Genomic DNA, 115,343 nt, shown 5'->3' on the forward strand with positions numbered 1-115,343 from the left:
TTCGTACTGCCAAGGAATGTCATAACCTTTATCGGATTCCTCTTTGTTGATGTCTGCTGTTTTATTCGTGTTGATAAAAAAACCTGTCATTTCAAGCTGCGTTGTTTTGTCTTTGAATTTACGAAGAACGCCTCTTTCAAAAGGATTTCTTTCTGTACCCTGACTTAAATGTGAATCATTCTTAATCCATTCTCCAGCCACATTTCGTATAGACTGCACATACTTATAAGTATCCATTTCTCCACTGTCAAGCATACGCACCTGATAAGTTCTCAAAGGAAGAAGGAGCTTTGTCAAAAGCAACACAGTAGTCCCCGGAAACCACATCTCATATACTTCTTCAGAAAGTCCTTTTCTTCTCTGCTCATACTTGGAAGTTTTTCTGAATCTGTAAACACAGTCTGTGTCATTTTCATCAATAACAGACTTATCAATAATGAACCAATCACCACCTGTTCTACTTGCATCGCCTGCACTTTGTGCAAATTTCAAGTCTTTAAAGCAGGTTGCATTTGGAGGGCAGAGTATATTACGAAGGTATTTAATGTATCTATAAGGTAGGACATTCTTATTTGATTCATTACGTTGCGATGATTTCACAGAGTCTGGTAAGTATTTTATTAGAGGATTTTTAAATTCTGCTGGAGTAAGCTTGTTTCCTAAATCATCTTCAACCGAAAACTTCTCCGCAATAATCCAGTCAACAAATTCAACAATCTTTTTTGCTTCAGCTAAAGCATGGGATTGTGAGCCTCTTTTTGCATAAATAATCTCGTAAAAATCTGGGGTGTCATATTCTATTGAAATGAACTCCTGCACAGACCTAGTGATGTTATAGGGAATAACATATTTTTTAAAGAAGTTTGATAGAGATTTAAGCGCTAAGGATTTGTCTCTTACAAACGTTTTTAGCCATACCGTGGCATATTCATTCCATTGCTGTAAATCAGAATCATATTCTAAAAGCCATTCGAGGTTTTCACTCGTGGACGTTCCATGAACCTTTATCTCAAGTTCTCTTTTTCTGGCTTTTTCCTTTAACTGTTCAAGGCTCAGATTTTCTTTTGGTGATAATGTATTATCACCAAAAGCTCCGTTTTTAATGAAATCTCGGAGCCATTTCATAACAGTATTATCTGTAACACCATATCCTCGCTCAATGTCCATTGCTGATTTGCCGTTGCAAAGTTCTTCAATCATTTTATACTTAAAAAAATTATCATAACTTTTTTTTTTCATTTATTTTCTCCTATATCTGTATTTGTTTTGCTGTTTAGTTTCTTCATTCATCCATGCATCAATTTCAGTCTGCATTGGAAGTACAAAACTATTATCCAAAGATGCAGTGGCATTATTTAGTGAAGCTGTAACATCTGCAACTGTTGGCTCTGTGTAGACTTTCTGAGACTCTATGGATTTATGGTGCATGGCAATTTGTTTGATTCGGTCAGGTATATTGGCATTTTTAAGTCTTTGACCATATGCGTGTCTATGTCCGTGTGGAGTAGTGCCATCTTTCTTTCCGACTGTCAAACCAATCTTTTCAACCGCTTTTTCGTGAGACTCCCTCTGAGTCCTAAGTGGCATCATTTCTCCTAGTGTTTTAGGCGAATGTGAGACAAAGGCAAATGGGTGAGTATCCTTAATGCCATCTCTTAACCTTTTTGCCATATACATTTTCCATACATACATAAAGATGTATCCCCATTCGTTTGACAACCAGTAAACATGCATGTATTTATCTTCATCGTTATCAAGTCTTGGCTCTTTCCACCCTGCAAATCGTTTGTCCTGTGCGGAATACATATTGCGTGGAAACAAACCATATTTTAAAAGCAAATAGCTTTCTCTGTCTGTTATATATTTACCAGTAGTAGGGTTCTTGAAATCCTGCGGGGCTTTTCCTTCACTTGGATGATAGATTCGTACCACAGCAAGATTTGGAACTTCATGGTCAGGATAGACGTCCTGTACCCATAAATGAAATACTTCACTATGCCTAAGTCCACCGCCATGCATCAGTATAGTAATGGCAATATCACGCCAGTTATAACGGTCAACAAGGTCTAATTCATAGTTCTTTCTTGTATTCTTAAACCCTTCCCATATGAGCTTATGTATTTTATTTTCGGGGAAGGCTTTTGTATCTCCTTTTGTTGAGTACGGTTTCCTTCTTCTAACAGCATTGCGAGCTAATTTTGCAGTTTCAGAGATTTCATAAACATTATTTAAATGCCCTAGAAATGAGTTCTGACTTTTGTTTATCTGTGCCATCCAGTTAAGTCGTTCTTCATATCTTGTGGCTTTTCTCCAAGGGTTTAATTGAACAGCTCCATATTCTTCATTTAACCAATCTGATAACCCATTTAAAGTAGATAAAAGCATATTCGCTGTTTCAACTCTTTTAGGTAACCAATAAAGTCCCGAAGGGTCTAAACCTTCTTCATTTATTGTTCCTGAATAAACAGACTCCGTAAATGTATCAAAGAATTCTTTTGGAGAAGAATAATATTTCTGATTAGCTTCCATATAATCAAGCAATAGTCCAACAGCTTGTACTAACTTCTTATGCCAAGTTCTGCTTTTACTACGATTCTTTATTTGATATCTGTGTAATTGTTCAAAAAGCATTGTCTCTCCATTATACTCAACTAGAAGAGTAGGAAAGTCTATGCTCCTGCCTGTATTATCCCTATATGTTTTTGAAGATACCTGAACATATCTCATATATATCCTCCTATACCAATAATTTGATTATAATATTACATATAATACCATTGATATTTACATATAACTACAATAAAAAAGGTACTACATCATTAAAATGTAATACCTTTTTAATAGTTTGATTATAAATATTTCACCCTAGATAACTTCGAGACATACCTTGCTTTGTTTTTAGTAATAACAGTCCTCACGGCTAAACGTATTTAGACTTTATATAGGGCTATTTGAAAAATTTCTTCGCATCAATGGGTTTATCAATTTGGTTGAGTCCAATTAATAATTTTAATCGTGCTTTTTGTCCACTTAATCCAGTTGCGAAGATTACACCCATGTCTTCTAACATTTTCCCTCCGCCTTCATAGCCATATACGCCTTGTGCAATCCCATTAAAACAACGGGATACAAGTATCACAGGTATTTGGCGATGTAATAATTCTTTTACAGCCGGTATAATTGCAGGTGGAACATTTCCTTGACCGAGTCCTTCAAATACAACCCCATCATAGTTACAATCAATTGCAGAGTGTATTAAATCTGCCTCCATACCAGCATATACTTTAAATAATGCAACTTTCTTATCAAGTGTATTTACCTCTACAAATTCTCTTTTTAATGGAGCTTGATGAAAATGAATCATTGTTTTTGTTACAAGTCCGAGCGGTCCGTATTGAGGTGATTGAAACGTAGAAACAGAACTCGTAGAAGTTTTTGTTACATTTACTGCAGAATGTACTTCATCATTCATTACAACAAGTACACCTTTGTTTTTGGCATCTTCAGCTGAGGCCACCCGGACAGATTCTACTAAATTATAGACACCATCAGCGCCAAGCTCATTAGATGAGCGCATTGCACCTGTTAAAACAATTGGTATTTCTAAATTTGTTGTTAGTTCTAGAAAATAAGCAGTTTCCTCTAGTGTATCTGTACCATGCGTAATTACTATCCCATCAATTTGATGTTTATTTAATTGATCTATTATTATATTTCGCAATTCTAACATTTTTTGCGGAGTCATGTGTGGAGAAGGGAGATTAAACGCTTCCACTTCAAGAATGTGTGCAATTTTCTCTAACTTTTTGCTTTCATGCATTAAAGGATTTGTAGAATCTGGAACTACAGCACCTGATTCTTTGCTGACATGCATTGAAATAGTTCCACCAGTATGTATTAGTAATATCGTTTTTTTCATAACAAATCCTCCTATTTTAATTTTCCATACCATATAGAATGGTATACTAATAAGAGATGGATTGAAAGGAGCTACTAAATGTTTGTACTCTTATCAGTATCCATTGCTCCTGTTCTAGCTCTCTTTAGCTTTTTCTATTTACGAAATCAAATGGCTACTGAACCTAGAAGAACATTGTTCCACACATTTTTATATGGTGCAATATTAACTTTTCCCATTTTGTTTTTACAATACGTATTAAAAGAGGAACATATATTTCAAAATATACTAATTCAAGATGTATTCTTTTCAGGAGTAGTGGAAGAATTTTTTAAATGGTTTATTTTAATGGTTGCTATTTATCATCATATTGAATTCGATGATCCATACGACGGAATTTTATATGGTGTGAGCATTTCGTTAGGATTTGCAACAGTTGAAAATATTCTATATATGTTATCATTTGGTGTTGATACGGCAATTATGCGAGCATTAATGCCTGTTTCTAGTCATGCTTTATTTGGCGTAGTTATGGGATATTATTTTGGAAGAGCCAAGTTTTCAAATATTGATCTTTCGATGCAGTTTCGGATTATTGCTCTGTTTGCACCGATAGTTTTGCATATTGTATATAATTTTATATTAACTATTGAAGGTAGCTGGACATATATTATGTTGCCATTTATGCTTTTTTTATGGTGGTTTGCATTACGAAAAGTCAAAAGGGCACATCAAGACTTAGTCCAAATGCTATTTGCACAAAAGAAGATATAAAAAATATTAACTGAGAGTAGAAAATACTCTCAGTTTTTTTGTATAAAAAAGTCATCTAGAACCATCCTAGTGAAAAAGGAGAGTTATGAAATGAGATATTATAAAATTCTGTTGTTATTGGTATTGAGTTTTTTCCTTACTAGTGTAGCACCTCATCATAGCAATGCTTTTTCAAATCAAGAAATTGCTAGAGGTGCTTTTGGTGATGATGTAATTGAATTACAATCAAGACTTCAATATATCGGTTTTTATAACGGGACAATTGATGGGAAATTTGGATACGGAACATATTGGGCTTTAAGAAATTTCCAAGATCAATATGGCTTGCCTGTTGATGGAGTAGCAGGGAGTACAACCAAACAGAAACTAACTTCTGTTTCGAAATACAATAAAACCTATGTGATGGATCAAATCAATAAAGGAAATAAATTTACACATTATGGTGGACAAGATTTTGATTCACAAGCTTCAAAAGGACCAGGTAAAGGTACCAATATGCAAGTACCTAGCAATTTCACTGAAGAAGATTTGAAGTTAATTTCTAACGCTGTATATGGTGAAGCGCGTGGAGAACCATATGAAGGTCAAGTGGCAGTGGCAGCAGTTATTTTAAATCGCCTCGATAGTCCAGACTTTCCAAATACAATTTCAGGAATAATTTTCCAACCTAGAGCATTTACCGCGGTTGCGGATGGGCAAATTTGGCTTGAACCGAATAAGCAAGCAATGGAAGCGGTGTTAGATGCAATGAATGGTTGGGATCCTTCAGAAAACGCTTTATACTATTTCAATCCGAAAACAGCTACAAGTCCATGGATTTGGACAAGAAAGCAAATTAAACAAATTGGTGATCATATATTCTGTATTTAGGAGGGAGGATTAAGATGAAAAAAACACTTTTTCTAGTTAGTTATGCTCTAATCGCTTGCCTCATTTTTAGTGTTGCTTCTCAAAGGGAGAATCAATCACTTAAACATTTATTGCGTGGTGAGTATACAAATAAAATGGTAGATGCCTCAACACAGTTAAATCAATTACAACAAGCAGTTCAACAGTCTTTACTAGATAAAGACCCTACTGCATTAAATAATTCTCTTCAGGATGTATGGAGATTATCTTCAGATATTCGGTATTCAATTGCAGATTTACCATTAGATCGTGATTTTACAAATGAATGGATGAATTATTTAGGAAGATTAGGAAATAATGCGAAAATGACAATGACATCACAAGAAAATGCGGCCCAATGGCATGAAAATGTCAAACAGGTTTCCAATAACTTGCAAAACTTTTCGTCTGATTGGCAAATAGCCACTTCACACTTATTGCAAGCTGATGACAATTACAAACAATGGTTAGAAGAACAAACTACAGGTGCAGATACATCAGGTTTCAAAAACCTAACAAACTCTGTAAAGACCTATTCTGAAAGTGATTTTCCTCTAACTGCAAGTGAAGCCGATCATGAGAAAAAGAAAGAACTAAAAGAAATAAATGATAAACAAATCACAAAAGAAGAAGCGATCGAACGTTTTAATGTCATGTTCCCAGAATTAGAAAACGCCACAATATCAGTAAACCAAAGTAAAAAAGGTTCACCATATCCTTTCTATCATATTGTTTTTCATAAAGGGGAGCGAACTGGTTATGCCGATATAACTTTAAAAGGTGGACATCTGTTGTCTTACTTAGCAGAAAGACCGTTTGAAAATAAGGCATTATCACTTGACCAAATTAAACGTTCTGCTGATTCGAGACTAAAAGAATTAGGTTATAAAGATGTGAAAGAAACAAACGCTTTAGAAAATAGTGATGTTTGGCATATAACTTATGCAAGAATTGATGGAAAAACGAAAGCAAAAGTCTACGCAGATGGAGTACAAGTGAAAATTGCAAAAGACACAGGTGAGGTAATTGGTTTAAATGGTGTTGAGTATATCCAAAAAGAAGTGCTTAAACCACAAATAATGAAAAAAATAGATTGGAATGAATTTTTCAATAATGATGCCAAAATTGAAGAAGAAGATTTGGCATATAGCGAAAATAAAAACTATGAAGAAAGACTTTGTTATGAATTAACAGTACGGGTAGATTCTTCAACCGTTCCTCATACGTATAAAATATTAGTGGATACTGAAACAGGGGAAGTAATCAAAAATGAGAAGCTATCAACATAAACCTCATTGCCTATAAGATTCATTTCTAATAGCCAATTCGACTATTCCATGGCATAATTAATATACAACTTAAGAATCATAGAAGGGGATTGCAATGGAATTGAAAATTGGCACTAATATTATATTAGAATCAACTACTTCAGATGTTAATGAACGTTTTCGTTGTAAAATTGTTGAGCAAAAAAATAATGTAATCTATATAGATTATCCAGTTAGTGTAACAACTAATAAAACATCATTTTTACTAGAAGGTGGAAATTATCGAGCATCTTTTGTAGATGATGAAAAAAATGCCAATGCTTTTAAAACACAAGTATTGGGGAGAATCAAATCAAATATTCCGATGATCATGCTCTCTTTTCCAACTGAAAATGAGATGATAAAAATACAAAGACGAGAATTTGTAAGGGTTGTAACTCCTGTGGATGTTGCAATTTATTATGAACATCAATTTTATCAATTTATCACAGAAGATATCAGTGCTGGTGGAATGGCAATCATCATTAATCAGAATGTCCCATTTAAAGTAAATGATGAATTACAATTAATGATTGTTTTACCATTTAACAATTCTAATGAAGGTATTAAATATGTTCAAACAACAGCAAGAGTTGTACGATTTATTGAAAAGGATAATACTGTAATTGCACCTTTGCAATTTACTAATACAGATGAAGTCGATCGTCAAAATATCATTCGTTTTTGTTTTGAAAGGCAGTTACAAATGCGTAAAAAGGAAACAGCTTTTTAGTCCTCGATTAGAGGGCTTTTTTTCTTAATTTTTTTTGAAGTATTTGTTTTGGGGCTACTTAGGTCGAAAGCTTATGCGATTTTCGAGTCTGGACGAGCGCCCTCCGCTTTTCTGAATGTCCAGCTCCGGTGGCTAGACTCTCGGGGTTTACAAGATGTGAACCCGATAGCCGTTGCGACAGGATGTCACGAATTTAGGCAATCTTCATTGAATCAGTCCTCGGTCGAAAGCAAAAAAACGCTTTCGATTCAGGCCTTCCAATGATTTTTGGGTCTGGACGAGCCGCCTCCGCTTTTCTGTATGTCCAGCTGCGGGCGCTAGCTTTTCGGGTCAAACAACCTCCCCACTTGCGGTGCAAGCACCGACTGCGTGTGAAGAACGTTTGACCGACAAAGCTGAACGAGCGCCCTCCGCTTTTCTATGTTACAATATTACGGAAAGAAGGGGTTGAAACCGTGAAAGAGAATATTCAAATTGCTATTGATGGTCCTGCTGGGGCCGGTAAAAGTACAATTGCTAAGATTGTAGCGGAGAAATTAGGCTACACTTATATCGATACTGGTGCAATGTATCGTGCACTCACATTAAAAGCGTTGAAAGAACATATAGATTTAGAGAATGCAGAAAGTGTTACCAATTTATTGGCTAATACGACTATTGAGTTAAAACCATCTGAAAGAGGTCAACTAGTATTCCTTGATGGACAAGATGTTTCTAAAGAAATTCGTTCAAACGAGGTTACTGGAAATGTTTCAAGAGTATCATGTCATGCCTCTATGCGTGAAATCATGGTTGATCGTCAACGAGAAATGGCAGAACTTGGTGGAGTTGTTATGGATGGAAGAGATATTGCTACCGCAGTTTTACCAAAAGCTGAATTAAAAGTATTTATGTCAGCAACAGTGGCTGAACGTGCTCGTCGCAGATATGAGGATAACAAACAACGAGGTATTGAATCTTCAATTGAAATATTGAAAGAGGAAATCGCGTTAAGAGATAAAATAGATAGTGAACGTGAAGCTTCACCACTTGTCCAAGCTCCTGATGCAATTTTTTTAGATACAACTGATTTAACCATTCAACAAGCAGCAGATGCGATATTAAAATTAGCGAGTGAAAGGATGGCATAATTATGGACTTTTATCAATTTGCTAAGTCTACTGTATTTACTTTGCTTAAACCAGTCTATCGCATGGATATTATTGGGTTAGAAAACTTTCCAAAAGAAGGTGGAATTCTTTTGTGCTCTAATCATATTGCCAATTTGGATCCGCCTATCGTAGGTATTTGTTCTCCTAGACCCGTTAACTTCATGGCAAAGGAAGAACTTTTTGAACTGCCTATCTTAAAAACTATTTTACCTAAAGTACATGCATTTCCTGTTAAACGAGGGTTAAGTGACCGTCAAGCACTGCGCGCAGCTGTAAATACATTAAAAGAGGGACAAGTTGTGGGGATTTTCCCTGAAGGAACCCGCAACAAAACCGGTAAGCTAGGAAAAGGATTTTCAGGAGCGGGCTTTTTTGCGCTTAGAGGAAATGCTGATGTTGTACCATGTGCAATCATTGGACCGTACCAACCATTTAAAAAGCTCAAAGTTGTATTTGGTAAGCCAATTGATATCGAACCTTTTAGAGAAAAAAAGGCCAAACCTGAAGAAGTTACAGAAGTCATTATGGCAAATATTCAAGCATTATTAGACGAACATCATCCTGAAAATAAAAAATAATGGCATTTAAAGGGTTAAATTTTGTTTTTACTAGCAAGTTCTAATAAAATAGATAGTGAACATTGTGAAGGAGGATTACATATGTCTGAAGAAATGAACTTAAATGAAGTAAGAGAAATCCGTGAAGGTGATATTGTAACTGCTAAAGTAGAAAGAGTTGAAGATAAAGTAGCTGTTGTTACAATCGCTGGTGCACCATTCGATGGCGTAGTACCAATTAGTGAGCTTTCAAGCTTACATGTGGATAAAGCTTCCGACGCTGTCTCCGTCAATGATGAATTAGAATTGTTAGTAACAAAAATTGAACAACCAGATGATAAAAACCCAGGACAATACGTACTTTCTAAACGTCAAGTTGACGCAAAACGTTCATGGAAAGTATTAACTGAAAAATTCCAAAATGGAGAAGTTATTGAAGCAGAAGTAAAAGATGTTGTAAAAGGTGGACTAGTAGTTGATCTAGGTGTAAGAGGATTTGTTCCAGCATCATTAGTTGAAGATCACTTTGTTGAATCGTTTGATGATTACAAAGGAAAAACTTTAACTTATAAAATTGTAGAAATGGATCAAGAAAAGAATCGTTTAATCCTTTCTCACCGTGCGGTTGTAGAAGCCAAAAAAGCAGAGAAGAAAGTTGAAGTTATCAATAACATTCATGTAGGGGATGTTATTGAAGGGACAGTTCAACGACTAGCATCATTCGGTGCTTTTGTTGATCTTGGTGGAGTTGATGGACTTGTGCATATTTCACAAGTTTCTCACGAACATATTGACGATGTTTCAAAAGTTCTTAAAGAGGGACAAAATGTAAAAGTTAAAGTAATTTCAGTAGACCCAGAACAAGAACGTATCTCTTTATCTATTAAAGATACACAAGAAGGACCATGGTCAAATATTGAGGAGAATGCCCCAGTTGGAGCAGTATTAACTGGAACTGTGAAACGCCTAGTGACATTTGGCGCATTTGTAGAAGTATTTCCTGGCGTAGAAGGACTTGTGCATATTTCTCAAATTTCACATAATCATATCTCATCTCCTCATGAAGTATTAAAAGAAGGTCAAGAAGTACAGGTAAAAGTACTGGCAGTGAACAAAGACGAAAAACGTTTATCTTTAAGCATTAAAGCATTAGTGGAAAATGCTAATGAACCAGAAGTTGAAGATTTTGAATTTCCAGAAGAAACAACTGGTTTCTCTTTTGGTGATGTGATTGGTGATAAATTGAAAAACTTCACAAGAGATTAAAAATAGCATCTTCTAAGCATAAACGGCCAATTAATTTAATGTTTTAGAAGGCATCTATAAAAGAGAATCAGGCGGGAGCGATGTGCTTTCGTCTGTTTTTTCTTGCATTACAGACAAATTTTGATAAAATAAGGGTTATAAAATGACTTTAATTGTAGGTGATGGTGAACATATCAGGTGCCATCATCTTTTTTGTTGTATAATAGCAGTTATTAGAAGTCGGAAGGATGAAGAAAAGTTATGGCGAAACCGATTGTAGCAATTGTCGGCCGTCCAAATGTCGGTAAATCGACTATTTTCAACAGAATTGTAGGAGAACGCGTCTCAATAGTGGAAGATATTCCAGGTGTAACACGTGATCGTATTTATAGTTCTGCGGATTGGCTAACACATGAATTTAATATTATTGATACAGGTGGTATCGATATCGGAGACGAACCTTTCTTAGATCAAATTCGTCATCAGGCGGAAATCGCTATGGATGAAGCAGATGTCATTATTTTTATGGTGAATGGTCGAGAAGGTGTTACTTTAGCAGATGAACATGTAGCAAAAATTTTATATAAAACTAAGAAACCAGTCGTATTAGCAGTGAACAAGGTTGATAATCCTGATATGCGCAATATGATATACGATTTTTATGCATTAGGTTTTGGAGATCCATTCCCAATCTCTGGTTCACATGGTCTTGGACTCGGTGATCTATTAGATGAAGTGGCAAAGCATTTTCCTAAAGAAGATGAGGTTCAATATGATGAAAATGTTATTAAATTCTCATTAATTGGGCGGCCAAACGTTGGTAAGTCTTCACTTGTCAATGCATTCTTAGGTGATGATCGAGTAATTGTTAGTGATGTGGCAGGAACAACCCGTGATGCGATTGACTCTAATTACGTATATGACGGACAAGAGTATATTATTATCGATACCGCTGGTATGCGTAAAAAAGGAAAAGTGTACGAATCAACGGAAAAATATAGTGTTTTACGTGCATTAAGAGCAATTGAACGCTCTGATGTAGTACTAGTCGTGTTAAACGGTGAAGAAGGTATTCAAGAACAAGATAAGAAAATTGCTGGATATGCACATCAAGCTGGTAGAGCAGTTATTATTGTCATGAACAAATGGGATACCGTTGAAAAAGACGAAAAAACCATGAATGAAAAGACAAAAGAAATAAGAGAACAGTTCCAATTCTTGGATTATGCACCAATCATATTTGTATCTGCTAAAACAAAAAAACGTGTGCATGCTATTTTACCAATTATTAATCGAGTAAGTGAAAATCATGCGATGCGTATTCAATCTAGTATTTTAAATGAAGTAATTTCAGATGCAGTAGCTCGTAATCCTGCACCAACAGATAAGGGCCGTCGTTTACGTATCTACTACGTGACACAAGTAGCCATAAAACCACCTACCTTTGTGGTCTTTGTAAATGATCCTGAGTTAATGCATTTCACATATGAACGGTTCTTAGAAAACCGTATACGTGAAACATTTGAATTCGAAGGAACACCAATAAAATTAATCACCCGGGCTCGTGATTAAACATCAATGAATAGTAATTGAAGGGGGATTTCAACATGAATCGCGTAGCTGTACTAGGAGCAGGTTCTTGGGGAACATCTTTAGCCATTGTCTTAGCCGAAAATGGTCATGATACTTTACTATGGTCACATCGTAAAGAACAAGCAAACGAAATAAATAACCAACACACAAACGTTAAATATTTACCAAGTACCATTTTACCAAATAACTTAAAGGCAACCTCTGAAATTTCTGAAGCTGTTTCACATGCAGAAATTATTGTTGTTGCAGTACCGACAAAAGGAATTCGAGAAACTTGCCAAAAAATGATGCAAACACTAAATAAGAAAATTCTTTTTGTACATGTTTCCAAAGGGATTGAACCGAACACTTTAAAGCGTATTTCTGAGATCATTCGAGAAGAAATCCCCGCAGAATATATTGAGGATATTGTAGTTTTATCTGGCCCAAGCCATGCAGAAGAGGTGGTTCAACATCATCCAACTACTGTTGCAGCAGCTTGTGAAAATCTAGGAGATGCTGAACGAATTCAAGATCTATTTATGAACCATTATTTCCGTGTTTATACAAACCAGGATGTAGTAGGTGTTGAAATCGGTGGCGCTTTAAAAAACGTTATTGCATTAGCAGCAGGGGCTGTTGATGGTTTAGGTTTTGGTGATAATGCCAAAGCAGCGCTCATAACACGTGGTTTAGCTGAAATTTCACGCCTAGGTGTGAAAATGGGTGCTAACCCATTAACTTTTGCAGGTCTTGCCGGTATGGGAGATTTAATCGTTACTTGTACAAGCGTTCATTCTCGTAACTGGAGAGCTGGTAATATGCTTGGTAAAGGATTGTCTTTAGATGAAATCTTAGACCAAATGGGAATGGTAGTAGAAGGTGTTCGTACGACAAAAGCTGCTCATCAATTAGCAGAAAGGTACGAAGTTTCTATGCCTATTACGAATGCATTATATGGCGTATTATTTGAAGGGGAAGACCCTCATCAAAGCGTTGAAAAACTTATGTTACGTGAGAAAAAAGAAGAAATAGATGCTACTTACGAGTAAAAGTTTAAAATTGTCACAAATTTGTACGAAGATAAATTGGGCAATCTAGAATAAGCCATTTACTATACTAGTGCTCTATTTGTTAATAGAAAACAAGAGGTGAGCATAAGTCATCTCTTGTTTTTTTGTCCCGCATTAACAGGCTTTTGCCCCCACTTCAAGGCTTTAGAAAATTCGAAGAAGTATAAGTGGGAGATAACTGCCCGTAAACACCCGATTGGTTCAACTAACAATCAGTAGAGGATAGAAGAAATCCCCTACTGATTGAAGTTTCACTTTATGTTATACTGTCAACGGTGAGTATGCTCACTATACATAAGAAAGGTGGTAGTACTGTTGACGGATTTAGTGCTACTTGCAGGTACAAGCATATCTGGAATGACTATGATGTGGATATCTTTTTATTCCATTGGGTTTATGCTGGTTGCATCAGGATTAATCTATTTAAGCAGACAAAAAATTAGTAACAGTTTTTTAAGGTCAATTGTAGCTATTATTGCATATATTTTCCTCATCATTGGATTTTTAACGATGGTGTTTGTTGTTATGTCTTTTTAATCTCAAATAAATGAGGGTAGTACATGAAGAAAATTAACCTATTATTGTTTATCGTAATTATGACAGTACTCCTATCAGGTTGTATGTATCCTGATAAAGAAAAAGTAGAAAATCAAGTTCCGGATGAGGCACAACTTTTAACGATACAAAAAGCAATCGATCAATATAGGAAAGACACTAATGGTTTGTTGCCTATTCAAAACCGAGATCAAAATGTAGATCAATATATTAAGTATCCTATTAATTTTGATAAACTAACACAGGGATATATTGCAAAGCCACCAGGTAATTCCTATGAAAAGGGCGGCATTTATCAATACGTTATATGGAATGCAGAAAGTAAGCATCCAATAGTAAAATTAGTTGACTTACGTGGTGCTGAAACAATTCGTGAGTTAAATATCAAAAAAGGCGTAAATGGATTTATGCCTATTTCAAAACAAATAAAAGATGATGTATATCAATTTGATTATAAAAAAATGGGCTATAAACAAGCTCCAACTGTACCAAGTCCTTATTCAAATACTAATTTACCGCTAGTTGTTAAAGGCAGTGGTGAAATTTGTATTGATTATTCGATTGAATTACAAAGAATCATAAACGAAGGGAAAGTCAAAGTAAAACAGGGTGAGGATATTCGTTATTTACTTTCTGATAAGTACCCAATTCTTCCTGCCTACTCATTACCATATACGGTGAATGCAAAAAACGAAGTGGAATTTTTAACGAAATCAAACAACAAATAAGTTAATCTAAAAAAGCGTTTCATGTCTTGTGCATGAAACGTTTTTTTTGTGCATAGGATATAGTGCTGAAAAAAAGGGGGAAAAAGTATATGTCACAAGAAGTGTACGAGCAAATGGCTACCCGCACAAATGGCGACATCTATATTGGTGTTGTGGGCCCGGTAAGAGTAGGAAAATCCACGTTTACTAAGCGTGTAATGGATATTATGGTATTACCGAACATGCAGGATGAGAAGGAACGTCAACGAGCACAAGATGAGTTACCGCAAAGCTCTCCAGGACCAGTAATTATGACCACTGAACCAAAATTTGTTCCAGCCAATGGTGCGCAAATTGCAGTAGGCAATCAAGAAATGCCATTTAAAATTCGATTTGCTGATTGTGTTGGTTATATTATTGATGGTGTAAAGGGGTATGAGGATGAAAATGGTCCGAAATTAGTACATACCCCTTGGCATAACGAACCAATCCCATTTGAAGATGCAGCAAAAATTGGAACTGATAAAATAATCAGAGAGCATGCTAACATTGGGGTAGTATTAACAACTGATGGCACTGTAAATGGAATTCCACGTGAATCGGTTCGCCCTGCAGAACAAGAAATAATTGAACAATTACAGGAAATTGGTAAGCCTTTTGTCATTGTTGTTAACAGTAAAATGCCTGCTCATCATACTGCAAAAGAATTATGTCAAGAATTACACGAACAATATAACGCACCAGTTATTTCCACTTCTGTTGATCAAATGTCACTAAATGAAGTACGACATATCTTAGAAGAAGCTCTCTATGAATTTCCTATTGCAAAACTAGAAATGGAAAAACCTGATTGGTTAGATGTTTTAGAAGAAAATCACGAATTGAACAAACTGATTAAACAATCTATCGATAACTGGACAGCATCTGTAAATAAAATTCGTGATATTGAGCGCTTAACAAAGGAATTGTTACAAGAGGATTTTATTGCTTCAGCACAAGTGAAAAGTGTTGATGCAGGTCTCGGCCATGCTGTAATTAGCTTGCAATTAAAGAATGAAATCTTCAAACAAATTTGCGAAGAATGGTTAGAAGAACCGATTCAAAGTAAGAAGGATTGGTTATTATTTATTAAAGAATCGCAACAAGCGAGAAAATCACATCAACGCTTCCATGAAGCGATTGAGCAAGCGCACAAAGAGGGTTACGGTGTTACTTTACCGACGTTACAAGAGTTTGAACCAACGAGACCAGAAATTATTAAACAAAATAATTTCTATGGTGTAAAAATGGAAGTGAAAGCACCTTCTTACCATATTCTGCGAATTGATATGACAACAGAATTTGCGCCATTGATTGGTTCAGAATTCTATAGTCAACAATTATTAAAAGATTTAACATATGCATATCTACATGATCGTGATGCTTTATGGGAAACGCAATTATTTGGTACGCCATTATATGATGTCATGAAGGAAAGTATCGCATTTAAAACAGAGTCAGTACCAAAACACGCCAAAGCAAGAATGCGTCAAACTATTGAAAAAATGGTGAATAAAGGTGATCATGGAATGGTAACGTTTATTTTATAAATAAATAAGTTCTCTTTTTGGTCTATTTACCCATAGGTAAATGGGCCTTTTTTTGTGGAATTTAGATTTTATTTGCTTAAACTTGATAAAAGGAGTATAAATATTGTTGCACAGCTAAAAGGGTTGTGATAATCTTTTTACAAGATTTAGTCCAGGCCCTTTGAGAGGAGGTGAATGGTGTGAATAAAACAGAATTAGTTAACTCTGTTGCAGAAACTGCAGATCTTTCTAAAAAAGATGCTACTAAAGCAGTTGAAGCAGTATTTGAAACTATCCAAGAAGCTCTTGCAAAGGGTGATAAAGTTCAATTGATTGGTTTTGGTAACTTTGAAGTACGTGAACGTGCGGCTCGTAAAGGACGTAACCCACAAACAGGTAAAGAAATCGAAATCGCTGCAAGCAAAGTACCTGCTTTCAAACCGGGTAAAGCGCTTAAAGATGCTGTAAAATAATACGAGCATCTGTTTTACATAGAGTAGCCAAAAGGCTGCTCTTTTTTAATTTAAGTGCTGAACGCGCCCGTTTTAAGGAAGATAGCCTAAAAAACGCCGCGTCCTGCGGCAACGGCTATCTGACCCACATCTTGTGGCCTCCGACAAGCGCGCTGTAGAGCCCGACTCAAAAGCGTCCTTTTAGCTTTTGACCAAGGGATCGAAGCGACCTCGAGAGGCTGGCGCGTGAAGCTGGATAAAAGTAAGTGATGAAGCGGCTCGTTCAGGCGTGACAAGCGTTGGAAGGCCCGAAATAAAAGCGTCCTTTCAGTTTTCAACCGAGGGACTGAAACGACTTGAAGGCCTAGCTGCTGAAACCGGATAAATAGCAAGCACTGAATCGTCAGTTATACATATTGGAAAACAATAGTCAATTGGTAATGCGTAAAACAAAGTAAAAAAGTAGCGTAGTGTACATAATTCAAGGCGTAGATTAAACTGTATTTGTATTTAACAAACCTTTAAAATAGATAATAAAAATTGAATTCATATTTTGCGATTACTATGCTTGTGTGGTACTCTCATTTTGAGACTCTTTTTATAGATATAATGGGGGATATATGTTGATTGAAAAAAACTTAGAAAAAACAAATTACTCAACTTCAAATGTTGATTTAGAAAAAATAGAAAATGCAGTTAAAATGATATTAGAGGCTGTTGGAGAAAATCCAATGAGAGAAGGCCTATTAGATACACCTAAACGAGTAGCAAAGATGTATGCAGAAATGTTCCAAGGATTACATGAAGATCCTAGAGATTATTTTGAAACCGTTTTTCATGAAGGGCATGATGAAGTAGTCCTTGTCAAAGACATACCTTTTTATTCAATGTGTGAACACCATCTAGTACCGTTTTATGGTAAAGCGCATATAGCTTATATTCCTCGAAACGGTGTAGTGGCGGGACTTAGTAAGTTAGCACGTACAGTTGAAACTGTATCGCATCGTCCTCAATTACAAGAACGTATAACAGGTACTATTGCTGATACATTGATGGAAATGCTAAATCCAAAAGGCGTTTATGTGGTAGTCGAAGCAGAGCATATGTGTATGACAATGCGAGGTATTAAAAAGCCAGGAGCAAAAACTGTTACATCTGTAGCAAAAGGTATTTTCGAAAATGATGACGTAAAACGTTCAGAAATTCTATCATTCATTCAAATGTCTTAAAATTAGCCTTTTTTTGTGGTATGATGGGTGAAGAAATTGTCGAAAAGAAGGAGAATCTTCAAATGGCTCAAAATGATTATATTGTAGTTCGTGCAAAAGAAGATGGCGTTCACGTTATTGGTTTAACTCGTGGGAATGATACAAAGTTCCATCACTCTGAAAAGTTAGATAATGGTGAAGTGATGATTGCACAATTTACTGAGCATACTTCCGCTATGAAAATTCGTGGTAAAGCAGAAATACAAACAGCTTACGGAGTTATTGAAAGCGATTCAAAAAAATAAAAATAATATTTCAGATAAATTTTAAAAAGAAGTCAGACAACAGGAAATGAACGAAAATGGAGAAAAGTTTATGAATGCAACTATTATTGAACAACAAGTATCCAAACTAAAAAATAATATAATATCGCAATTGCATCATAGAACGCTCCTTCAATTTACAGGTCAACCAATTGTTGAAGATGGTCAGCTGCTATATTTATTGTTACCAAAGATCAATGGTGAACAATGGTCACAAGAATTAGATCAATCAGCGAGTGCAGTTGCTATGATAAGCGCAGCTTTACTTGGACATGAAGAAATTGATGAACAAGAAGCGACATCTAAAAGTCAACAACTAACTGTACTTGCCGGAGATTATTATAGCGGTATGTATTATACAACACTTGCTGCAATTCCCGATGTTGAGCTTATTCGTTTATTGTCGCAAGCAGTCGCTAAAATTTGCGAATGTAGGACAGCAGTATATGAGCCGCAAAAGCGAAGTTTGGGAGAGTGGCATGAAATTCTTCGTGTGATTGAATCTATGGCTACCTGCCAATTTATGAAACGATATGATTTTGATTGTTATATTGAAATAGTAGAACTTGGTTCTGTTTTAGATAGATTTAAACGTGAATTAAGAAATTGGCACAAAACAAAACAAAAGAATCGTTTCGTTAAAATTTTGGAGCAACAACAAGAGTATGCAAATAAGACGTATGAGCAGATTCTTGAACAACAAATTTCTGATCTTTCATCTAAATTAATTAGAAGTATTAAATCTTCTCCGATTCTACTAGATGAAGTGAAGGCTGTAATGTTGCAGTATATCGAAAGCGATATGCGGGAACATCAAACGATGAGAGAAGGTTGAGTAATTGTGACACCACAATCTAAAGAAGAACGTGTACATGAGGTGTTTGAAAGTATTTCCGGTAGTTACGATAAGATGAACTCGGTGATAAGTTTTCAATTACACAAAAATTGGCGAAAAGATACCATGAAACGTATGGCAGTTAAACCAGGCTCGAAGGCATTGGATGTTTGTTGTGGAACAGCCGATTGGACCATTGCGCTTGCTGAAGCTGTTGGTGATAACGGCCATGTAACAGGGTTAGATTTTAGTCAAAATATGTTAAATGTAGGCATTGAAAAAACAAAAGCAATAAAACAAGTAGATTTAATACAAGGAAATGCTATGGAATTGCCTTTTCCAGATAATACATTCGATTATGTAACAATCGGCTTTGGACTTCGTAATGTACCAGATTATATGCAAGTACTTCGTGAAATGCATCGTGTAGTTAAACCAGGGGGAAAAGTAGTTTGTCTTGAAACTTCACAATCTGAGATACCGGGTTACCGTCAATTGTTCCGTTTCTATTTTCATTTCATTATGCCGATATTTGGTAAACTTTTCGCGAAAAGTTTTAAAGAATATTCTTGGTTACAAGAATCAGCAAATGAATTTCCTGGCATGAAAGAATTAAAAAAAATGTTTGAAAAAGCAGGTCTTCAAAATGTAAGTTATAAATCGTATAGTGGTGGAGCAGCAGCTATGCATATGGGATTTAAAAAAGAAAAATAGTGTGGGGGATGTTTATTCCAGTGGAAAAGATGAAGTTAAAGCTTCTTTATGCTGACTTGCAATCAGACATAAGAATCATCGAAAAAGAATTAGAATCAGCGTTGGATTCGTCTTCACACTATTTGAAAGATGCTTCTCTCCATTTGTTGAAAGCTGGTGGTAAACGCATTCGTCCAGTTTTTGTGCTAATTGGTGCGAAATTTGGTGAGTATGATATTCAACAAATGAAGAATGTTGCAGTTCCACTCGAATTAATTCATATGGCTTCACTTGTACATGATGATGTAATCGACGACTCAGAGCTACGGAGAGGGCGTCCTACGGTTAAATCGCAGTTGAATAATCGAGTTGCCATGTATGTTGGAGATTTTATTTTTGCTAAAGCATTAGAGTATATGACGAAAATAGAAAATCCAAAAGCACATAAAATTTTATCTAAAACAATGGTTGAAATTTGTGTTGGGGAAATCATTCAAATTGAGGACAAGATGCAGTTAAATCAAAATATTAGAGATTATTTTCGGCGTATTAAACGCAAAACAGCATTGCTAATCTCATCGAGTTGCCAATTAGGTGCAGTTGCTGCTGGAGCGGATGACAAAGTATCAAATCATTTAAAACGATTTGGTTATTATGTAGGTATGTCCTTCCAAATAATTGATGATATTCTCGATTTAACTGCAACTGATAAACAACTTGGTAAGCCAGCAGGAAGTGATCTTATGCAAGGTAATATTACACTTCCAATAATGATGGTTAGGGATAATGTAGAAATACGTCCACTAATTGATAAGGCATTAGACGGCACCATGAAAGAAGACGAAAGACAAGAATTTTTGAAGAAAATTAGAAATTCAAAGGCAATTGAAGAATCATATCAAATAAGTAATCTTTACTTACAAAAGGCTTTAAAAGAAATAGAAGCATTGCCCAATAATTCTTTTAAAAAATCTTTAAGAGATATAGCATTATATATGGGAAAACGTAAATTTTAACAGTAATTGTTGAACATTGACTCGTTCAATGATAATATTTTCAAGTAAGGTTTAATACCTAGATAATCTTAAGGAGTTGTATTTTTACAATGGCTATCGAAAAAACATTTTTAATGGTGAAACCAGACGGCGTTAAACGTCAATTAGTTGGTGAAATCGTTGACCGCTTTGAACGCAAAGGCTTTGTACTTAAAGGTGCAAAACTTATGCAAATTTCTCAAGAATTAGCTGAAAAACACTATGCAGAACATGCTGAAAGACCATTCTTTGGTGAATTAACTGAATTCATCACTTCTGGTCCAGTATTTGCAATGGTATGGGAAGGCGAAAACGTAATCTCTGTTGCTCGTCTTATGATGGGTGCTACTAACCCAGCTGAATCTCAACCAGGAACAATCCGTGGTGACTACTCAACTACAGTATCTCAAAACGTAATCCATGGTTCAGATTCACCAGCATCAGCTGAACGCGAAATCGGTTTATTCTTCAAAGCAGAAGAATTACACTAATCTAACAAAATTAAGACTGTCCACTATTCGTGGACAGTCTTTTTTATTATAATTATTTTCCTAATCAAAAAAGGGATGTACCAGCATGAATTGCATAAGCAAATTAAAAAGTTATTATTTTTAATAATCTCTCAATTTCTTCTATTTAAGAATTTAGCGCTATTCGGTATAATTAAAGTAGGACTAAAGAGAGGGAAGAAATCTATGACAGATTACGAAGAATTTATTGCGAACGTTAAACGTAAAACAGGCATTGACTTGAGCTTATATAAAGAAGCCCAAATGAAAAGAAGACTGACATCCCTTTATGAAAAAAGAGGTTTCAAAAGCTTTTATGAATTTTTTAAAGGGATTGAAAAAGACCATAAACTTCTAGATGAGTTTCTAGATCGTATGACTATTAACGTATCTGAATTCTACCGCAATGGAAAGAGATGGGAAGTATTACAAAATAAAATATTTCCAAGGCTATTACAAAGTAATAAGAGACTTAAAATATGGAGTGCAGCATGTTCTACAGGTGAAGAACCTTATACGTTAGCAATGGTATTATCTAATTTCATACCATTATCGCAAATATCTATCTTAGCAACTGATTTAGATGAAACTGCAATTGATATGGCGAAAATTGGAAGCTACCATGAACGTTCTCTAGCAGAAGTGCCACTTAGTATAAAAACTAAGTATTTTGAGCATAACGGATTATATTTTAATGTGAAAGATGAAATTAAAAGAACAGTGACATTCAAAAAACATAATCTTTTAAAAGATCCCTATGATACGAACTTTGATTTGATCGTTTGCAGAAATGTGATGATTTATTTCACTGAAGAAGCAAAGGATCAAATATATCGTAACTTTAGTAATTCTCTCCATCCAGAGGGTGTCTTGTTTGTAGGGAGTACCGAGCAAATCTTTAATCCATCCAAATACTCTTTCGATATAGAAGATACGTTCTTCTATAAAAAAATATAAAAAAATTACATAAAGTAAAACTTCAATAATTGGAGATTTTGATGTGCAGGAGGTACTAGTGCCAACGTTGCGTTTTTAGTGGGCCATCCCACACTGATAAATAGGAACTTAAGGCTCAAGTTCGCTAAGTAAATTAATTAAATGAGTAATAACTTCTTGCCTGCTAAGAACCAATCGGTGTTTAAGGGTAGTTATCTTCCAGCCCTGAGTTTCCTTAAATTTCCGGAAGCTTTCCAGTTGATCAAAAATTAAATTAATGTCGGATAAATCTATAAAAAGTCGCTTTTCAAATTAAAATAGAAAAGCGACTTTTTATAAATTAAAATTAATAGTATGATTATTTTAATAATTTAAGTTAACATACTGCTTTTTTACGGTAAAATATGTTATAGTGAAAAACAGATACTTTAGCGAGTTGAAGGGGGAAAGTGTTATGCGTTATTTAACAGCAGGAGAATCACATGGTCCACAACTTACAACAATTATAGAGGGATTACCTGCGCAGTTACCACTAACTGCAGAAGTTATTAACAAGGAATTAAAACGTCGCCAAGGCGGCCATGGTAGAGGTCGCAGGATGCAAATTGAAACGGATACTGTCGAAATTACGTCAGGTGTTCGACACGGCAAAACATTGGGATCACCAGTAGCTTTAGTCGTAAAGAATGATGACTGGACACACTGGACTAAAATTATGGGTGCAGAACCTTTACCTGAGGATGTAAATCCGGATGATATTAAACGTAAAATTACGAGACCACGCCCAGGACATGCTGATTTAGTTGGTGGAATGAAGTATGGTCATCGGGATTTGCGAAATGTTCTAGAACGCTCATCTGCACGTGAAACGACCGTACGAGTTGCAGTGGGAGCAGTAGCAAAAGCGCTATTAAATGAACTTGGAATTAAAATTGTTTCTCATGTGACAGAAATCGGTGGTGTTATAGCAAATAAAGAAAGTATTACAGGTAAAACTGTAGATGAAATTCGCGAAATCATCGAAGTTGATCCATGCTATTGTGCGGACAAAGACGCATCTGCAAAAATGGTAGAAGCAATTGATGCTGCAAAAAAAGCTGGTGACTCTATTGGTGGTGTAGTTGAAGTAATCGTAGAAGGGTTACCAGCTGGGATTGGTTCTTACGTTCAATATGACCGCAAATTAGATGCAAAATTAGCATCTGCAATGTTAAGCATCAATGCCTTTAAGGGTGTAGAATTTGGCCTAGGTTTTGAAATGGCGCATTTAAAAGGTAGTGAAGTTCATGACGAAATTCTTTGGTCAGAAGAAGAAGGTTATACTCGTCGTACCAATAGCTTAGGTGGACTTGAAGGTGGTATGTCTACAGGGATGCCAATCGTTGTTCGTGGCGTAATGAAGCCAATACCTACTTTATATAAACCATTACAAAGTGTAGATATTGATACAAAAGAACCTTTTAAAGCAAGTGTAGAACGCTCTGATAGCTGTGCTGTACCTGCTGCTTCCATTGTAGCAGAACATGCAATTGCGTTTGAAATCGCTAAGGCAATTGTTGAACAATTCCATAGTGATCAACTATCACAACTAAAAGCACAAATTGATGCAATGAAGCAATATACGAAGGAGTTTTAGTATGAATATTCCTGTTAAAGCACAATCTCACGCATATGAAGTACAAATTGGTAGTGGAAATTTAACAAAAGCCGTTCAATCATTTGAAGAAATCATTACAAAAGCAGATCGGTTAATTGTATTTACGGATGAGCATATTTGGCAAATTCATAAAGAAAAATTTACGTATGATTTTCCATATTCATTTGAAGTGTATGTTTTACCTGGAGGAGAATCATGTAAGTCATTCGAAAATTATTTTGCCGCTCAGTCCTTTCTATTAGAACAACATTGTACTCGTAAGTCATTACTATTAGCTTTTGGTGGAGGAGCTGTAGGAGATTTAACAGGATTTGTAGCGGCAACGTTTATGAGAGGGGTTCCATTCATACAAATACCGACGACAATTCTTGCTCATGATAGTGCGGTAGGTGGAAAAACAGCGATTAACCATCCCTTAGGAAAAAATATGATTGGTGCCTTCTATCAACCTGAAGGTGTAATATTCGATATTGATTATCTTGAAAGTCTACCAAAACGAGAAGTTCGCTCTGGTATGGCAGAAGTTATTAAACACGCATTAATTTCTGACAAAAAGTGGCTGCTTGAATTAATGAATGTTCCATCCATCCTTACATTATCAAAAAATCAAATTGAAAAGCACTTGGAACAAGGGATTCGTGTGAAAGCGAATATTGTTGAACAGGATGAGGAAGAGCATTCAGTTCGAAAGTATTTGAATTTTGGTCATACATATGGTCATGCGATTGAAGCAGCTTCAGGGTTTGGAAAAGTAGCTCATGGTGAAGCAGTAATGATAGGAATGGTCTATGCATTATTGCTAAGTGAGCGATATGGGGAAATTACAAGAGACTTTACAAGACAATTTTTGAAATTTGCTTTGCAAAATGGATATCCATTTGATGCGGTTGCCAATTTTAACTTTGATAAATTACTATCTTATCTTCTGAAAGATAAAAAGGCAGAGTACGGAGAGTTGCAATTTGTATTATTAAAAAATATTGGCCAACCGTTTGTACAAAAGATTACACAAACGGAATGTCATGAAATCGATCTTCTGTTTAGAGAATTATTGGAGGAGGCAATCTAATGATTAGAGGGATAAGGGGAGCAGTAACGATTACACATGATGATTCGGATCTTGTTTTACAAGAAACTTCAAATCTTATGAATGCAATTATTGATGCAAATAAATTTGCACCTGAAGATGTAGCTTCTGTAGTAATTTCCACAACACCAGATATCGTATCAGCGTTTCCGGCAAAAGCCGTTCGCACATTAACCAATTGGAATTACGTTCCGGTAATGTGTATGCATGAAATGAATGTACCTGGAGCACTACCATTATGTATTCGGGTATTAGTACATGTAAATACTGAAATTACTCAAAAGGATATCAAACATATCTATTTAAATGATGCGGTAAAATTACGTCCTGATTTAGCCAATAGCTAGGACCCGAGAAAGAGGAGAATAAAGATGAAATGGAAAAAACAAATTGAAGGAATGCAAGCTTATCAACCAGGTAAATCAATTGATGAGGTAAAACGTGAATTTGGTTTAGAAGAAATCGTTAAATTAGCTTCAAATGAGAACCCATTTGGCTGTACACCGAAAGTACATGAATTTTTGGCAAAGGAATCCATTAATTTTGCGTTATATCCAGATGGTTATGCAACAGATATGCGAGAGTCTGTTGCAAAGCACCTTGGTGTTAAGGGTGAAGAATTAATCTTCGGAAATGGTTCAGATGAATTAATTAGCATTATTACAAGAGCTTTATTGAACCCAAGTGTTAATACAGTAATGGGTAAACCAACATTTTCTCAATATGCCTTAAATGCAAGAATCGAAGGTGCTGAAATTCGTGAAGTTCCATTAAAAGATGGTAACCATGATTTGGATGCAATGCTAGATGCGATTGATGAAAATACTGCTGTCGTTTGGGTATGTAGTCCTAACAATCCAACAGGCGTTGTTGTAGAGGATGCACCATTAAAAGCATTTTTGAATAAAGTTCCACAAGATGTATTGGTCGTACTGGATGAAGCTTATTTTGAATATGTTACAAATGAAAAACACAAAGATACGATTTCTTATATTCATGAATATCCAAATGTTATTATTTTACGTACTTTTTCAAAAGCATATGGCTTAGCTGCATTCCGAGTGGGCTACGGTATTGCCAATAAGGATTTAATCTCTAAAATGGATCCAGTTCGTGGACCATTCAATAATACAGTATTAAGTCAGGCAGTTATTCAAGTTGCGTTACAAGACCAAGAATATATTAAAAAGTGTTGTGAGGAAAATATAAAAGGCAAAAAACAATATGAAGCATTTTGTGATGAGCATGGTTTACATTACTTTAAAACAGATACAAATTTCATCCTTATGGAAGTGAAAGCAGACAGTGATGTAGTATTCCAAAAATTAATGCAACGTGGATATATTATTAGAAGCGGTAATGCACTTGGTACACCTGGTTATATTCGTGTCACAATTGGTACTCAAGCACAAAACGAAGGCTTATTAGCACAACTAACAAAAATCTTAGAAGAAGAAGGCGTCTTTGCTTGAAGCAAACGATCTTTGTTATAGGCCTTGGATTAATCGGTGGTTCAATTGCATTAGCGTTACAAAAGTCTCCAAACCATCGAGTGATTGGTTATGATGCAAATGATAACACGCTTCAAAGTGCTAAAGTATTAGGTGTTGTACAGAATGTAACGAAACAACCAGAAATTGCAGTGAAAAATGCGGATATACTAATTTTTGCGACACCTGTAAATGCCACTCTTGAGTGGATGGAAAAATTAAAGACTTGGGATTTGCCTGAGAATTTAATTATTACAGATACAGGAAGTACAAAGTTTTTAATTATGCAAAAGGCTGAAGAATTAAAACAATTAGGTATTACTTTTATTGGAGGTCACCCGATGGCGGGGTCTCATAAAAGTGGTGTTCTTGCAGCTAAGCCTTACCTATTTGAAAATGCCTTTTATATGCTAACACCACATGAAGACGAAGATAACAGTAAAATTGAACAGTTAAAAGAAGCACTACAATACACAAGTGCAAAACTTTTAACTGTATCTGCCAAAACCCATGATCAAATGACATCTGTAGTAAGTCATTTTCCGCATATAGTGGCAGCTTCATTGGTACATCAATTGGCACAAGAAAGCAAAGAAAATAGTTTGACTAAAATGCTAGCAGCAGGTGGTTTTAGAGATATAACTAGGGTTGCATCATCAAACCCTATTTTATGGCGAGATATTACATTACAAAACCGTCAACAAATCATTACTCAACTTGCTAATTGGCAACAAGAAATGTCTAGGGTGCAAAAATTATTAGAAGAAGGTAATGATCAACAGATTGAATCCTTCTTTGCGGAAGCTAAAATCTTTAGAGATCATCTTCCGGCTACAGAACAAGGTGCACTTTATTCTACATATGATTTGTATATTGATGTACCTGACTATCCTGGTAGTATTGCTGAAATTACAGCATATTTGGCAATGGAACATATAAGTATCAGTAACATTCGAATTGTTGAAACACGGGAAGATGTATTTGGTATACTAGTCGTTAGTTTCCAAAATGCGGATGATAGAAAAAAGGCTGCTGATTGTATAGAAAGACGTAGTCCATATGAGGTATATATATCATAAAGGTAGGTGCGTTAACTTTGACAGAAGTGAAATTAAATTATGACAAGCCTACGTTAAAAGGCGAAATTACAGTACCTGGTGATAAGTCCATTTCTCATCGTTCAATAATGTTTGGTAGTATCGCAGAAGGAAAGACAACAGTAAGTGGTTTCTTATTAGGGAATGATTGTTTAAGCACAATTGATTGCTTCAGAAAATTAGGCGTTGATATTGAACTGGATGGAACAAATGTTGAAATCAATAGTAATGGTATCGAAAATTGGGAAGAACCTAGTGAGATTCTATATACAGGAAATTCAGGAACAACAACTCGTCTTATGTTAGGATTATTAGCAGGTACTCAATTTCACACAGTAATAAATGGTGATGCATCCATCGGGAAAAGACCGATGAAGCGTGTTCTTTCACCACTTCGTGAAATGGGTGCTCATATAACAGGAAGAATGGATGGAGAGTATACCCCTTTAGCTATAAAAGGTAGTGCGCTAAAAGCAATTGAATATACAATGCCAGTTGCTAGTGCACAAGTAAAATCTGCTATTTTACTTGCTGGATTACTTGCTGATGGGACAACGGTTATTCACGAAAAAGAGGTTTCAAGAGACCATACGGAAAGAATGCTTCGCCAATTCGGTGCTGAAGTGGTAGTAGAAAACGGTACAGTTTCATATAAAGGTGGACAAAAATTATATGCAACTCATGTCAATGTACCAGGTGATATTTCTTCTGCAGCATTCTTTTTAGTAGCTGGTGCAATAGCTAAGGATAGTGAAATCATTTTACGCAATGTTGGCCTAAATCCTACTCGTACAGGTATAATTGATGTGTTACAAGCAATGGGGGCTAACATGGAGATTATAATTGACGATGAACAGGCCGCAGAACCAATTGGAACAATAATCATACGAAATTCTGATTTAGTAGGGACAACCATCTCTGGAGATCTAATACCTCGATTGATCGATGAAATTCCGATTATCGCATTACTAGCTACAAAGGCCAAGGGTACAACAATTATTCGTGACGCAGCTGAATTAAAAGTAAAAGAAACAGATCGTATTACCGCTGTTGTCAATGAATTAAAAAAACTAGGTGCAAATATTGAAGGAACAGAGGACGGAATGATCATCCATGGGGATACTAATCTTCATGGAGCTCAACTTCAAACATATGGTGATCATCGCATCGGAATGATGGGCGCAATTGCTGCTTTAGTTACAGAAGGTACAGTTGTACTTGATGACAGGGAATGCATTGCTGTATCCTACCCAACATTCTTCAATGACCTAGAAAAAATAATTTAAAAGTTATATATTTATGAAACTCTCCTATTTTAGGAGAGTTTTTTCTTGTATATAAAGGATTAGTCATGTAGCATAATGATAAAAGCGGTTCTATATTGGTCTGTAGGGGATTCGTACCATTTATAGGGGAGTAATTTTAACTAGAGATGAAATACGTTTACAGATTGTGTTCGAAAGTTTCTGCACTATTTCCCCAACCTTAATCGTAGGACTTTATTAGAAATGTAGTATAAATAGAAGAATTAGGTGACATTATGGATATACAGAAAAAAATGATTAATGCTATTCAACAAGGCGATTTAGAAAATATACAAAATCTGCTTGAAGAGTTTAAATTACAAGTTGATCCGGATATGCAATATGAAGTGTCTGGTTTCTTAACGAATTTCGGATTTGTCGATGAAGCAGATGAGATATTAAATCATTTGCAATATTTATTTCCAGATGAAGCACAACTTAAAATTGACCGCGCAACACTAATGATGGAAAGAAATCAGGAAGATGAGGCATTAGATTTATTAATGTCTATAAGCCAAAATGCCCCTGAATATCCACAAGTACTATTAGCTTTAGCAGACTATTATCAAATGCAAGGTTTGTATGAAGTTTCTGAGCAAAGAATTGAAGAGGCTTTGAATTTATTGCCTAATGAACCATTATTACATTTTGCAAAAGCAGAATTATTAATGGAAATGGGTCGTTTTACTGAAGCTGCCCGCATTTATCATGAATTATATGAAGAACAAGCTGAAATCGCGGGTGTACGATTAGTGGAACGACTAGCAGAAGTACATCGTGCTGGAGCAGCCTATGAAGAAGCCTTTTCGTTTTATGTTAAAGCGCTTGAAGATAATACCTCTCCTGATCTTTTATTTGGAGCAGCCTATTCTGCCTTCCAAACACAAATGTATGAGACAGCAATTCATTATGCAGAAGATTTAAAAACGCTAGATCCAGATTATTTTTCTGCCTATTTATTATTAGCTCAAAGTTATGCAATGATAGAAAATAATAAAAAAGCATTAGAGGTTATTAAAGAAGGATTAACTCGCGATGAATATGATAAAGAACTATATTTATTTGCAGGGAAAATGGCGTTAAAAAACAGTTTACCTAAAGAAGCAGAAAATTATTTGCGTCAAGCAATTGCGTTAGACAGTGAATATATGGAAGCAATTATTATACTTGTTTCAATTCTTTCTAAAGAAGAAAGAGATGAAGAAATAATTGAAATAATTGAGAATCTTGAGAAAGAAAGCTTCGATTGGTCTACATTATCAGCATTTGCAGCGATTTCTTATGATCGATTAGAAAATTATGAACGTGCATACGATTTTTATCAATTAGCATATAATGACCATAAGGAAGATCCATTATTCCTTGAAAAGTATGCTTATTTTTTAATTGAAGATGGTAAACGCATTGAAGCAAAGAAAGTTGTTAGTGAGTTAATGACGTTACAACCAGATGAACCAACTTGGCAAGATCTTTTACAATCATTTGAATGAGAGGAGGCTCATTTTATATGACCGCATCCGTTTCTGTCTTGGATAAAAAAGAATTTGTCCGCTGGTTTTTAAAAAAGTACCAAATGAAACGTCGTGAGTGTGTATGGATTTTAAACTATCTGCTTGGTCATGATGAATTATTGGAGCATATTCATTTTGTTGAGGAAGCACATTACTGCCCGCGAGCAATGGTCATGTCAACTACTGACTCATCAGGCATACCATTTCGCTTCTACAGGGGTAACATTATGACAGCAGATGCGGAAAAATCCTTCCATGATTTAAGGCTTCATCCAGATGAGGAAATGTTTATACAATTGAATTTCCCTAAAGTTCCACCTAGTCGTGAATACTTAACGGTTTTAGAGGAAAATCCGTACATGCCAAATTATTTGCAAATTAGTGAGTCGGATCGCCAACTAGCAGAGGAAATATTGCAAGATAGTATGAAAACATTCCAAGAAGAAGCAGTTTTAAAACAAATTGATGAAGCATTGGATCAGAATGACAAAGAGAAGTTTTATAAGTTATCTGCATTATTAAACGTTATCAAGAATGTAGAACAATAAAAACTTCATCCTTTACTGGATGAAGTTTTCTTTTAGGAGGAATCATTTCATGTATTGGACAAGTAAGGATATAGAAGAGTTTATTAAACAAAAAGAGTTTATAGATACCGCAATTGTGCCATTAGTTATTTTAGAAGGTACAGATTTAGGTATAAAACAGAGTGCTTCTGGGGCAGAATTCTTAATGTCATTAACTAATTTTATTGAGCAACAATTTAAAGGCCGTATTGTGCTAACTTCACCAATTACATATACCAAGTCGATGTCAAAAAAAGAAATAATAGTAGCTTTTTATGATGAATTAATAGAAGCAGGTTTTAAATATATTTTCTTTGTTACATCAGACTATGAATGGAATGAATTTTCACCAGATTATGATATTATATGGCTTCCTTCGATTCCTTTAGGTGATATGGATCAAAAAGTTAGACAATCGGTCCTAAGTGATCAGTTAAGACAGGTTATTCCCATGCTATCTACTAAATGGTCAGCACAGTAATTTTTCTAATTATTCATTCAATATTTAGTCACAAAAGTCACAAAACAGCGCATTGCATTATTGACCTAACATTTTAGTTGATATATCATAGATATGTCCTAGTATTACTATTTTGTATAAGTTTTTTTGTCCGTTGGACTGATTTGAAGTTAGAGGGGGGAAAAGAATGAGTAACAATCGTGTCACAAGACGTCAATTCTTGAACTACACATTAACTGGTGTAGGCGGTTTCATGGCAGCTGGTATGTTAATGCCAATGGCTCGCTTTGCAATCGATCCAGTTCTACAAAAAAAGGCAGGCGGCGACTTCGTTCCTACTGATAAAAAAGCCGCAGAACTTACTGATAAGCCTGTAAAAGTAGATTTTACTTTTGAACAAGTTGACGCTTGGTACAAATCAGATGTTACAAATACAGCGTGGGTGTATAAAGATGGCGATAAAATCGTTGCATTATCACCTGTATGTAAGCATTTAGGTTGTACTGTAAACTGGGAAGGGAATCCGGACTTCAAAAACCAATTCTACTGCCCATGTCACGGAGGCCGTTATGAGAAAAACGGTAAAAACATCGCAGGTACACCACCACTTGGTCCTTTAGATGAGTTTGAAGTAAAAGTAAAAGACGGTCTAGTATTGATCGGAAAAACAAGAGCAAATACTTTAGTATAATTGTAAGGGGGTACGACATCAGTGCTTAATAAAATCTATGATTGGGTCGATGAACGACTTGATATTACACCGATTTGGCGTGATATTGCCGACCATGAAGTTCCAGAGCACGTAAACCCTGCACATCATTTCTCTGCATTCGTATATTGTTTCGGGGGGTTAACGTTCTTCGTTACGGTTATTCAAATCTTATCAGGTATGTTCTTAACAATGTACTATGTACCAGATATTGAAAATGCATGGAAATCTGTTTACTACCTACAAAATGAGGTAGCATTCGGTGAAATCGTGCGTGGTATGCATCACTGGGGCGCTTCCCTCGTAATTGTAATGATGTTCCTTCATACATTACGTGTTTTCTTCACGGGATCCTATAAAAAACCTCGTGAACTGAACTGGATTGTTGGGGTACTAATTTTCTGTGTAATGTTAGGCCTTGGCTTTACAGGTTACCTACTTCCTTGGGACATGAAAGCATTATTTGCAACAAAAGTAGGTATTCAAATTGCTGCATCAGTACCATTTATTGGTGAATTAATTAAAATATTATTAGCTGGTGATGCACACATTATTGGTGCACAGACTTTAACTAGATTCTTTGCTATTCATGTATTCTTCTTACCAGCAGTCTTACTAGCATTGCTTGCAGCACACTTTATCATGATTCGTAGACAAGGAATATCTGGCCCATTGTAGTGTTACATACAGCCAACAATATTTCCTTAAGGAGGGGACACAATGCATAAAGGAAAAGGAATGAAATTCGTAGGTGATACGCGTGTTCCGCAAAAGAACAACAAAAACGTATATCCACCAGATTATTCCGAATATCCTGGCAAAACAGAACCGTTCTGGCCTGACTTCTTATTAAAAGAATGGATGGTAGGTGCAGTATTCTTAGTTGGGTATTTAATCTTAACAGTTGCTCATCCATCTCCACTTGAAGGACAAGCAGATCCAACTAACACAGGTTATATTCCAATGCCGGACTGGTATTTCTTATTCTTATACCAATTACTTAAATATGAATATGCTTCAGGTCCTTACAATACTATCGGTGCCATTGTAGTTCCTGCAATTGCAGTTGGTGCTTTAATGTTAGCACCATTCCTAGATAGAGGCCCTGAACGTAAGCCAACAAAACGCCCATTACCAGTAGCATTTATGTTATTAGCTCTATGTGCTATGGTTTTCTTAACTTGGGAATCAGTAGTTAACCATGACTGGGCAGCTGCTAAAAAACAAGGCCAAATTGTTAAAGCAGTTGAAATTAACCAAGAAGATCCAGGTTATAAAGTATATGCTAAACAATCATGTATCAATTGTCATGGTGATAAACTTCAAGGTGGAGTAGGTCCAGCATTAACCAATACTGGCTTAGCACCAGAAGAAATCGCCAAAATTGCTCATAATGGTAAAGGCGGTATGCCAGCTGGTCAATTTAAAGGCTCAGATGCAGATCTTGATAAATTAGCAAAATTTATCTCAGGATTAAAAGCTGAATAATAGAAGAAGAGTCAGGAAACTGGCTCTTTTTTTCTATCTACATACATAGACGTTCGATACAATGAAAGGTTACATAAATAAAGTACTTATCCTGCATTAACGGGCTTTTGGCTCAACTTTAAAGGCTTTAGAAGATTTGAAGAAGCGCAAGGCTGGAGATAACTGCCCGTAAATGCACGATTTGTTCAACTGACAATTAGTGGGGAAGGCCAAAAACGCCACGACTATCGCAACGTTTGCACTAGTACGTCCTGTACGTCGGAAAACCCCACGGATTGAAGTTTCACTTTATTAATTAGGAGGGGGAAAATGAAGAAATTTTTCTTTTTTTTAAGGATGATGTTATATTCAAAGTCTTTTCTGTGGCTTTTATTAATTATTAACATATTGGGAACTATTGGAGGGTATATATGGTATGGAGGACAATTATCTATTACAAAACCAATATTCTATATATTTGTTCCAGACAGTCCTACAGCTACATTGTTTTTTTCAATTGCATTACTAGGTTGGATTTTCGGCAAAAACTGGCGTCTTATTGAAGCTCTAGCATTGATTACTCTAGTGAAATATGGACTTTGGGCAGTAGTGATGAATATTTTAGCATTATTACAAATGGGTTCAATTGGTTATCTTGGATGGATGCTCGTTATTTCACATTTCGCTATGGCAGTTCAAGCAATTATATATATTCCAATGTATGATTTTAAACTAAAACATATAGGTATTGCGGCAATTTGGACATTGCATGATGTTATGATTGATTATGTATTTGGTCAAATGCCAATTTATAGTATGCTTTCTGATTATATGAGACAAATTGGTTACTTTACATTCTGGTTATCTATAGCTTGTATAATTCTTGCTTATTTTGTCGAACGAAAACGGTTTTTATTTGCGAGTAAAAATGTTTCCCCTTAAAATAAAGGTATGATAGCAATTAGGAGGCTGGTATTTTGTCAATTGCGATGTATATCGTCTATTTTCTTGTATTAATGTTGCTACCACTTTATGCTCAGCGTAAAGTTATGAAAACGTATCAACGTTATGCAGAAGTTCGTTCTACATCTGGTATGACAGGTGCAGAAGTAGCAAGAACGATTTTGGATAGTAATGGATTGAGTCAAGTAAGAGTGTTAGAAACTTCAGGGGTCTTATCTGATTACTATGATCCAAGGAATCAAACCGTAAACCTTTCTTCACAAAATTATCATAATGCATCAGTAGCTGGGACTGCAGTTGCAGCACACGAATGCGGACATGCAATTCAACATAAGGAAGCATATGCTTTCTTAACATTCCGTTCTAAATTAGTACCTGCAGCTAACATTTCATCAAATCTATCTTGGATTTTCATCATGATTGGTATGCTGAGTTCATCAATGAGATCACTAATGCTTGTTGGTATAATCCTTCTAGCTATTGGTGTATTATTCCAAATCGTAACATTACCTGTAGAATTTGATGCATCAAAGCGTGCAATGAACCAAGTAGTATCTTTAGGGATTATCCGAAATGAAGAAGAATCTCATGCTAGAAAAGTATTGAGTGCAGCGGCCCTAACATATGTAGCAGCGGCAGCAACTGCAGTAATGGAATTGATGCGATTGTTGTTAGTCTATACAGGTATGAGAAATGATGAAGAATAGATAAAGTGAATATCCAAATTAAAAGCATCGATCAGTGGTTAATGATCGATGCTTTTGTTGTTTTTAACATTCGTTATAGAAATGGACGATAAAAGATTTATTCTATTGGTCGTTTTTGATCATCTAATGTGAATCCTTCACCACTGACATCATGAACTTCTGATACTGATATGAAAGCATGTGGGTCAACTGATAGCACAATACTTTTTAATTTGAACATTTCATTTTTGGCTACTACGCAGTATATTACTTTGCGTTCTTCTTTTGTGTAATACCCAAATCCTTTTAAAAATGTTACGCCTCGGTCCATTTGTTTTGTAATACGTTCTGCAATTTCATTGTTATTATTTGAAATAATAATAGCACCTCTTGCTGCATATGCACCTTCTTGCACAAAGTCAATTACTTGAGCGGTAACAAATACGCATACTAGCGTATACATAACAGAACGGGCATCTAAGTAAGTTAGCCATGATAACAAGATAACACAAGCATCGAACATAAACATTGTCTTACCCATTGGCCATCCAAAGAACTTATTGACTAGTCGAGCGATAATATCGACGCCACCTGTTGTTCCTCCAAAACGGAAGATTATACCTAGACCAACTCCTAGGAAAACTCCCGCGAACAAAGAGACAAGGAACATGTCATCATGTAAATCAATTGGGAATTCATAAATCTGAAATACTTTCAAAAAGACAGATACAGAAACGGTTCCTATAATGGTATAGACAAAAGTCTTTTTACCAAGAACGCGCCAACCGATGATGAACATTGGTATATTCAATACTAAGTTCATAATAGCAGGATCAAGATGAAATACATTGTATAAAATTAACGTTATACCATTAAAACCGCCTTCACCCAAATGGATTTGTATATTAAAATGTACAAATCCAAAACCAAAAAGTGCAGCTCCTAGTATAATAAACAAAGTATTTTTGAGTTTGATTTTCGGCATACAATTTCACCTCATTTTAGTTGTAGAGTATAATAACGTTAAGCGTGTAGAAATTTGTAAACAATTATCGAAATCATTAGGGCTAGATGATAAAGTAGAAACTAGGATGGGGTAAGATTTTACTTTACATGATTTTGTTTCTAAAAATCTCACACAAGAGTATATTATCGTTTATTTAGTGAATTTTGACAACAACTAGTAAAGAATATATTCCCCTAATTAAAGAATTTCAAAATTATGTTTGAAAAGAAACTACAAATGCTGTAAATTCATTGGAATAGAGAGGAAGTAAAATAATGACAATTCGAGTTGTAATTGCAGGGCCAAGAGGTAAAATGGGACAAGAAGCAGTACATACTGTAATGAATGATGATAATATGGAGTTAGTGGCTGTATTAGATCATAAAGAAATAGCACCAAATTTGGCACAATACGAACAATTTCCTGATTACTATAATATCCCTGTATATACAGAGTTACATACATTATTTGATATTATAAAAGCAGATGTATTTGTTGATTTAACTACACCGAAAGTTGGTTATGAACATACAAAAACTGCACTTTTTGCAGGAGTACGACCAGTAATCGGCACAACAGGATTTAGTGATGGACAATTAGAAGAACTTAAGAATCTTGCTAAATCGTCAGGCGTTGGATGTATTATTGCTCCAAACTTTGCAGTAGGTGCAGTATTAATGATGAAGTTTGCTCAAATGGCTGCAAATTATTTTCCAGATGTCGAAATTATTGAAATGCACCATGATCGAAAATTAGATGCGCCTTCAGGTACTGGAGTAAAAACGGCACAATTGATTGCTGAAAATAGAACTGCCCACAAACAAGGTCATCCAGAAGAACATGAAAATATTGATGGAGCTAGAGGTGCAGATATAGATGGTATGCGAATCCATAGCGTACGATTGCCTGGTCTTGTAGCACATCAACAAGTGCTGTTCGGTGGAACCGGTGAGCTTTTAACAATCCGTCATGATTCAATGGATCGAAAATCATTTATGACAGGTGTTAAATTATCCATTGAAAAGGTAATGGAATTAAATGAATTAGTTTATGGTTTAGAAAACATTTTATAGAAAGCTTGGTGCACCCGTATGAAAATTGCTTTAATTGCGCATGACAAGAAAAAAGATGATATGGTGCAATTTGTGATAGCATATCGCGACATACTATCTCAACATGCATTATTTGCAACAGGTACTACTGGGCAAAGAATAATTGATGCAACAGGATTAGATGTAACAAGATTCCGTTCAGGTCCATTAGGTGGAGACCAACAAATTGGCGCTATGGTTGCCAATAATGATATGGACATGGTTATTTTCTTTAGGGATTCATTAACTGCTCAGCCTCATGAACCAGATGTTTCAGCTTTGATCCGTTTAAGTGATGTTTATCAAATTCCACTTGCTACGAATATGGGAACAGCTGAAGTTTTACTGAAAGGGTTACAAGAAGGATTTATCGATTGGCGTTTAATAGAAGAACGCAGAAAATAGAAAGGAAGTGTGGTCGGGTGAAGAAAATGAAAATCGGTATTACATGTTATCCGACCGTGGGTGGCTCTGGCGTAATGGCAACTGAGCTGGGTAAAATGTTGGCAGAAAAAGGACATGAAATTCATTTCATCACATCTAGTATGCCATTTCGATTGAATAAAATTTATCCCAACATTTTTTTCCATGAAGTACAAGTCAATAATTATTCAGTATTTCAATATCCGCCATATGATATTGCGCTTGCTAGTAAAATGTCAGATGTTATTCAAAGTGAAGAACTAGATGTTTTACATGTTCATTATGCAATTCCCCATGCAGTATGCGCTGTCTTGGCTCGTGGTATGTCTGGACAAGATATTGGGATTGTTACTACATTACATGGCACAGATATTACAGTATTAGGGATTGATACTTCCTTAACAAGCGCCATAAAATATGGTATTGAAAAATCGGATATCGTAACTGCTGTTTCAAATTCATTAAAACAACAAACATATGAATTAATTGATACAACTAAACCGATTGAAACCATCTATAATTTTGTGGATGAAAGGGAATATTATCCAAGAGACGGAAGTCAGCTCAAAAAGGATTTTGGAATTCAAGCTAACGAGAGAGTATTAATACATGTTTCGAATTTTAGAAAAGTAAAACATGTACCAGATATCATTCGAACGTTTATAAAAGTAAGAGAGAAAATGCCAGCAAGATTATTACTAGTAGGCGATGGTCCTGAGAAAAACCAAATCATGCATGAAGTGAAAAAGTGTCCGTATGCATCAGATATTTTGTTTTTGGGAAAACAAGAAAATCTAGCTGAGTTATATGCAATGAGTGATTTAAAATTATTAATGTCTGAGAAGGAAGCATTCGGTCTCGTTTTATTAGAAGCAATGGCTTGTGGAGTGCCAGGAATCGGTACGAATATCGGTGGTATTCCTGAAGTAATTTCTCATGGAGAAAATGGCTATATAGTTGAACTTGGAGATTTTGAACAGGCTGCAGCATATGCTATAGATTTATTGAATGATGAAGCAAAACTTCAACAATTCAGGAATCATGCAATTCTAACTGCGAAACAAAATTTCCATTCTTCTAATATTGTAGAACAATATGAAGCGCTCTACGAAAAGGTGGCACGAAAATATGATTAAACAAAAGGCATGGAAAGCAGCTTTTGAGGTAATTGCTTTACTTGAGGAAAATGGATATGAAGCAGTGATAGTAGGTGGGGCTGTACGTGATTCGTTAAGAGGGCATAGAGTAAATGACGTAGATGTTGCAACAAATGCAGTACCTACCGAGGTGAAAACAGTTTTTTCAAACACAGTAGATGTTGGAATTTCACATGGTACTGTACTAGTTATTCATCCAATTTGTCCTGTAGAAGTGACCACATATCGAACTGAGGGTACTTATCAAGACCACCGCCGACCGGATCAAGTTCATTTTGTTTCGTCATTAGCAGAAGATTTGAAAAGACGAGATTTTACAATTAATGCTATGGCTATGACAGGTAATCAAGAAATCATTGACTTATTTGGCGGGAAAGAGGATATACAAAATGGCGTGATAAGAGCTGTTGGTAATCCTTTGGAACGTTTTAAAGAAGATGCCTTAAGAATGCTCCGTGCCATTCGTTTTAGTGCGCAACTAGGTTTTCAAATAGAGAACAATACCTTTCATGCAATTTCTGTTCAAGCTAAGGATATCCGTTTCATTGCTGTAGAGAGAATAAAAGCAGAATTCGATAAAATCTTCGTTAGTGAACATCCGGGAATTGCTATGGAAAACATACAAAAATCCGGTCTAACTGAATTTTTGCCTGGTAATTATGATAAATATGAAGATTTTGAATCTTTTAAAGCAAGCAAAGATGCTTATAAAGGATGGGCTTATTTTTGCCTATTGCAAGAGTCGCAAGAGATCAATATTATGTCTGCTTTTAAATGTTCAAACAGTGAAAAAAAACAAGCATTAGAGATTATAAATGCTTATCAATCCTTAATATCTAAGGGTTGGTCAAAAATAGATTATTTTACATTTGATTTAGAAGTATTAAAAACAGCGTTAGAATTTGCAAATAATCTTGGAAAAGGGCTTTCTCATACATTCACATTTGAAGAAATTGAGAATGTAAAGCTGAATTTGCCGGTTCACCAAAAATCAGATCTAGTAGTAAAAGGGCATGATTTGATGAAATGGAGCGGGCAAAAAAGTGGACCATGGGTAAAAGAATCACTAAAAAACATGCTTATTGAAATTCTTGAAGGTCGTCTTTTAAATGACAGACAACAAATAAAGGAATGGTTTTTAAATGAGCATACCAAAGGATTTTAAACAATTTAAATAGATATAGTTTAGAAATAATACAACAGGTGACTAAAAACGACCAAAGTATAGGAGGTCGTTTTTTAAGTCACTTTTTTACTTTGTCTTTATTAATCCATAACCTCCTAATTTAGAAAAAATTATTAAATTCACCTTTTTAATCATTAATCAATTTGGGTCCATCTTCAAACTGATTGAAGGTAGATGTTTATTTACAAATTATTAGGGTATATAGAAACCGAATACTATATCATTTTTCTTAAGGAGGAACGAATGAATAATCACATAGAACAACTTAAAACTGATTTCCAAACATTAAGTGAAGAGCTTCGCAGTTTAAAAAAAGAAATCCTTGAAGTTTTGGAAAGCTTAAATACATAAATGAAAAATCCCCTGTCATCAACGTTTCGGATGTAGGGGAATTTTTGTAAAAAACAAAGTAGAATATATTCTATTTTCTTAATAATTAATTTAGTGATAGCACTGAACATAAAGCCCGTTTCCTTTTGACCATTCAGCAAAGTAAATTTTCTTGATATCATCGTAACCTTCTTCTTTTAATAAGTTAATGACCCATTATTCATTCTTTCCCAATTGATCCAGTGAGAATGACCTTTTTCAATTAGTCCCTCATCAATAATTAGAAGGGGTAGCATACCAGTTCCTTGATTGGATGATTTTTTTTTCATCAAACTAATTTGCCCATCTGGTTCTAAAATGACATATTTTACATGTGGCCTTAAAAATTGTTTGATAGCAGGTTACTAAGGACGCGATGGAGAATGTGAAAAAGGCTGGTGAAAAGCGACCAACAATTATTATCTATATAGATAATGAAAGTTCATGAATTAAGATATAGTTAATAAATTGCATAACGTAGTCAAATTAAGATTTTTGTTATATGGTATATTTATCTAAAATACTTATTATTAAAGGAATGGTTTTTAAATGAGCGTCCCGATTAAATTTGAACTAATCAAACGTTTATCTAAAGCTAAAGGGGAGCCAGTTTCCGGGCAACAATTAGCTGATGATCTAAACATCTCAAGAACGGCAATATGGAAACATATGAAACAGTTAGAAGAAGAGGGATATAAATTTGAATCCGTTCGGAAAAAGGGGTACATTATGATTTCATCACCTGATACATTAAATCCTGCTAAAATCGCAGCAACACTTGAGACAGAAGATTTTGGCAAGCATATTATCTATGAAAAAACTTTTACATCTACACAAACCATTGCTCATCAACATGCACAAGATGGAGCGCCAAATGGTACAGTTGTTATTTGTGAGGAACAAACAGAAGGTAGGGGGCGCTTAATGCGTCCGTGGAAGTCACAAATGGGTAAAGGAATTTTTATGAGTATTATCTTACGTCCAGATGTTCCACCATATGAAGCACCACAGTTTACATTAGTTGCGGCTGTAGCAATAACATCTGCAATCCATGATGTTGTAGGAATACGTCCAGATATTAAATGGCCAAATGATTTACTAATCAATGGTTTGAAATGTACAGGTATATTAACAGAAATGCAAGCGGATCCAGATCGCGTCAATGCAATCATAATGGGAATCGGCATTAATGTAAATCACAATCCTGAGGACTTTGATGATGAAATTGCTGATATTGCTACATCTCTAAAAATTGCTTCAGGAAAACATATTGATCGTGCAGAACTTGTGGCGAAGATTCTTTATTATTTAGAAAGATTCTGCACTCAATATATAGAAGAAGGATTTGAAAATATTAAAGCAATCTGGGAAGAATATTCCTGTACGATTGGAAATCGTATTAAAGCAACAACTTTACGTGAAGTGTTTGTGGGAAAAGCGATTGGCATCACTAAGGATGGCGTTTTACAATTACAACTTGACGATGGCTCAATTAAAGAAATATATTCTGCTGATATTGAACTTGAAAAATAATATTGGCAATCGTTTTAATTCTTGTTATAGTGGAATCATAGGACAGTATCCTAATCGAACTGTACCTAAACTTTATTCTTAACACAATAACAAAAAATATCTGCCTTGATCTTATTAGACAGGGACGGAAGAAAACGATTCAAATGTGATGATAACACTACCCTTCTGTCCATTTTTAGACAGAGGGGTTTTTTGTTTTCTTCCTCAAAAAAGGAGGAAAAAGATGAAAAGCACAACTGAATTCTTAAAAATGAAAGAACGTAACGAAAAAATTGTCATGTTAACAGCATATGATTATCCGTCTGCAGTGCTAGCTGAAAATGCTAACATTGATATGATTCTTGTCGGGGATTCACTTGGAATGGTCGTATTAGGTTATGACTCTACTGTAAAAGTAACTTTAGATGACATGATTCATCATGGGAAAGCGACTAGAAGAGGAGCAAAAGATACATTTATTGTCGTAGATATGCCTTTTGGTAGTTACCATGGAGATGTAACGGAAACGCTAAGAAACGGCGTTCAATTGTTTCAACAAACTGGAGCTAATGCATTAAAAGTAGAAGGTGCAGGTCCATTAATTCATTCTATAAAAACGCTTATTTCAGCAGGTATTCCAATTGTTGGACATCTTGGATTACAACCTCAATCTGCAGCTGTATTGGGTGGATATAAAGTCCAAGGGAAAACAGTAGAAACTGCAGAGAATTTAATTAGAGATTCTTTAGAGCTTGAAGCAGCGGGTGTTTGTGCGATTGTCTTAGAATGTGTTCCTCATGAACTTGCAGGCGTTGTTGCTTCCAAATTGAAAATACCTGTTATTGGAATTGGAGCTGGGCAAGAAGTGGATGGGCAAGTATTAGTATTCCACGATGTACTAGCTTATGGAAATCATCATGTTCCTAAATTTGTAGAAATCTTTGCAAATGCAGGAGAAACCATTATTGATGGGATTGAAGCATATAGAGATGCAGTGAAACAAGGAACTTTTCCTGCACAAAAACATCAATTTACCATGTCAGATGAGGTACTTGACCAACTTTATGGGGGAATACCAAGATGAAAGTGATTACAACGATCATAGAATTACAGCAAGAATTAGAAAAACATCGTGTTGAAAGAAAGACAATTGCTTTAGTGCCAACAATGGGCTACTTACATGATGGTCATTTAACACTAGCGAAAGCTGCAAGAGAACACAATGATGTTGTAGTAATGAGCGACTTTGTCAATCCAACACAATTTGGTCCAAATGAAGACTTTGAAAGTTATCCAAGAGATTTAGCAAGAGATGAACAAATGGCAAGTAATGCGGGTGTTGATTATCTATTTGCTCCCTCAGTAGAAGAAATATACCCTACAGATGGTGGTATTCGATTTGAAGCAGGTCCAGCATCAAAAGTACTTTGTGGCGCATCAAGACCCATCCATTTTAATGGTGTTTTACAAGTAGTATCGAAACTTTTCCATATTATTCAACCAACAAATGCGTATTTTGGACAAAAAGATGCTCAACAATTAGCCTTAATTAAAATGATGGTTAGAGACTATAATTTTCCAGTGAACATTTGTAGCGTGCCGATTGTTCGTGAAGAAGACGGTTTAGCCAAAAGTTCTAGAAATGTTTTCTTAACAGAAGAGGAAAGAAAACAAGCACCTGTACTTCAAAAAGCTTTGCAACGAGCAAAAGAGGAGTTTCTAAATTCAGAAGAAGAAAATCAAGCAATTCAAATTGCAAAATCTATTATTGAAAATGAGACATCAGGTAAAATAGATTATTTAGAATTGCGAAGTTATCCTGATTTAAAAAATATAAGTCCTGAAACTTCCCACTATTTACTTGCAGTAGCAGTTTATTTTTCTCAAGTAAGACTAATAGATAATATTCTTTTTTCAAAAAAGGAGATAGAATTATGCTTAAAATGATGATGACATCTAAACTCCATCGAGCAACAGTTACACAAGCTGATTTAAACTATGTAGGGAGTATAACAATAGATGCAGATTTACTAGATTCAGTTGGTATTTTACCAAATGAAAAAGTTCAAATTGTAAATAATAATAACGGTGCACGATTTGAGACATATACGATAGCAGGCATTCGAGGTTCTGGAGTTATTTGTTTAAACGGAGCAGCGGCAAGACTAGTTCAGCCAGGAGATATTGTGATTATCATAGGCTATAGTTACATGACAGCAGAGGAAGCAAAAACATATGAACCAAAAGTTGCCATTTTAGATGAAAATAATAAAATAAAACAACTAATTTACAATGAGCCAGAAGCAACAGTAATAATGTGATTGAATAATCCCCCGTAAAGATGAATTTTACGGGGGATTTTTTATTGATAATATTGAGCAAATCACGAAGGCAACGAAGCTAGCGAGTCAATGCATAGAGCAAGGATTTTTTAGTAAGGCTAGTGCTCGCAAAATATGAGGACCTCCGTAACCTATAACAAAAAAGTTCCTTTCACTTAACTAGGGGCTATTCTGTTAGAAATATGATAAAATCTTCAATATACCATGTACGGAAAGTTGTGAAGAATAAATGGAAAGTAAAACTTACGCCATTGTCGATTTAGAAACAACGGGTCATTCCTCACAACAAGGAGACCGCATTATCCAAATCGCCATTGTCTTGATGAAAGATTGGGAAATTCTATCAAAATACACTTCCTTTGTAAATCCTGGTCAAAAAATTCCACACTTCATTCAAGACTTAACACATATTTCAGATAGAGATGTAGCAAATGCTCCTACTTTTGAAGAGCAAGCTTGGAAAATTTATGAACTGTTACAGGATACAATATTTGTTGCACATAATACGGATTTTGATTTGCCGTTTTTACAAGCGGAGTTTAAACGGGCAGGTTTACCTAAATGGTTCGGAAAACAAATGGATACAGTAGAATTATCGAAAATTCTTTTTCCGACTGCCTATAGTTTTAAACTACAAGATATCACGATGGAACTTGGAATTAGTTTAACGCATGCGCATCGTGCGGATGATGATGCACTTGCGACTGCTTATTTACTAAAAGCTTGTTGGGAAAAACTTTTAACATTACCGCTTTTAACGATCGAGCAACTTCATCAAAGGTCGTTCCAATTAAAATCAAATTTATCTCAGCTTTTTTTAGATGCAATTCATTTAAAAAGAAGACGATCATCTAATGATGATGGCTTTTTATTTTATCGAAATATCGCAATAAAAAAACTGATTGAATCGAGTAAATTAGAAAATGAAAAGGTTAATTATCCTTCTACATTCCAGGAAAAAGAAAATCTTTTTAGAGAAGCATTTGATACTTTTGAAGTTCGTCCTGACCAATTTAAAATGATGGATGCTATTTGGCAAGCACTCGTTACGAAGGAAGAAATAATGACTGAGGCTTCAACTGGTATAGGAAAAACGTTAGCCTATCTATTGCCATCTATCATATTTGCCAAAAAGAATCACTGCACAGTCGGTATTAGTACGTATACTTCACACTTGTTAGATCAATTGATACAAGAAGAGCTCCCAAAGGCAGAGGCAATTTTAAAAACAAAGGTTTCTGCAACAATCGTAAAGGGCATGGAACATTATATTGATATTGACCGTTTTTGTGACCTTCTTCAAGTTAATGAGGATTCTTATGATGAGAACTTTACAAAGATGCAAATGATAGTTTGGCTACAAGATACTGTAACTGGAGATTTAGGAGAAGTAACTTTATCTGGTGGAGGACAGTATTTTGTTGATAAAATTCGTCGTACAAATACAACTTCTAAAACGCATCACAAGAATGCTTATGACTTCTATCTGCAAGCATTATCTAATTGTCAAGACGCAGATATAGTTATAACGAATCATTCTATGGTATTGGCTGATTTAACCAGAGAAAATCCTGTTTTAGAACATATCGAAGGTTGGATATTAGACGAAGGTCATCAATTTTTGCAAGCTGCGACAATACGTGATGAGAAAATATTTTCATATACACAATGGAAACATCTATTTGGTCAAATTGGATCCACTGAAACCTATAAAATAGAGCATCCATTTTTCAAATGCTTACAAAATGAGAGGAAAATTCCTTTCCGACAATTAACAGCATTAGAAACTCAGTTTCGAGATATGATTAAATTATTTGATCGTGCGATTGATTATTTAATTCATCAACTATCTTTAATAAAAATAAAAAATCGCCAACATAAACAAAATATTTTACTTTCAACTGTTGAATTATCGCAACCTTTTAGTATTGAAGTTAGTCGTAAATTAATGCACTGGCTAAATCTTGCAGAATCTATTACAACTACGTATTTGCGATATCCTGATGATTTATCAATCAAGCAACAAGCAAGTTTAGCTGATTGGCAATATCAGCTTCGTGAGCTTAAAATACGCGCTGCTGAATGGGAATCAATTTTTATTCAACAGCAGGAAAATGATACGTCGTGGATTGAGATAGATACGAGAAGCATGCCGGGAAGTCTTCATATTTATAAAAGACCTGTTAGGGTAGAGGATGCCATTTCAGATGTTCTGCATGCATTCAGAGAACGTGTAGGGATTATTTGGGCTTCTGGAACTTTAACTGTACCAAATGATAAACGTTTTATCGCTCACCAACTGGGACTATCAAATAATGTACCGCTATATCAGTTCCAAGCACCAAAATCTTATTATGATGGTGCTAGTGTGTATATAGTGGAAGACATGCCTGATATACAAAAGGTGACGCAATCAGACTATATTGAAGCAGTCGCAGATGCGATTGTTCAAACTGTATTGGCAACAGAGGGACGTTGTTTTGTTCTTTTTACTGCACAAGATATGCTCCGTAAAACAGTAGAGTTAATACAAGAAACAGGTACACTAGAGGACTATATGTTATTTGCTCAAGGTATGTCTTCAGGTAGTAGAATGCGTTTATTAAAAATGTTTCAGAAATTTGATCATTCTGTATTGTTTGGGACCAACAGTTTTTGGGAAGGGGTAGATGTGCCTGGGGATGCACTTTCTGCTGTTATCGTTGTAAGATTGCCGTTTACTTCACCAGAAGAGCCTTTCTTTAAGGCAAAAGCACAACAAATGACAAATAAAGGAATCAATTCATTCTATAAGCTATCGTTGCCAGAAGCAATCTTACGTTTTAAGCAAGGATTTGGACGATTGATTCGATCATCTCATGATAAAGGTGTATTCATAATTCTTGATCGCCGAATTGAAACAAAATCATATGGAATAGAATTTATCAACGCATTACCAGACATCCCAATAAAAAAAGTCTCACTAGAACATATGGTCTTTGAATTAGAAGATTGGTATAATAATTAAAAGCGGAGGCGGCTCGTAAAAAGGAAAATAGCCTAAGTTAGACACATCCTTTGGGCCTTCAAACGGGATAAATGAAACATAAGGTGATATAATGAAAAACTGGATAAAGTTCTTTTCAATATTTTTACTAATCTTGTCAGTATCACTAATCGCTTTAGTTAGTTGGAAATCGTATTCACCATTCCATGGAACAGAAAAGACTGCAAAAGCAGCAGTATTAACCAAACAGCAACTAAAAAAGGTTACAGATACTTACGTTTATAATGGTAAAACAAGCTATGTAACGGTGATTGGTACAGACAGTAAGGGCAATGAAAAAGCTATATTTGTGCCACAAGATAATAAGAAGGAAAAACCAACTGAAATTTTAATCAAAAAGGGAATTTCTAAAAAAGAAGCAGTTTCTATAGCATCAAAAAATGGTGATGTAAAGAAAATTCTACATACAAAACTAGGTATAGAAAAACCAGGTGTCGTATGGGAAATTACTTATCTTAATAAACAAGATAAACTCAATTATGTATATATCATGTTCGATGATGGGCGATGGTGGAAGCGTATTTTGAATTTATAAGCTTACAAATAACAGTTGTCGATTTAATAAGCTCTTAGAAATCTTATTGAAAAGTAATTTAAATACACATGATTAGGAGAGTCCTAATTAATGTTTGTAATATGGAGGATAATATGAAAAAAATTACAATTCAAGACATGCCAAAACATGTTGGTGAAACTGTAAAAATTGGTGCTTGGCTAGCAAATAAACGTTCTAGTGGGAAAATTGCATTTTTGCAACTACGTGATGGTTCTGGATTTGTACAAGGTGTAGTTGTAAAAGCGGATGTTTCTGAAGAAACTTTTGCTACTGCAAAATCCATTCACCAAGAAACTTCTCTATACATAGTTGGGGAAGTAACAGAGGATACACGCTCATCTTTTGGTTATGAACTTCAAGTAAAAGAAATTGAAGTCATTTCTGAAGCTCATGATTATCCAATTACTCCAAAAGAACATGGTGTAGAATTTTTAATGGATCATCGTCATTTATGGTTGCGTTCTAAAAAACAACATGCCAACATGATTGTCCGTAACGAAATAATTCGTGCAACTTACGAATTCTTTAACAATAATGGATTTAAAAAAGTAGATCCACCAATTTTAACTGGCTCTGCTCCTGAAGGGACTTCAGAATTATTCCATACAAAGTACTTTGATCAAGATGCCTACTTATCTCAATCTGGTCAACTTTATATGGAAGCAGCAGCTATGGCCCTTGGAAAAGTATTCTCATTTGGTCCAACTTTCCGAGCAGAAAAATCTAAAACAAGACGCCATTTAATTGAATTCTGGATGATTGAACCAGAAATGGCTTTCGTTTCACATGATGAATCACTTGAAGTTCAAGAACAATATGTGTCATACATTGTCCAATCTGTTCTTGAAAATTGCAAATTGGAATTGGAAGTGCTTGGTCGAGATACATCAAAACTTGAAAAAGTACAAGCTCCATTCCCTCGTATTTCTTATGATGATGCAATCGATTTATTGCATGAAAAAGGCTTTGATGATATTAAATGGGGCGATGATTTTGGTGCACCTCATGAAACAGCAATTGCTGAACATTTTGACAAGCCAGTATTCATTACATGTTACCCAATAGGAATCAAACCATTCTACATGCAACCACATCCAGATCGTGATGATGTTGTTTTATGCGCAGATTTAATTGCTCCTGAAGGTTATGGGGAAATAATCGGCGGTTCTGAACGTATTTGGGATTATGACTTAATGAAACAACGTATTGCTGAATATGGTCTTGATGAAGAAGCATATGCATGGTATCTTGACCTTCGAAAATATGGCTCAGTACCTCACTCAGGCTTTGGGCTAGGACTAGAACGTACAGTTGCATGGATTACAGGTGCAGAACACGTACGTGAAACAATCCCATTCCCTCGCTTATTAAACCGTATTTACCCATAAAAGCGGAACGCGCCCTTTAAGCCCCGACAAGCGCTGGAGAGCCCGACTCAAAAGCGTCTTTTCAGCTTTTGACCAAGGGATCGAAGCGACCTCGAGAGGCTGGCGCGTGGAGCTGGATAATGTTAAAAGCGTAGGTGGCTCGAACACGAAGGAAGATACCGAAAGTATTGTTTTAAATTATTAAGGGCTTATAAATCCTTTTTGTGAAACATCACTAAATTAGTCAAATATATAAAATAACATATTTAAAGCACAAGAAAAACCGCATTAGCGATTCTTCTTGTGCAATTTATTATAAAGGGGAGTTCGATGATGAATGATGCTGAGCGGCTCCAAACTTGGATTGAGCGGGGAAGTGTAAATATTTCTCAGCTTTTTTTTCAGTTTTATAAGGAGTTACAAATTTCAGACACTGAAGCCATGCTAATTATGCATTTGAATGCTTTTCATGAAGAAGGTAATGAATTCCCGACACCTATTAATATTGCTGAGCGTATGAGTATGACCCAAGATATGATTTCTTCAGGGATGCAACGCCTGATGCAAAAAGGCTTACTGGAAATACATCAAAAACTAGATGAAAATGGAGTACTATACGAAGTCATGACCTTAATGCCTTTGTGGAATAGACTCTTGGATTGTGCAGTTAAGAAACATGAAAAAAATAAAAACGATACAACAAAATTAAAAGAGGGACAGTTATTTCAGTTATTTGAGCAAGAATTTGGACGTTTCTTATCACCAATGGAAACGGAAATGATTTCGATGTGGCTAGATCAAGACCGACATTCACCTGAGGTAATTCGCAAAGCATTAATGGAAGCGGTTTTATCACAAAAACTTAGTTTACGTTATATAGACAGAATTCTTTTTGAATGGAAAAAGAATAACGTGAAGACACCAGAAGATGCTGAAAAACTATCAAAAAACTTTCGTAAAGAAACGTTTCAAAAACATAGCAACCAAAAAGAAAAAAATTCGGAAGAACAAACTCCACCATCGAGTAACGTTCCTTTTTATAACTGGTTAGATCGCAAAAAATAGAGGGGGATTGTAATGTTAACGATAAAGCAATGGGAATATTGTTTAGATAAAATGGAAGAAATGTTCCCAGATGCACACTGTGAGCTAGTACATGACAATCCATTTGAACTGACAATTGCTACATTGCTTTCAGCTCAATGTACAGATGCATTAGTTAACAAAGTGACGGCTACACTATTTAAAAAGTATAAAAAGCCAGAAGATTATTTGTCTGTTCCACTACCAGAACTCGAACAAGATATTCGTTCTATTGGGCTGTTTCGAAGTAAAGCCAAAAATATTCAAAAATTATGTGTGAGACTATTAGATGAATATAATGGAGTTATACCAGATTCACGAGAAGAATTAGTAACCTTGCCTGGTGTCGGTAGAAAAACAGCAAACGTTGTTCTTTCTGTTGCTTTTGGACAACCAGCACTTGCTGTTGACACACATGTTGAGCGTGTTACGAAGAGATTAGGGTTATGTAAGTGGAAGGATAGTGTATTAGAAGTAGAACAAACTGTCATGAGAAAAACACCAATGGAAAAGTGGTCGAAAACGCACCATCAGCTCATATTTTTTGGACGTTATCATTGCAAGGCACAAAATCCAAATTGCAACGAATGTCCTTTATTTGACCTTTGTCGTGAAGGGCAAAAAAGAGCAAAGAAAGGTCTTGTGAAGAGATGATTGAATGCAACAAAAAAGCCGTATCAAAAGAGAACGTAGATCATTGGATTGAGGAGTGGGAAACACTACGACAAACCATTCATCAATCACATACTTCAAGAGATGGCAGAGCAAAAGAAATTATGCTATTGGCTATTAAGCTGTATGAATCATTTATTTTAAGTGCTTCAGATCAACAAACATTGGATGAAAATGAGCAATATGAAATTTTACCAATCAATGCAATAGAAAGGTTAACATTTATCAAAGCACGGCCAGGTCAATATGCTTGCTATCGACAATTAGACGAACTATTTATTGAAACGAAAAAAAGATGTGCAAGATTACGTTTAAAATAAATCATTAAATTGGTAAAATAAAAAGATGCTCGGTATTTACATACCGAGCATCTTTTTATTTATTTCTACCAATTATATCAATTCTTATTCATTTGGATTAGTTGGTGGATTATCATTCGGACCGTTTGGCTTGTCTTTACCGTTTGGTTTTTCTTTATTTTTCTCATTACCATTACCATTACCATTGTTGTTCCCGTTACTATTGCCGCTATTGTCATTATTATTTACATTCCCATTTTCATCATAGGAAGGTAGAGTAGGTTCGGTTGGCGTGTTTTGATCTTGTTGATTTTCCGGGCTATTTTGGTCCGTATTTGTATTATCTTGGTTTTGATTATCCCCCTGATTATTCTGATCTTGTGTTTGGTCAGGAGTAGTTGGTGTTTCTGTCTGATCTGGACTATTTACATCAGGTTCAGGCGTTGATGCTTGTATTTGAATTGTAGTAGTAGCTGGACTACTTGTTTGACCTCCAGCTTCAGCCACAACAGAGAATACATAGGTACTACCATCTTTTGCACCATTATACGTAAATGAATTTGAAGAAGCAGTTCCTAAATCTTGTGAACCACCACCGTCGACAGCTACAGATACTTTAAATTTTGCTGCTTGATCACTATTTGCATCATGCGACCAAGACAATTGAATTGAATTAGAATTTTCATCGTAAGAGGCTGTTAGTCCAGATGGTGCACTTAATTCTGTCTTCTCTGGTTTCTTTTCAACTGGTTGTTTTACAACGGGTTGTTGGCCTTTTACATATAATTCGCCACCTACTCGAACAACTGAACTTGGTTGTTTAAAATCAGGTGTTTGTGTATTTGCAGAGATTTGAGCCATAACGGTTCTAAATAATTGTTGAGGTAGAACACGTTCAGCACTTGTTGTAATTGGGTTTCTGTAATCTGCATAGCCACTCCAAACTGCTATAGAGTATTTTGAAGTATATCCAGCAAACCATGAATCAGGTACAGATGATTCTGGAAGTCCCCAACTTGCAAATTGGTCGGAACTATAGTTTGTAGTCCCAGTTTTACCAGCAATATCTAGTCCAGGAATTCCTGCTGCAGTACCAGATGCGCCGTATTTAGAACTTACAACATCACGTAACATGTCAGTTACCATATAAGCAGTGTAATCGCTCATTGCTGGTACTGGATCTGGTGTATATGATTTAGATGTTTGACCATCACGATATACTATTTTCTTAACAGCATGTGGTTTTGTATAAATCCCATTATTACCAAATGCAGCATATGCTCCAGCAAGTTCAATTGGTGTCATGCTTACTTGACCGCCGCCAATTGCATCGGCTTCTTGAACATTATCAGCTTTAATACCTAAATTTTTAACGAAAGACTTAGCTTTATCAGGGCCAACTTCTTTAAATGTTTTAATGGCCGGTATATTACGTGAATTATATAATGCTTGTCGAATTGTAATCGTACCTTTGTATTGATGGTCAAAGTTATTTATTTGTTGGTTTGTTCCAGTGTAAGTCATTGGTTCATCAACAATTGTTTGACCTGTAGACCATTTAAGATTTTCAATTGCTGGGCCGTAATCCATTAATGGTTTCATTGTTGATCCTGGTTGACGTTTCGTTAATGCTTCTGCGTAGTTAAATCCACGTTCTGGACCATAATTACGTCCACCGCCAACTGCAACAATTGCACCTGTTTGTGTATCGATAACAGAAAGACCAGTTTGAATATCTTTTGTTGGGAAATTCGCTTCATTATTCAATGTTTTTTCAACGATTTTTTGAGCTGAAGTATCTAAAGTTGTATATACATTTACACCATCATCTAATGCTTTTGAATCACCGTTTTCATCTAATTCTTTTAATACAACATCGATAAATGCATCGTATTTTGAAGCAGTAGCTGTTTTTCGTTTACTTTCAGGAAGAAGTCCTTTTGCGATATCTACTTTTTTAGCAGCTTCCATTTGTGCTTTTGTTATTTTTTTATGTTGATACATTAAGCCTAAAACAATATCACGGCGTTTTTTTGCACGATCTGGATTTTTAAAAGGATTGTATGCGTTTGGTGCTTGTGGCATACCGGCTAAAACTGCTTGTTCATCTAGGGTTAAATCCTTTAAATCTTTACCATAGAAGTATTTTGCGGCAGTACCAAAGCCATAAATTCTACCGGACATTAATACTTTATTAAAGTACATTTCAAAAATTTCTTCTTTAGAATATTCACGTTCAAGTTGAATTGCTAAATATGCTTCTTGCGCTTTCCGTTTTATCGTTTTCCCATTATTTAAAAATGAGTTCTTTATTACTTGTTGGGTTAAAGTACTACCACCTTGTGCGCCAAAGCCAAAACGTAAGTTAGCTAACACTGCGCCTCCTAAGCGAACAAAGTCAATACCATGATGTTGGAAGAAACGAGAGTCTTCTGTTGCGATAATTGCATCGCGCATGCTCGCAGGGATGTCTTCATAAGCGACATGTTCCCTTTGTTCATTACCCATTGTATAGAAGACTTTTCCATTATCATCATAAAATTTGGTTGATACTGGGTCTTTTAATAATGATTCATCTAACTTTGGTGCTTGTGCAGCATAAAATGCAAAAACGGAAGCACCTATAACAAACATCGCTATACCCAATGCTAGTACCGCAATGATTATTTTCTTAATCAAAGATTTAGGTCCTCTAGGTTCTTTAGGTCCTTTTCCTTTTTTCTTTGTATGTCTTTTTCTCTGTTGTTCTTCTAGTTGTTTTCGTTGTTTTCTCGAATTTATTTGTTGATCCACAACAGTTTCCCCACTTTCTAGATAACTACGATCAAGTTATGGTAGCAATTGTGTGATTGCTTTTAAATAATCTAATCTTGGAACATAGCCAGTCTGTATTTCTATTGCTTGTCCCTCGAATTCACTTAACGGTATCGACTTTCTTCCACCATTTAACATTCGTTCCCATGCAAACAGCAGCATTTCTAAAGGTACTACAAAATAGCGATTTAAGGAAGAGAAACGTACAATTAAAAAACAAATTCCTTTCTGCTTAGCAGAAGATTCCATATGAGCGACTTGGTGTGGATGGACATTTTTTAAAGGGAAAGATGTTTTATTTTCTGTTTCCTTCGCATCGAAATCGATATAGTGCCCATTAAAAACACCGTTGTAATCTGTGGTTGATGGTGTTCTGAAGTATGCTTCACGGATTACAGCAGCACTTCTTGATGGGTACTCTACTTTGACGATTTGAATGGGAACAGGTTTCTTATGAATAACTGCAATGTCTCTTGCAAGATAATATTCATTTGTTTCATCAATTTCTTCTTCTAAAGTTTTTCCTCGATTACTATAAGATAAATCTTTCTTTTTAGTAATAGTAGGATCAGTTTTGGAAGTAGGATTATATTTTTTCCCATTTGGATAACGAATTGCCATTTTAACACCTCATCTGCATACTATAATACCACAAATTTATGTAGTTATTTGATGAGAAATTTATGCGAATAAATTAAGAAATTATACTTTTATCGTCGAATTGCCACTTGTTTTGTCCTCTTCAAAGGATTTGTTATTTCCACCTTGAAAAGGTATAGCAGGGGGCGATGATAATGCGAAAAATTCATAAGCTAATTACTTTAATTGAAATGGTGGAAAATCTTTTACAGAACAGAGTAAACCATGAAGAAGAAATGTATAGCAAAACACTTGAAAAGAATATTTCAGATGTAGCAGACCGCCTTGATTTAATGGAAGAACAGAAAGAATATTTGTTCGCTTTAAAGTAGTGAAATTAATTCTTTTTTGATACACTAAAAGAAAGTCAACAAACTAAAACTGGAGGTGTGTACTATGTTACTAAATTTAACAGAAGAATTACTTCTGGAAAGCAAAGCATGTTGGCAACGATTTCTGAAAACGCGTGAAAACGACACATCTCCAGATTTTTTTAAAGATGTGAAGCCACATGCTGATTTTGTTCATTCTAAATTAGTAGCTTGGCAACAAGAAGTAGAAGCTTTTATTGATCTAAACAAGCCAAAATATATGCATAAAACGCAAGTTCGCAATGCAGTGGATGCAATGGACCAATTTGTAGTGCAATCATTTTATCAAAAGACGAGTAAAAAACGACTGTACCAATCCATTCAATCTGTTTTATATACTTTAGAAACATTGCAACGTATTTTACAAAAGGATGAGTCAAATGTTGAGTAAAAAGAAAACAATTAAAGAACTACTAGAAGAATGGCAATCTAACCCTGAAATGCAAGACAGGGTAGAGTACGTGCATACAATTCCAGCTCAGCCACCTAAATTAGTAGATTTTCCAAAAAACTTGCATCCTTCTCTTGTTAATGCTTTGCATAAAAGAGGTATTAGTCAACTCTATTCCCATCAAAGAGAAGCGTTTGAATATGCTACAAGTGGTCAATCATTTACTGCGGTAACGCCGACTGCTTCAGGTAAATCTCTTTGTTATCATCTACCAGTGTTGCAATCTATAATGGAAAATAGAGCTTCAAGAGCTTTATATTTGTTTCCTACGAAAGCACTTGCCCAAGATCAAAAAAGCGATTTGAATAATTTAATAGAAGATAGTGGAGAAGAAATTTTAAGTTATACATATGATGGAGATACTTCACCGGGTATCAGGCAAAAAGTTCGCAAAGCCGGTCATATTGTGATGACCAATCCAGATATGCTTCATTCAGGAATTCTTCCACATCATACAAAATGGGTTTCATTATTTGAAAATTTACAGTATATTGTTGTGGATGAATTGCATACGTATAAAGGGGTCTTTGGTTCACATGTTGCACATGTACTTAGACGTCTTATTCGTATTTGTCATTTTTATGGAAGTAATCCTGTTTTCATCTGTACTTCAGCTACGATTAAAAACCCAAAAGAACTAGCTGATAATCTAACTAATACGAAACACCATCTGATAACAAAAAACGGAGCACCTACTGGGAAGAAAACATTCCTATTTTATAACCCACCAATCATTCATCCAACATTTGGTGTTCGAAGAAGTGCCGTATTAGAAGTACGAGACTTAGCTAGAGAATTGTATAATGCGAATATTCAAACCATTATATTTGCTAAAAGTAGAGTACGTGTAGAAATGCTTGTAACATACATGAAATCACTTACTTCAAAAAAACTCCAAGATGAAACGATAAGAGGATATCGAGGTGGTTATTTACCATCTGAACGGCGTGTCATTGAAAAAGGTTTAAGAGAAGGTACGATTTCCTGTGTCGTTTCAACAAACGCATTAGAATTAGGCGTTGATATTGGTCAGTTACAAGCATGTATTATGACAGGTTACCCAGGTAATATTGCAAGTGCTTGGCAGCAGGCAGGACGAGCAGGTAGAAGACAAGATGATGCTTTAATTATCTATGTAGCGCAGTCCACAGCATTAGACCAATACATTATCAAACATCCACAGTATTTATTCGAAAGTTCGCCTGAAGAAGCAAGAGTATATCCTGATAATATGTTAATTCTTATGGACCATTTAAAATGTGCAGCATTTGAATTACCATTTGGTGTAGATGATACGTATGCGGAATTTGAAGTCCAAGATTTTTTAGAATATTTACAAGAGGAAAGTGTATTGTTAAAAACATCAGATAAATGGCATTGGATGAGTGATAGTTTTCCTGCACACGATATTAGCCTAAGATCTGCTTCACAAGAGAATGTTGTCATTATTGATCAATCCATTAAAGCAGCTACGAAAGTCATTGGAGAAATGGATCGTTATAGTGCACTAACTTTACTTCATGAAGAAGCAATCTATTTACATCAGGGCACACAATTTCAAGTTGAAAAACTTGATTGGGAAGAAAAAAAGGCCTATGTAAGAGAAGTAGATGTGGATTATTTTACTGATGCAAATCTTGCAGTAGAGCTGAAAGTTATAAGCGAAGACAAAAACAGAAAAATTGGACACGCTGAAGTTGCATTCGGTGATATTATGACGTTAGCTACTGCAACTATTTTCAAGAAAATAAGATTTGGCACACATGATAATATCGGAAGTGGTCCAATTAGTTTACCACCAGAAGAACTCCATACAAGCGGTACATGGTTATCATTTGACCAACCAGAACAATGGAAGGAAGATGACTTAACAAGTGCAATGACAGGAGTTGCCTATGCGATGAATAGTTTTATCCCATTGTTTATTCAAAGTGACCGTAATGATGTACATGTTGTTCCGCAAGTGAAGGCAACTCATTCAGAAAAGCCTACCTTTTTTGTATATGACAGATATCCAGGAGGCATCGGCTTAAGTGAACGAGTTTATGATATATGGGAGGAATTATTACAACATGTATATGAACATGTTGCTAGTTGCCCATGTCAAAATGGATGTCCCTCATGTATAGGAGCACAAGATTTAATTGGAGATGGAAAAAAACAAGTACTACACTTTTTGAAAACTATTTTATTAGTAGAGTTGGATGAATAAAAATGTCATATGAAAATAAAATTCTTCAAATGAAGAAAATGCTCAAAAAAGCACCGAAAGCTGAAAAAGAACAAAAAAAAGCATTTAAGAAACCAGAAGTACCTGCTTATACAAAGAGATGGGAAGAAGCTGGATTAAAAGCGATTTATAACGACTTTGGTACCGTGTTTTTGCTAGAAAAGCATTATAAGGTTGAGTATCAGCATGGGAATTTTCAATTAGGGGAACTTTATGATGCATTTAAATTATGGAAAGATACTAAAATAGAGCATCCTATTGCACTGACGAATGCAGACAACTTGGTGTTTTATGATACTGAAACTACAGGGTTAAAAGGTGTCGGGACACAAATTTTCTTAAATGGTATTTTAGAAGAAGATTCAGATGGCTTTGTTTTAAAGCAATATGTTCTAGCAGACCCAAGTAATGAAGTGGCGTTTCTATTTGAATCAAAACTTTGGCAAGGGCTTAAAACAGTTGTGACCTATAATGGAAAAAGTTTCGATTGGCCTCAATTACAAACACGCTTTACATTACACAAAAATGATTTACCAAAGCTTCCAGAACAAAAGCAAATTGATTTGTTGCATGGGTCAAAACGAATTTGGAAAAATGACCTATCTCGTATGAAGTTGTCACAAGTAGAAGAGGAGAAGCTAGGATTTCATCGTATAGGAGATATTCCAGGCTATCTTGCCCCAATTATTTACCTAGACGCAGTAAAAAGCGGTGATCCACAAACCCTCTTGAAAGTTCTTGAGCATAATGAATATGACCTGCTTTCTTTGATTACGCTTTATATTCAGGCTACAAAGCTACTTTGCGATGATGTAAAAGAGGAATCTGCTATTACCATGACGAATATTGGTAAATGGTATGGTGATTTATCTAATATTGTAAAAAGCGGAATGCTATTAGAACAGGTGACACGTCAATTTACTAGAGGCGAATCAGGATATGCGCATTATCATTTAGCATTTCAGCAAAAAAAACAACAAGATTTCGAACAAGCTTATTTATCTTTTGCAAAAGCATTACCCTATATTGAAGAGCGACATCAAATAATCACATATGTAGAACTAGCAAAAATAGATGAACATCGACATAAAAACTATAATCAGGCGATTTATTATACAAAAAAAGCATATCAGTTAATACAAGATAGTTTCCTATGGGATGTAGAACATAAACAAAAGAAAATAAAAGAATTAGATAAAAGAATAAATCGTAATGAAAAGAAGCTTTATCCTGCACTAACCAAGCAGTAGAACTGGAATTGCTAGGCTTAGAAAACCCGAAGAAGAACAAGTGGAGAAAACTGCCCTTAAAATCTCGATTGTAGTTTCACTTTATTGCTTGGGAAATTGCGAAAATAATTTTGCTAATCAATGTATGTACTCACTTTTAAAAAGGTTATATGTGCTATAATTAGTAGACCTACGTTTATATGGAAGGAAGATGAATATGGACATTAAATTAACAGCAAAAGCGATATTAGATAAAGATTTTAAAACTGGAATTAGAGGCTATAGCCAAGATGAAGTAGATCAATTTCTAGATCTTATCATTCAAGACTATGAATCTTTTGAAAAGGCCTTAGCAAAAAAACAAGAAGAAATAGAATTATTAAAAAGTGAGCTAAAAGCTGCACAATCTCAAGCACCATCTCGTGAAGGTAAACGTCAAGTGCCAACTTCAGCTTATCCAAATAACACAAATTTTGATATCTTAAAAAGAATTGCTAATTTGGAAAAACATGTGTTTGGCGATAAACTATACGATTAATTTATGCTTTTGACTTCTTTTTAGTAAATCAATGCAAAACCCTTGAAAAATAAAAATGTTAGATATATAATATTTAAGTCATCATAAAAGAACGAGTAATCGCTGCAACGCTTGACGTTGTTGAGGAAAGTCCATGCTCGCACGGCTCTGAGATGACCGTAGTGTTCGTGCTTAGCGAATAAATAAGCTAAGGCAGTCTAATGACTGACGGCGGGAGGAAAACCTAAGTCCTTTTGGATATGGTTGAAACTCTCTGAAAGTGCCACAGTGACGAAGCTGTTATGGAAACATAACAGGTGGAACGAGGTAAACCCCACGAGTGAGCAACCCAAATTATGGTAGGGGCGTTCTCCTGAAGGAATCAAATGGATGGAGAGACGAAAGCTTTTAACTTTCGTAGATAGATGATTACTACCCAGTTGTACAAGGCGTGAGCCGTTATAGTACTAGGGCACAAAACATGGCTTACAGTCTTTTAATGATGCTTAATACGAATAGTCAGGCTCTCCAGCAAATGGAGAGCTTTTCTTTTAGGAATATGGTGACTTGTATGCCGACAAATGAAATTGATAAAGTGATGATAACTCCAGCTAATATTATCAAGAATAGCGAATACATATTACCTAAAATCATGAATGCTATTTCTGAAGGGGTCATGATTACTGATATACATAGTAATATAGTAAATGTAAATACAGCGTTTGAATTTGTTACAGGTTATAAAAAAGAGGAAGTAATTGGTGAAAGACCAGATATTTTACAATCAGGTGTCCATGGGAAAGTTTTTTATAGCGAGATGTGGAAAGAATTAAAACAAAATGGAGAATGGCAAGGGCAAATTTGGAATAGAAGAAAAACAGGCGATATTTATCCAGAATGGCTTAAAATTATGGAGATTCAAGATCTACAAAAGCATGTTATTGGATATTGTGGAGTCTTTTCTGACTTATCTGATGAGAAAACAATAGAAAGTGAACTTAAGAGAAGGTCAATGACAGATTCTCTTACAGGAGTTTCTAATCGTTTTGCCTACAATGAGCGCATGACGGTTTTACTCAATGCTTCTAAAAATCATAATTATCAGCATGCCATCCTGTTTTTAGATTTAGATCGATTTAAACAAATAAACGATACATTGGGCCATTCTATTGGAGATGAGCTGTTAGTTCAATTTGTCAAGAGAATACAGACATTACTAAAAAACAAAGATATTGTTGCCCGATATGGTGGAGATGAATTTGTTATTACATTCACTGATATTCATCATCCAAAAGAAGCTGTCCATTTAGGGCATAAGATTATCCATCTTCTAGAAGAACCTTTCATCATTAATAATCAACAGATATTTTGTACATCAAGTATAGGGATTAGTATTTATCCGATTGACGGAGATGAAACTGAACCATTACTTAACAAAGCCAATAAGGCAATGTATTTTGCAAAAGAAAATGGTAAAAATCAATGCATATTTTATTTTGATGAATTACAGACAGATGCAAAACGCATATTGCTTTTAGATAGCGAACTTCGTCAAGCAATTGAGCATAAAAGCTTTGACTTACATTATCAACCCAAAATAGATTTGAAAAAAAAGCAAATTATTGGCGTAGAGGCATTAGTTCGATGGAACAGTGAAAAACTTGGATTTGTTTCGCCAGCTGAATTTATTCCCTATGCAGAAGAGACTGGTTTAATCATTCCTATTAGTGAATGCATTGTTGAACGGGCATGCCAAGATGCACATAATCTAGCAAAATTGGGGATTGAAAATCTACCAATTGCAATCAATATTTCCAGTATTCATTTTCATCAGCACAACTTCATTCAATCAGTCGAACAAATACTTGTGAAAAATAATATACCTGCGCGTCTTTTTGAATTAGAACTAACAGAACGAACCATAATGGATAATGAGAGAGAAACCATTCGTAAATTAGTAAAACTTAAACAAATGGGTTTTAAACTTTCGGTAGATGATTTTGGTACGGGATATTCTTCACTTAGTTATTTAGTGCAATTCCCATTAGACTATTTGAAAATCGATCAAACTTTTATTCATGATTTGTGCTCTTATAAAGACAAACAAGCTATTGTCGATGCCATAATTCAAATGGCACATCGATTACAATTAAAAGTAATTGCCGAAGGTGTTGAACAACAAGAGCAAGTTCAATTGCTCAATAAAATGGGGTGTGATATGATTCAAGGATATTATTATTCTAAACCTCACAAGTTAGACGAATTAATAGAATTTATAGAATTTTGGGCGTTAGAGATAGAAGGGAAGAAAGTATGACAAAATTTCAATTAGTAGCAACAGCAGCGATGGGACTTGAATCTATTGTAGCTGATGAACTAAAGGCATTAGGCTATACTACTCAAACAGATAACGGTAAAGTATACTTTGTTGGTGATGAAAGAGATATTGCCAAGACAAATTTATGGTTACGTGTTGCAGATCGAGTTAAAATTGTAGCAGGAAAATTTCCTGCTAAAACGTTTGAGCAATTATTCGAAGGAGTAAAAGCAATCGAATGGGAAAAATATTTACCAGTTGATGCAGAATTTCCTGTTAGTGGTAAATCAGTGAAATCAAAATTATTCAGTGTACCGGATTGCCAGGCAATTACGAAAAAAGCAATTGTCGAACGGATGAAATTTCATTATAAACGACTTGGTTTTTTAGAAGAAACAGGTCCGAAATATAAAATTGAAGTTTCCATTTTAAAAGATGAAGTAACGTTAACTATCGATACAAGTGGTGCAGGCTTGCATAAACGTGGGTATCGTTTAGAGCAAGGGGAGGCGCCTTTAAAAGAAACATTAGCTGCTGCATTAGTGTATATTTCGAAATGGCATCCTAATCGTCCATTTGCAGACCCATTTTGCGGTTCTGGTACTATTTGCTTAGAAGCAGCTATGATTGGACAAAATATAGCACCCGGCTATAATCGTGATTTCATTAGTGAAACTTGGCCATGGATGAAGCAAAAAGTTTGGGATGAAGTACGTATGGAAGCTGAAAACTTAGCAAATTATGATCAACCATTGCAAATTTTCGGCTCAGATATTGACCACCGTATGGTTGAAATCGCTACAAATAATGCGCGCGAAGCTGGTTTTGCAGATTTAATTTCTTTTAAACAAATGCAAGTATTAGACTTTACAACAAGCCTTACAGATGGTGTTATGGTTGGTAACCCACCATATGGTGAACGTATTGGTGATAAAGAAGTGCTTAAAGAGATGATTCGGAATATGGGGAGAATGATGAGTAAATATCCTACATGGTCTGTTTACATGCTTTCTTCTATGGAAAATTTCGAAGAACTTTATGGTAAAAAAGCAACAAAAAAACGTAAACTATTTAACGGATTTATCAAAACCGATTATTATCAATTTTGGGGTAAACGCACACCAAAAGGAAATCAATCATAAAAGTTGAAAATAAATTACTAAAGAGAGCGTCAAAATCATATTTTATTATGAAATGAACTTGCGCTACTATTTTAGATTTCATTTTTTCGAATATGAATTTGACGGGAGGGGGTCACCCCTTCCGTTTCGTTGTCATCCGAGAGGGGAATTTTGAATGAGACAATCAATACCATTTGCATTATCTAAGGACAAATCTTTCTTTGATTCATTGGGAGACTGGATTGGTGACATTTTATATGATGAACTGCCTGAAAAAGGATTAGAATGCCGTGATGAGCAAATTTTCATGGCATATCAAATTGAAAAAGTATTACGTGAAAAATCGGTGCTTTTTGCTGAAGCCGGAGTAGGTACAGGGAAAACAATCGCTTATTTACTTCCTTCGATTGCATATGCTCGTTATACTGGGAAGCCAGCGTTAATTGCTTGTGCAGATGAAACATTAATCGATCAGCTCGTTAAAGAGGGCGGCGATATATATAAATTACAACAATATTTAAATTTAAATATTGATGTTCGCTTAGCAAAATCCCGTGATCAATATTTGTGTTTAAAACGCTACGAAGAAGCAGAGAAATTTGCTGATGGTGCATTCTTAGATGATATAGCAGAAACAATTCCAGAAGGTGTATTTGGACAAGGACAACTAGGGTTGTATGGACAACATAGTGACTATCCGAATATTAGTGATGAAGAATGGAATATGGTTAATTACAACTCTATTCAGCAATGCTCTGTTTGTGATTTACGTAATAGATGTGGACAAACTCTTCACAGAGCGCATTATCGTAAGTCAACAGATCTCATCATCTGTTCGCAAGATTTCTTAATGGAAAATATTGCAACAAAAGAATCGCGAGAACGTGAAGGACAATTACCTTTGCTTCCTGAAGTATCTATGATTGTATTAGATGAAGGGCATTTGTTAGAATACGCTGCTCAAAAAGCGATGACATATAAAGTCCAAGATTATACTATTGTACAGCTAATCGATCGCTTAATGGTCGATGGTTTACGTGAAAAAACATTATATACAATGGAAAAACTACAGGACGGACATGAACTATTTTTTGACCAATTACGTGATGATGTGATTGAGTCCGATGAGGATCGTAAACGCATAAAAAAATCTCCTACTTTACTTAAATTAGGTCAAAAAGTTATTGATACAGTTGAAACCTTATTAGAGGAGTTCGTTTTTGAATCAGAACTTTATGTGATACCGGAATATGAACTACGTATGGCAGAAGAATTTCTTGAACAGTATGAAGCAGCAATGCGCATTTTCGTTGCAAAAGGTGACGCAGTTGACTGGTTAGAAGAAACAGATGGAGAAGAAACGCTCGTTATCATGCCACGATTGATAACAGAGGTATTAGAAGAGAAAGTATTCTCAAAAAAAATACCGTATATCTTTTCATCAGCGACTTTATCGATTAATAAGGACTTTAGCTATATCGCTGGAAGTTTGGGTATTAAAGACTATCAATCCTTTTCTGTTGCTTCACCATTTGAATATGATGAAGTTATGCAAATTTTATTACATCATTTAAAACAAGAAGAAAAAGTAAAAAGAGTAGAAAAACTAATTGAAGAAGAAAAACAAACATTGATCCTCTTTAAATCGAAACAAGCAATGAATCAATTTAAAGGTCAATTGGACGAACGTTTATTAACTAATATAGGTTTTGAAGGTGATCGAGAACTTTCATCAATTGTTCGAGATTTCCAAGATGGAAAATTACAAGTTTTATGTTCTTATCATTTATGGGAAGGGTTAGATTTACCTGAAGAAGCATTGACACGTGTCATTATTTTCGATTTACCATTTCCTCCACACGATCCGTTGTTTGATGCAAAACGTTCATTTTCTAACAATCCTTTCGAAGATGTTGATCTACCATTTATGTTACTACGCTTACAACAAGGAATGGGTCGATTAATACGAACATCAAATGATTATGGTGATATACACCTATTATTAAATGATCAGGAAGCAAAATATAAAGATCAAATTTCACCGATTTTTGCTGTAGAAGCAAAAGAAGTGTAAATGTAAAAAGTGAAATTCTCTTAAAGGGCAACCACTGAAATTTTCCTATATTTCAGTGGTTGCCTTTCTTTTTAACTGTTTAAAGTGATGGTTTTATACTATTCCTATGGGATTTATCCTCTATTAGACATAGTGACAATTGTATCAATTTATAAAACTTGAATTGATTATAATGCATCCCGTAAAGCACAATCTATTACTAAATGGTAATATTATATATATTCCAAAATTCATTAATAATCAATTTAAATAAATAAAAAATTCAAAAGAATTTAATTGAATTTTTATTGGAAATTACAAGTACATCTAGGCTACATAATTAATACTAGTAGTTTATATAAAATGTAAAGGAATGGTTTAATGAGTTACAAAAAGAGACAAATAATAGGTTTCAGCATAATTGTAATATGTGTACTTACACTAGTATTTACAATGCTTATTAATCTAAATACTTTAAATAAGAATATGAACGAAATCGTTGAAGATAGGTACGATAAAGTCAGACTGGTGTTAGATATTCGTCAATTATTTTTAGAATCTGATCGTGAAATTTTGTACTCATCTCAAGAAGAAAATCAAGATAAGGTTGAGAGCAGTATTAAATTACTTCAAGAAAATCATCAATCTATTTCTAAACGAATATCAGAATTGAAATCGAAAATAAATACAAGTAAAGGTAAAAAATTATTACAACAACTGGAGGACGGTTATCGAAACTATTCAGATATAGAATCACAAATCACAAAAGAGATTGCAAATACTGATGAAAACCAAAATAATCTGCAATTTTTAATGAATCAACAGTCAAAACAACGTAAAAATGTATTGGCAACGTTAAGTGATTTCAAAACCTTTCAAGAAGGTATTATGAACAATACGATGATGAGCTCTAAACAAACGTATGATAGCATGGTGAAATTTACTGTCATCCTTAGTCTTTTTAGTATTACTTTAATTATCCTTATTCTTCTTTGGATGATTCGAAGTATATCTAAAAACTTACTTAATATAGTGAACGTGATCAAAACTATTAATTATAAAGATTTAACTGAATTACCAAGGATTAATATTTGTACAAAAGATGAAATTGGAGAAATTGCAAATAGTTTTAATGAAATGGCTGCTTCGCTCGAAAACTATAATCGTAACGAAAAAGCATTAAATCAAAAAATGAGTGATCAAAACTGGGTACAAACTAGACTTGCTGATATGGCAATGATGTATCAACGTATCGATCATTCCAAACAACTCGCAGAACGTGTCATTACCAAACTAGTCCCAATGGTAGGAGCTTCACTTGGTGCATATTATATTCGAACTGGTTCAAGTAATGATATACGGTTTGTTAAATTGGCTGAATATGCGGGAAATGAAGATGAAATTGGAAGATTAGAATTTCGTATGGGAGAAGGATTGATTGGGCAGTGCGCGAATGAAAAAAAATCATTAATGATTACAAATATTCCTGATGACTACCGACTCATTACAACAGGCTTAGGAGAAACCAAACCAAAAAGTATACTAATTACTCCGGTTGTGTTTGAGGATGAGGTCGTAGCAGTAATAGAAATTGCCAGCTTTGAAACGTTTACACATCTTCAACAACTTTTTGTAAAACGTGCAATGGAAACACTTGGCATTACAGTAAATAATGTTCTAGGACGAATGGAAATTGAACGACTTTTAAAAGAATCCCAAGCACAAACCGAGGAGTTACAAGTACAATCAGAAGAACTTCAAGCACAATCAGAAGAATTACAGACCCAAGCTGAAGAGCTACGAATCATCAATGAGCAACTTTCAGAAAGAACCTTAGAAGCAGAAGAAAAGTCAAGACAGTTAGAAATAACACAAAAAGATTTAGAGGAGCAAGCAATAGAATTGAAACAAAGCTCTAAATATAAATCAGAATTCTTGGCGAATATGTCACATGAACTAAGAACACCACTAAATAGTATTTTAATATTATCAGAGATGCTACAAGACCCAGACGATAAGAGCACACCAGAGGAAAGACAAGAATTTGCCCGCATTATTCGATCTTCAGGGCAAGATTTACTAAGCTTGATTAACAATGTCTTAGATTTATCAAAAGTAGAAGTGGGTAAACTTGTAGTTGAGTTTGATCAAATGAATATGAGTGAAATTCCTGAGATGATTCATCGAAACTTTGATCATGTTGCAAAAAATAAAGGGATTGATTTTATTGTAGAAAAAGAAAATGATATTCCTGATATCTTATTTACCGATGAGCTTCGCTTCCAACAAATCTTAAAGAATTTATTATCAAATGCTTTCAAATTTACAGATCATGGCTCTGTGACGATGAATATTAAGAGAACAAATAAGGAACTTATTCGAGAATGGGTAAATCCAGATTTAGCCGATACATGGATTGAAATAGGTATTACAGACACTGGAATAGGCATTCCAAAAGATAAACAACAATTGATTTTCGAAGCGTTCCAACAAGCAGATGGCGCAACAATTAGAAAATACGGAGGCACAGGTCTTGGCCTATCAATCAGTCGAGAATTTGCAAAACTTTTAGGTGGTTGGATAATTGTTGAGAGTGAGGAAGGAAAAGGTAGTACGTTTACCTTATTTTTACCGGATTTACCAAATGGCATAAATGTAGAAAAAGATATGGTTAATTGTGAAATGATCGCTGCCACAATTGAAGAATGCCCTGAGAAAATGAGTAATCAGAACGAGGAAACAAAACAAATAGAAGTACCCCAAACTCAAAACAACATGAACAACCTTTCTAATAAAACCATTCTTATAGTTGATGATGATCATCGTAATATATTTGCACTGAAAAAAGTATTAGAATCTGAAGGCATGGAGATTATTTCAGCAGAAAACGGATTTGAATGTTTAGATATCTTACAAGATGAGAACGAGATTGATGCTGTGATGATTGATATTATGATGCCTGGTATGGATGGATATGAAACGATGCAACATATCCGTAAAATGGAACAATATAAAGAAATGCCTATCATTGCCCTGACTGCAAAGGCAATGAAAGGGGACAGAGCAAAATGCTTAAAAGCAGGAGCATCTGATTATATTAGTAAACCATTAAAAGTAGATCAACTATTATCAGTTCTTCGTGTATGGCTTACAAAAAAGGAAACAAAAAAATAAGTGAGGAACAATAATGAAAGACTTATTAACCCAAGAAGAAAGAGAAGATATTGAAGTAGATTTATTATTACGTGCAGTTTACAGTGTTTCAGGATTTGATTTTCAAAACTATATGCGTTCCTCCATTAAAAGGAGAATTCAATATCGAACCAGAATCGAAAAAGTGAGTTCGATTAGCGTCTTAATTGAAAAGGTTCTTTATGAAAAGGGATTTGTTGAAAAGTTAATCAATGATTTTTCCATTCAAGTAACTGAAATGTTCAGAGATCCTGAGTTTTTTCTCACTTTTCGTTCTAAGGTTGTCCCAATCCTAAAGGAATTACCAGAAATACGCATTTGGCATGCTGGTTGTTCAACAGGAGAAGAAGCTTTTTCAATGGCCATATTGCTAAAAGAAGAAGGTCTTTATGAACGAACTAATATTTATGCAACTGATATTAATGAAAATGTTTTAAAACAAGCAGAAAAGGGAATTTTACCTTTAAATCATATGCAAGCTTATACAAAAAATTATTTACAATCAGGTGGTAAACAAGAATTTTCTGAATACTACACCACGGATTATGAGAATGCATATTTAAACCCTGATTTGCTAAAAAATATCGTTTTCTTTCAACATAATTTAGTTACAGATAGTTCGTTTAATGAATTCCATGTTGTCATATGTAGAAATGTAATGATTTATTTTACAAGTCCATTACAAAATAGTGTAAATCAATTATTTTATGATAGTCTATGTCATCAAGGAATACTAGGTATTGGAAGTAAAGAAACATTACGTTCTACTCCTTTTTCAACTAAATATGAAGTGATTGAATGCAAACAAAATATATATAGAAAATTATAGAATACTATTTTCTAAACTTTAGCAGAAGGGATGAATGAGAAAAGAGGTACTAGATAGAATGACGATTTTAATTGTAGATGATAACCAGGTAAATCTCTTTTTAGTAGAAAATATATTAAAACGAGCTGGTTATCATGATTATGTATCATTAACGTCTGCAAAAGAAATGTTTAGCTTTTTTAATAATGAAATGTTACATACAAAAGAAAGTTCAGTAGATCTTATTTTACTCGATATTATGATGCCTGAAATGGATGGAATAGAAGCTTGTAAACGTCTACAGACAATTCCAAGTTTAAAGGATATTCCAGTTATTTTTGTAACGGCAATTGAAAGTTCAAATAAGGTTGCAGAAGCGCTAGATGTAGGTGGGATTGATTATATAATGAAACCCATCAATAAAATTGATTTGCTAGCGAGAATTAGAGTAGGGCTTCGACTAAAATATGAAAAAGATTGGCATAAGAATCAAGAAGAAAAAATAAGAAGTGAACTTGATTTATCTATGCAAGTTCAAAGAGGTTTATTGAGCGAACCATTAAACGAAAATAATATCTTAATTGAAGCTTCCTATATTCCTGCAAATCATTTAGCAGGAGATATGTATTACTGGCAGAAAATTGATGATCATCGAATTGGCTTGGTCTTACTTGATATGATGGGCCATGGAATATCTTCTTCGCTTGTATGTATGTACATTTCTTCAGCGCTTAGAGATGCTATACGCAAAAACCCAAATCCCGAATCCTTTATTTTAGAATTAAATCATTGGATGAATATTTTAAATAAGGAAGAGAACGCGATCCATTATTATTTTACAGCCATATACTTAATTATTGATACGGAGAATAAAACAGTAGAATATGTAAATGCAGGACATCCGCCTGGTTTTGCCTTAGTGGATGGTAAAGAAGTTGTTTCATTAACAAAATCATGTTGTCCTGTTGGTTTCTTTGAAAAAATGAAAATAGAAAAATCGATTCTCCATTATGAAAACAACATTCAACTCTTGATGTATACAGATGGTGTCATGGAAGTATTAGACAATGAAGTGGAAGATGGCTTAGAAAGTTTAAAGGATACTTCATCAAAAGTATGGATTAAAGATGCAGGCAAAGAACCAATTGACTTTGTTATGCCAAAAGAGCTTCAACAAAATCAACCAGATGATATGTGTGTAGTAATAATACAAGCAGAATGAAATTAATAATCCAAATTTCTTCAAATGGGGACGATGTTTTCACCGTAAAAAATAGGACAGAATAAAAGATTATATTTATATTACAATTGTATTCAAAAAAAACTGTTTTTCAATTCGTAATCGAATAGAAAAACAGTTTTTTTGAATAATTATGATCATCAACGTTTGTTACAGAGATGTTCATAGCTTACTAAACTCAAAACTTTCTGGAAAGCTCCCTATAACTATTTAGTTACCAAAGCTTATATCCTTTTGAACCAAGTGGGGCGTTTTGGATAATATCATAAATTGGATATGTGTATGCAATTAATAGTAGGGCAACTAAAATTACAATCCAAATTTTAAAGTTTTCTAAAACTGCTGGTGTTTTTTCAGCATTTTCAGCAACTGTTCCAATTGGAAATTCTTGTTCTCCTTTTGGTGCAAAGAAGCAAAGATTGATAAAGATATACAAGAAAAGAACAATCCCAATGAATAATAAGGTACCACCAACAGCTTGAGCGATTTGGTAAGATGCCCAAGTTTTTGCAATTTCAGCACCACCATAATCAGAGAATGTTGAACGACGAGGAGCACCAAGTAAACCTTCGATATGCATTGAACTAGACATAATCGACATACCAATAACCCAAGTGATGGTTTGAATAATTCCAAGACGATTTAAACTTTTTGTTAATGTTCTACCTTTAAGATGAGGTACTAACCAATAAGTTGCACCAAAGAATGATAATACGACTGCTGTTGCAACAGTTAGATGGAAGTGACCTGTAACCCAAATGGTATTATGAATTAATTGGTTCATTTGGTGAGATGCATTGACAATACCTCCAGCACCACCTGGTATGAAGATTAACATACCCATGAAAGGAGCAAAGAAACGAACATCTCCCCAAGGTAATTTTTTTAGCCAGTTAAATAATCCTTTTCCACCAAGTTCACGGCCTCGTATTTCAAATGTCGCGAACATAGAGAATGCAGTTAGTAATGAAGGAATAACAACCATCATTGTTAAAACAACTTGCAAGAACTTCCAAGATCCAGCAATACCTGGTTCAGTCAATTGATGGTGAATTCCAACTGGTACAGAGAATAATACGAATAAAATAAATGAAAGCCGTGCTAGAGCATCAGAGAAAATCTTTCCGCCAATAACCTTTGGTACAACTACATACCAAATCATATAAGCTGGAAGTAACCAAAAGTAAACTAATGCGTGACCGAATGACCAAAATAGTGTTCGAGATAATAAGATATCAACACGCTCTACAAGTCCTAGAGACCAAGGTAATAATTGGAATAATACTTCAGAAGCGACACCAATCGTTGCTACAAACCACATTAAGTTATTACATACCACCATGAATGATAGAAGTGGTGATGTTTGATGAGGATTTTCTTTACGCCATTGCATCCATCGAAGTGCTTGACCTAAACCCCCAATCCAAGAACCGACAACAACAAGAGTTAATCCTAAGTAGAAAATCCAATGTGCTTGAAGTGGAGCATAAAATGTATATAATACGGATGCTTCATTTAATAAAACCATTGTTGCAGCCATTGCTGTACCGATTGTCATTGTCCAGAAGCCAACCCAACAAATTAATCTTTGTTTTGGCGTTAAAGTACCAGATGTGCGACTTACAGCAGCTATTTGAAAACCGTAGATAAAGAATGTAGTTAATATAAGACCTAATAATACGCCATGAACCGTTAAAACTTGATAATAGCCAATTCCCTTAGGTAATTCAAAACTTCCTGAACGCACTAAAACTTGTAAAAGACCAGCAGTACCACCTAAAAATAGGGCAATAAATGCAACATAAATATGAGCCATTGAAAGTTTAGCATCTTTGGAATCAACTTTTAAAAAATCAATCATTTTAGGAACCTTATTTGATTTTGTCATTTCTTTTTTCAGTACTTTGGAATGATCTAATGTTATTTGACTCATTTTTTATCCACCACCTTTAATTTAGAGTGCATTTGTGCATGACCTACACCACAATATTCATTACAAACGATTAAGTACTCCCCAACTTTATCAACTGTCGTAATATATTCTGAAACATAGCCGGGTTCTAACATCATGTTGACGTTTGTTCCAGCAATTTCAAATCCATGAACTACGTCTTTTGAAGTCGCCATAAATTTAACTTTTGCACCCACAGGTACTTCTAATTCAGGAGGATTGTAGTAAAAAGCAGAAGCAACTACAACCACTTCGTAATCCCAATCTTTACCGGATACTTTATGTACCCCAGGTTTATCGAATGGTGCAATTTCATCAACCTTCTCATGGTTGATTGTGTTCTTTGCACTTGGTGGATGACTCCCATTATGAAATGCCATAATACCTGTAATCATTAAAAAGACGATTAAGGAGCAAACACCAAATGTAAGCCAATATCTTTCATATTTATGAAGATGCATTGTTTTTCCTCCTAACTACTAATTAAAAGCGATCAAGAAATAGACCAAAGCATGCAGCCCAAACAGCTACTATAATCCCGCCTAGGGTCAAAACTAAATAGAAAGTACCTTTTAAGTTTTCTTCTGATTCATTTTTATTGGCCATATTGACCCTCCTTTTTGAAAATTCCAAGTTACTTTTTGATCTCGAACTCATGATATAAAAATTAAAGAGCTTTAGGTGTGATAAAAATCACACCTCTATGTAAGAAATGTGAATGATGTGTGAAAAAGATATGATTAAACAGTGAAATGGAGAATTGAACTTTTAAAAAACATCGATTAAATTATAGTTTGGTAGATTTATATATTCTGAATATGAGTTATATCCTAAGGCTGGAAAATAAGGGATTTTTATAATTAAATGAAACCAAAAATGGACAAGATACGTATATTCAAAGGGATGGTAAAATGTAACTAATTTTGCCAAATTGAAAATTAACGAAAGGAAGTAAATTTTTATATTACATGCGGTGAAAAATCATGGAAAGGAAGAATTTAATGAAACCAATCGTTGAATTGAAGAATTTATCAAAAGCAATAAAGGGAAAACAGATTATCAAAGATTTGAATATTGAACTGTATCCTGGCCAAATTACAGGATTTTTAGGTCCAAATGGTGCTGGTAAAACAACTACAATACGAATGATGACGGGACTTATGAGACCTACAGAGGGCGAAGTTTTAATCGATGGAATTTCACTTTCGCAGAACTTTGATAAAGCAATTAGCAAAGTAGGAGTTATAGTAGAAAATCCAGAGATGTATAAGTATTTGTCAGGAGCTAAAAACTTACTTCATTTTGCTAGAATGCATGACAATGTTTCAAAAGAAAGAATTACAGAAGTTGTCCGGTTAGTTGGACTCGAAAACCGTATTCATGAAAAAGTATCGACTTATTCTTTAGGTATGAGGCAAAGATTAGGATTAGCTCAAGCGTTATTACATCATCCTAAGTTTTTGATATTGGATGAACCAACGAATGGACTTGATCCTGCTGGTATTCGAGAGTTTAGGGAACATCTTCGAACAATTGCCAGACAAGAAAATGTATCCATTTTCGTATCGAGTCATTTACTTTCAGAAATTGAGTTAATCTGTGATAGAATTGCCGTTATCCAAAATGGAGAGCTTATTGATATTCGTGAAATAGCGAATGAGCAGCAATCTACATATTATTTTGAGGTTGAACAGTCTTGTGAACAAATTTTAAAGATGCAAAACTATCGTTTTGAAAAACAATCAAAAGGATACCTTATTGCAATAGAGAGAGAGGATGTACCAAAGCTTATTGCTAGTTTGATAACTGAAGGAATAGATATTTATTCTGTACAACAACATCATCAATCACTTGAAGATCAATTCTTAGAAATGACAGGAGGTGGACAAATTGCTAAAGCTTCTGCAAAATGAGTGGATGAAATTGTGGCATAAAAAAGGTACATGGGTTATGCTCATTATTTTAGTTTTATCCATTTTAACGATGGCTGGTGTTCATAAATGGTCATATAACAAGGATGTTGAAAATAGAGGTGAGTGGAAAGCACTTGAAGAGCAATCTATTAAACAACAACAATCAATGATAAAAAGTGGTGAACTTTCAAAAAAACAGTTACAAGATGCAAAAGATTCAATACAAATTTCAAATTATCGTTTGAAAAACAATATACAACCTGTTGATACGGGAAGTGCTCAATCCTATGTAAACGATAGTTCAATGCTATTATCTTTAATTAGTCTATTTGCTACTATAATAGCTGCTGGTATTGTATCAAGTGAGTTTGCAACGGGAACAATTAAGATGCTTCTAACACGTCCGGTAAGTCGTGCAAAAATATTATCTTCAAAACTTTTAATAGTCATTATATTTGCTATCTTCATGGCAATCCTAACATGGGTATTAAACTTTATTACAGGAGCAGTTTTATATGGATTCTCTTCAGGGACAAATTTAATTGTTGAAGGGAACAGTGTAGTTGAGTCTTCTTTATTGGCTCATTCAATATATATGTATTTGTTAACATTTGGAGAAATCCTTATGTCGATTGTATTTGCATTTATGATAGGAAGTATTTTCCGCTCAAGTTCTTTAGCAATTGGTCTTACTTTATTTATTAATTTTGCGGGATCTAGCATTGTGGTATTTTTAAGCAAATATGAATTTGTCAAATATTTGTGGATTCCAAATATGGACCTAACTCAATTTGAGACTGGTTATTCTATTGTAGAAGGCTTGACAATGCCGTTCTCTTTAGCAATTCTAGCCATTTATGCAGTACTATTTTTATTCGCTAGCTTTATTTCATTTGTAAAACGCGATGTTACTGCTTAAGAATAGGGTAATAGGGTATTTATAATTTTCAAGGAAAAAGAGGTAACGTAAAACAATTGTTTTACGTTACCTCTTTGTTTTTAGATAAAACATTTACTTATTTGTTAACTACCATACAATTAAACTAAATCGAAAAGTCCGCTGGTATAAAGACCTTTAATTGCTTTGGTCGAATGTAAACTTCCTCACCGCGACTTAAGTTCAAAGAGCGGAATTGTTCTTTGGATAACTCTGCTTCCAGATATTCATCAACATCCTGGCGATGTAGCTCAATTTGCACTATTGGACCGATGGCATGAATGAAGATAATCTTCGCAAGCACCATATCCTCAAAAATAGCTGTTCGTTCAATTTGAATATCATGTGGACGTACATACCCAATTGCCTCAATATCATTTTGGGTTAGCTCTTGATCGACATTACTTGTATAGTTTCCATGAACAAGCTGGCCATCTTTTAAACGTCCTTTAAATAAATTGACATTGCCGAGAAAATCGTAAACAAATGGACTATTCGGATGTTCATATACGTCTTCAGGTGTACCAACTTGCTCGATGCGCCCTTTATTCATCACTACGATACGGTCAGCAACGTCTAAAGCTTCCTCTTGATCATGTGTTACGAAAATACTTGTCACGTGAAATTCATTGTGCATCTTTCTTAACCAGCGTCGTAAATCTTTCCGAACTTTTGCATCAAGTGCCCCAAATGGTTCGTCTAACAAAAGTACTTTTGGTTCAACAGCTAGTGCTCTTGCAAGTGCAACACGCTGTCTTTGACCACCTGATAGTTGGTTTGGATAGCGATCTGCAAAGGGCTCAAGTTTTACTAGTGATAAAAGTGTATGTACCTTTTCTTCAATCTCCTTTTTAGAAGGGCGAGTTTTACGGGGACGTACCTTTAGACCATAGGCTACATTATCAAATACCGTCATATGTTTGAAGAGTGCATAATGTTGAAAAACGAACCCAATATTTCGTTCCTTTGCATTAATCTCAGTTATATTTTCTCCGTCAAATAAAATTACACCTTCATCAAGATTCTCTAATCCTGCAATAATGCGAAGTAGCGATGTTTTTCCTGAACCGGATGGACCAAGCAACGCAATCAGTTCGCCTGTTTCAATGTTCAGAGAAATGTTATCTAAAGCTTGAAAACTACCAAACTGCTTTTTTACATTTTGAATTGTAATACTCATATTGATCCCTCCTAATGCTTTGTTTTCCATTCAATAATATTTTTAATAACGATTGTAATCAATGCTAAAATGGACATCAATGACGCAACTGCAAATGCGCTTGAAAATTGGTATTCATTGTATAAGACTTCTATATGAAGGGGCATTGTATTAGTTAAACCTCGAACATGACCGGATACAACAGATACTGCGCCGAATTCTCCCATTACACGGGCATTACATAAAATAACTCCATATAAAAGTCCCCATTTAATATTGGGAAGTGTGACCTTGATAAAAGTAGTGAAAGCACCTGCACCTAAACTGATGGAAGCTTCTTCTTCTTGTTTTCCTTGTGTTTGCATGAGTGGAATAAGCTCTCTAGCAACAAATGGAACAGTTATAAAGAGTGACGCTAAAATAATACCTGGTAAAGCAAAAATGATTTGAACATTGTGATTCAATAGCCATTCACCAAATAGTCCTTCTGCACCAAAAAGTAAAATAAATACTAAACCTGCAATAACAGGAGAAACTGCAAATGGTAAATCAATTAATGTTGTTAATAAATTTTTCCCACGAAAATCAAATTTCGTAATTACCCAAGCGCAAGCAATCCCAAATATCGTATTGATTGGAACGACTATTAGAGCTACAAGCAAAGTTAACTTAATCGCCGATAGAGCATCAGGTTCAGTAATGGATGCAATATATACATCTATTCCTTTTTTAAAGGCGGTTATAAAAATCGTGACCAGTGGTAGCACTAAAAAAATGAGAAGAAATAACAGGGAAATGGTAGTCAGCAAAAAGCGTATAATCCATGGTTCTTTTAAAGCCGCATTCCCTGCTTGCTGCTTAGATGTGACTTTAGGTTGTTCAATTATCATTTGTTTTTCCATGCCTTCGCCTCCTATGCACTATATTTCTTGTTTACGAACCATTGAATTGTATTCATCACTAGCAAAATCACAAATGATGATACGAGTAAAACAATTGCTATCGCAGTAGCACCTGCATAATCATATTGCTCAAGCTTCGTCATAATGAGTAAAGGCGTTATCTCTGTTTTCATTGGCATATTTCCAGCAATAAAAACGACAGAACCATATTCACCGAGAGCACGAGAAAAGGCAAGAGTAAAACCAGTTAAGATGGCCGGAATTAGCTCTGGAAAAATAACTTTTGTAAAAGTTTGAAGTCGATTTGCCCCAAGACTGGCGGATGCCTCTTCTGATTCAACTGAAAAATTTTGCAATACTGGTTGTATTGTTCGTACTACGAATGGTAATCCGATAAATGTTAAAGCAATAATGATCCCTAATGGGGTAAATGCTATTTTAAATGGGACTAGGCTTCCAATCCAGCCGTTTTTTGCATAGAGTGTCGTAAGTGCAATCCCAGCAACTGCAGTCGGCAAAGCGAAAGGAAGATCGACTAGACCATCCATCAGTTTTTTTCCAACAAAATCATAACGAGTAAGTACCCAAGCAATCATGGTACCGAAAATTACATTAATAATGGCTGCCACTAATGCAGTACCAAATGTTACCTTATACGATGCTATTACTCTGATATCAGTTATCGTTTTGAAGAAATCATTCAAACTAAGCTGCATCGTATTCCAAAAGAGCATAGATAGAGGCAGTAATACTAAAATACATAAATAAAGTAACGTAAAACCAAGAGAAAGCTTAAATCCCGGAAGGATGGTTAACTTTTTCTTGCGTGGTAAAAGAGTTGCCAAAAAAATTCCTCCTTACTGATTTTTAGGAGTATAAATGGAGTCAAATGTTCCACCATCGCTGAAATGTTCCTTTTGAGCTTTTTGCCAGCCTCCAAAATCATCAATTGTAATTAAATCTAGCTTTGGAAATTGCTTTTTATGTTCTTCAAGAATCTTCTTGTTACGTGGGCGGTAATAGTTTTCTGCTGCAATTTCCTGACCCTTATCTGTATAGAGATATTCTAAATATGCCTTTGCAACTTTATCAGTTCCCTTTCGTTTCGTATTTTTGTCAACAACTGCAACAGGAGGTTCAGCTAAAATGCTTAATGATGGTGTGACGATTTCAAATTTGTCTTGACCAAGCTCTTTTAATGATAAATAAGCTTCGTTTTCCCATGCGATTAATACATCCCCAATTTGTCGCTCTGTAAATGTTGTTGTAGAACCACGGGCTCCTGAATCAAGAACTTCTACATTGTTATAAAGCTTTTTCATAAAGTCTTTAATTTTTGTTTCATCCCCATTGTATTTACGATCTGCATAACCCCATGCAGCTAAATAATTCCAACGCGCTCCTCCAGATGACTTTGGATTTGGTGTTACAACAGAGACATTTTTTTTCACAAGGTCATCCCAATCATGAATATGCTTTGGATTCCCCTTGCGAACGAGAAATACAATCGTTGAAGTGTAGGGAGAAGAATGATCGGGTAAATCTTTTTCCCAGTCCTTATTAATTAGATTGCGATTTGAAGCAATTTCATCGATATCATAAGCAAGTGCAAGTGTTACAACATCTGCTTGTAAGCCATCGATTACAGCACGCCCTTGCTTACCAGAGCCACCATGAGATTGCTGAATTTTAACATTCTGCCCTGTTTTTTGTTTCCACTCTTTTGTGAAGGAATCATTTATCCCTTCGTACAATTCTCTAGTTGGATCATAGGATACATTTAGTAGATTAATGGTGGCGCCCTTTTGGTTTGAACTAGAACATCCACTAATCAACAACGCTATTGAGCTTGCTGCCAAAAATGCAGCGAATTTCTTAGTGGTTTTCATTTTTTCACTCCTTTAACAATTAGGAAATTTAGTGAATTATCAAAATAATAAATTGCTGAAATAGATTCAAAAAGTAAAAAGGCTACAATCGTTGGCACTTCTACTGTGTCATTGATTGTAGCCTTCAGTTTGTCTGATCAGCTTATTTTGCTTTATGTAATATTAAAACACATATTTCCAATTAGTCAACTATGAATTAAAAAATATAATTTTCTATTTTTTTAGAATGCTAGTTGACAGGTTGGTATTCTATGATTTATACTTCGAAGAAATTCACCGTATTCGTGAATCAATTGTATATTAGCTAACCAGACAACTGGAGGCGCTTTTAATGGTTATACATAGCCATTAAAGCGCCCTTTTTTATGAGAGGAAGTGACAAAATGCTTACTTTTGAAACATTTGAAGAAGTAGAAATTCCTACAATCGAACAAGACCCTGAATATAAAGGTGCACTTGAAGTATTAAAGTGGAGCTATGATACATATCAAAATCAGCTCGTTTACGGCTGTAGTTTTGGTATAGAGGGAATTGTACTTATTGACTTAATTGCGAAAATCAAGGAAGACGCAAGAATTGTTTTTTTAGATACAAATCTTCATTTTAAGGAAACATATGACACGATTCAAAAGGTTAAAGAGAAATATCCCAAATTACAAATTGAACTGAAGCAACCTAAACTTTCATTAGAGGAACAAGCAGCTCAATATGGTGATAAGTTATGGGAAACAAATCCAAACGAATGTTGCAGAATCAGGAAAGTTGAGCCGTTGCATGAAGAGTTGAGTGAAGCAACAGCATGGATATCTGGACTTCGAAGAGAACAAAGTCCAACGCGAGCAAATACAGAATTTTTTAACAAAGATTCTAAATTTGAAGCGATTAAAGTTTGTCCGCTTATTCATTGGACATGGAAAGATGTTTGGCGTTATGTTTCAAAACATGATTTACCATATAACATATTGCATGATCAAGGGTATCCAAGTATTGGCTGTGAAAAATGCACAAAACCTGCTTGGACAGCTGATGATTTACGCTCAGGCAGATGGTCTAATACAGGAAAAACAGAATGTGGTTTACATGAAAACTAGAGGAGGAATTTATAAATGACAAACGTAGCACATGGCGGTAATTTAGTTTCGCGTTATAATCCATCACTAAATATTTCATCAATCAGCAAAGCGATTACACTTGATGCAATTGCTTTAAGTGATATAGAGCTTATTGGTATTGGGGGCTACAGTCCAATTACGGGGTTCTTAAATGAAGAGGATTATCTTTCAGTCGTTGAAAATTTACGTCTTGCTGATGGAACAGTTTGGAGTATTCCCATCACACTTCCTGTTTCAGATGAAGAAATCGAATCAATCGCAATTGGCGATACAGTAAAGCTTGAAAAAGATGGCATTACGTATGGTGTCATTGAGATTGCATCAATCTATTCACCAGATAAAGAAAGAGAAGCTGAAAAAGTTTACGGAACAAAGGACAGTGAACATCCTGGAGTTGCAAAGCTTTTCTCACGACCAAATACATATGTTGGTGGGGAAGTTACACTTATTAAGAGACAAACTCCTAAATTTGAAGAATTTACGTTTACACCAGCTGAAACACGTGCCATTTTTGATGAAAAAGGCTGGAACACAATTGTAGGATTCCAAACACGTAATCCTGTACATCGTGCACATGAATATATTCAAAAAGCAGCATTAGAAACTATTGATGGTCTCTTTTTAAACCCATTAGTCGGTGAAACGAAATCTGATGATATTTCTGCAGAAGTTCGAATGGAAAGTTATCAAGTATTGCTTAAAAACTATTATCCAAAAAATCGTGTACATTTAGGTATTTTCCCGGCAGCAATGCGTTATGCAGGTCCAAGAGAAGCCATTTTCCATGCACTTGTTCGTAAAAACTATGGTTGCACGCATTTTATCGTAGGCCGTGACCATGCAGGTGTAGGAAATTACTATGGAACTTATGATGCACAGAAAATATTTGATCAATTTACTTCTGAAGAATTAGGTATTCAACCATTAAAATTTGAACATAGCTTCTATTGCACAGCTTGTGAAGGAATGGCAACAACAAAAACATGTCCACATGATCATGACCAACATATTATTTTATCTGGTACGAAGGTCCGTGAAATGCTTCGAAATGGTGAGGTTCCACCTGCAACCTTTAGTCGCAAAGAGGTTGTCGAAGTGCTTATTAAGGGAATGAGAGAAAAAGCGAAAGCTTAGGGGGATCATGATGGCAGAAAATATTGTGTGGCATGAGGCATCTGTTACAAAACAAGAGCGGGAGCAAAAAAGTGGGCAAAAAAGCGTCATTCTTTGGTTTACTGGGCTATCAGCATCCGGAAAATCAACCATTGCAAATGCATTTGCTAGAGAAGTTTTTAATCGAGGCAATGGAGTATATGTGCTTGATGGTGATAATATACGCCATGGTCTAAATAAGGACTTAGGGTTTGATGAAGAAAGCCGCAAGGAAAATATTCGCAGAATTGGCGAGGTTGCAAAATTATTTGTAGATGCTGGTCAAATTGTCTGCACCGCATTTATATCTCCGTATCGGGAAGATCGAGAAGTTGTTCGCCAATTAGTAGAAGATGGAGAATTCATCGAAGTATATGTAAAAGCATCGGTTCAGACATGTGAAGAACGAGATCCTAAAGGATTGTACAAAAAAGCAAAAGCCGGTGAAATACAGAACTTTACGGGGATATCTGCACCTTATGAGGCACCACTTAATCCCGAAATTATTTTAGATACAGAGCAATACTCAATAGAGGAATGTGTATTGCAACTTATTAAAGAACTAAATATCTAATTTTTTAGATAGCTGACTAAACATCTAGAGGCATCCAGTTATATATCTTTTTCAATTTTCTAAGAAACCATTGTATATCTGGATGTTTTTTAAATTATAATTTTACATCTTAGAGGTGATTTGATGGGTAAAGTATACATCGTAGGTGCTGGTCCAGGGGATATCGACCTTATTACAGTGAAGGGACTAAGGTGTATTAAAGAATCAGATGTCATTTTATACGATCGTTTGATAAATAAGGAATTATTGAACTATGCGAAACCGGGGGCACAACTTATTTTCTGTGGTAAGCTTCCAAATCGTCATGCAATGATTCAAGAAAGTATAAATGAATCACTTGTCCGTTACGCTATGGAAGGAAAAATTGTCACACGTTTAAAAGGTGGAGACCCGTTCGTTTTTGGTAGAGGAGCAGAGGAAGCGGAGGTACTTGCCAATAATCAAATACCATTCGAAATTGTACCAGGTATCACGTCAGGCATTGCTGCTCCTGCATATGCAGGGATTCCTGTCACACATCGTGACGTAAGCGGTAGTTTTGCGATTGTGACAGGGCATCGTCAGGCTGGAAAGGATGACGATTTAAAATGGGAATCGCTCGCTTCAATCGATACGCTTGCTGTTTACATGGGAGTAAAAAACCTCCCATATATCGTGTCACAGCTTCTAAAATTTGGCCGAGCAAAAAATACGCCTGTTGCACTTATACACTGGGGTACTTACGATAAGCAACAAACAATTACTGGAACGCTTGAAACGATTGAATTAATAGTTGAAAAATCAACTATTTCAAATCCTTCAATGATTATTGTAGGTGAGGTTGTAGCTTTGCGAGAAAAAATTCAATGGTTTGATAAGAAACCAAATACTGAGCAAATAATAGCTGAACCAGTCAAGTAGTCATTTAGGAGGGACCCTACATGCAAGCAGTTATTTATATTGCACATGGTACACGAATACAGGCTGGAATAGATGAAGCAAAATTCTTTGTGGCTCGGGCTAAAGAACATATTCCAATAAAATTGCAGGAGATTTGTTTTTTAGAGCTAGCGGAACCAACGATTGAGCAAACAATCGACCGTGTCATTGCTAAGGGAGCATCTGAAATTGCCCTCATTCCGATACTTTTACTAAATGCAAATCATGCCAAAAAAGATATTCCAGCTATGCTTTTGCCCATTAAGCTAAAATATCCAAATATTGTTTTTTCTTATGGAAAACCCTTTGGGATTCATCTCAATCTCATTACCCAAATTTATAAGCGTATTCAAGAACAGACATCTGAATTAGCTCCTGATGATGAAATTTTGCTCATTGGTCGGGGAAGTAGTGACCCTGCCGTCGTTCGTGAATTTGCAGAAATAGCAACGCAGTTGAAGCTTCGTTATGGGATTCGATATGTTGAAATTGCCTTTTTATATGGAAATGGTCCTAAGTTTAGTAGTTATGTTGACAAAATAGTGGAGTCTTCTAAGAAGCATCATTATATTGTTCCCTATTTATTATTTCAGGGAAAACTAAGGAATCATATTGAAAAAGAATTAAAAGAATATAAGAGTGTAACTGTATGTAACAGTCTCGGTTATGAAGATTTAGTGCTTGATGTTTTATTAGAGCGCACAAGAGAAGCAGTAAAAGCATTACGAACAGTAAGTACATAAATTAGATGAGGTGAAAAAATGACACTACAAGTAAGTAATAGTCCATTTACTGAAAAGCAAGTTCAACTTTTAAATGAGCTAATACCAAATTTAACAGAACAACAGAAAATTTGGCTGAATGGATATTTAAGTGCCCCAATACAAGTAATTGCAAAGGCTACTGAGGTGCAAGAACTTCCAGCTTCACAACAAACAGTTTCAGCAACCATATTATATGGCTCTCAAACAGGTAATAGTCAAAAACTAGCTGAAAAGTTTGGTACTTTACTAGAAGGAAATTCTGTTCAAGTTGATGTTTCTTCAATGCTTGATTTTAAATTTAAGAATTTAAAAAAGCTTGATAATTTATTAATTATTACTAGTACGCATGGAGAGGGAGAGGCACCTGATAATGCAATTCCTTTTTATGAATCATTACATAGTAATCGTGCACCTAAGCTTCCAGATTTGAACTATGCTGTTTTGGCACTAGGGGATAGCTCCTATGAGAAGTTCTGTCAAACTGGTGCTGATATTGACATGCGACTAAAGGAGCTTGGAGCTAATCAATTATTAGAGCGTGTTAATTGCGATGTAGATTATGAGGAAGCAGCAGAACAATGGTTTGAAGTCATCTCAAATATGCTATTACCAACAAATAGTACGAAACAACCTGAGATAAGTAGAAATGAATCAGTCTATTCTAAAAAGAATCCTTATCAAGCGGAAATAGTAGAGAAAATCAATTTAAATATGGATGGTTCCAATAAAGAAACGTATCATCTAGAGCTCTCAGTAGAAGGGTCCGATATAGCGTGGCAGGCAGGTGATTGCATTGGAATTTATCCGCATAACCAACAGGATATTGTTGAGGAATTAATAAAAGCTGTCGGTTTTAGTGGGAAAGAAATTGTGCAATACAAAAATGAATCATTGCCAATAGAAGTCGTTTTAAAAAATTATTTAGAAATTACAGTTTTGACTAAGCCATTAATTGAAAAGCTTGTACCATATACTACTGGTGCAGATGAGCTGTTAGATGGTAAATGGAAAGAATACAAAGAAGGTCGATATGTAGCAAATCTTCTTAAAGATTATAATTTTACAGGATCGCCTCAGGAACTTGTCGATGTCCTAAGACCAATTCCTCCAAGACTTTATAGTATTGCATCAAGTTATATAGCAAATCCGGATGAAGTTTCTTTGTTAATCGGAAAAGTTTCTTATACTGCGCAAGGTCAACAACGAATAGGTGTAACTTCAGGAGAAATCTCAGAACAGCTTGAAGTAGGAGATACAGTATCCATCTTCTTGCAAGAAAATCCGAATTTTAAACTACCAGATGCAAAAACGCCAATCATAATGATTGGAGCAGGAACAGGTGTTGCGCCATTCCGATCATTTATCGAGGAAAGAGCAGAGCAAGATGCAGGGGACTCTTGGCTATTCTTTGGAGAGCAACATTTTCTTACAGACTTCCTATATCAAGTTGAATGGCTTCGCTATTTAGAAGATGGTGTATTAACGAAAATGGATGTTGCCTTTTCACGCGATCAAGAAGAAAAAATTTATGTACAGCATCGCTTACTTGAAAAGGCTGAAGAAGTGTATAAATGGATTGAAGATGGAGCAGTCATTTATATATGCGGTGATGAAAAGACAATGGCTAAAGATGTGCACGAAGCACTTATTCAAATTATCGAACAACAAGAACAGATTTCACACGAAAAAGCTGAAGAGAAGTTAGTCACATTACAAAGAGAAAAACGATATCAACGAGATGTTTACTAAAGGAGGTAGGATTATGAGCGGAAAAGTTGAAGCACCAAAAGGGACTCCTAGTGAGAACGAAAAATATAAAGAAGATAGTAATTATTTACGTGGTACGATTGCAGAATCATTTAAAGAGCCTTTATCAGGTAAGATTCCAGAAATCGACCAACAACTAATTAAATTCCATGGAAGCTATATGCAAGATAATCGTGATGAGCGATTAATTCGACAAAGAAAAAAACTTGAGCCATCCTATCAATTTATGGTTCGTGTGCGTGTACCCGGAGGCGTTGCTACACCCGAACAATGGTTGATGATGGATGAAATGGCAAATACGATTGGTAATACAACCTTAAAAGTGACAACACGTCAGACATTCCAAATTCATGGTATTTTAAAACGTAATGTGAAGACCTTTATGCAAAACATTAACTCTGTTTTACTTGATTCAATTGCTGCATGTGGCGATGTAAACAGAAACGTAATGAGCAATGTAAATCCACACCAATCTGAATTTCATCAAGAAGTGTATGATTGGTCAGTTAAACTAAGTGAGCATTTATTGCCACGAACAAGGGCATATCACGAAATTTGGTTAGACGGTGAAAAAGTTCTTGAAACTCCTCAAACAGAAGAGGTAGAGCCAATTTATGGCAAGCATTATTTGCCTCGTAAATTTAAAATTGGTTTAGCAATTCCACCAAGTAATGATGTAGATGTGTATTCTCAAGATATCGGATTGATTGCTATTGCAAAAGACGGTCAGCTTATAGGGTTTAATATCGCTGTTGGTGGCGGTATGGGTATGACACATGGAGATGAATCTACGTATCCGCAACTAGGTCGATTAATTGGTTTTGTTCCTAAAGAAAAGTTATTAATCACAGCTGAGAAAATTCTGACAATCCAACGTGATTATGGCAATCGCTCAAATCGCAAAAATGCTCGCTTTAAATATACAATAGATCGTGTTGGCCTTGATTGGTTTAAAGAAGAACTTGCTCGTAGAACAGGATTTGAATTAGAAGAGACAAGAGAATTTAAATTTACAAGAACCGGCGATGAATATGGATGGGTCGAGGGAGTCAACGGAAACTGGCATTTTACACTGTTTGTTGAAAATGGTCGTATTAAGGATTCAGAAAATTATCCACTTATGACGGGGCTTCGAGAAATTGCTAAAGTGCATCAAGGCGAATTTCGAATGACGCCAAACCAAAACGTAATGATTGCAAATGTTCCTTCTAATGACAAGGAGAAAATTCAATCACTAATCGAACAATATCATTTAACAGATGGTAAGCAATATTCAGCTCTAAGAAGGAACTCAATTGCATGTGTTGCACTTCCAACATGTGGCCTTGCGATGGCAGAGTCTGAGCGTTACTTACCTTCATTGATTACGAAAATAGAAGAAATAATTGATGAAGCTGGATTACATGATGAGGAAATAGTGATTCGTATGTCAGGATGCCCAAATGGTTGTTCTCGTGCACCACTTGCTGAAATTGGATTTGTCGGCAAAAGTTTAGGCAAATATAATATGTACCTAGGTGCTTCCTATACAGGTGATCGCTTAAGTAAATTATATCGTGAGAGTATTAATGAAGCTGAAATTTTAGCTGAGCTTAAGCCATTATTATTCTTATATGCTAAAGAACGTGAAGAAGGCGAACATTTTGGTAATTTTGTTGTCAGAAAGGGTATTATTAACGCTACAACAGACGGAACAAATTTCCATGCTAAAAATTTAGATTCTTCGCTTATCTAGTAATCTATAGCTTACCTTTGAAGAAGAAGTTGTCCAAAAAGTTAGAGGTTCGTAATACTTTTGGATAACTTCTTTTTTACCATTTTTAAATAATAATGTTGTTGTTTAAACATATAATTTTATAAGAGGTTTTCATTCCAATGATTTCCAAAAATGATGAAACCGAATAAAAAATAAAAAAATGTCCGATTTTGTCATGGACATTTTTGTATGTACATATGCTATTTTAGGCTTTAATCGATTGTAAGCAATATCATAAAATCTCCAATTTCATCAGCCATGACAGGTAGCTTAAATGCATGCTTGAAGCCAAAGAGTTTTGTTTGTCCAACCGTTACTGTAGGTGTCGTAATATCTAATGCTAGGTTTTGTTCTGCGACGAATGTACAAAGATTTCCCGCAACCATATTGCCAAACTCACCCGTAAACGATTCTAACATATCACCCTCCAGTCGCATACCAAACATCGCTTCACTAATTGCACTAAAGGTAGTTGGGGTAGAATCAATGATAATCCGCCCATTCATATCTCCAATCATACCAATTAAAACACCCATTTCCGATTGTTCATAAGGATCTGAAGTAATAGATGGAGATAAAACATGAACTTCTTTAGGCAAAATCGCTTTAAGTGAAAGAATTGTACCATTTAACATTGTCTGCACTTGTGTAGATGTGCTCATTGGTATCTCCTTTTCTTGTGACCTTTTTATTATATTATCACGCAAAGAGAAAATTTTGTAGCAATCCTTGACGAATTATAAATTTTTTATTATTATTGAGATAACAAATGAGAATGATTTTCATGTTCAGTGATAAAAATAAAAAATTAATAAACGATGTTAGATTCTTCTGTTCATAATAATGATAAAGAGACACAAGATAACAGGAGATTTTAACAGAGAATTTATCAAAAAGGAGCGGTCATAATGATTTATGCATTTATTGGTGCCACATTAATAATTTACGGTGTTATTGGGAAATTTGTATTGAATCAGACAACCGCACATTTAAAATAATTTTCACTTCCTCCTAAATCAGGAGGATTTTTTTTGTATTTGCATGGTAAAATGAATTTATTACTTATTAAAGGGGTAAAAGATTGTTATGACAGAATTCGAACAGCATATACAAAAACTCTTAAAGCAAACTGCAGTTCAATATTTAATTTATGAACATAATGAAGATGAAGAACGCATACAAAAAACAAAATTATTTGCTGAAAAGCTTTTGAATAAGGAATATATGATTGCATTTGCAGGTCATTTTTCTGCAGGAAAATCTAGTATGATTAATGCATTAACTGGTGAAGATCTTTTGCCTTCTAGTCCGATACCTACAAGTGCGAATGTCGTAAAAGTACATAAATCTGCACAAAATTATGCGATTGCGTATTTAACGGGTCAAGATCCAGTTAAATTCGACGAAAATTATGACATTCGTATGGTCAAGGAATTTGCAAAAAACGGAGCACTTGTTTCACAAATAGAAATTGGCCATAAGGATTCTGTTTTACCAGAAGGTATTACTGTAATGGATACACCAGGGGTCGATTCAACAGATGATGCACACCGCATGTCTACAGAGTCAGCACTCCATTTAGCAGATATTGTTTTTTACGTTATGGACTATAATCATGTCCAATCAGAATTGAACTTCCAATTTACTAAAAATTTAATGAAATATAATCCGAATTTGTACTTAATCGTCAACCAAATTGATAAGCATAAAGAAAATGAACTTTCCTTTGAAGACTTTTCAAATACAGTCCATACATCCTTTGCTAACTGGGGCGTAAATCCAAAAGGAATTTTCTTTACATCATTGCGTGATCAAACACTTCCATATAACGACTTCAAGGAAGTAAAACAAATTGTCATGAATAGTATGAATGGTTGGCAAAAAAACTTACTAGATGTTGCGGAAAAAACATTACAACAACTTCATGTTGAACATGAGCAATATTTACTTACAAATAAACAAGAACTACTAGGAAATAATGAAGAAATCCTTTCAAGTGAGGATTGGGAAATTAGAGATGAAATCAAATCTGACTACCAAACCGTTTTACATCAATTAAAACTTTACTCAGCATCAAATTGGCTTAAAAGTTTTGATGATGAACGTGATGAATTATTAGAAAATGCAGCGACTGCGATTGTACCGTTTGAATTACGTGAAAAGTTAAGAGAGTATCTTGAAAGTATACAACCTAATTTCAAAATGGGGATGTTCTTTGCAGCGAAGAAAACGCAGGCTGAGCAAAAGGCACGTAAAGATGCTTTATATGAATTATATTGCTCGATTACAGCATCTCAAGTTTCAGGACACTTAAAAGCATTAATGAAAAAGGCTTTAAAAGAAGTTAATGCGTTGACTGATGATATGTCAAATGAAATTGACTCATTTGAATTAAAACCACCAATGAGTGTGATTGAAGAACAAGTAAAATTGGACTCTGGTACAGCAGGTGACGCATTATTAAACTTTGCAAATCGTGTTTCAAGTGCGACCATAAGATGGTTTAAGCAAAGTACAGATGATTGGAAATTTGAAAAAGCTAAATATATCGAAGAATTATCATTTACATCAGTAGAACCACTAAAGAAAAAATGTGCACTTCTTAAGAGTAAAGTTGAAATTCTCGAAGCAGTAGAAGTAATTGAACAGCAAGAAAAGTATTTTACTATACAAAAATCCGTATCTAGTGAAACTAAAAATGAGGAAGCAGAACATTATGTTACAAGATGGACAGAAGACCATATTGCTGCTTTTGAAAAAATACGCATATTCGACCCTTCTATGTTGGTAAAAGAGGAACAAATGGATATCGAAGAAGTAACAGAAGAACAAGACACCTCTTCTGTGTCTATTCATACAGCAACTGCACTACAAAATGCTCTGAAGACTGCTAATGCTGTAGCGCCAATTCAAGGTTTCCAAGAAGTAGCGAATTATCTAACAAATAAAGTTAAGCGTCTAGATAAAAAAGACTTTACAATTGCATTATTTGGTGCTTTTAGTGCAGGGAAGTCTTCATTTTCAAATGCTTTGTTAGGTCAAAAAGTATTGCCAGTATCACCGAACCCAACAACTGCAGCGATTAATAAAATTCGTCCAGTTTCAGAGGAAAATCCTCATGAGACTGCCGATGTTCATCTGAAAACAGCGGAACAATTAAAAGAGGATATCATAGCAAGTTTCGGTGCCATTGGTATTCAAGTTACATCATTAGAAGATGCATTTGATAAGGTAGATAAAGCTCTAGCAAGAGAATTAGAAGATGAAAGATTACATGTGCATAAATCCTTTATCCGTGCATTTAAAGAAGGTTATTCAGAATTTAAAGAAAAACTAGGGACTACAATCCAAACAAATCGTGAGGAATTTGAGAAATTTGTTGCACAGGAAAACAGAAGTTGCTTTGTAGATACAATTGATTTCTACTACGATTGTGCATTAACTCGTTTAGGAGTAACTCTTGTTGATACTCCGGGAGCAGACTCTATCAACGCTAGACATACAGGAGTGGCATTTGAATACATTCGAAATGCAGATGCGATTTTATTTATTACTTACTATAACCATGCATTTGCAAAAGCCGATCGTGAATTCTTAATTCAATTAGGACGTGTAAAAGATGCATTTGAATTAGATAAAATGTTCTTCGTTGTAAACGCAATAGACCTAGCATCAAATGATGAAGAAGAAGCGGATGTTAAAGCTTATGTGAAACAAGAATTACAGCGCTTTGGTATTCGAAAACCTCGACTTTTTGGTGTATCTAGTTTACTTGCACTACAAGAAAAAGTAGAAAACACCCATCTAGATTCAGGCATGGCTTCATTTGAAGAGAACTTCCATCACTTCTTATCGGAAGAACTAACAGCACTCGCTGTTCAAGCACTAGCAGAAGAAACAGAGAAAACACAAGAAAGACTTCGTTTATTAATTCAAAATACCGAAGACAATTTGAAACGTAAGGATGAACGTTTAGTTGAACTTGCTAAATTAGAACAATATGTTCATACAAGATACATGTATTCAGCCGCACCAACTATTGAAAAAGATACGGTACAAGAATTAGATGAGCTTTTATACTATGTGTTACAACGAGTTTATTATCGTTATCCTGATTTCTTTAAAGAAGGCTATAATCCAACGACATTTGCAACTAAATCATCAACTGTGGCATTGGAATTGGCACTTAAAGAAGTACTAGCATCATTAAGTTTTGACTTTGAGCAAGAAATGCGGGTAACAAACTTCCGCTTAGCAAAATTCATCTTGAAGAAAATCCAAGAACGTTATGTCTATGATACAAAACAACTTCAAGACGTCAATAATGGTTTTTCATTCATGCCATTTGAAGTAGAAGAACCGAACATTTTAGAATTTACAGGTCCTTTCCAAAATACAAAACCATATGAAGGAGTTAAATCTTTCTTTAAAAATAGTAAATCGTTCTTTGAAAAAGGCGATTTCATAAAACTTCGTGAAGCGCTAGAAGATTTAACGAAACCAGATGCTAAGCAATATTTGGATGTGCAAGCAGAGCGTATGAAGAAATGGTCTGAAGCAGTCATTACAAAAGAAGCCGAAGAATTACGTTTGTATATTAGCAAGCAAGCAATTGAGCAAATTGATCTCGAAAAATCATTATTACAAGAAGGCAGCAAGCTAAATGTTTGGAAAGAAATCTATGAATCATTAATCGATGGAGTGAAAAATTAATGGGAAATGTATTCGTTTCAGTCAATGATTTGGAAGTTGCAAAGCAAAATGATTATAAGTGGATTGATGCACGCTTTAATTTACAAAATTCAGATGAAGGCCACGGATTGTATGAAGAGCGACACATCGAAAAAGCAATTTATTGGGATTTAGAAAAAGATCTTTCTGATATGCAAAAGGATGCAGGCAGACACCCAATGCCAGATAAAGAAAAGCTTAAAAACTTATTGCAACAAAGTGGTTTGCAGCAAGAACAAAGTATATTAATCTATGACCAAGGTGGAGCACCATTTGCTGCAAGAGCATGGTGGATGTTGCAATATGCTGGATTTAAAAATGCGAAAATTGTACAAGAGGGCTTTACAGCATTAGAACAAGCTGGTTTTAAGACAACTAATGCTAAAACAATAATTGAACCTACGAACCTCGAAATTAATTGGCAAGATTATTTATATACAGATCGTGAAGGGGTTAAAGCGATTGTGGAAGGTAAGGTAAATCGTACTTTACTAGATGCTAGAGCAAATATTCGTTATCGCGGAGAAGTAGAGACAATCGACAAAAAGGCTGGACATATCCCAGGCGCTGTAAACTTTGACTGGGAACAGTTAAAACAAAAAGGATTCCTAGCTCCAAATGATGCTCTTTTAGATGTTGTTTCTAAAGATGAACCCATTACTGTCTATTGTGGAAGTGGTGTAACAGCTTCGCCACTATATGCAGTATTAAAAGAGATGAATTATGAAAATGTTCAACTATACACGGGAAGCTTCAGTGATTGGATTTCGAAATATGAAGTCGAAAAAGGGTAGTATAGATAATTAATCTGATATCGGTTATATAGCCGATATCAATACATAAAAAATTTAATAGAAAGTGGGGTTTAAATGTTTTTATCCAGTCAAAGGAAGTTTACTAAAGTCCTAAGTATCACTGCAATAATTTCAGTTTTAGCTTTCACTAGTTTTTCTGGAATAGAAATAAAACCATTATCAGCACAAGCTGCATCAACAGAAGAAAAAGTAACAAATGAATATATTCTAAAATCAATAGGAAATGTACGTTCTGGTGTTGGAACAAAATATAAGATTTTAAAAACACTTAAGAAGGGTACAACCATAAAACCGATAGTACGTAAGAAAGATTCAAGAAAAGTATATTGGTATAAAATAAAAGTAGGTACAAAATATGGTTGGATTTCAGGTACGCTTTTGACAAAAAAATATATTTATAAAACAAGTGGAGACACGTCTGCTATCTCTCTAAAAGTACCTTATATAAATCAGATGAAGCCACTATACGCACCATTCGGATGTGAAGGAGCAAGCTTACAACAAGCGTTACGATATAAAGGGCATGCTCTAAAAACAAGTTATAAAAAGTTCTTAGATGATATGCCTAAAACAAATAATAATCCATATCAGGGCTTTGCAGGTTCGCCTTACTATGCTGTAAAAGATGTCTTTCAATCGATTTTTCCAAAACCATTAGCAAGCTATGGAAAAAAATATAGTAGTACCGTTAAAGACATATCAGCTTCATCTGCAAAGGATTTAAGAGCTGAATTGAAAGCACATAATCCAATTGTTGTCTATGTCACTTTAGACTTTTCAGCTCCTAAATGGACGAAATGGAATATGGGCACTGCTGGAAAAAACGTCAAAATGGTAGATAATCTACATGTAATGACGCTAGCAGGTTATAGTAGCAAAACCAAACGCTATAAAGTAATAGACCCAAATGATAAAGGTGAATATTGGGTCAACCAATATGAATTTGAACGTGCATACAATGCTTTAAAATATGCAGTAGTTGTTCGATAAAAGAAAGTCCAAAAGTGAAAGAATACCTCACTTTTGGACTTTTTTATGTATAGTTCATTAGATGAAAATTTCTTTGATTCAGAAAATAGAAGGATTTTCTTATTTATTGTCGAATGCTAAGTGATGTGCAAGTATTTTATCAAATAACTTTTTATAAAAAGAGGCGTAATAATGATTTCAAAAGAAATTTTTGTAGAATCAATTACTTCGGAATTGGTAAAAGGATTGACACTATTTGAAAATATTAGCGACAAACAAATTCGTGATTTAAAAGTAGAAGTGGAAAATCGAGAACAACTGATTGAACAGCTAAATGAACAAATTATTGATTTAAAACATTCTATCAAATCATTAACCAAATTAAACCTGAATTTAATTAGTGACCGAAAACGTTTAAAAAAACAAGTAGATGCAAAAAATAAAAAAGTAGATTTCACGGAAGGAATCACCCTTTTACTTTCCGGAAATAAAACAACAGAAGAAAAGGTAGTGTTGATCAAGTATTTGCTTGAAAAGGGTATAGATGATACGCAAACTGAATCTTATATAGAAGAGTTGATGCAACTGATTATTGATGCATTAACTAAATTTGATTTCGAACAGAAAAAGACGATTAAAAGAAGTCTAAAGAAATATGAGCAATTTTATCATCATTTATTTGTTAAAGCTCCACCATTTTTTGTCCGATTAATGCTTCAAGCATATTACGCCAATAGTATGAACGATATGCTAAAAAACTTTCTGGAAGTTTTAGTAGAATCTGAATTGTTATATTCCTATAATGATGAAGATGCATTGAATATTTTAATTTATCAACTTTTTTATAAACAAATTGAAGAGTTTCAATCTAATACAAAGATCAAGTCATTTTATACCAATCAAGATAAAAACTATTCGAAAAAGCTTTTTATTGAATGTGAGCAATATTATGTCCATCAGAATAATCATCACTTTAGAGAAGTTGTAACAATTCTTCAAAATATGAAATCTGAAATTGATCTTTTAAAAGTAGAAATGATGCAATTTGTGTTAAAGAAAATCTTTAAAAAAGAAGCAGTTGAAAATTATTATTCATTAGATAGAAAGCAACAAATAACAACTAATAAAATCAACAAATTTCGCCATCCGCATTATAGTGAGCTAAGAAATTTTGGCTACCAGATAACTGATCGAACAGATGAACAACGATGGTCCGCACTACAAGAATATATGACGATTTACGGATTGGAAGCTACAGTAAATGAACTGACCAGAAGAATCCGATTAAAAATGGGGACTATAGAAGATCAAGAAAGATATGCAAATGCCCTGAATAAATGGAGATTTGATTTAGAAAGATTAAAAGAGACATACTTTGAAAATGATTTTTACTGGCCAGTTCTATAGATAATCAAAGGCTAACTCTTCTGTAGTTTTATGAAAATAGGGAACATGAATATGCATATTATTATTATCATAAAACGAGATAGTTAAAAACTTCTTGAAAAGAATAGCAAAATCGATTAATCTAATTTAGATAGAATTAAGTTGCAAAACATTTGTCACTTCTATCATCACAATACATTGTGGTTTAGTAATTTATTGTGGATTTATTTTCAATAGGATTGATTAATGATTGTTAAGAGTACTTAATAAATTTTTTCGAAATAATTTTTTAGAAAACCGTTGCATTTTTAAAATAAGTCCTATATAATAAATCTTGTCCTTAACGCGGAAGTAGTTCAGTGGTAGAACATCACCTTGCCAAGGTGGGGGTCGCGGGTTCGAACCCCGTCTTCCGCTCCATTAAGAGATGCCGGGGTGGCGGAACTGGCAGACGCACAGGACTTAAAATCCTGCGGTAGGTGACTACCGTACCGGTTCGATTCCGGTCCTCGGCACCATCTTATAACGTAAAATAAATATGAAATGATAGTAAATATTAATATGCGCCCATAGCTCAACTGGATAGAGCGTCTGACTACGGATCAGAAGGTTGTGGATTCGACTTCTGCTGGGCGCACCATAAACGGGAAGTAGCTCAGCTTGGTAGAGCACTTGGTTTGGGACCAAGGGGTCGCAGGTTCGAATCCTGTCTTCCCGACCATATCATTTACATATTGAATATTGGGGCCTTAGCTCAGCTGGGAGAGCGCCTGCCTTGCACGCAGGAGGTCAGCGGTTCGATCCCGCTAGGCTCCACCAATCATATATTAAAATTAATATCATGGCGGCCTAGCTCAGCTGGCTAGAGCGTACGGTTCATACCCGTAAGGTCGGGGGTTCGATCCCCTCGGCCGCCATAAACTCTGGAGGAATACCCAAGTCTGGCTGAAGGGATCGGTCTTGAAAACCGACAGGCGGGTCAAACCGCGCGGGGGTTCGAATCCCTCTTCCTCCTCCATTTAAACTTTATAATATTATCGCGGGGTGGAGCAAATCGCAAACGAAGATTGCGATTAACGTCGAAGCAAGCGAAGCGTGGAAGACGTAACTGCCTAGTGCATAATTTAAATTAAATTCATACCACTATCGCGGGGTGGAGCAGTTCGGTAGCTCGTCGGGCTCATAACCCGAAGGTCACAGGTTCAAATCCTGTCCCCGCAACCAAATGGTCCGGTAGTTCAGCTGGTTAGAATGCCTGCCTGTCACGCAGGAGGTCGCGGGTTCGAGTCCCGTCCGGACCGCCATTAATTTTAAAATTGTGTTAATTTATTGTGGGTCGGTAGCTCAGTTGGTAGAGCATTAGATTGAAGCTCTAAGTGTCGGCAGTTCGATTCTGTCCCGACCCACCATAATAATCATTTGCCGGTGTAGCTCAGTTGGTAGAGCAACTGACTTGTAATCAGTAGGTCGAGGGTTCGACTCCTTTCGCCGGCACCATTTAATTATTCCGAAGTAGCTCAGTTGGTAGCAGCATCTGACTGTTAATCAGAGGGTCGCAGGTTCGAGTCCTGCCTTCGGAGCCATATGGAGAAGTACTCAAGTGGCTGAAGAGGCGCCCCTGCTAAGGGTGTAGGTCGGGTAACCGGCGCGAGGGTTCAAATCCCTCCTTCTCCGCCAGTTCTAAAATGGCCCCTTGGTCAAGCGGTTAAGACACCGCCCTTTCACGGCGGTAACACGAGTTCGAATCTCGTAGGGGTCATATTAAAATCCTTCGGAATTAAATTTCTGAAGGATTTTTTTTTGAAATCAAATGGCATTAATACTGTTCTATATTTTGGTTCTGATTCGATCTTATTGGTTTCTTTACTTAAATTAGGTTCATTGAACGATTGTGGAGTTTTTATCTATTGCTGTCCAAGGATAATAATTATCCAAAATAATATAATTATCCTTAAAATAGAAAGAATAATTAAAATATTGAAAATTTTAATTATTGATGATAGGATTGTGGATAGAATAAAAATTAGCGTAGATAAGGAAGAGTAAGTAAGTGGACTTTTATAGAGAGCTTCTGATGGTGAAAATGAAGCAAATGAAACTTACTGAATATGACCTTTGAGCTTCGTACCGAAATAAGAGTAGGCTACGACGAGAATGGCACTCGTTACAACAGCAGCAGTATGAACGCGTACTGATTAAGGCAAATAGTGTGAGCTATTTGTAAATTTAGGTGGTAACACGGGTATATTCGTCCTAATCGTTTTTACGATTAGGGCGTTTTTTATTTTGAAGGAGGAATGATACATGGCAATTTTTGTTGGAGGAGCTTGGCCGTATGCGAATGGTTCATTACATTTAGGTCATATTGCAGCGCTTTTACCAGGCGATATATTAGCAAGATATTATCGTTTGAAAGGAGAAGAAGTATTATATGTTTCTGGAAGCGATTGTAACGGTACACCTATTTCTATCAGAGCTAAGCAAGAACATACATCAGTAAAAGCGATTGCTAATAAATATCATAATGAATTTGTTGATTGTTTCAATAAATTAGGATTTACCTTTGACTTTTATACACGTACAGATTCAAAACATCATTATGAGTCTGTACAAAATATATTCTTAACATTACTTGAAAATGGATATTTATATAAAGACAGTATTAAACAAGCATTCTGTAAGGTAGATAAACAATTTTTAGCTGACCGTTATGTTGAAGGTGTATGCCCAAACTGTGGCGCTAAGGCACGAGGAGATCAATGTGATAACTGTTCAACTATTTTAGATCCATTGGATTTAAAAGAAAAACGCTGTAAAATTTGCGGAAATGAGCCTGAAATACGGAAAACAGAGCATTTCTATTTTTCATTCAGCAAATTCCAACAAGAATTGGAGATATATTTGGCGCAAGCAGAGAAAAAGCAAAGGTGGCGAGAAAATGCAATTACTTTAACAAGACGCTATTTATCTGAAGGCTTACCCGATCGAGCAGTAACAAGAGATTTGCCAAATGGGATTGATGTTCCTGTTCCAGGATTTGAAGGGAAAAAGATTTATGTATGGATTGAAGCTGTGGCAGGATATTATACAGCTAGCCTCGAGTGGGCGAAACGGCATCAAGAAGATGTATCTAAATGGTGGAACACTGATACAATTTCGTATTATATACACGGGAAAGATAATATTCCTTTTCACACTGTTATTTGGCCGGCAATTTTATTGGGCATTGAAAATGAAGCTCTTCCTACTAAAATTATTTCGAACGAGTATCTAACACTTGAAAAAAGGAAGCTATCAACGAGTCAAAATTGGGCAGTATGGGTCCCTGAAATTTTAAAAGAGTATCATCCAGACTCACTACGTTATTTCTTAACAATCAACGCACCAGAAAATCGTGATTCGGATTTTTCTTGGCGAGAGTTTATTTATAGTCATAATAGTGAGTTACTTGGTGCATTTGCTAATTTTATAAATCGTAATTTAAAGTTTATAGAAAAGTATTTTGAATTGAATGTTCCGCAAGTACAGATAAAAACAGAAGTAAAAGATAAAATAACATCCTTATATGTAACAGTCGGTCGCTTAATTGAAGAAGGGCACTTTAAACAAGCTCTTGAAATGATTTTTGAGACTGTAAGAGCAGCGAATCGTTACTTTGATGAAAGACAGCCTTGGTTTACAGTGAAAACAGATAAGGAACACTGTAAAGAAACGCTCGCTACTTGTATCTATATTATTCAAAATTTTGGACAACTATTGCAACCGTTTTTACCATTTGCTAGTAAAGATATTGGCAAAATGCTAAACAAATCGTTGAATAGTTGGGAAGTGATTAATACATTACCATTGCAAATTTTAAACCCAAAACCATTATATGAACGAATAGACGTTAAACAAATTGAAATTGAGCTTGAAAAATTAAAATGCAAGTCTATTTAAAAAGGTAATTTATACAAGTTTATAGATTTAAAAGCTAATTTAATAAAAAACATATACTATTATTTATCGAATTATGTCATCTTTGATATAATAGGACTAATAATAAAGTTAGAAAGTAGTTGAAAGTATTGAATAACAAGTTCCGTGTAAGTCAAATCCTTGTTTCAAAACAAACGCAAAAAGTAGAAAAAATATATGCTGTAAATACAAAAGGTGAACCTTTTGATTTACTTGAAATTAACGTATTAGAGTATTTTCATATTTTAACGAAAGAACAACTTCAAGAACAACTAAATCAATATCAAATACATGGTAATTTAAAAGTTGATGGACACAGAACTCTCCTTACTTTAGATTCCAGAGAAGATGCTAATCTTTATATTGAACATATCGGTCCTTATTTTAACCAAGTATTATTGTAATTTTGATGAGTAAGGCATTCGTCATAGATTAAATACTAAAAGCATACAAGGGAGACAAATTCATTCATGAACAAGCCTCAAATACAACGTCAAAATTATGAAATACAACCTTTCTTCACTACTTGGTTGCACCCCAAAAAGACAGCTCAATATTTAATAGACCATAAAAAATGGACATATGCATTAATTTTTGTACTTTTAGGTGGAATGGCTACAGGGATTACAGGTTTAGAAGACACAGATTATTATCCTGCTTATCCGACTTGGTTATTGCTAGTCGGATGTATTATAGGAGGACCGTTCCTTGGTTTTATTTCGGTCACGATTAGTACATTCTTTTCATGGGTAGTTGGGAAGATTTTTAAAGGGAAAGGTACCTTTGAAGATGTTTTTAAAGTTACAAGTTTAACATCTATACCAACCATTGCAATTGCACCGATTTTGCTAGTTTGGATGGCGAATTCACCATTAACTTATTTTGATACAGGTGATCTTAAATCTAGTTATTTCACGGTCATAGTAGGTGTAGTGTCTTGGCTCATTACAATATTAATTGGAATATGGGCATTCGTTATTAACGTAGCAGGTATAGCTGTTGCACACCGTTTCTCTAACTGGAAAGCATTTTTCACAATTATTATTCCAGGAATTATTTTTATCGTAATTATTATTGTGTTTATGTTACTACTTGCTCTAACTTTAGGTATTTTCTAAAGTCAATTGTAGTAAATAATTAATATTGGAGACAATTTTGAAAAAGTTCAAATTTGTCTCCTTTTTTTTATTAGGTGATTTAAGTTTAACTTGTAACCATGCTATAATATTCGGAAATATAAATAGGAGTTAGATATGGCTGTTCTTTTATAGAGAGCTCGATAAGGCGAAAGCGGTAAGAACGAAATATAAGAGTCTTTAGGGTAGAGCAGGGATTAATGAATGTTATTGAAATGAGAGGTATTTTAATAGCAGTTAGTGTTGTTTTACTAATTAAAAGCGGTTTAAATTTCATAAGAATAGTAAAAAGAGACAGGTAAAATCGTTTAAAATAAACCAATATATTGAAAAAAGATCGAACAATGATGTCCGATCTTTTTTGTTTATGCACCAAAAATATTACCTTCATTGACAACTTCTCTGGAAATGGCAATTGCACCTTTTTTGCGTAAGTGTAATATAGCTTCTTCATTTGCGTTAAGAATTTTTTCTAAATAATATTCTTGTTTTTCTTCTGGTATATGCATCCCATTAAATTCGTCACGTAGTGCAAATTCATATACAGCTAATTCATCATCAGTTAATGTGCCAGGGGTTTTTCCTGTTCCTTTATTAGCATCCATTTATTGTGTCTTCCTTTACTTAAAAAATTAATATAACCTCTTATAGTATACAACACATCATGAAACAGTATGAAGTAATCCCATAGTAAAGAAACTGATTGGAAAATCATTATTTAAGTAACGTTTGCAATTCTGGTACAACATTTTGTTGATTTCCATTAATGAATACTTCAATGAGGTTTTCTGCAGCAAGTTTAGCCATATCGTTTCTTGTTTCGTGAGTTGCAGATCCGATATGGGGTGTTGCTGTAAAGTTATCTAATCGAAGTAAAGGATTATCTGGATTTACCGGTTCTTGAACAAATACATCTGAAGCTGCAGCATAAATTTCTTTATTTTTTAAGGCATTGTACAAAGCTTCTTCCTACTGTAGCACCTCTTGACATATTAATGAATATTGCACTTTCTTTCATCAGTTGGAATTTTGTAGCATCCATCATGTTTTTGGTTTCTTCAGTAAGTGGGGTAAGCATGACGATGAAATCAGATTCTTGTAGTAACTGTTCTAAAGGTTTCCAGATGATATTTTCTTCTTCTAATTCTGGTTTTTTATGACGATTATAATAGCTTACATCCATTAAAAATCCGAGTTTGGCTCTTTTTGCTAAGTCTTCGCCAATTCGCCCCATACCGATAATTCCTAAATTTTTATGGTGAATATCTAAACCGTAGTGGCTAATTGATGATTTTGTTTGCCAAGAACCTGTTTTGACGATAGCGTCAAGTTCTGAAATTCTTCTTGCGCTACTAATCATAAGTCCAAAAGTTAGATCTACTACGCTATCATTCAAAATATAAGGAGTATGTGTGCCGATAATTCCGGCTTTTTTCATCGCTTCAATATCGAAATTATCGTAACCTACACTGATATTACTTACAATTTTTAGATTTATTGCTTTTTGAATAAGTTCTTCATCAATAAAGGTCCCCTGTGTTAATAAAGCGTGTTTGTCCTCTATATTTAGAAGCAATTGTTTTTTTGTACATGATGGTTGGTAATCAATCTCGAAGTGTTCTGATAATAGGGTTAGTGTGTTTTCTTCCGTATTTCTTGTTATTAAAAGTTTTGGTTTCATGTTCATTCTCCTTAAATTGTAAAAGTGTAAAGATATTATTAAGTATATATGAAGAATTAGTATAAAATCTAAATTTTCCTATTATTTAAAGGAAGATTGTATGTATATTGTAGAATATATCGATAATGGCAACAAACTACTAAAATCCATTTATGGAAGGTGAAATAAAATGGAGGATAAAGAACTTAAAATTTGGTTTGATATTCTAATGTATACGGTGTTAATGGTTTGTATAACTTACTTAATATATCATAATCAAATGCAAAGATATTTTATTTATATTATAGTAGTGGGATATGTTTTAGCCACAACTTTTAAAGTAGCTGAATTAATCAACTTAAAGCAGAATAATGATAAAAAAGAGTCAAAAAATCATACGGCAAAATAGTCATTTTAAGAGTGACACGATCATTTTGGTTGGAGCCTGAGTTCTTCAACTGTAACAAAGGAATAACCTTCCTTTGTTAATGCTTGTAGGATTCCTTTAATAACTTTAAGTTCTTCTCCATTTTCGTCATACATGGGGTGTAACAAAATAATTGACCCTGGTCTAATATGATTTTTTACATAATTTATTTTGTCAGATGTATTCGTGTAATGCTATCTGGCTCAATATTCCAAGTTATGGTTTCTTTGTTTTGTTTATGTAAGTAATAGGGAAGTAAGAATAGTTTTTTTCCGTTTGGTGGCCGAAAACCAATTTTCCCTGTATATCCTGTTTGTCTAATTAATTTGTCTGTTTTTTCGATTTCTTCTTTTACATAGGTTGGGGATTTAAAAACCATTCTATTATGAAAGTACGAATGATTTCCGATTTGATGATTTGCTTCTACGATTTTTTTAGCTTCGTCTTTATTTTTTTCAACCTCTTCCCCAATTAGAAAAAAAGTTGCTTTTGCATGATATTGTTTTAAAAGTGGAAGAATCTGATTAACTTTCTTCGTTGGACCATCATCAAAAGTTAATGCGACCTTCTTTTGGTTTGTCTCCACTTTGTATGTTAACCCTCCAAACAATTGAAAAGTTCTAGAATTCATCAATTTATATGTACCAAGTAACAGTAAGTAAATCAGTAGAATGCAAGTTCCAACAAATAATAATTTTTTTTTCAAATATAATCCCCTTAAGTAGTTTTTGTTTACACAATTAAAGTGTATGATAATTCTAATTATGGAAGTATTAAGAAGGTGTAAATGGATAACAAACAAAATCAATAAAGAGATTGAACGGTAGTACAGGTCCAATCTCTTTTCATTGGTTATTATGTCTCGATATCAAGTGCCATGGATGGGCCAAAAAATTCATAGAAAATATGATCTTCTGGTATACCAATGCTAAGGAGATGTTTAATCATTGCAAGCATAAATGGTACTGGTCCGCAAATATATACATCGCTTGATTTTTCAATATGCTTTTCCAAAAATTCTTTTGAGACATATCCATCCATAGCAGTAATGATTTCAAAATAGTGAAAATTTGAGTGGTCATTTGCAAGTTGATTTAGTGGTCTTTTAAATACGACTAAATCTTCTGTACTAGCACTTTGAATAAAATTCATCGTTGCGCTATTTTCATTTACTGCTTCTTGAGACATACTCATTAATGGGGTAATACCAATTCCTCCGGCAATGAATGTAACAGGGATATCCGGTTTTGAATGATAGAAGAAGACTCCGGCTGGTGCACTGATTTGTATTGTATCACCAACATTTAAGTGATCGTGTAAGTAATTAGACACAATACCTGCTGGTTCATTGACAATTTCACGTTTTACAGAAATACGATAGCTTTCACCGTCATATGCTTTAGAGAGACTGTATTGTCGTTTATGTGTATATTTTTGACCTGGAATTGGAACGTGAAGGGTGATAAATTGACCAGGCTTATAATCTGGTAGGGGAGCACCGTCTGCAGGTTTTAAATAGAACGAAGTAACTAATTTGTTTTCAGGAACTTTATCAACTAGCTTAAAGTCTTTGAAGAATCGCCAGCCACCAGGTTTCTTCTCAGATTCTTGATATAAATTCTCCTCTGTTGAGATAAAAGCATCTGCAAGTACACCATAAGCTTCTGTCCATGCATCCATAATTTCAGGAGTTGCGGCATCGCCGAGTACTTCTTTAATAGCGAGTAATAAGTTCTCCCCAACAATTGGATAATGTTCCGGTCTAATCCCGAGAGAGCGGTGCTTTTCAGATATTTGTTTTACTACTGGCATTATTTCAGCAAGATTTTCTATATGAACTGCTGCGGCATAGACAGCATTTGCTAGTGCTAATTGTTGTCTACCTTTTCGTTGATTTGTCTGATTGAAAATGTTTAATAATTCTGGATGGGTTTCAAAAAGTCTTTTATAAAAGGCAGTTGTTATTTCCTTACCATGTACTTCTAGTACTGGAGCAGTGGATTTTATAATATCCATCTTTCCTTGTGAAAGCATTCTTTCATTCCTTTCAACCAACAGCTATTACTGCCAGATTGTATAATATAAAGCATCATCTAACCTCTATTTTTGGATTTTATAATAAAAATATACATGTAAAAAAAGATAAGTTATGTAGTTTGTATATAGGAATTTGCTATAATAAAAATAGTTTTTGCTTTTCATTTCCAGTTATAAGAGTAAAATTAAACAAGATAGCTTGTTAGAAAGTAGGAGAATAAATGGATGCACAATTCCTAACAAAAATTGCTTCAATCATTTTGTTAGATATCGTTTTAAGCGGTGATAATGCAGTTGTTATTGCACTTGCATGCCGCAATTTAGCAGAAAAACAACGTAAAAAGGCAATTCTAATTGGTACTGGAGGAGCTATTGTTTTACGTGTGCTATTAACGTTTATAGCTGTTTGGCTATTGCAAATTCCGTTTGTAAAAATAATTGGCGGTCTTTTACTATTTTATATTGCCTATGATTTACTGAAATCAGGCGATGAAGATCCAGATGTGAAGAGTGGTGGTAGCTTACTTGCTGCAGTTCGTACGATTATCGTTGCCGACTTTGTTATGAGTTTAGATAATGTACTAGCTATAGCAGGTGTTGCCAATGGACATATTGGACTTGTAGCTTTGGGTCTACTTGTAAGTATTCCATTAATTATCTTCGGTAGCCAAATTATTATTAAATTAATGGAGAAGTTTCCACTCCTTGTGTGGATTGGTGCACTATTAATTGCTTATACAGCAGGTACAATGATTGTTGATGATAAATATGGCCATCTTCTTGTTGAAAAGACAATCCCAGCAATGGTACATATTATTCCAATTCTTAGTATGGCATTATTAATCGTTGTAGGCTTTTTGACAAAAAAACGCCAAGCGAGACATTAAATACTAGAAACAAGTGAGCAGTCTTAAGACTGCTTTTTGTTTGGTAAAATGGTTTGACGCTCTAAATAACTAAAAAGCGTATTGAAAAACAGTTAATATGTTTTTTCAATACGCTTTATTTTTATAAATTAGTTATTTGTCTTATGGACTTCTTCAGTCAACTCTTCTAATTGATCAATTAATGAACCGATAAAAGCAATGGTGTCCTTTAGAGGTTGATCCGTAGTTATATCGACGCCAGCCATTTGTGCTAACTCAACAGGTGTTTTTGTGCCACCAGCTTGTAATACTTTTAACCAATCTTCAACTGCAGTTTTTCCTTCATGAAGTATGCGTTGTGAAACTTGAGTAGAAATCGTAAGTCCTGCACTATAAGTATAAGGATACAGCCCCATATAATAGTGAGGTTGGCGCATCCAAGTGAACTCAGCACCTTTCGTAATCTCTACTTCTTCTCCCCAGAATTGTTCTAGAACAGAGCGTTTTAGATTATTTAATATGGTTGCATTCACGCTTTCGCCAGCATCAACAAGTTCATATACTTTGCGTTGGTAAGCAGCTTCTAGCAAATGTGTTACAAAGTTATGGTAATAAGTACGAGCAATGATTGTTGCGATAACCCAACGTTTAAATCGAGGGTCATCTGAATTTTCTAGTAAGTAATTTGCCATCAGCATTTCATTCATAGTAGAGGGTGCCTCAACAAAGTAAGTAGATGATTCACTATTGAACAGCGATTGATATTTGTGAGCATTTCTGAAATGTCCTGCATGGCCAAGCTCATGTGCTAAAACAAATACTTCGTTCATACGTTTGGTCCAAGAGATTAAAATATAGGAATGTGATCCATATGGACTTTCACAGAATGCGCCTGTTGATTTTCCTTCATTGTTCGCAAAGTCGATCCAGCGTTCATCGAAGGCACTATCAATCATGTTTAGATAGTCATCTCCCATAACACCAAGAGCCTTTTTCATATAATCACGGGATTCCTCGATAGTAATGGAAGGTTCATAATCAGGATCTAGTGAAATCTTTAAATCCGCAAATGTAATCTTATCTAAACCATGTTCTTTTTGTAGGAGTTTCGCATAGCGACGCATATGTGGCGCTAATTCCTTCATAATAATATCGATTTGACGATTATAAAGTTCCCGATCTACTTCTTGATTAAATAGTAAATAATCAATAACTGAATCATAGCCTCGTAAATCCGCAATTGTTTTTTCAGTTTGAACATGTGTGTTATATGTTTTAGCAGTTGTATGTTGATAGTCAGCTAATTTTTTTGAGAAAGCATTAAACGCTTCACGACGAATGTCGGTATTCGATTCTAACTCCCAGTCACCTTCAAAAAGGTTATAACTTAATGGGTAGCTTTTATCACCAACTGTGAAGTTTTCAAATTTCATATCCACTAATTTAGTTGTATTATACAAACCATATGCTGCATTAAAAGTTGAACCAAGTAGCGCCAGTGTCTTTTCAACTTCTGGATTTAGTTGGTGCTGTTTTTGTTCAACTAAACGATTGATATAATGAGTGTAATTTGGAGCTAATTCAATAGCTTCTTTTAAAAGTTCAGTAGGTAATTCTAAAATTTCGCTATGTACGAAGGATACTAAACTAGCGATTTGAGCTGAAATGGTAGCAAATTTACTTGTACGAATTTGTGCAGCATCATTTGTTTGATCTGTTTCAAGGTCTAATTCTACAAATGATTTATAGGGAATTATAGATTCAACAAATGCTTCATAATCAGTAATAACATTGACGATTTGTTTAGCATCTGTAATATGACTTTGATATTTAGCGTTGAATGATTTCGCTTCCTCAACAATTTTCTTAATACCTGCATTATATGCTTCTTCATTAGGCACTAGTTGCGATAAATCCCAAGTCTCTTCAACAGGGACATCTTGACGTTTTTGCAAGTTATCTATCAATTGAAACACTCCTTTTTATTACGTAACACGAATTAATTTCATTATAAATCGTATATTTAGTAAAGTAAAATATTTCAGATAAATCGTAATTGAAAATTAATGAGGACAATTATTTAAAAAGACTAGTAATTAAATTTTTTAGTCTAACAAATGTTTAAAGCGGAATTAGCAAGGCGACCAAAAAGGTGTTTGCTGATTCCGCTTCTATAATATTGCTAAATTATTCTATTTTTATGTGTTTAAAATTTCAATATCACTCTACCAAAAGAATAGGAAAGAGTGCAAAATGAATTGCCTATTTTGCTAGCATTATTTCCGTGAGTTGAATTGGATCGATGTATTCATTACCTTTATATGCACGCATATTACCACCAGAAATTTCATCAATTAGTAGTATTTCACCTGTTTTAACGTCACGGCCAAATTCTAATTTTAAATCGTGAAGAGTTAACCCTTTTTTTGCTAATTCTGTTCTAACGAAGTTCGAAATATCAATGGCATGTTGTTTTAATGTGTCATATTCTTCTTCTGTAATAATCCCAAGCATATTAAGAGCTTCTTTTGATATAGGAGGATCTTGACGTTCATCGTCTTTTATTGTTACTTCAACAAATGAATCGAGTTCTTTGCCTTCCTCAATATAAGCACCATAGCGTCTTAAAAAACTACCATCTGCACGGAAACGACATATAACTTCTAAACCATTACCGAATATTGTTGCAGGTTTAACTGTCATAGTAGCTTCGTCAATGTCAGAAGATATAAAATGTGTCGGAACATCGATTGCATTTAGTCTTTTATAAAAAAATGTTGTTAGGCTAAGACCTGCACGACCCGCACCTTTAACCTTCAATCCAACACTGTTGGCACCTGGATCGAACACCCCATTTTCACCTGTAACATCATCTTTGAAATGTAATACTAAATGATCTTCATCTACTTTAAATACATCCTTTGTCTTTCCTTCGTAAATCAGCTCCATGTACAATCCCCCATTTCAATGATAAATTTAATGTTATTGTAATTTATTGTTAATAGAAATTGTGAAAAAAAGCTAAAAGAAAGGAAAAAATAGTATAAATACCTTGATTTAACGATAAAAAGAGACTACTGAAAAACCACCTCTTATATGAAAAGTCAGTAAAAATTTTACTGCTAGAAAAATTTAGCCGGCTTTGATAATTTTCTTAATAAAATAAGGACGATTTCTTAAAAATTAAGCTCATTATGTATAAATCAAAAGCAGCTAATAATCGAAAAATCATAAAGAACGAAAAATGGGAACAACAAAAAGAATATGTAAGAGTGAAGATTTCGGAAAAAAAGCGAGTTCAATCTATCGTAAACGTAAAATGATGTCGAACCAGTTTTTGAATTTTTGAAGGCTAATTTAGGGTTCACTCGATTTTCTGTACGTGTAAGATCGAAGGTTGGTAGCGAAATGGTTCTAGCGTTAATGGCCGTGATTATACGAAAATTCACGGCGAACAGCTAAGAGTAATATAATATTATAAGAAAAAAAGAAAGGTGAAATTGAGTGTACTCAATTTCACCTTTCTAACTATTTGAGACTAGTTATGTCCCAGTAAGATTAAATAACACCTTGTGCAATCATTGCATCTGCTACTTTTAAGAAGCCGGCAATGTTAGCGCCAATTAATAAGTTTCCTTCATAACCGAATTCTTTTGCAGCATCACGGCTATTGCGATAGATAGATTTCATAATGTCATGAAGTTTTCCATCTACTTCTTCAAAAGTCCAGAATTGTCTCATGCTATTTTGAGCCATTTCTAATGCTGAAACCGCAACTCCACCTGCATTTGCAGCTTTAGCAGGACCAAACAATACATTATTTTCAAAATATACATCAATAGCTTTTAAAGTAGAAGGCATGTTCGCGCCTTCACCGATCGCTTTGACACCATTTTTTACAAGTAATTTAGCTGATTCTTCATCAATTTCATTTTGTGTTGCACATGGTAGGGCAATATCACAAGGAATTGACCAAATGCCTTTGCATCCTTCTGTATAAGTTGCATCTGGATGTGTTTCAACATATTCTTTAATACGGCCTTGTTGTACTTCCTTAATAAGTTTCACAGCATCTAAATCAATGCCGTTTGGATCATAAATATAACCATTAGAATCAGAACAAGCGACAACTTTTGAGCCAAGTTCTTGTGCTTTTTCAATTGCGTAAGTAGATACATTACCTGAACCTGATACAACAACAGTTGCGCCGTCGAAAGTCATATCAATTTCATTTAACATTTCTTGAACAAAGTAAACACAACCATAACCAGTTGCTTCTTTACGTGCTAAAGAACCTCCAAAGCGAGGTAACTTACCTGTAATCACACCAGGTTCATAAGCAGCGCGAATACGATTGTATTGACCAAATAGGTAACCTATTTCACGAGCACCTACGCCAATGTCACCAGCTGGAACGTCAACATCTGGGCCGATATATTTATGTAATTCTGTCATAAATGCTTGGCAGAAACGCATAATTTCAGAGTCTGATTTGCCTTTAGGATCAAAATCTGAACCGCCTTTAGCACCACCAATAGGTTGTCCTGTAAGAGAGTTTTTGAAGATTTGTTCAAATCCTAGGAATTTAACAATACTTTCGTTCACAGATGGATGGAAACGTAGACCACCTTTATATGGTCCAATTGCAGAACTATATTGTACGCGGTAACCACGGTTTACTTGTATTTTCCCTTGATCGTCTTCCCAAGAAACACGGAATTTTACTACACGTTCTGGTTCAACGATTCGTTCTAGAAGGCTTGCTTTCATATATTCAGGACGTTGTGCGAATACCGGTGTTAATGAATAAAGAATTTCTTTTACAGCTTGCAAGAATTCTGGTTCATGAGAATTGCGCTCTAAAAGATTGTTATACACCCCATCGATATAATCTGTTGCTATTTTTTGAGATTCTGACATTGCTGTGACCATTAAGTTGAAACCTCCATGTATATTTGACTTATAAACTTATAATAGACATAATGATGTGAATTTTCAAATAACGAAAATAGATTAAATTCATAACAAAATTAGATTGAATGTAGAAAATGACGTATTTTTATTAAAAAAAGCGCTAACATTTATCATAATTCGCAATAAAAGTGTTAGGCTAAATTATAAAGTAACTGTTTCTAATAAGTGAAAGATAAAGTGAAAAGTCACTTTATGTGTTTTTCTTCCACTGAATGTAAGGAACACAGGTAAAGGTCTCCAAATCAATCAAAACGTTTATTTATCTGAATTATTCGGGCAATTACGAGAAATAAGGTAGGAAGAATTAATTCTGACATGAAATGTAATAGAGAGAACATAATAATAGTAGACATTTATTGATTGCGGGATTAAGAGAAACCCTGTAGGGGAACCAGTCGGGCAATTACGGGCAGTTATTCCGAATGAAATATATAAATGGCAGGGAATGTAGTAGGAAAACCAGAATAAAAAAGATACTACTGCTCAATATTGCGGGGGATATAAGAATAGGAGGGGCCTTTTAGATGACAAAAGTTTGTATTGATGCCGATGGTTGTCCAGTTGTATCAGAGACGATTCAAATTGCAAGGGAATTTCAATTAGATATCACGATCTTCTGTGATACATCCCATTATTTTGATATAGAAGGTGTCAAAACGGTAATGGTTTCTAAAGGCGCGGATGCGGCAGATTTTGCTTTAGTTAATCAAATAAAAAAAGGAGATATTACAATTACACAAGACTATGGTCTTGCTGCAATGGCTCTTGCAAGAGAGGCATATGTGATGAATCAAAATGGCATGCGGTATACTTCTGAAAATATTGATCAACTCTTAAATTCGCGCCATTTAAATCAAAAAATTCGCCAAGCAGGAGGGCGAACAAAAGGACCTAAAAAGCGCACGAAAGAATTAAATGATAGATTTATTCAGAACTTCAGGCAATTATGTGAACAAATAGTAAATAATAAGTAATACTTTAATATAAACAAAAAACTGGTAGTTAAACTACCAGTTTTTGAATGTAATCATATTAGATAAAATGAGCTGACTAAAACTTTGTAACTTCTTCTACTGTTTGTTCCACTTCTTTACGAGTCATCTTTTCATGTCCTTTTCGCATTGCATCAAGAGTCTTATGCGCTAAAGCCAATGGGATTTTGCAGAACATTAAAATACTGCGTTTTGAAATACTTCTATTATATTCATCAGCCCTAGCTAAATTTTCTTCCGCATAATTAAACAAATCATCACGTGTCCAACCTTCTGGAACAAAACTTACCCCACGACCCTTGTCCTCATCTTGATTGCGTAGTATATTAACAGCTTGTAATCCACGTCCATAGCCGATTGCAAGTTCGCGATCGGTTTCAATTCCTTCTTTCCAATACCAAATATCTGATAGCATTGTGCCAACAAGACCTGCCACATAATAAGTGTAGTCATCTAAATCTTCTTTTGTTTTTACAATCCATCCTTTTGAAGCCCATTTTGCCATGCCTGATGCCATTTCACTAGTTGAGGCAGAGACAGTATCGCGAATGTCATTTGGACAAAGGGATAACCAATCTGCAAGTCGTAATGTTACTTCAGGTAATTGAGCTGCATAAGGTTCTAACAATTTCATATATGCAGTTTCATCAAAAGGTTTTAATAATATCTTACTGATTTCATTTAAAATTTTTGATTTAACATGATTAGATAACTCTTCATGATCCTCAATTTCATCAATCGCACGCATGCAGAGGTATGCAGTTGCAACTGTAGTTTTTAACTCCTTTTCTAAAAAGGTTATAGGGATAAAGAAAGTACGGCTTGTCGCTTTTAATACTGCCATAGCCTCTTTATAAAGTTCTTTTTGCTGTGCTTGGGTCACTTGAAACTTCCTCCGTTCAATATAAAGCATTATCTATATCCTATATCAAATTAAGCAAAATAGAAAATTAAAACTTCATACATCAGACAATTTCATATATGTTTCGATTACAATACTATCTTAGATATTCATCACAAAATTTTATCGAATTAAATGAAACAAAAAACACTATAAGGAAATTAAGTATAACGCTTCATTTAGCTGTTATCTTTATTTTAAAGGAAAAAGCTTTATTTATGTAAGCATTTTCAATATATATCCATTATGCTATAATGAAAGAAATTATTGATTAATTATATACATACATAAATACAAGAAAAAACTAATTTAGAATTGCATAATCGAAAATACCAGAGTAAAGTGTTAGTGGGCTTTTATAAAGGAGATTTTTATGAATAGAGTAATAGGAATAGATGCTGGGGGAACACTTACTAAATTAGCATATTTAAATGAAAAGAATGAATTACAGCTTAAGCATTTTCCCTCAAATGATTTACCAGCTGTCCTTGATTGGATTCAACATCAATCAGACATTACAGAAATTGGCCTTACTGGTGGTAGAACAGGTCAAATAATGAAAATGTTAGATACAGATCAATCAATCCATTACATTGTAGAGTTCGAAGCAACCTTAAAGGGTGTACGCTATCAATTAGAAAGATATGGCCATCAATTTGATAAAAGTATTATTACTAATATCGGCACAGGCACTTCGATTCATTATATGGATGGAGAAAAACATATAAGAGTAGGAGGGACAGGTGTAGGTGGTGGCACTTTAATCGGTCTCTCAGCACTAACAACGGGTATAAAAGATTATAAAGAGATACTCGAACTTGCTAAAAAGGGAAAACGTAAGGGAATCGATTTATTGGTGGAAGAAATTTTTGAAGGAATTGATACACCGAAAGAACTAAAACCTTCACTAACTGCTAGTAATTTTGGTAAAGTGGGCTTAGATGAAACTTCAACATATGAACAACAAGATATTCTTGCAACGGTACAGGGATTAGTTGGTGAAGTAATCTCTACTTTAAGTATTCAATATGCAGACCAAATGAATGTGGAACATATTATTTATATTGGTACTACATTGGATCATAATGAAATATTAAAAGAAGTTATTGCCGACTATACGATTTTAAAGAAAAAAACACCGGTATTTTTACAAGATCATGGCTTCAGTGGAGCTGTAGGTGCATTAATGAATATTATCGGGTAAAAAAAGACTTAATGGCCATTTTATAGGCTATTAAGTCTTTTTTAAATTGCTTGTTACTGATTTCAGTAATAAAAAATTAACAAATTCAACGATTTTTTATCATGATTCGTGATAAAATGACTCAAAAAGGTCATAATAATAACTGTTCATCTTTGAAAACAGGATTATTAATCAACTATACCTTTCTTTCCTTTTTGAATACCTTGACGAGCAAGGGCATCTGCCGCTTTATTTTGTGAATCTGGAATCCATTTAATAAAGAACAAATCAAATTGATGAGAAATTTTTAAAGCTTCTTCTAGATAAGGTTTATACTCCTCGTTTTTTACAAATTCCTTTTCAATTGAAGCTACGACGATTTTGGAATCAGATCGCACAGAAATCATGCCAGTAGATAATTTTGCTGCTTCTTGTAATCCGCGGATTAGTGCCTTAAATTCAGCGATATGATTATTGGTAATACCAATAGGTTCACTAATTTTAACTTGGTGACCTTCACCTTTTATGAAAATGCCAATTGCACTCGGACCAGGATTACCTGCACTAGCTGCGTCAATATACACTTCTAACATTTGAAACACCACCACTATAAAGTTATATACTTGCATCGTATCACATATCGGTAGTAGAATAAAAAAATACTGCAAAAGAGGTGATTCCATTTGATCGAGCAGAGCACCATCGTAAAAGAGATTGATGAACTCTTAGAAACTTATTGCGAAGGTTGTTTAGTTAAAACACAAATGCGAAGAGAACGCGGCAAAGCCGGTGCACATAAATTTTGTATAAACTCTTGTACAGTTGGTGAGCAGTTACAGTTTTTAGGACAAGAATTATTAAAAGTATATACAAAATCATAAATTTTATTTAAAATATAAACTTGTTGAGTAAAAACACCATAAGATGGTCTTATGGTGTTTTTTTAAAGTTTGATGCAGCTACAATACTATTGTAATTGAAGCAATTTTGGAATTAAATTGTTTCAGTTATTATTTTTTTGAAATTTTCAAATTAATTTTATGAAATGTATTGACTATTTTTAGGATAATTTGTACACTGTGAAAAAACAAATGTTGCTTATAGAAGTACAATTATAAATATAATGTGAGGATCTGATGAGATGAAAGTTTGTAAATTTGGTGGAACATCAGTCGCTAGTGCAGAACAGATCAAAAAAGTTGCGGCAATTGTTCAATCTGACGCCTCTCGAAGAATCATAGTTGTTTCTGCTCCAGGTAAAAGATACAGCGATGATATTAAGGTTACAGATTTATTAATCGAGTTAGCTGAAACCGTTATTTCAGGTAAAACTTATGAAGATAAAATACAAAACGTTGTTTTAAGATATAAAGAAAATGCAATTGGTTTAGGTCTTAACCTTTCAATTGTTGATGAAATTGAGGCTGATTTACATGCACGTATTACTGAAGCTTCTAAAGTAAGTAACGAGTATTTACTTGATACCTTAAAAGCTAGTGGTGAGGATAATAGTGCGAAAATGATAGCACAATTTTTTAATAGTATTGGCATAAAAGCTAAATATATAAGTCCAAAAGAGGCGGGTTTAACAGTCAATGATGCTCCAGAACGAGCTATGGCGCTACCTGAAGCTTTTATTAATTTAAGTAGTTTAAAAGATTCTTCAGATATTATTGTTTTCCCAGGATTCTTTGGTTATACAAATGATGGTGTATTACGTACATTTGATCGAGGTGGCTCTGATATTACTGGTTCAATTGTCGCGGCTGCTGTTCATGCAACTTTATATGAAAACTTTACAGATGTCGATTGTGTATTTAGTGCAAATCCAAAAGTGGTAAACAATCCAGCAGAAATCAAAGAGATTACATACAGAGAAATGCGAGAACTTTCTTATGCGGGTTTTTCTGTATTTCATGATGAAGCATTAATGCCTGTTGTTAAATTAGGGATTCCGGTAAATGTTAAAAACACTAATAATCCTTTAGCGGAAGGCACAAAAATTGTTCCAAAACGACAAAAAAACCATAGACCTGTTACGGGTATATCCGCGGATTCTGGCTTTTCAATACTATATGTAAGTAAATATTTGATGAATCGAGAAATTGGTTTTGGCCGTAAATTGCTCCAAATTCTTGAAGAAGAGCATATTTCATATGATCATACTCCTTCTGGTTTAGATGATATTTCAGTTATCATGCGGAACCATCAACTAAATCCTGAAAAGGAGGAGCGAATTGTTAAACGCGTTTACACCGAATTACATGCGGATGATGTATACTTCCGCAAAGGTTTTTCAATGATTGTTGTAGTGGGTGAGGGAATGAATAACAATACTGGATTAGCAGCACGTGCTGCAGGTGCTATTTCGAGAACTGGAGCGAACATCGAAATGATTAATCAAGGGTC

Annotated in this window: 103 protein-coding genes, 14 tRNA genes, 1 other RNA gene, 3 pseudogenes and 1 other annotated feature (2 of these 122 cut by a window edge); of the genes and pseudogenes, 97 read left to right on the plus strand and 24 right to left on the minus strand. The window is 34.8% G+C overall.

Annotation, left to right across the window (positions count from 1 at the left end; genetic code table 11):
* The 3 genes from gmtZ to ACWV26_RS05385 form a co-directional block, all read right to left on the minus strand.
* Nucleotides 1-1,239, minus strand: the beginning of a protein-coding gene (gene gmtZ / locus ACWV26_RS05375) for a gamma-mobile-trio integrase GmtZ (RefSeq protein ID WP_455897344.1). 1,479 nt of this gene lie to the left of the window's left edge; 1,239 of the gene's 2,718 nt are visible here — the first part of the coding sequence; its start codon is at nt 1,237-1,239; the stop codon falls past the left edge of the window.
* The gene (gmtY, locus tag ACWV26_RS05380) at nt 1,240-2,727 is read right to left on the minus strand and encodes a gamma-mobile-trio recombinase GmtY (RefSeq protein WP_455897345.1); all 1,488 of its coding nucleotides are present in this window, start codon (nt 2,725-2,727) and stop codon (nt 1,240-1,242) included.
* A 220-nt stretch (nt 2,728-2,947) separates the two neighbouring features.
* Nucleotides 2,948-3,919 (minus strand): asparaginase, encoded by a 972-nt coding sequence (locus ACWV26_RS05385; RefSeq protein ID WP_455897346.1) that lies wholly within the window; start codon nt 3,917-3,919, stop codon nt 2,948-2,950.
* 78 nt (nt 3,920-3,997) lie between these two features.
* On the opposite strand from ACWV26_RS05385, the gene prsW reads away from it, so the two are divergent.
* The 34 genes from prsW to ACWV26_RS05555 all read left to right on the plus strand — a co-directional run bounded on the left by prsW (nt 3,998) and on the right by ACWV26_RS05555 (nt 35,036).
* Nucleotides 3,998-4,672 carry a glutamic-type intramembrane protease PrsW gene (gene prsW, locus ACWV26_RS05390; protein ID WP_455897347.1) on the plus strand — a complete coding sequence of 225 codons (675 nt, stop codon included), beginning with the start codon at nt 3,998-4,000 and terminating at the stop codon, nt 4,670-4,672.
* Nucleotides 4,673-4,762: 90 nt separating this feature from the next.
* Nucleotides 4,763-5,542, plus strand: coding sequence for a spore cortex-lytic enzyme (gene sleB / locus ACWV26_RS05395; RefSeq protein ID WP_455897348.1), 780 nt, complete (start codon nt 4,763-4,765; stop codon nt 5,540-5,542).
* Between the two features lie 14 nt (nt 5,543-5,556).
* A complete protein-coding gene (locus ACWV26_RS05400) occupies nt 5,557-6,849 on the plus strand; it encodes a PepSY1/2 domain-containing protein (protein WP_455897349.1) in 1,293 nt (430 codons plus the stop codon).
* A 94-nt stretch (nt 6,850-6,943) separates the two neighbouring features.
* Complete coding sequence (locus ACWV26_RS05405) at nt 6,944-7,600, plus strand: flagellar brake protein (protein ID WP_455897350.1); 657 nt, start codon at nt 6,944-6,946, stop codon at nt 7,598-7,600.
* 455 nt (nt 7,601-8,055) lie between these two features.
* Entirely contained in the window at nt 8,056-8,730 is a 675-nt protein-coding gene (gene cmk / locus ACWV26_RS05410; protein WP_455897351.1) for a (d)CMP kinase, read from the plus strand.
* A 2-nt stretch (nt 8,731-8,732) separates the two neighbouring features.
* Complete coding sequence (locus ACWV26_RS05415; protein WP_455897352.1) at nt 8,733-9,329, plus strand: lysophospholipid acyltransferase family protein; 597 nt, start codon at nt 8,733-8,735, stop codon at nt 9,327-9,329.
* 81 nt (nt 9,330-9,410) lie between these two features.
* On the plus strand, nt 9,411-10,574 hold the full coding sequence (gene rpsA / locus ACWV26_RS05420; protein ID WP_455897353.1) for a 30S ribosomal protein S1: 1,164 nt from the start codon (nt 9,411-9,413) through the stop codon (nt 10,572-10,574).
* A 240-nt stretch (nt 10,575-10,814) separates the two neighbouring features.
* The gene (der, locus tag ACWV26_RS05425) at nt 10,815-12,125 is read left to right on the plus strand and encodes a ribosome biogenesis GTPase Der (RefSeq protein ID WP_455897354.1); all 1,311 of its coding nucleotides are present in this window, start codon (nt 10,815-10,817) and stop codon (nt 12,123-12,125) included.
* Between the two features lie 35 nt (nt 12,126-12,160).
* On the plus strand, nt 12,161-13,177 hold the full coding sequence (locus ACWV26_RS05430; RefSeq protein ID WP_455897355.1) for an NAD(P)H-dependent glycerol-3-phosphate dehydrogenase: 1,017 nt from the start codon (nt 12,161-12,163) through the stop codon (nt 13,175-13,177).
* Nucleotides 13,178-13,513: 336 nt separating this feature from the next.
* Nucleotides 13,514-13,735, plus strand: coding sequence for a DUF2768 domain-containing protein (locus ACWV26_RS05435; RefSeq protein ID WP_455897356.1), 222 nt, complete (start codon nt 13,514-13,516; stop codon nt 13,733-13,735).
* A gap of 23 nt (nt 13,736-13,758) precedes the next feature.
* Nucleotides 13,759-14,481, plus strand: coding sequence for a hypothetical protein (locus ACWV26_RS05440; protein ID WP_455897357.1), 723 nt, complete (start codon nt 13,759-13,761; stop codon nt 14,479-14,481).
* Nucleotides 14,482-14,570: 89 nt separating this feature from the next.
* Entirely contained in the window at nt 14,571-16,049 is a 1,479-nt protein-coding gene (gene spoIVA, locus ACWV26_RS05445; protein WP_455897358.1) for a stage IV sporulation protein A, read from the plus strand.
* A 179-nt stretch (nt 16,050-16,228) separates the two neighbouring features.
* Nucleotides 16,229-16,501 (plus strand): HU family DNA-binding protein, encoded by a 273-nt coding sequence (locus tag ACWV26_RS05450; RefSeq protein WP_455897359.1) that lies wholly within the window; start codon nt 16,229-16,231, stop codon nt 16,499-16,501.
* A gap of 605 nt (nt 16,502-17,106) precedes the next feature.
* The gene (folE, locus tag ACWV26_RS05455; RefSeq protein WP_455898184.1) at nt 17,107-17,709 is read left to right on the plus strand and encodes a GTP cyclohydrolase I FolE; all 603 of its coding nucleotides are present in this window, start codon (nt 17,107-17,109) and stop codon (nt 17,707-17,709) included.
* A gap of 62 nt (nt 17,710-17,771) precedes the next feature.
* Complete coding sequence (gene mtrB / locus ACWV26_RS05460; RefSeq protein WP_455897360.1) at nt 17,772-17,993, plus strand: trp RNA-binding attenuation protein MtrB; 222 nt, start codon at nt 17,772-17,774, stop codon at nt 17,991-17,993.
* A 70-nt stretch (nt 17,994-18,063) separates the two neighbouring features.
* The gene (locus ACWV26_RS05465; protein WP_455897361.1) at nt 18,064-18,846 is read left to right on the plus strand and encodes a heptaprenyl diphosphate synthase component 1; all 783 of its coding nucleotides are present in this window, start codon (nt 18,064-18,066) and stop codon (nt 18,844-18,846) included.
* A 6-nt stretch (nt 18,847-18,852) separates the two neighbouring features.
* Complete coding sequence (locus tag ACWV26_RS05470; protein ID WP_455897362.1) at nt 18,853-19,560, plus strand: demethylmenaquinone methyltransferase; 708 nt, start codon at nt 18,853-18,855, stop codon at nt 19,558-19,560.
* A gap of 20 nt (nt 19,561-19,580) precedes the next feature.
* On the plus strand, nt 19,581-20,555 hold the full coding sequence (gene hepT, locus ACWV26_RS05475; protein WP_455897363.1) for a heptaprenyl diphosphate synthase component II: 975 nt from the start codon (nt 19,581-19,583) through the stop codon (nt 20,553-20,555).
* Nucleotides 20,556-20,644: 89 nt separating this feature from the next.
* Nucleotides 20,645-21,064 carry a nucleoside-diphosphate kinase gene (ndk, locus tag ACWV26_RS05480; RefSeq protein ID WP_455897364.1) on the plus strand — a complete coding sequence of 140 codons (420 nt, stop codon included), beginning with the start codon at nt 20,645-20,647 and terminating at the stop codon, nt 21,062-21,064.
* Between the two features lie 204 nt (nt 21,065-21,268).
* Nucleotides 21,269-22,039 carry a CheR family methyltransferase gene (locus tag ACWV26_RS05485; protein ID WP_455897365.1) on the plus strand — a complete coding sequence of 257 codons (771 nt, stop codon included), beginning with the start codon at nt 21,269-21,271 and terminating at the stop codon, nt 22,037-22,039.
* A gap of 433 nt (nt 22,040-22,472) precedes the next feature.
* The gene (aroC, locus tag ACWV26_RS05490) at nt 22,473-23,654 is read left to right on the plus strand and encodes a chorismate synthase (RefSeq protein ID WP_455897366.1); all 1,182 of its coding nucleotides are present in this window, start codon (nt 22,473-22,475) and stop codon (nt 23,652-23,654) included.
* Between the two features lies 1 nt (nt 23,655).
* On the plus strand, nt 23,656-24,744 hold the full coding sequence (gene aroB, locus ACWV26_RS05495; protein WP_455897367.1) for a 3-dehydroquinate synthase: 1,089 nt from the start codon (nt 23,656-23,658) through the stop codon (nt 24,742-24,744).
* The gene (aroH, locus tag ACWV26_RS05500; protein WP_455897368.1) at nt 24,744-25,109 is read left to right on the plus strand and encodes a chorismate mutase; all 366 of its coding nucleotides are present in this window, start codon (nt 24,744-24,746) and stop codon (nt 25,107-25,109) included. Before aroB ends, aroH begins: the two co-directional genes overlap by 1 nt.
* Nucleotides 25,110-25,133: 24 nt before the next feature.
* Nucleotides 25,134-26,234 (plus strand): histidinol-phosphate transaminase, encoded by a 1,101-nt coding sequence (gene hisC / locus ACWV26_RS05505; RefSeq protein ID WP_455897369.1) that lies wholly within the window; start codon nt 25,134-25,136, stop codon nt 26,232-26,234.
* Entirely contained in the window at nt 26,231-27,331 is a 1,101-nt protein-coding gene (locus ACWV26_RS05510; protein ID WP_455897370.1) for a prephenate dehydrogenase, read from the plus strand. The genes hisC and ACWV26_RS05510 overlap by 4 nt, the downstream gene beginning before the upstream one ends.
* A gap of 17 nt (nt 27,332-27,348) precedes the next feature.
* Nucleotides 27,349-28,635 (plus strand): 3-phosphoshikimate 1-carboxyvinyltransferase, encoded by a 1,287-nt coding sequence (gene aroA / locus ACWV26_RS05515; protein ID WP_455897371.1) that lies wholly within the window; start codon nt 27,349-27,351, stop codon nt 28,633-28,635.
* A 254-nt stretch (nt 28,636-28,889) separates the two neighbouring features.
* Nucleotides 28,890-30,143 carry a tetratricopeptide repeat protein gene (locus ACWV26_RS05520; RefSeq protein WP_455897372.1) on the plus strand — a complete coding sequence of 418 codons (1,254 nt, stop codon included), beginning with the start codon at nt 28,890-28,892 and terminating at the stop codon, nt 30,141-30,143.
* Between the two features lie 17 nt (nt 30,144-30,160).
* Nucleotides 30,161-30,712, plus strand: a complete 552-nt coding sequence (locus ACWV26_RS05525) for a ReoY family proteolytic degradation factor (RefSeq protein ID WP_455897373.1) — start codon at nt 30,161-30,163, stop codon at nt 30,710-30,712.
* A 49-nt stretch (nt 30,713-30,761) separates the two neighbouring features.
* Complete coding sequence (locus ACWV26_RS05530) at nt 30,762-31,211, plus strand: DUF2487 family protein (protein ID WP_455897374.1); 450 nt, start codon at nt 30,762-30,764, stop codon at nt 31,209-31,211.
* 166 nt (nt 31,212-31,377) lie between these two features.
* Nucleotides 31,378-31,881: a QcrA and Rieske domain-containing protein gene (locus tag ACWV26_RS05535; protein WP_455897375.1), complete on the plus strand. Its 504-nt coding sequence runs from the start codon at nt 31,378-31,380 to the stop codon at nt 31,879-31,881.
* 21 nt (nt 31,882-31,902) lie between these two features.
* A complete protein-coding gene (gene qcrB / locus ACWV26_RS05540) occupies nt 31,903-32,577 on the plus strand; it encodes a menaquinol-cytochrome c reductase cytochrome b subunit (protein WP_455897376.1) in 675 nt (224 codons plus the stop codon).
* A 42-nt stretch (nt 32,578-32,619) separates the two neighbouring features.
* Nucleotides 32,620-33,387 (plus strand): c-type cytochrome, encoded by a 768-nt coding sequence (locus ACWV26_RS05545; protein ID WP_455897377.1) that lies wholly within the window; start codon nt 32,620-32,622, stop codon nt 33,385-33,387.
* Between the two features lie 309 nt (nt 33,388-33,696).
* Nucleotides 33,697-34,308: a DUF1405 domain-containing protein gene (locus tag ACWV26_RS05550; protein ID WP_455897378.1), complete on the plus strand. Its 612-nt coding sequence runs from the start codon at nt 33,697-33,699 to the stop codon at nt 34,306-34,308.
* A 47-nt stretch (nt 34,309-34,355) separates the two neighbouring features.
* The gene (locus ACWV26_RS05555; protein WP_455898185.1) at nt 34,356-35,036 is read left to right on the plus strand and encodes a zinc metallopeptidase; all 681 of its coding nucleotides are present in this window, start codon (nt 34,356-34,358) and stop codon (nt 35,034-35,036) included.
* A gap of 97 nt (nt 35,037-35,133) precedes the next feature.
* Here ACWV26_RS05555 and ACWV26_RS05560 read toward each other — a convergent pair whose 3' ends face one another.
* A complete protein-coding gene (locus tag ACWV26_RS05560) occupies nt 35,134-36,000 on the minus strand; it encodes a YitT family protein (RefSeq protein ID WP_455897379.1) in 867 nt (288 codons plus the stop codon).
* Nucleotides 36,001-36,296: 296 nt separating this feature from the next.
* Here ACWV26_RS05560 and dapB point away from each other — a divergent pair, with 296 nt between their 5' ends.
* From dapB to ACWV26_RS05580, 4 genes are read left to right on the plus strand one after another with little or no spacing between them, the layout of a single operon-like run.
* Complete coding sequence (gene dapB / locus ACWV26_RS05565; protein ID WP_455897380.1) at nt 36,297-37,094, plus strand: 4-hydroxy-tetrahydrodipicolinate reductase; 798 nt, start codon at nt 36,297-36,299, stop codon at nt 37,092-37,094.
* An 18-nt stretch (nt 37,095-37,112) separates the two neighbouring features.
* Nucleotides 37,113-37,517: a methylglyoxal synthase gene (mgsA, locus tag ACWV26_RS05570; protein ID WP_455897381.1), complete on the plus strand. Its 405-nt coding sequence runs from the start codon at nt 37,113-37,115 to the stop codon at nt 37,515-37,517.
* Nucleotides 37,518-37,534: 17 nt separating this feature from the next.
* Nucleotides 37,535-38,671 (plus strand): N-acetyl-alpha-D-glucosaminyl L-malate synthase BshA, encoded by a 1,137-nt coding sequence (gene bshA, locus ACWV26_RS05575; protein ID WP_455897382.1) that lies wholly within the window; start codon nt 37,535-37,537, stop codon nt 38,669-38,671.
* The gene (locus ACWV26_RS05580; RefSeq protein WP_455897383.1) at nt 38,664-39,857 is read left to right on the plus strand and encodes a CCA tRNA nucleotidyltransferase; all 1,194 of its coding nucleotides are present in this window, start codon (nt 38,664-38,666) and stop codon (nt 39,855-39,857) included. The genes bshA and ACWV26_RS05580 overlap by 8 nt, the downstream gene beginning before the upstream one ends.
* 548 nt (nt 39,858-40,405) lie before the next feature.
* Here ACWV26_RS05580 and ACWV26_RS05585 read toward each other — a convergent pair.
* Nucleotides 40,406-40,537: a hypothetical protein gene (locus ACWV26_RS05585; RefSeq protein WP_455898186.1), complete on the minus strand. Its 132-nt coding sequence runs from the start codon at nt 40,535-40,537 to the stop codon at nt 40,406-40,408.
* 259 nt (nt 40,538-40,796) lie between these two features.
* Between ACWV26_RS05585 and ACWV26_RS05590 the strand changes: the two genes are divergently transcribed.
* From ACWV26_RS05590 to ACWV26_RS05635, 10 genes are all read left to right on the plus strand, one after another.
* The gene (locus tag ACWV26_RS05590) at nt 40,797-41,780 is read left to right on the plus strand and encodes a biotin--[acetyl-CoA-carboxylase] ligase (RefSeq protein ID WP_455897384.1); all 984 of its coding nucleotides are present in this window, start codon (nt 40,797-40,799) and stop codon (nt 41,778-41,780) included.
* A 223-nt stretch (nt 41,781-42,003) separates the two neighbouring features.
* On the plus strand, nt 42,004-42,843 hold the full coding sequence (panB, locus tag ACWV26_RS05595) for a 3-methyl-2-oxobutanoate hydroxymethyltransferase (RefSeq protein WP_455897385.1): 840 nt from the start codon (nt 42,004-42,006) through the stop codon (nt 42,841-42,843).
* Nucleotides 42,840-43,706, plus strand: a complete 867-nt coding sequence (gene panC / locus ACWV26_RS05600) for a pantoate--beta-alanine ligase (RefSeq protein WP_455897386.1) — start codon at nt 42,840-42,842, stop codon at nt 43,704-43,706. Before panB ends, panC begins: the two co-directional genes overlap by 4 nt.
* The gene (gene panD, locus ACWV26_RS05605; protein ID WP_455897387.1) at nt 43,694-44,080 is read left to right on the plus strand and encodes an aspartate 1-decarboxylase; all 387 of its coding nucleotides are present in this window, start codon (nt 43,694-43,696) and stop codon (nt 44,078-44,080) included. The genes panC and panD overlap by 13 nt, the downstream gene beginning before the upstream one ends.
* 250 nt (nt 44,081-44,330) lie before the next feature.
* Nucleotides 44,331-47,108 (plus strand): ATP-dependent DNA helicase DinG, encoded by a 2,778-nt coding sequence (gene dinG, locus ACWV26_RS05610; RefSeq protein WP_455897388.1) that lies wholly within the window; start codon nt 44,331-44,333, stop codon nt 47,106-47,108.
* Between the two features lie 91 nt (nt 47,109-47,199).
* The gene (locus ACWV26_RS05615) at nt 47,200-47,682 is read left to right on the plus strand and encodes a cell wall elongation regulator TseB-like domain-containing protein (RefSeq protein ID WP_455897389.1); all 483 of its coding nucleotides are present in this window, start codon (nt 47,200-47,202) and stop codon (nt 47,680-47,682) included.
* A 113-nt stretch (nt 47,683-47,795) separates the two neighbouring features.
* Nucleotides 47,796-49,091, plus strand: coding sequence for an asparagine--tRNA ligase (gene asnS, locus ACWV26_RS05620; protein ID WP_455897390.1), 1,296 nt, complete (start codon nt 47,796-47,798; stop codon nt 49,089-49,091).
* A 309-nt stretch (nt 49,092-49,400) separates the two neighbouring features.
* A complete protein-coding gene (locus ACWV26_RS05625; protein ID WP_455897391.1) occupies nt 49,401-50,135 on the plus strand; it encodes a DnaD domain protein in 735 nt (244 codons plus the stop codon).
* A gap of 12 nt (nt 50,136-50,147) precedes the next feature.
* Nucleotides 50,148-50,807: an endonuclease III gene (gene nth, locus ACWV26_RS05630; protein ID WP_455897392.1), complete on the plus strand. Its 660-nt coding sequence runs from the start codon at nt 50,148-50,150 to the stop codon at nt 50,805-50,807.
* Nucleotides 50,804-51,145 carry a YpoC family protein gene (locus ACWV26_RS05635; protein ID WP_455897393.1) on the plus strand — a complete coding sequence of 114 codons (342 nt, stop codon included), beginning with the start codon at nt 50,804-50,806 and terminating at the stop codon, nt 51,143-51,145. The genes nth and ACWV26_RS05635 overlap by 4 nt, the downstream gene beginning before the upstream one ends.
* A gap of 84 nt (nt 51,146-51,229) precedes the next feature.
* Here ACWV26_RS05635 and ACWV26_RS05640 read toward each other — a convergent pair whose 3' ends face one another.
* Together ACWV26_RS05640 and recU are read right to left on the minus strand one after the other, a co-directional pair.
* Nucleotides 51,230-53,917, minus strand: coding sequence for a PBP1A family penicillin-binding protein (locus ACWV26_RS05640; protein WP_455897394.1), 2,688 nt, complete (start codon nt 53,915-53,917; stop codon nt 51,230-51,232).
* Between the two features lie 36 nt (nt 53,918-53,953).
* Nucleotides 53,954-54,559, minus strand: coding sequence for a Holliday junction resolvase RecU (gene recU / locus ACWV26_RS05645; RefSeq protein ID WP_455897395.1), 606 nt, complete (start codon nt 54,557-54,559; stop codon nt 53,954-53,956).
* A 173-nt stretch (nt 54,560-54,732) separates the two neighbouring features.
* Here recU and ACWV26_RS05650 point away from each other — a divergent pair, with 173 nt between their 5' ends.
* The 12 genes from ACWV26_RS05650 to ACWV26_RS05705 all read left to right on the plus strand — a co-directional run bounded on the left by ACWV26_RS05650 (nt 54,733) and on the right by ACWV26_RS05705 (nt 70,088).
* Nucleotides 54,733-54,909, plus strand: coding sequence for a hypothetical protein (locus ACWV26_RS05650; protein WP_455897396.1), 177 nt, complete (start codon nt 54,733-54,735; stop codon nt 54,907-54,909).
* 64 nt (nt 54,910-54,973) lie between these two features.
* Nucleotides 54,974-55,339 carry a YppE family protein gene (locus ACWV26_RS05655; RefSeq protein ID WP_455897397.1) on the plus strand — a complete coding sequence of 122 codons (366 nt, stop codon included), beginning with the start codon at nt 54,974-54,976 and terminating at the stop codon, nt 55,337-55,339.
* Complete coding sequence (locus tag ACWV26_RS05660) at nt 55,329-57,611, plus strand: DEAD/DEAH box helicase (protein ID WP_455897398.1); 2,283 nt, start codon at nt 55,329-55,331, stop codon at nt 57,609-57,611. Before ACWV26_RS05655 ends, ACWV26_RS05660 begins: the two co-directional genes overlap by 11 nt.
* Before the next feature lie 2 nt (nt 57,612-57,613).
* The gene (locus ACWV26_RS05665; RefSeq protein WP_455897399.1) at nt 57,614-58,879 is read left to right on the plus strand and encodes a ribonuclease H-like domain-containing protein; all 1,266 of its coding nucleotides are present in this window, start codon (nt 57,614-57,616) and stop codon (nt 58,877-58,879) included.
* Between the two features lie 190 nt (nt 58,880-59,069).
* Nucleotides 59,070-59,396, plus strand: a complete 327-nt coding sequence (gene gpsB / locus ACWV26_RS05670; protein ID WP_455897400.1) for a cell division regulator GpsB — start codon at nt 59,070-59,072, stop codon at nt 59,394-59,396.
* Nucleotides 59,397-59,483: 87 nt separating this feature from the next.
* Nucleotides 59,484-59,869: RNase P RNA component class B (rnpB, locus tag ACWV26_RS05675), an RNA gene on the plus strand.
* Nucleotides 59,857-61,692: a putative bifunctional diguanylate cyclase/phosphodiesterase gene (locus ACWV26_RS05680; RefSeq protein WP_455897401.1), complete on the plus strand. Its 1,836-nt coding sequence runs from the start codon at nt 59,857-59,859 to the stop codon at nt 61,690-61,692. The genes rnpB and ACWV26_RS05680 overlap by 13 nt, the downstream gene beginning before the upstream one ends.
* Nucleotides 61,689-62,834, plus strand: a complete 1,146-nt coding sequence (locus ACWV26_RS05685) for a THUMP domain-containing class I SAM-dependent RNA methyltransferase (protein WP_455897402.1) — start codon at nt 61,689-61,691, stop codon at nt 62,832-62,834. The genes ACWV26_RS05680 and ACWV26_RS05685 overlap by 4 nt, the downstream gene beginning before the upstream one ends.
* A gap of 154 nt (nt 62,835-62,988) precedes the next feature.
* Nucleotides 62,989-64,887: an ATP-dependent DNA helicase gene (locus tag ACWV26_RS05690; protein ID WP_455897403.1), complete on the plus strand. Its 1,899-nt coding sequence runs from the start codon at nt 62,989-62,991 to the stop codon at nt 64,885-64,887.
* Nucleotides 64,888-65,247: 360 nt separating this feature from the next.
* Nucleotides 65,248-68,040 (plus strand): response regulator, encoded by a 2,793-nt coding sequence (locus ACWV26_RS05695; RefSeq protein WP_455897404.1) that lies wholly within the window; start codon nt 65,248-65,250, stop codon nt 68,038-68,040.
* Nucleotides 68,041-68,053: 13 nt separating this feature from the next.
* Nucleotides 68,054-68,887, plus strand: a complete 834-nt coding sequence (locus tag ACWV26_RS05700) for a CheR family methyltransferase (protein WP_455897405.1) — start codon at nt 68,054-68,056, stop codon at nt 68,885-68,887.
* Between the two features lie 58 nt (nt 68,888-68,945).
* Nucleotides 68,946-70,088, plus strand: coding sequence for a SpoIIE family protein phosphatase (locus ACWV26_RS05705; protein ID WP_455898187.1), 1,143 nt, complete (start codon nt 68,946-68,948; stop codon nt 70,086-70,088).
* A gap of 232 nt (nt 70,089-70,320) precedes the next feature.
* Here ACWV26_RS05705 and ACWV26_RS05710 read toward each other — a convergent pair whose 3' ends face one another.
* From ACWV26_RS05710 to ACWV26_RS05720, 3 genes are all read right to left on the minus strand, one after another.
* Entirely contained in the window at nt 70,321-71,967 is a 1,647-nt protein-coding gene (locus ACWV26_RS05710) for a b(o/a)3-type cytochrome-c oxidase subunit 1 (RefSeq protein WP_455898188.1), read from the minus strand.
* Nucleotides 71,968-72,035: 68 nt separating this feature from the next.
* Nucleotides 72,036-72,518 (minus strand): cytochrome c oxidase subunit II, encoded by a 483-nt coding sequence (locus ACWV26_RS05715; protein WP_455897406.1) that lies wholly within the window; start codon nt 72,516-72,518, stop codon nt 72,036-72,038.
* A 22-nt stretch (nt 72,519-72,540) separates the two neighbouring features.
* On the minus strand, nt 72,541-72,663 hold the full coding sequence (locus ACWV26_RS05720; protein WP_455897407.1) for a hypothetical protein: 123 nt from the start codon (nt 72,661-72,663) through the stop codon (nt 72,541-72,543).
* A 395-nt stretch (nt 72,664-73,058) separates the two neighbouring features.
* Here ACWV26_RS05720 and ACWV26_RS05725 point away from each other — a divergent pair, with 395 nt between their 5' ends.
* Together ACWV26_RS05725 and ACWV26_RS05730 are read left to right on the plus strand one after the other, a co-directional pair.
* Nucleotides 73,059-73,970, plus strand: a complete 912-nt coding sequence (locus tag ACWV26_RS05725; RefSeq protein WP_455897408.1) for an ABC transporter ATP-binding protein — start codon at nt 73,059-73,061, stop codon at nt 73,968-73,970.
* Nucleotides 73,948-74,889 (plus strand): ABC transporter permease, encoded by a 942-nt coding sequence (locus ACWV26_RS05730; protein WP_455897409.1) that lies wholly within the window; start codon nt 73,948-73,950, stop codon nt 74,887-74,889. Before ACWV26_RS05725 ends, ACWV26_RS05730 begins: the two co-directional genes overlap by 23 nt.
* A gap of 124 nt (nt 74,890-75,013) precedes the next feature.
* Here the strand turns inward: ACWV26_RS05730 and ACWV26_RS05735 are convergent, their stop codons facing one another.
* Genes ACWV26_RS05735 through ACWV26_RS05750 form a run of 4 tightly spaced genes read right to left on the minus strand, consistent with a single transcriptional unit; the run spans nt 75,014 to nt 78,857 of the window.
* Nucleotides 75,014-76,087 carry a sulfate/molybdate ABC transporter ATP-binding protein gene (locus ACWV26_RS05735; protein ID WP_455897410.1) on the minus strand — a complete coding sequence of 358 codons (1,074 nt, stop codon included), beginning with the start codon at nt 76,085-76,087 and terminating at the stop codon, nt 75,014-75,016.
* Between the two features lie 11 nt (nt 76,088-76,098).
* Nucleotides 76,099-76,956, minus strand: a complete 858-nt coding sequence (cysW, locus tag ACWV26_RS05740; RefSeq protein ID WP_455898189.1) for a sulfate ABC transporter permease subunit CysW — start codon at nt 76,954-76,956, stop codon at nt 76,099-76,101.
* 23 nt (nt 76,957-76,979) lie between these two features.
* Nucleotides 76,980-77,813 carry a sulfate ABC transporter permease subunit CysT gene (gene cysT / locus ACWV26_RS05745; RefSeq protein WP_455897411.1) on the minus strand — a complete coding sequence of 278 codons (834 nt, stop codon included), beginning with the start codon at nt 77,811-77,813 and terminating at the stop codon, nt 76,980-76,982.
* Nucleotides 77,814-77,825: 12 nt separating this feature from the next.
* Nucleotides 77,826-78,857, minus strand: coding sequence for a sulfate ABC transporter substrate-binding protein (locus ACWV26_RS05750; RefSeq protein ID WP_455897412.1), 1,032 nt, complete (start codon nt 78,855-78,857; stop codon nt 77,826-77,828).
* A gap of 383 nt (nt 78,858-79,240) precedes the next feature.
* Here ACWV26_RS05750 and ACWV26_RS05755 point away from each other — a divergent pair, with 383 nt between their 5' ends.
* From ACWV26_RS05755 to cysI, 7 genes are all read left to right on the plus strand, one after another.
* Entirely contained in the window at nt 79,241-79,948 is a 708-nt protein-coding gene (locus ACWV26_RS05755) for a phosphoadenylyl-sulfate reductase (protein ID WP_455897413.1), read from the plus strand.
* Nucleotides 79,949-79,963: 15 nt separating this feature from the next.
* Nucleotides 79,964-81,103 carry a sulfate adenylyltransferase gene (gene sat, locus ACWV26_RS05760; protein ID WP_455897414.1) on the plus strand — a complete coding sequence of 380 codons (1,140 nt, stop codon included), beginning with the start codon at nt 79,964-79,966 and terminating at the stop codon, nt 81,101-81,103.
* A gap of 10 nt (nt 81,104-81,113) precedes the next feature.
* Nucleotides 81,114-81,695: an adenylyl-sulfate kinase gene (cysC, locus tag ACWV26_RS05765; protein WP_455897415.1), complete on the plus strand. Its 582-nt coding sequence runs from the start codon at nt 81,114-81,116 to the stop codon at nt 81,693-81,695.
* Nucleotides 81,696-81,818: 123 nt separating this feature from the next.
* Nucleotides 81,819-82,595: a uroporphyrinogen-III C-methyltransferase gene (gene cobA, locus ACWV26_RS05770; RefSeq protein ID WP_455897416.1), complete on the plus strand. Its 777-nt coding sequence runs from the start codon at nt 81,819-81,821 to the stop codon at nt 82,593-82,595.
* Between the two features lie 20 nt (nt 82,596-82,615).
* Entirely contained in the window at nt 82,616-83,356 is a 741-nt protein-coding gene (locus tag ACWV26_RS05775) for a sirohydrochlorin chelatase (RefSeq protein ID WP_455897417.1), read from the plus strand.
* An 18-nt stretch (nt 83,357-83,374) separates the two neighbouring features.
* Nucleotides 83,375-85,126, plus strand: coding sequence for an assimilatory sulfite reductase (NADPH) flavoprotein subunit (locus tag ACWV26_RS05780; RefSeq protein ID WP_455897418.1), 1,752 nt, complete (start codon nt 83,375-83,377; stop codon nt 85,124-85,126).
* A 13-nt stretch (nt 85,127-85,139) separates the two neighbouring features.
* Nucleotides 85,140-86,879: an assimilatory sulfite reductase (NADPH) hemoprotein subunit gene (gene cysI, locus ACWV26_RS05785; RefSeq protein ID WP_455897419.1), complete on the plus strand. Its 1,740-nt coding sequence runs from the start codon at nt 85,140-85,142 to the stop codon at nt 86,877-86,879.
* A 233-nt stretch (nt 86,880-87,112) separates the two neighbouring features.
* Here the strand turns inward: cysI and ACWV26_RS05790 are convergent, their stop codons facing one another.
* The gene (locus tag ACWV26_RS05790) at nt 87,113-87,562 is read right to left on the minus strand and encodes a chemotaxis protein CheX (protein WP_455897420.1); all 450 of its coding nucleotides are present in this window, start codon (nt 87,560-87,562) and stop codon (nt 87,113-87,115) included.
* A 424-nt stretch (nt 87,563-87,986) separates the two neighbouring features.
* Here ACWV26_RS05790 and ACWV26_RS05795 point away from each other — a divergent pair, with 424 nt between their 5' ends.
* The 21 genes from ACWV26_RS05795 to ACWV26_RS05895 all read left to right on the plus strand — a co-directional run bounded on the left by ACWV26_RS05795 (nt 87,987) and on the right by ACWV26_RS05895 (nt 99,876).
* The gene (locus ACWV26_RS05795; protein WP_455897421.1) at nt 87,987-91,613 is read left to right on the plus strand and encodes a dynamin family protein; all 3,627 of its coding nucleotides are present in this window, start codon (nt 87,987-87,989) and stop codon (nt 91,611-91,613) included.
* Nucleotides 91,613-92,425 (plus strand): sulfurtransferase, encoded by an 813-nt coding sequence (locus ACWV26_RS05800; RefSeq protein WP_455897422.1) that lies wholly within the window; start codon nt 91,613-91,615, stop codon nt 92,423-92,425. Before ACWV26_RS05795 ends, ACWV26_RS05800 begins: the two co-directional genes overlap by 1 nt.
* Nucleotides 92,426-92,500: 75 nt before the next feature.
* A complete protein-coding gene (locus tag ACWV26_RS05805; RefSeq protein ID WP_455897423.1) occupies nt 92,501-93,436 on the plus strand; it encodes a C39 family peptidase in 936 nt (311 codons plus the stop codon).
* 171 nt (nt 93,437-93,607) lie between these two features.
* A complete protein-coding gene (locus ACWV26_RS05810) occupies nt 93,608-94,822 on the plus strand; it encodes a hypothetical protein (RefSeq protein WP_455897424.1) in 1,215 nt (404 codons plus the stop codon).
* Nucleotides 94,823-95,146: 324 nt separating this feature from the next.
* Nucleotides 95,147-95,221, plus strand: a tRNA-Gly gene (locus tag ACWV26_RS05815).
* Between the two features lie 9 nt (nt 95,222-95,230).
* Nucleotides 95,231-95,319: transfer RNA gene (locus ACWV26_RS05820), tRNA-Leu, on the plus strand.
* A 45-nt stretch (nt 95,320-95,364) separates the two neighbouring features.
* Nucleotides 95,365-95,441: transfer RNA gene (locus ACWV26_RS05825), tRNA-Arg, on the plus strand.
* Between the two features lie 4 nt (nt 95,442-95,445).
* Nucleotides 95,446-95,522, plus strand: a tRNA-Pro gene (locus ACWV26_RS05830).
* A 22-nt stretch (nt 95,523-95,544) separates the two neighbouring features.
* Nucleotides 95,545-95,620, plus strand: a tRNA-Ala gene (locus tag ACWV26_RS05835).
* 24 nt (nt 95,621-95,644) lie between these two features.
* Nucleotides 95,645-95,718: transfer RNA gene (locus ACWV26_RS05840), tRNA-Met, on the plus strand.
* Between the two features lie 8 nt (nt 95,719-95,726).
* A tRNA-Ser gene (locus tag ACWV26_RS05845) sits at nt 95,727-95,819 on the plus strand.
* A gap of 129 nt (nt 95,820-95,948) precedes the next feature.
* A tRNA-Met gene (locus tag ACWV26_RS05850) sits at nt 95,949-96,025 on the plus strand.
* Nucleotides 96,026-96,028: 3 nt separating this feature from the next.
* Nucleotides 96,029-96,105: transfer RNA gene (locus ACWV26_RS05855), tRNA-Asp, on the plus strand.
* Between the two features lie 29 nt (nt 96,106-96,134).
* A tRNA-Phe gene (locus ACWV26_RS05860) sits at nt 96,135-96,210 on the plus strand.
* Nucleotides 96,211-96,222: 12 nt separating this feature from the next.
* Nucleotides 96,223-96,298 (plus strand) — tRNA-Thr (locus ACWV26_RS05865).
* 9 nt (nt 96,299-96,307) lie between these two features.
* A tRNA-Asn gene (locus ACWV26_RS05870) sits at nt 96,308-96,384 on the plus strand.
* A gap of 3 nt (nt 96,385-96,387) precedes the next feature.
* Nucleotides 96,388-96,478 (plus strand) — tRNA-Ser (locus tag ACWV26_RS05875).
* A gap of 10 nt (nt 96,479-96,488) precedes the next feature.
* A tRNA-Glu gene (locus tag ACWV26_RS05880) sits at nt 96,489-96,560 on the plus strand.
* Nucleotides 96,561-96,821: 261 nt separating this feature from the next.
* Nucleotides 96,822-97,060: a binding site (T-box leader), on the plus strand.
* 45 nt (nt 97,061-97,105) lie between these two features.
* Nucleotides 97,106-98,740 (plus strand): methionine--tRNA ligase, encoded by a 1,635-nt coding sequence (metG, locus tag ACWV26_RS05885; RefSeq protein ID WP_455897425.1) that lies wholly within the window; start codon nt 97,106-97,108, stop codon nt 98,738-98,740.
* 128 nt (nt 98,741-98,868) lie between these two features.
* Complete coding sequence (locus ACWV26_RS05890) at nt 98,869-99,162, plus strand: hypothetical protein (protein ID WP_455897426.1); 294 nt, start codon at nt 98,869-98,871, stop codon at nt 99,160-99,162.
* 66 nt (nt 99,163-99,228) lie between these two features.
* Nucleotides 99,229-99,876, plus strand: coding sequence for a Yip1 family protein (locus ACWV26_RS05895; protein WP_455897427.1), 648 nt, complete (start codon nt 99,229-99,231; stop codon nt 99,874-99,876).
* 383 nt (nt 99,877-100,259) lie between these two features.
* Here ACWV26_RS05895 and ACWV26_RS05900 read toward each other — a convergent pair whose 3' ends face one another.
* Both ACWV26_RS05900 and ACWV26_RS05905 read right to left on the minus strand, forming a co-directional pair.
* Nucleotides 100,260-100,499 carry a hypothetical protein gene (locus ACWV26_RS05900; protein WP_455897428.1) on the minus strand — a complete coding sequence of 80 codons (240 nt, stop codon included), beginning with the start codon at nt 100,497-100,499 and terminating at the stop codon, nt 100,260-100,262.
* A gap of 109 nt (nt 100,500-100,608) precedes the next feature.
* Nucleotides 100,609-101,575 (minus strand): annotated as a pseudogene (locus ACWV26_RS05905) (2-hydroxyacid dehydrogenase).
* Nucleotides 101,576-101,744: 169 nt separating this feature from the next.
* Here ACWV26_RS05905 and ACWV26_RS05910 point away from each other — a divergent pair.
* Nucleotides 101,745-101,963, plus strand: coding sequence for a hypothetical protein (locus ACWV26_RS05910; RefSeq protein ID WP_455897429.1), 219 nt, complete (start codon nt 101,745-101,747; stop codon nt 101,961-101,963).
* A 20-nt stretch (nt 101,964-101,983) separates the two neighbouring features.
* On the opposite strand, the pseudogene ACWV26_RS05915 reads toward ACWV26_RS05910, so the two are convergent.
* A pseudogene (locus ACWV26_RS05915) lies at nt 101,984-102,687 on the minus strand (polysaccharide deacetylase family protein).
* A gap of 149 nt (nt 102,688-102,836) precedes the next feature.
* The gene (hmpA, locus tag ACWV26_RS05920; RefSeq protein WP_455897430.1) at nt 102,837-104,015 is read right to left on the minus strand and encodes an NO-inducible flavohemoprotein; all 1,179 of its coding nucleotides are present in this window, start codon (nt 104,013-104,015) and stop codon (nt 102,837-102,839) included.
* Nucleotides 104,016-104,239: 224 nt separating this feature from the next.
* Here hmpA and ACWV26_RS05925 point away from each other — a divergent pair, with 224 nt between their 5' ends.
* Complete coding sequence (locus ACWV26_RS05925) at nt 104,240-104,905, plus strand: TerC family protein (protein ID WP_455897431.1); 666 nt, start codon at nt 104,240-104,242, stop codon at nt 104,903-104,905.
* Nucleotides 104,906-105,033: 128 nt separating this feature from the next.
* On the opposite strand, the gene pepF is transcribed toward ACWV26_RS05925, so the two are convergent.
* The gene (gene pepF / locus ACWV26_RS05930; protein WP_455897432.1) at nt 105,034-106,851 is read right to left on the minus strand and encodes an oligoendopeptidase F; all 1,818 of its coding nucleotides are present in this window, start codon (nt 106,849-106,851) and stop codon (nt 105,034-105,036) included.
* Between the two features lie 295 nt (nt 106,852-107,146).
* Nucleotides 107,147-107,833 (minus strand): phosphoribosylaminoimidazolesuccinocarboxamide synthase, encoded by a 687-nt coding sequence (locus tag ACWV26_RS05935; RefSeq protein ID WP_455897433.1) that lies wholly within the window; start codon nt 107,831-107,833, stop codon nt 107,147-107,149.
* A gap of 251 nt (nt 107,834-108,084) precedes the next feature.
* Here ACWV26_RS05935 and ACWV26_RS05940 point away from each other — a divergent pair.
* Nucleotides 108,085-108,340 (plus strand): annotated as a pseudogene (locus ACWV26_RS05940) (transposase); the annotation flags it as partial.
* 102 nt (nt 108,341-108,442) lie between these two features.
* Here ACWV26_RS05940 and gdhA read toward each other — a convergent pair.
* Nucleotides 108,443-109,816, minus strand: a complete 1,374-nt coding sequence (gene gdhA / locus ACWV26_RS05945; protein WP_455897434.1) for an NADP-specific glutamate dehydrogenase — start codon at nt 109,814-109,816, stop codon at nt 108,443-108,445.
* 566 nt (nt 109,817-110,382) lie between these two features.
* Between gdhA and ACWV26_RS05950 the strand changes: the two genes are divergently transcribed.
* Nucleotides 110,383-110,832, plus strand: a complete 450-nt coding sequence (locus ACWV26_RS05950; RefSeq protein WP_455897435.1) for a YaiI/YqxD family protein — start codon at nt 110,383-110,385, stop codon at nt 110,830-110,832.
* Nucleotides 110,833-110,908: 76 nt separating this feature from the next.
* On the opposite strand, the gene ACWV26_RS05955 is transcribed toward ACWV26_RS05950, so the two are convergent.
* Nucleotides 110,909-111,694, minus strand: a complete 786-nt coding sequence (locus tag ACWV26_RS05955) for a squalene/phytoene synthase family protein (RefSeq protein ID WP_455898190.1) — start codon at nt 111,692-111,694, stop codon at nt 110,909-110,911.
* 430 nt (nt 111,695-112,124) lie between these two features.
* Between ACWV26_RS05955 and coaW the strand changes: the two genes are divergently transcribed.
* Nucleotides 112,125-112,955, plus strand: coding sequence for a type II pantothenate kinase (gene coaW / locus ACWV26_RS05960; protein WP_455897436.1), 831 nt, complete (start codon nt 112,125-112,127; stop codon nt 112,953-112,955).
* A 167-nt stretch (nt 112,956-113,122) separates the two neighbouring features.
* Here coaW and ACWV26_RS05965 read toward each other — a convergent pair whose 3' ends face one another.
* Entirely contained in the window at nt 113,123-113,527 is a 405-nt protein-coding gene (locus ACWV26_RS05965; RefSeq protein WP_455897437.1) for a ribonuclease HI family protein, read from the minus strand.
* A 93-nt stretch (nt 113,528-113,620) separates the two neighbouring features.
* Between ACWV26_RS05965 and ACWV26_RS05970 the strand changes: the two genes are divergently transcribed.
* Complete coding sequence (locus ACWV26_RS05970) at nt 113,621-113,815, plus strand: zinc-finger domain-containing protein (protein ID WP_455898191.1); 195 nt, start codon at nt 113,621-113,623, stop codon at nt 113,813-113,815.
* A gap of 260 nt (nt 113,816-114,075) precedes the next feature.
* On the plus strand, nt 114,076-115,343 hold the 5' portion of the coding sequence (locus tag ACWV26_RS05975) for an aspartate kinase (protein ID WP_455897438.1). Its footprint extends 100 nt past the window's final position; only the first 1,268 of its 1,368 coding nucleotides appear in the window; it begins with the start codon at nt 114,076-114,078; its stop codon lies off the right edge, out of view.

This window comes from Rummeliibacillus sp. JY-2-4R, assembly GCF_053847205.1.

Excerpts from the sequence above, each read along its gene's own strand:
- gmtY (WP_455897345.1), bottom strand. The coding sequence starts at position 2,727 with ATGAGATATGTTCAGGTATCTTCAAAAACATATAGGGATAATACAGGC.
- ACWV26_RS05385 (WP_455897346.1), bottom strand. The coding sequence starts at position 3,919 with ATGAAAAAAACGATATTACTAATACATACTGGTGGAACTATTTCAATG.
- prsW (WP_455897347.1), top strand. The coding sequence starts at position 3,998 with ATGTTTGTACTCTTATCAGTATCCATTGCTCCTGTTCTAGCTCTCTTT.
- sleB (WP_455897348.1), top strand. The coding sequence starts at position 4,763 with ATGAGATATTATAAAATTCTGTTGTTATTGGTATTGAGTTTTTTCCTT.
- ACWV26_RS05400 (WP_455897349.1), top strand. The coding sequence starts at position 5,557 with ATGAAAAAAACACTTTTTCTAGTTAGTTATGCTCTAATCGCTTGCCTC.
- ACWV26_RS05405 (WP_455897350.1), top strand. The coding sequence starts at position 6,944 with ATGGAATTGAAAATTGGCACTAATATTATATTAGAATCAACTACTTCA.
- ACWV26_RS05415 (WP_455897352.1), top strand. The coding sequence starts at position 8,733 with ATGGACTTTTATCAATTTGCTAAGTCTACTGTATTTACTTTGCTTAAA.
- rpsA (WP_455897353.1), top strand. The coding sequence starts at position 9,411 with ATGTCTGAAGAAATGAACTTAAATGAAGTAAGAGAAATCCGTGAAGGT.
- der (WP_455897354.1), top strand. The coding sequence starts at position 10,815 with ATGGCGAAACCGATTGTAGCAATTGTCGGCCGTCCAAATGTCGGTAAA.
- ACWV26_RS05430 (WP_455897355.1), top strand. The coding sequence starts at position 12,161 with ATGAATCGCGTAGCTGTACTAGGAGCAGGTTCTTGGGGAACATCTTTA.
- ACWV26_RS05440 (WP_455897357.1), top strand. The coding sequence starts at position 13,759 with ATGAAGAAAATTAACCTATTATTGTTTATCGTAATTATGACAGTACTC.
- spoIVA (WP_455897358.1), top strand. The coding sequence starts at position 14,571 with ATGTCACAAGAAGTGTACGAGCAAATGGCTACCCGCACAAATGGCGAC.
- mtrB (WP_455897360.1), top strand. The coding sequence starts at position 17,772 with ATGGCTCAAAATGATTATATTGTAGTTCGTGCAAAAGAAGATGGCGTT.
- ACWV26_RS05465 (WP_455897361.1), top strand. The coding sequence starts at position 18,064 with ATGAATGCAACTATTATTGAACAACAAGTATCCAAACTAAAAAATAAT.
- ndk (WP_455897364.1), top strand. The coding sequence starts at position 20,645 with ATGGCTATCGAAAAAACATTTTTAATGGTGAAACCAGACGGCGTTAAA.
- ACWV26_RS05485 (WP_455897365.1), top strand. The coding sequence starts at position 21,269 with ATGACAGATTACGAAGAATTTATTGCGAACGTTAAACGTAAAACAGGC.
- aroC (WP_455897366.1), top strand. The coding sequence starts at position 22,473 with ATGCGTTATTTAACAGCAGGAGAATCACATGGTCCACAACTTACAACA.
- aroB (WP_455897367.1), top strand. The coding sequence starts at position 23,656 with ATGAATATTCCTGTTAAAGCACAATCTCACGCATATGAAGTACAAATT.
- aroH (WP_455897368.1), top strand. The coding sequence starts at position 24,744 with ATGATTAGAGGGATAAGGGGAGCAGTAACGATTACACATGATGATTCG.
- hisC (WP_455897369.1), top strand. The coding sequence starts at position 25,134 with ATGAAATGGAAAAAACAAATTGAAGGAATGCAAGCTTATCAACCAGGT.
- ACWV26_RS05520 (WP_455897372.1), top strand. The coding sequence starts at position 28,890 with ATGGATATACAGAAAAAAATGATTAATGCTATTCAACAAGGCGATTTA.
- ACWV26_RS05525 (WP_455897373.1), top strand. The coding sequence starts at position 30,161 with ATGACCGCATCCGTTTCTGTCTTGGATAAAAAAGAATTTGTCCGCTGG.
- ACWV26_RS05530 (WP_455897374.1), top strand. The coding sequence starts at position 30,762 with ATGTATTGGACAAGTAAGGATATAGAAGAGTTTATTAAACAAAAAGAG.
- ACWV26_RS05535 (WP_455897375.1), top strand. The coding sequence starts at position 31,378 with ATGAGTAACAATCGTGTCACAAGACGTCAATTCTTGAACTACACATTA.
- ACWV26_RS05545 (WP_455897377.1), top strand. The coding sequence starts at position 32,620 with ATGCATAAAGGAAAAGGAATGAAATTCGTAGGTGATACGCGTGTTCCG.
- ACWV26_RS05550 (WP_455897378.1), top strand. The coding sequence starts at position 33,697 with ATGAAGAAATTTTTCTTTTTTTTAAGGATGATGTTATATTCAAAGTCT.
- ACWV26_RS05555 (WP_455898185.1), top strand. The coding sequence starts at position 34,356 with ATGTATATCGTCTATTTTCTTGTATTAATGTTGCTACCACTTTATGCT.
- ACWV26_RS05560 (WP_455897379.1), bottom strand. The coding sequence starts at position 36,000 with ATGCCGAAAATCAAACTCAAAAATACTTTGTTTATTATACTAGGAGCT.
- dapB (WP_455897380.1), top strand. The coding sequence starts at position 36,297 with ATGACAATTCGAGTTGTAATTGCAGGGCCAAGAGGTAAAATGGGACAA.
- mgsA (WP_455897381.1), top strand. The coding sequence starts at position 37,113 with ATGAAAATTGCTTTAATTGCGCATGACAAGAAAAAAGATGATATGGTG.
- ACWV26_RS05580 (WP_455897383.1), top strand. The coding sequence starts at position 38,664 with ATGATTAAACAAAAGGCATGGAAAGCAGCTTTTGAGGTAATTGCTTTA.
- ACWV26_RS05585 (WP_455898186.1), bottom strand. The coding sequence starts at position 40,537 with ATGAAAAAAAAATCATCCAATCAAGGAACTGGTATGCTACCCCTTCTA.
- ACWV26_RS05590 (WP_455897384.1), top strand. The coding sequence starts at position 40,797 with ATGAGCGTCCCGATTAAATTTGAACTAATCAAACGTTTATCTAAAGCT.
- panB (WP_455897385.1), top strand. The coding sequence starts at position 42,004 with ATGAAAAGCACAACTGAATTCTTAAAAATGAAAGAACGTAACGAAAAA.
- panC (WP_455897386.1), top strand. The coding sequence starts at position 42,840 with ATGAAAGTGATTACAACGATCATAGAATTACAGCAAGAATTAGAAAAA.
- panD (WP_455897387.1), top strand. The coding sequence starts at position 43,694 with ATGCTTAAAATGATGATGACATCTAAACTCCATCGAGCAACAGTTACA.
- dinG (WP_455897388.1), top strand. The coding sequence starts at position 44,331 with ATGGAAAGTAAAACTTACGCCATTGTCGATTTAGAAACAACGGGTCAT.
- ACWV26_RS05615 (WP_455897389.1), top strand. The coding sequence starts at position 47,200 with ATGAAAAACTGGATAAAGTTCTTTTCAATATTTTTACTAATCTTGTCA.
- asnS (WP_455897390.1), top strand. The coding sequence starts at position 47,796 with ATGAAAAAAATTACAATTCAAGACATGCCAAAACATGTTGGTGAAACT.
- ACWV26_RS05625 (WP_455897391.1), top strand. The coding sequence starts at position 49,401 with ATGATGAATGATGCTGAGCGGCTCCAAACTTGGATTGAGCGGGGAAGT.
- nth (WP_455897392.1), top strand. The coding sequence starts at position 50,148 with ATGTTAACGATAAAGCAATGGGAATATTGTTTAGATAAAATGGAAGAA.
- ACWV26_RS05635 (WP_455897393.1), top strand. The coding sequence starts at position 50,804 with ATGATTGAATGCAACAAAAAAGCCGTATCAAAAGAGAACGTAGATCAT.
- recU (WP_455897395.1), bottom strand. The coding sequence starts at position 54,559 with ATGGCAATTCGTTATCCAAATGGGAAAAAATATAATCCTACTTCCAAA.
- ACWV26_RS05650 (WP_455897396.1), top strand. The coding sequence starts at position 54,733 with ATGCGAAAAATTCATAAGCTAATTACTTTAATTGAAATGGTGGAAAAT.
- ACWV26_RS05655 (WP_455897397.1), top strand. The coding sequence starts at position 54,974 with ATGTTACTAAATTTAACAGAAGAATTACTTCTGGAAAGCAAAGCATGT.
- ACWV26_RS05660 (WP_455897398.1), top strand. The coding sequence starts at position 55,329 with ATGTTGAGTAAAAAGAAAACAATTAAAGAACTACTAGAAGAATGGCAA.
- ACWV26_RS05665 (WP_455897399.1), top strand. The coding sequence starts at position 57,614 with ATGTCATATGAAAATAAAATTCTTCAAATGAAGAAAATGCTCAAAAAA.
- gpsB (WP_455897400.1), top strand. The coding sequence starts at position 59,070 with ATGAATATGGACATTAAATTAACAGCAAAAGCGATATTAGATAAAGAT.
- ACWV26_RS05680 (WP_455897401.1), top strand. The coding sequence starts at position 59,857 with ATGGCTTACAGTCTTTTAATGATGCTTAATACGAATAGTCAGGCTCTC.
- ACWV26_RS05685 (WP_455897402.1), top strand. The coding sequence starts at position 61,689 with ATGACAAAATTTCAATTAGTAGCAACAGCAGCGATGGGACTTGAATCT.
- ACWV26_RS05690 (WP_455897403.1), top strand. The coding sequence starts at position 62,989 with ATGAGACAATCAATACCATTTGCATTATCTAAGGACAAATCTTTCTTT.
- ACWV26_RS05695 (WP_455897404.1), top strand. The coding sequence starts at position 65,248 with ATGAGTTACAAAAAGAGACAAATAATAGGTTTCAGCATAATTGTAATA.
- ACWV26_RS05700 (WP_455897405.1), top strand. The coding sequence starts at position 68,054 with ATGAAAGACTTATTAACCCAAGAAGAAAGAGAAGATATTGAAGTAGAT.
- ACWV26_RS05705 (WP_455898187.1), top strand. The coding sequence starts at position 68,946 with ATGACGATTTTAATTGTAGATGATAACCAGGTAAATCTCTTTTTAGTA.
- ACWV26_RS05710 (WP_455898188.1), bottom strand. The coding sequence starts at position 71,967 with ATGATTGATTTTTTAAAAGTTGATTCCAAAGATGCTAAACTTTCAATG.
- ACWV26_RS05715 (WP_455897406.1), bottom strand. The coding sequence starts at position 72,518 with ATGCATCTTCATAAATATGAAAGATATTGGCTTACATTTGGTGTTTGC.
- ACWV26_RS05720 (WP_455897407.1), bottom strand. The coding sequence starts at position 72,663 with ATGGCCAATAAAAATGAATCAGAAGAAAACTTAAAAGGTACTTTCTAT.
- ACWV26_RS05725 (WP_455897408.1), top strand. The coding sequence starts at position 73,059 with ATGAAACCAATCGTTGAATTGAAGAATTTATCAAAAGCAATAAAGGGA.
- ACWV26_RS05735 (WP_455897410.1), bottom strand. The coding sequence starts at position 76,087 with ATGAGTATTACAATTCAAAATGTAAAAAAGCAGTTTGGTAGTTTTCAA.
- cysW (WP_455898189.1), bottom strand. The coding sequence starts at position 76,956 with ATGATAATTGAACAACCTAAAGTCACATCTAAGCAGCAAGCAGGGAAT.
- ACWV26_RS05750 (WP_455897412.1), bottom strand. The coding sequence starts at position 78,857 with ATGAAAACCACTAAGAAATTCGCTGCATTTTTGGCAGCAAGCTCAATA.
- ACWV26_RS05755 (WP_455897413.1), top strand. The coding sequence starts at position 79,241 with ATGCTTACTTTTGAAACATTTGAAGAAGTAGAAATTCCTACAATCGAA.
- sat (WP_455897414.1), top strand. The coding sequence starts at position 79,964 with ATGACAAACGTAGCACATGGCGGTAATTTAGTTTCGCGTTATAATCCA.
- cysC (WP_455897415.1), top strand. The coding sequence starts at position 81,114 with ATGGCAGAAAATATTGTGTGGCATGAGGCATCTGTTACAAAACAAGAG.
- cobA (WP_455897416.1), top strand. The coding sequence starts at position 81,819 with ATGGGTAAAGTATACATCGTAGGTGCTGGTCCAGGGGATATCGACCTT.
- ACWV26_RS05775 (WP_455897417.1), top strand. The coding sequence starts at position 82,616 with ATGCAAGCAGTTATTTATATTGCACATGGTACACGAATACAGGCTGGA.
- ACWV26_RS05780 (WP_455897418.1), top strand. The coding sequence starts at position 83,375 with ATGACACTACAAGTAAGTAATAGTCCATTTACTGAAAAGCAAGTTCAA.
- cysI (WP_455897419.1), top strand. The coding sequence starts at position 85,140 with ATGAGCGGAAAAGTTGAAGCACCAAAAGGGACTCCTAGTGAGAACGAA.
- ACWV26_RS05790 (WP_455897420.1), bottom strand. The coding sequence starts at position 87,562 with ATGAGCACATCTACACAAGTGCAGACAATGTTAAATGGTACAATTCTT.
- ACWV26_RS05795 (WP_455897421.1), top strand. The coding sequence starts at position 87,987 with ATGACAGAATTCGAACAGCATATACAAAAACTCTTAAAGCAAACTGCA.
- ACWV26_RS05800 (WP_455897422.1), top strand. The coding sequence starts at position 91,613 with ATGGGAAATGTATTCGTTTCAGTCAATGATTTGGAAGTTGCAAAGCAA.
- ACWV26_RS05805 (WP_455897423.1), top strand. The coding sequence starts at position 92,501 with ATGTTTTTATCCAGTCAAAGGAAGTTTACTAAAGTCCTAAGTATCACT.
- ACWV26_RS05810 (WP_455897424.1), top strand. The coding sequence starts at position 93,608 with ATGATTTCAAAAGAAATTTTTGTAGAATCAATTACTTCGGAATTGGTA.
- metG (WP_455897425.1), top strand. The coding sequence starts at position 97,106 with ATGGCAATTTTTGTTGGAGGAGCTTGGCCGTATGCGAATGGTTCATTA.
- ACWV26_RS05895 (WP_455897427.1), top strand. The coding sequence starts at position 99,229 with ATGAACAAGCCTCAAATACAACGTCAAAATTATGAAATACAACCTTTC.
- ACWV26_RS05900 (WP_455897428.1), bottom strand. The coding sequence starts at position 100,499 with ATGGATGCTAATAAAGGAACAGGAAAAACCCCTGGCACATTAACTGAT.
- ACWV26_RS05910 (WP_455897429.1), top strand. The coding sequence starts at position 101,745 with ATGGAGGATAAAGAACTTAAAATTTGGTTTGATATTCTAATGTATACG.
- hmpA (WP_455897430.1), bottom strand. The coding sequence starts at position 104,015 with ATGCTTTCACAAGGAAAGATGGATATTATAAAATCCACTGCTCCAGTA.
- ACWV26_RS05925 (WP_455897431.1), top strand. The coding sequence starts at position 104,240 with ATGGATGCACAATTCCTAACAAAAATTGCTTCAATCATTTTGTTAGAT.
- ACWV26_RS05935 (WP_455897433.1), bottom strand. The coding sequence starts at position 107,833 with ATGGAGCTGATTTACGAAGGAAAGACAAAGGATGTATTTAAAGTAGAT.
- gdhA (WP_455897434.1), bottom strand. The coding sequence starts at position 109,816 with ATGGTCACAGCAATGTCAGAATCTCAAAAAATAGCAACAGATTATATC.
- ACWV26_RS05950 (WP_455897435.1), top strand. The coding sequence starts at position 110,383 with ATGACAAAAGTTTGTATTGATGCCGATGGTTGTCCAGTTGTATCAGAG.
- ACWV26_RS05955 (WP_455898190.1), bottom strand. The coding sequence starts at position 111,694 with ATGGCAGTATTAAAAGCGACAAGCCGTACTTTCTTTATCCCTATAACC.
- coaW (WP_455897436.1), top strand. The coding sequence starts at position 112,125 with ATGAATAGAGTAATAGGAATAGATGCTGGGGGAACACTTACTAAATTA.
- ACWV26_RS05965 (WP_455897437.1), bottom strand. The coding sequence starts at position 113,527 with ATGTTAGAAGTGTATATTGACGCAGCTAGTGCAGGTAATCCTGGTCCG.